The organism is Nocardia colli, assembly GCF_008704205.1.
GTDB classification, from domain to species: Bacteria; Actinomycetota; Actinomycetes; order Mycobacteriales; family Mycobacteriaceae; genus Nocardia; species Nocardia colli.
Genome location: NZ_VXLC01000040.1, coordinates 1 through 97,855 on the forward strand (window position 1 = coordinate 1; position 97,855 = coordinate 97,855).

Annotated in this window: 97 protein-coding genes, 3 tRNA genes and 1 pseudogene; 34 read left to right on the forward strand and 67 right to left on the reverse strand. The window is 67.6% G+C overall.

Annotated features, from left to right (window positions below; all coding sequences use genetic code 11):
- Positions 1-318 precede the first annotated feature (318 nt).
- The 23 genes from murA to argS all read right to left on the reverse strand — a co-directional run bounded on the left by murA (position 319) and on the right by argS (position 24,913).
- On the reverse strand, positions 319-1,578 hold the full coding sequence (murA, locus tag F3087_RS42800) for a UDP-N-acetylglucosamine 1-carboxyvinyltransferase (RefSeq protein WP_150407926.1): 1,260 nt from the start codon (positions 1,576-1,578) through the stop codon (positions 319-321).
- Positions 1,579-1,725: 147 nt separating this feature from the next.
- Positions 1,726-2,307, reverse strand: a complete 582-nt coding sequence (locus F3087_RS42805; protein WP_150407927.1) for a cob(I)yrinic acid a,c-diamide adenosyltransferase — start codon at positions 2,305-2,307, stop codon at positions 1,726-1,728.
- Positions 2,308-2,353: 46 nt separating this feature from the next.
- A complete protein-coding gene (locus tag F3087_RS42810; protein ID WP_191094428.1) occupies positions 2,354-2,770 on the reverse strand; it encodes a DUF2550 domain-containing protein in 417 nt (138 codons plus the stop codon).
- Between the two features lie 315 nt (positions 2,771-3,085).
- Positions 3,086-3,463, reverse strand: coding sequence for a F0F1 ATP synthase subunit epsilon (locus tag F3087_RS42815; RefSeq protein WP_150407929.1), 378 nt, complete (start codon positions 3,461-3,463; stop codon positions 3,086-3,088).
- Between the two features lie 6 nt (positions 3,464-3,469).
- A complete protein-coding gene (atpD, locus tag F3087_RS42820) occupies positions 3,470-4,918 on the reverse strand; it encodes a F0F1 ATP synthase subunit beta (RefSeq protein WP_150407930.1) in 1,449 nt (482 codons plus the stop codon).
- 16 nt (positions 4,919-4,934) lie between these two features.
- Positions 4,935-5,906 (reverse strand): F0F1 ATP synthase subunit gamma, encoded by a 972-nt coding sequence (locus tag F3087_RS42825; RefSeq protein WP_150407931.1) that lies wholly within the window; start codon positions 5,904-5,906, stop codon positions 4,935-4,937.
- A gap of 66 nt (positions 5,907-5,972) precedes the next feature.
- Entirely contained in the window at positions 5,973-7,610 is a 1,638-nt protein-coding gene (gene atpA / locus F3087_RS42830) for a F0F1 ATP synthase subunit alpha (RefSeq protein WP_150407932.1), read from the reverse strand.
- 47 nt (positions 7,611-7,657) lie between these two features.
- Positions 7,658-8,467: a F0F1 ATP synthase subunit delta gene (locus F3087_RS42835; protein ID WP_150407933.1), complete on the reverse strand. Its 810-nt coding sequence runs from the start codon at positions 8,465-8,467 to the stop codon at positions 7,658-7,660.
- Positions 8,468-8,486: 19 nt separating this feature from the next.
- Complete coding sequence (locus tag F3087_RS42840; RefSeq protein ID WP_191094429.1) at positions 8,487-9,050, reverse strand: F0F1 ATP synthase subunit B; 564 nt, start codon at positions 9,048-9,050, stop codon at positions 8,487-8,489.
- Between the two features lie 5 nt (positions 9,051-9,055).
- Positions 9,056-9,304: an ATP synthase F0 subunit C gene (locus F3087_RS42845; RefSeq protein WP_150407935.1), complete on the reverse strand. Its 249-nt coding sequence runs from the start codon at positions 9,302-9,304 to the stop codon at positions 9,056-9,058.
- Between the two features lie 70 nt (positions 9,305-9,374).
- Positions 9,375-10,223 (reverse strand): F0F1 ATP synthase subunit A, encoded by an 849-nt coding sequence (atpB, locus tag F3087_RS42850; protein WP_191094430.1) that lies wholly within the window; start codon positions 10,221-10,223, stop codon positions 9,375-9,377.
- A 249-nt stretch (positions 10,224-10,472) separates the two neighbouring features.
- Positions 10,473-10,931: a hypothetical protein gene (locus tag F3087_RS42860; protein ID WP_150407936.1), complete on the reverse strand. Its 459-nt coding sequence runs from the start codon at positions 10,929-10,931 to the stop codon at positions 10,473-10,475.
- 11 nt (positions 10,932-10,942) lie between these two features.
- Positions 10,943-12,100 carry an MraY family glycosyltransferase gene (locus F3087_RS42865; protein WP_150407937.1) on the reverse strand — a complete coding sequence of 386 codons (1,158 nt, stop codon included), beginning with the start codon at positions 12,098-12,100 and terminating at the stop codon, positions 10,943-10,945.
- 16 nt (positions 12,101-12,116) lie between these two features.
- Entirely contained in the window at positions 12,117-12,782 is a 666-nt protein-coding gene (locus F3087_RS42870) for an L-threonylcarbamoyladenylate synthase (protein ID WP_150407938.1), read from the reverse strand.
- A gap of 87 nt (positions 12,783-12,869) precedes the next feature.
- A complete protein-coding gene (gene prmC / locus F3087_RS42875; protein WP_150408013.1) occupies positions 12,870-13,739 on the reverse strand; it encodes a peptide chain release factor N(5)-glutamine methyltransferase in 870 nt (289 codons plus the stop codon).
- Positions 13,740-13,769: 30 nt separating this feature from the next.
- Positions 13,770-14,840 (reverse strand): peptide chain release factor 1, encoded by a 1,071-nt coding sequence (prfA, locus tag F3087_RS42880; RefSeq protein ID WP_223885785.1) that lies wholly within the window; start codon positions 14,838-14,840, stop codon positions 13,770-13,772.
- A 124-nt stretch (positions 14,841-14,964) separates the two neighbouring features.
- Positions 14,965-15,210 carry a 50S ribosomal protein L31 gene (gene rpmE / locus F3087_RS42885; protein WP_150407940.1) on the reverse strand — a complete coding sequence of 82 codons (246 nt, stop codon included), beginning with the start codon at positions 15,208-15,210 and terminating at the stop codon, positions 14,965-14,967.
- 626 nt (positions 15,211-15,836) lie between these two features.
- Entirely contained in the window at positions 15,837-17,963 is a 2,127-nt protein-coding gene (gene rho / locus F3087_RS42890; RefSeq protein ID WP_191094431.1) for a transcription termination factor Rho, read from the reverse strand.
- Between the two features lie 288 nt (positions 17,964-18,251).
- Positions 18,252-19,217, reverse strand: coding sequence for a homoserine kinase (thrB, locus tag F3087_RS42895; RefSeq protein ID WP_150407942.1), 966 nt, complete (start codon positions 19,215-19,217; stop codon positions 18,252-18,254).
- Between the two features lie 49 nt (positions 19,218-19,266).
- The gene (thrC, locus tag F3087_RS42900; RefSeq protein WP_150407943.1) at positions 19,267-20,361 is read right to left on the reverse strand and encodes a threonine synthase; all 1,095 of its coding nucleotides are present in this window, start codon (positions 20,359-20,361) and stop codon (positions 19,267-19,269) included.
- Entirely contained in the window at positions 20,358-21,710 is a 1,353-nt protein-coding gene (locus F3087_RS42905; protein ID WP_150407944.1) for a homoserine dehydrogenase, read from the reverse strand. The genes thrC and F3087_RS42905 overlap by 4 nt, the downstream gene beginning before the upstream one ends.
- Positions 21,707-23,128: a diaminopimelate decarboxylase gene (gene lysA / locus F3087_RS42910; RefSeq protein ID WP_150407945.1), complete on the reverse strand. Its 1,422-nt coding sequence runs from the start codon at positions 23,126-23,128 to the stop codon at positions 21,707-21,709. The genes F3087_RS42905 and lysA overlap by 4 nt, the downstream gene beginning before the upstream one ends.
- A 126-nt stretch (positions 23,129-23,254) precedes the next feature.
- Positions 23,255-24,913: an arginine--tRNA ligase gene (gene argS / locus F3087_RS42915; protein ID WP_150407946.1), complete on the reverse strand. Its 1,659-nt coding sequence runs from the start codon at positions 24,911-24,913 to the stop codon at positions 23,255-23,257.
- A gap of 114 nt (positions 24,914-25,027) precedes the next feature.
- On the opposite strand from argS, the gene F3087_RS42920 reads away from it, so the two are divergent.
- From F3087_RS42920 to F3087_RS42930, 3 genes are all read left to right on the forward strand, one after another.
- Positions 25,028-25,951, forward strand: coding sequence for a DUF3105 domain-containing protein (locus F3087_RS42920; protein WP_150407947.1), 924 nt, complete (start codon positions 25,028-25,030; stop codon positions 25,949-25,951).
- Positions 25,951-26,661 (forward strand): DUF305 domain-containing protein, encoded by a 711-nt coding sequence (locus F3087_RS42925; protein ID WP_223885786.1) that lies wholly within the window; start codon positions 25,951-25,953, stop codon positions 26,659-26,661. Before F3087_RS42920 ends, F3087_RS42925 begins: the two co-directional genes overlap by 1 nt.
- A 106-nt stretch (positions 26,662-26,767) precedes the next feature.
- Positions 26,768-26,840, forward strand: a tRNA-Arg gene (locus F3087_RS42930).
- Between the two features lie 186 nt (positions 26,841-27,026).
- Here F3087_RS42930 and F3087_RS42935 read toward each other — a convergent pair.
- The 3 genes from F3087_RS42935 to F3087_RS42945 form a co-directional block, all read right to left on the reverse strand.
- Positions 27,027-27,632 carry a hypothetical protein gene (locus F3087_RS42935; protein WP_150407949.1) on the reverse strand — a complete coding sequence of 202 codons (606 nt, stop codon included), beginning with the start codon at positions 27,630-27,632 and terminating at the stop codon, positions 27,027-27,029.
- A gap of 322 nt (positions 27,633-27,954) precedes the next feature.
- The gene (locus tag F3087_RS42940) at positions 27,955-28,599 is read right to left on the reverse strand and encodes a CPBP family intramembrane glutamic endopeptidase (RefSeq protein WP_150407950.1); all 645 of its coding nucleotides are present in this window, start codon (positions 28,597-28,599) and stop codon (positions 27,955-27,957) included.
- A 97-nt stretch (positions 28,600-28,696) separates the two neighbouring features.
- Positions 28,697-29,068 (reverse strand): prealbumin-like fold domain-containing protein, encoded by a 372-nt coding sequence (locus tag F3087_RS42945; protein ID WP_150407951.1) that lies wholly within the window; start codon positions 29,066-29,068, stop codon positions 28,697-28,699.
- A 194-nt stretch (positions 29,069-29,262) separates the two neighbouring features.
- Here F3087_RS42945 and F3087_RS42950 point away from each other — a divergent pair, with 194 nt between their 5' ends.
- Both F3087_RS42950 and F3087_RS42955 read left to right on the forward strand, forming a co-directional pair.
- Positions 29,263-29,859, forward strand: a complete 597-nt coding sequence (locus F3087_RS42950) for an Rv0361 family membrane protein (RefSeq protein ID WP_150407952.1) — start codon at positions 29,263-29,265, stop codon at positions 29,857-29,859.
- Between the two features lie 16 nt (positions 29,860-29,875).
- The gene (locus F3087_RS42955; protein ID WP_150407953.1) at positions 29,876-31,288 is read left to right on the forward strand and encodes a metallophosphoesterase; all 1,413 of its coding nucleotides are present in this window, start codon (positions 29,876-29,878) and stop codon (positions 31,286-31,288) included.
- A gap of 84 nt (positions 31,289-31,372) precedes the next feature.
- Here F3087_RS42955 and F3087_RS42960 read toward each other — a convergent pair.
- Positions 31,373-31,447, reverse strand: a tRNA-Cys gene (locus tag F3087_RS42960).
- Positions 31,448-31,576: 129 nt separating this feature from the next.
- Between F3087_RS42960 and F3087_RS42965 the strand changes: the two genes are divergently transcribed.
- Together F3087_RS42965 and F3087_RS42970 are read left to right on the forward strand one after the other, a co-directional pair.
- The gene (locus F3087_RS42965; protein WP_150407954.1) at positions 31,577-32,128 is read left to right on the forward strand and encodes a MarR family winged helix-turn-helix transcriptional regulator; all 552 of its coding nucleotides are present in this window, start codon (positions 31,577-31,579) and stop codon (positions 32,126-32,128) included.
- A gap of 174 nt (positions 32,129-32,302) precedes the next feature.
- Entirely contained in the window at positions 32,303-33,313 is a 1,011-nt protein-coding gene (locus F3087_RS42970) for an Hsp70 family protein (protein ID WP_223885787.1), read from the forward strand.
- Between the two features lie 28 nt (positions 33,314-33,341).
- On the opposite strand, the gene F3087_RS42975 is transcribed toward F3087_RS42970, so the two are convergent.
- The 11 genes from F3087_RS42975 to F3087_RS43030 form a co-directional block, all read right to left on the reverse strand.
- Positions 33,342-34,118 (reverse strand): enoyl-CoA hydratase, encoded by a 777-nt coding sequence (locus F3087_RS42975; protein WP_150407956.1) that lies wholly within the window; start codon positions 34,116-34,118, stop codon positions 33,342-33,344.
- 114 nt (positions 34,119-34,232) lie between these two features.
- Positions 34,233-34,418 carry a DUF6374 family protein gene (locus F3087_RS42980; protein WP_150407957.1) on the reverse strand — a complete coding sequence of 62 codons (186 nt, stop codon included), beginning with the start codon at positions 34,416-34,418 and terminating at the stop codon, positions 34,233-34,235.
- Positions 34,419-34,482: 64 nt separating this feature from the next.
- A complete protein-coding gene (gene mmsB / locus F3087_RS42985; RefSeq protein WP_150407958.1) occupies positions 34,483-35,382 on the reverse strand; it encodes a 3-hydroxyisobutyrate dehydrogenase in 900 nt (299 codons plus the stop codon).
- On the reverse strand, positions 35,375-36,433 hold the full coding sequence (locus tag F3087_RS42990; protein WP_150407959.1) for an enoyl-CoA hydratase/isomerase family protein: 1,059 nt from the start codon (positions 36,431-36,433) through the stop codon (positions 35,375-35,377). The genes mmsB and F3087_RS42990 overlap by 8 nt, the downstream gene beginning before the upstream one ends.
- Positions 36,434-36,506: 73 nt before the next feature.
- Positions 36,507-37,646 carry an acyl-CoA dehydrogenase family protein gene (locus tag F3087_RS42995; protein ID WP_150407960.1) on the reverse strand — a complete coding sequence of 380 codons (1,140 nt, stop codon included), beginning with the start codon at positions 37,644-37,646 and terminating at the stop codon, positions 36,507-36,509.
- Positions 37,647-37,648: 2 nt separating this feature from the next.
- Positions 37,649-39,148 carry a CoA-acylating methylmalonate-semialdehyde dehydrogenase gene (locus tag F3087_RS43000; protein ID WP_150407961.1) on the reverse strand — a complete coding sequence of 500 codons (1,500 nt, stop codon included), beginning with the start codon at positions 39,146-39,148 and terminating at the stop codon, positions 37,649-37,651.
- 255 nt (positions 39,149-39,403) lie between these two features.
- A complete protein-coding gene (locus F3087_RS43005; protein WP_150407962.1) occupies positions 39,404-40,330 on the reverse strand; it encodes a DUF2157 domain-containing protein in 927 nt (308 codons plus the stop codon).
- 636 nt (positions 40,331-40,966) lie between these two features.
- Positions 40,967-41,953: a hypothetical protein gene (locus F3087_RS43010; RefSeq protein ID WP_150407963.1), complete on the reverse strand. Its 987-nt coding sequence runs from the start codon at positions 41,951-41,953 to the stop codon at positions 40,967-40,969.
- A 22-nt stretch (positions 41,954-41,975) separates the two neighbouring features.
- Entirely contained in the window at positions 41,976-42,791 is an 816-nt protein-coding gene (locus F3087_RS43015; RefSeq protein WP_150407964.1) for a hypothetical protein, read from the reverse strand.
- Positions 42,788-43,810: a hypothetical protein gene (locus tag F3087_RS43020; RefSeq protein ID WP_150407965.1), complete on the reverse strand. Its 1,023-nt coding sequence runs from the start codon at positions 43,808-43,810 to the stop codon at positions 42,788-42,790. Before F3087_RS43020 ends, F3087_RS43015 begins: the two co-directional genes overlap by 4 nt.
- On the reverse strand, positions 43,807-44,817 hold the full coding sequence (locus tag F3087_RS43030; RefSeq protein WP_191094432.1) for a hypothetical protein: 1,011 nt from the start codon (positions 44,815-44,817) through the stop codon (positions 43,807-43,809). Before F3087_RS43030 ends, F3087_RS43020 begins: the two co-directional genes overlap by 4 nt.
- 236 nt (positions 44,818-45,053) lie before the next feature.
- Between F3087_RS43030 and icmF the strand changes: the two genes are divergently transcribed.
- Positions 45,054-48,269: a fused isobutyryl-CoA mutase/GTPase IcmF gene (gene icmF, locus F3087_RS43035; protein ID WP_150407966.1), complete on the forward strand. Its 3,216-nt coding sequence runs from the start codon at positions 45,054-45,056 to the stop codon at positions 48,267-48,269.
- A gap of 5 nt (positions 48,270-48,274) precedes the next feature.
- Here the strand turns inward: icmF and F3087_RS43040 are convergent, their stop codons facing one another.
- Positions 48,275-48,676 carry a Dabb family protein gene (locus tag F3087_RS43040; RefSeq protein ID WP_150407967.1) on the reverse strand — a complete coding sequence of 134 codons (402 nt, stop codon included), beginning with the start codon at positions 48,674-48,676 and terminating at the stop codon, positions 48,275-48,277.
- A 111-nt stretch (positions 48,677-48,787) separates the two neighbouring features.
- On the opposite strand from F3087_RS43040, the gene F3087_RS43045 reads away from it, so the two are divergent.
- On the forward strand, positions 48,788-49,417 hold the full coding sequence (locus F3087_RS43045; RefSeq protein ID WP_150407968.1) for a TetR/AcrR family transcriptional regulator: 630 nt from the start codon (positions 48,788-48,790) through the stop codon (positions 49,415-49,417).
- A gap of 112 nt (positions 49,418-49,529) precedes the next feature.
- Positions 49,530-50,603, forward strand: a complete 1,074-nt coding sequence (locus tag F3087_RS43050; protein WP_150407969.1) for an amidohydrolase family protein — start codon at positions 49,530-49,532, stop codon at positions 50,601-50,603.
- A gap of 12 nt (positions 50,604-50,615) precedes the next feature.
- On the opposite strand, the gene F3087_RS43055 is transcribed toward F3087_RS43050, so the two are convergent.
- Complete coding sequence (locus F3087_RS43055) at positions 50,616-51,272, reverse strand: TetR/AcrR family transcriptional regulator (protein WP_150407970.1); 657 nt, start codon at positions 51,270-51,272, stop codon at positions 50,616-50,618.
- Between the two features lie 242 nt (positions 51,273-51,514).
- Between F3087_RS43055 and F3087_RS43060 the strand changes: the two genes are divergently transcribed.
- Together F3087_RS43060 and F3087_RS43065 are read left to right on the forward strand one after the other, a co-directional pair.
- Entirely contained in the window at positions 51,515-53,008 is a 1,494-nt protein-coding gene (locus F3087_RS43060; protein WP_150407971.1) for a flavin-containing monooxygenase, read from the forward strand.
- Positions 53,009-53,049: 41 nt separating this feature from the next.
- Positions 53,050-53,457 carry a DUF3224 domain-containing protein gene (locus tag F3087_RS43065; protein WP_150407972.1) on the forward strand — a complete coding sequence of 136 codons (408 nt, stop codon included), beginning with the start codon at positions 53,050-53,052 and terminating at the stop codon, positions 53,455-53,457.
- Here the strand turns inward: F3087_RS43065 and F3087_RS43070 are convergent.
- The 3 genes from F3087_RS43070 to F3087_RS43080 form a co-directional block, all read right to left on the reverse strand.
- Positions 53,442-54,257, reverse strand: coding sequence for a helical backbone metal receptor (locus tag F3087_RS43070; protein ID WP_223885788.1), 816 nt, complete (start codon positions 54,255-54,257; stop codon positions 53,442-53,444). The genes F3087_RS43065 and F3087_RS43070 overlap by 16 nt on opposite strands.
- A gap of 219 nt (positions 54,258-54,476) precedes the next feature.
- Positions 54,477-55,247, reverse strand: coding sequence for an SWIM zinc finger family protein (locus F3087_RS43075; RefSeq protein ID WP_150407973.1), 771 nt, complete (start codon positions 55,245-55,247; stop codon positions 54,477-54,479).
- Positions 55,244-58,288 (reverse strand): DEAD/DEAH box helicase, encoded by a 3,045-nt coding sequence (locus tag F3087_RS43080; RefSeq protein WP_150407974.1) that lies wholly within the window; start codon positions 58,286-58,288, stop codon positions 55,244-55,246. The genes F3087_RS43075 and F3087_RS43080 overlap by 4 nt, the downstream gene beginning before the upstream one ends.
- Before the next feature lie 115 nt (positions 58,289-58,403).
- On the opposite strand from F3087_RS43080, the gene F3087_RS43085 reads away from it, so the two are divergent.
- Positions 58,404-58,766, forward strand: a complete 363-nt coding sequence (locus F3087_RS43085; protein ID WP_150407975.1) for a hypothetical protein — start codon at positions 58,404-58,406, stop codon at positions 58,764-58,766.
- Between the two features lie 80 nt (positions 58,767-58,846).
- Positions 58,847-59,545, forward strand: a complete 699-nt coding sequence (locus tag F3087_RS43090; RefSeq protein ID WP_150407976.1) for an HNH endonuclease family protein — start codon at positions 58,847-58,849, stop codon at positions 59,543-59,545.
- Between the two features lie 68 nt (positions 59,546-59,613).
- On the opposite strand, the gene F3087_RS43095 is transcribed toward F3087_RS43090, so the two are convergent.
- Complete coding sequence (locus F3087_RS43095; RefSeq protein WP_150407977.1) at positions 59,614-60,210, reverse strand: TetR/AcrR family transcriptional regulator; 597 nt, start codon at positions 60,208-60,210, stop codon at positions 59,614-59,616.
- Between the two features lie 69 nt (positions 60,211-60,279).
- Between F3087_RS43095 and F3087_RS43100 the strand changes: the two genes are divergently transcribed.
- Complete coding sequence (locus F3087_RS43100) at positions 60,280-61,026, forward strand: MBL fold metallo-hydrolase (RefSeq protein ID WP_223885789.1); 747 nt, start codon at positions 60,280-60,282, stop codon at positions 61,024-61,026.
- 46 nt (positions 61,027-61,072) lie between these two features.
- On the opposite strand, the gene F3087_RS43105 is transcribed toward F3087_RS43100, so the two are convergent.
- Positions 61,073-61,879 (reverse strand): sulfurtransferase, encoded by an 807-nt coding sequence (locus tag F3087_RS43105; RefSeq protein ID WP_223885793.1) that lies wholly within the window; start codon positions 61,877-61,879, stop codon positions 61,073-61,075.
- Between the two features lie 263 nt (positions 61,880-62,142).
- On the opposite strand from F3087_RS43105, the gene F3087_RS43110 reads away from it, so the two are divergent.
- On the forward strand, positions 62,143-63,363 hold the full coding sequence (locus tag F3087_RS43110; RefSeq protein WP_150407980.1) for a benzoate/H(+) symporter BenE family transporter: 1,221 nt from the start codon (positions 62,143-62,145) through the stop codon (positions 63,361-63,363).
- 10 nt (positions 63,364-63,373) lie between these two features.
- On the opposite strand, the gene F3087_RS43115 is transcribed toward F3087_RS43110, so the two are convergent.
- From F3087_RS43115 to F3087_RS43125, 3 genes are all read right to left on the reverse strand, one after another.
- Positions 63,374-64,786 (reverse strand): uracil-xanthine permease family protein, encoded by a 1,413-nt coding sequence (locus tag F3087_RS43115; protein ID WP_150407981.1) that lies wholly within the window; start codon positions 64,784-64,786, stop codon positions 63,374-63,376.
- Positions 64,787-64,866: 80 nt separating this feature from the next.
- Positions 64,867-65,673 (reverse strand): SDR family oxidoreductase, encoded by an 807-nt coding sequence (locus F3087_RS43120; RefSeq protein WP_150407982.1) that lies wholly within the window; start codon positions 65,671-65,673, stop codon positions 64,867-64,869.
- Between the two features lie 15 nt (positions 65,674-65,688).
- On the reverse strand, positions 65,689-66,180 hold the full coding sequence (locus tag F3087_RS43125) for an Lrp/AsnC family transcriptional regulator (RefSeq protein WP_150407983.1): 492 nt from the start codon (positions 66,178-66,180) through the stop codon (positions 65,689-65,691).
- A gap of 135 nt (positions 66,181-66,315) precedes the next feature.
- On the opposite strand from F3087_RS43125, the gene pdhA reads away from it, so the two are divergent.
- The 4 genes from pdhA (at position 66,316) to F3087_RS43145 (ending at position 71,325) form a co-directional block, all read left to right on the forward strand.
- A complete protein-coding gene (pdhA, locus tag F3087_RS43130) occupies positions 66,316-67,428 on the forward strand; it encodes a pyruvate dehydrogenase (acetyl-transferring) E1 component subunit alpha (RefSeq protein ID WP_150407984.1) in 1,113 nt (370 codons plus the stop codon).
- Entirely contained in the window at positions 67,425-68,408 is a 984-nt protein-coding gene (locus F3087_RS43135) for an alpha-ketoacid dehydrogenase subunit beta (RefSeq protein ID WP_150407985.1), read from the forward strand. Before pdhA ends, F3087_RS43135 begins: the two co-directional genes overlap by 4 nt.
- A 31-nt stretch (positions 68,409-68,439) precedes the next feature.
- Positions 68,440-70,158 (forward strand): dihydrolipoamide acetyltransferase family protein, encoded by a 1,719-nt coding sequence (locus F3087_RS43140; RefSeq protein WP_150407986.1) that lies wholly within the window; start codon positions 68,440-68,442, stop codon positions 70,156-70,158.
- A gap of 171 nt (positions 70,159-70,329) precedes the next feature.
- Positions 70,330-71,325: a hypothetical protein gene (locus F3087_RS43145; RefSeq protein ID WP_150407987.1), complete on the forward strand. Its 996-nt coding sequence runs from the start codon at positions 70,330-70,332 to the stop codon at positions 71,323-71,325.
- 59 nt (positions 71,326-71,384) lie between these two features.
- On the opposite strand, the gene F3087_RS43150 is transcribed toward F3087_RS43145, so the two are convergent.
- The 3 genes from F3087_RS43150 to F3087_RS43160 all read right to left on the reverse strand — a co-directional run bounded on the left by F3087_RS43150 (position 71,385) and on the right by F3087_RS43160 (position 74,002).
- Entirely contained in the window at positions 71,385-72,455 is a 1,071-nt protein-coding gene (locus F3087_RS43150) for an alpha/beta hydrolase family protein (RefSeq protein WP_150407988.1), read from the reverse strand.
- A gap of 174 nt (positions 72,456-72,629) precedes the next feature.
- Positions 72,630-73,022 carry an acyl-CoA thioesterase gene (locus F3087_RS43155; RefSeq protein WP_150408015.1) on the reverse strand — a complete coding sequence of 131 codons (393 nt, stop codon included), beginning with the start codon at positions 73,020-73,022 and terminating at the stop codon, positions 72,630-72,632.
- 26 nt (positions 73,023-73,048) lie between these two features.
- Positions 73,049-74,002 carry an AraC family transcriptional regulator gene (locus F3087_RS43160; RefSeq protein WP_150407989.1) on the reverse strand — a complete coding sequence of 318 codons (954 nt, stop codon included), beginning with the start codon at positions 74,000-74,002 and terminating at the stop codon, positions 73,049-73,051.
- 81 nt (positions 74,003-74,083) lie between these two features.
- Here F3087_RS43160 and F3087_RS43165 point away from each other — a divergent pair, with 81 nt between their 5' ends.
- Together F3087_RS43165 and F3087_RS43170 are read left to right on the forward strand one after the other, a co-directional pair.
- A complete protein-coding gene (locus F3087_RS43165) occupies positions 74,084-74,926 on the forward strand; it encodes an NAD(P)H-binding protein (protein WP_150407990.1) in 843 nt (280 codons plus the stop codon).
- A gap of 183 nt (positions 74,927-75,109) precedes the next feature.
- Positions 75,110-76,309: an MFS transporter gene (locus F3087_RS43170; RefSeq protein WP_150407991.1), complete on the forward strand. Its 1,200-nt coding sequence runs from the start codon at positions 75,110-75,112 to the stop codon at positions 76,307-76,309.
- A gap of 7 nt (positions 76,310-76,316) precedes the next feature.
- Here F3087_RS43170 and F3087_RS43175 read toward each other — a convergent pair whose 3' ends face one another.
- The 6 genes from F3087_RS43175 to F3087_RS43200 form a co-directional block, all read right to left on the reverse strand.
- On the reverse strand, positions 76,317-76,982 hold the full coding sequence (locus F3087_RS43175; protein WP_150407992.1) for an LppU/SCO3897 family protein: 666 nt from the start codon (positions 76,980-76,982) through the stop codon (positions 76,317-76,319).
- Positions 76,983-77,092: 110 nt separating this feature from the next.
- Complete coding sequence (locus tag F3087_RS43180; RefSeq protein WP_191094433.1) at positions 77,093-78,259, reverse strand: DUF5925 domain-containing protein; 1,167 nt, start codon at positions 78,257-78,259, stop codon at positions 77,093-77,095.
- A 48-nt stretch (positions 78,260-78,307) separates the two neighbouring features.
- Positions 78,308-78,901, reverse strand: coding sequence for an LppU/SCO3897 family protein (locus F3087_RS43185; RefSeq protein WP_150407993.1), 594 nt, complete (start codon positions 78,899-78,901; stop codon positions 78,308-78,310).
- A gap of 106 nt (positions 78,902-79,007) precedes the next feature.
- Positions 79,008-80,423, reverse strand: a complete 1,416-nt coding sequence (locus F3087_RS43190) for an NAD(P)(+) transhydrogenase (Re/Si-specific) subunit beta (protein ID WP_150408017.1) — start codon at positions 80,421-80,423, stop codon at positions 79,008-79,010.
- Positions 80,424-80,440: 17 nt separating this feature from the next.
- Positions 80,441-80,755: an NAD(P) transhydrogenase subunit alpha gene (locus F3087_RS43195; RefSeq protein ID WP_069165014.1), complete on the reverse strand. Its 315-nt coding sequence runs from the start codon at positions 80,753-80,755 to the stop codon at positions 80,441-80,443.
- Positions 80,755-81,873 (reverse strand): Re/Si-specific NAD(P)(+) transhydrogenase subunit alpha, encoded by a 1,119-nt coding sequence (locus F3087_RS43200; RefSeq protein WP_150407994.1) that lies wholly within the window; start codon positions 81,871-81,873, stop codon positions 80,755-80,757. Before F3087_RS43200 ends, F3087_RS43195 begins: the two co-directional genes overlap by 1 nt.
- Positions 81,874-82,280: 407 nt before the next feature.
- Between F3087_RS43200 and F3087_RS43205 the strand changes: the two genes are divergently transcribed.
- The 3 genes from F3087_RS43205 to F3087_RS43215 are packed head-to-tail and all read left to right on the forward strand — an operon-like array spanning position 82,281 to position 84,268.
- Positions 82,281-82,772 (forward strand): HIT family protein, encoded by a 492-nt coding sequence (locus tag F3087_RS43205; RefSeq protein WP_150407995.1) that lies wholly within the window; start codon positions 82,281-82,283, stop codon positions 82,770-82,772.
- Entirely contained in the window at positions 82,769-83,608 is an 840-nt protein-coding gene (locus F3087_RS43210) for a maleylpyruvate isomerase family mycothiol-dependent enzyme (RefSeq protein WP_150407996.1), read from the forward strand. Before F3087_RS43205 ends, F3087_RS43210 begins: the two co-directional genes overlap by 4 nt.
- A gap of 6 nt (positions 83,609-83,614) precedes the next feature.
- Complete coding sequence (locus F3087_RS43215) at positions 83,615-84,268, forward strand: Type 1 glutamine amidotransferase-like domain-containing protein (RefSeq protein ID WP_150407997.1); 654 nt, start codon at positions 83,615-83,617, stop codon at positions 84,266-84,268.
- A gap of 41 nt (positions 84,269-84,309) precedes the next feature.
- On the opposite strand, the gene F3087_RS43220 is transcribed toward F3087_RS43215, so the two are convergent.
- Together F3087_RS43220 and F3087_RS43225 are read right to left on the reverse strand one after the other, a co-directional pair.
- On the reverse strand, positions 84,310-84,816 hold the full coding sequence (locus tag F3087_RS43220) for a GtrA family protein (protein WP_150407998.1): 507 nt from the start codon (positions 84,814-84,816) through the stop codon (positions 84,310-84,312).
- A gap of 57 nt (positions 84,817-84,873) precedes the next feature.
- Entirely contained in the window at positions 84,874-85,194 is a 321-nt protein-coding gene (locus F3087_RS43225; RefSeq protein ID WP_150407999.1) for a hypothetical protein, read from the reverse strand.
- 146 nt (positions 85,195-85,340) lie between these two features.
- Here F3087_RS43225 and F3087_RS43230 point away from each other — a divergent pair, with 146 nt between their 5' ends.
- The 3 genes from F3087_RS43230 to F3087_RS43240 all read left to right on the forward strand — a co-directional run bounded on the left by F3087_RS43230 (position 85,341) and on the right by F3087_RS43240 (position 87,129).
- Positions 85,341-86,699, forward strand: coding sequence for an FAD-binding oxidoreductase (locus F3087_RS43230; RefSeq protein ID WP_150408000.1), 1,359 nt, complete (start codon positions 85,341-85,343; stop codon positions 86,697-86,699).
- A 41-nt stretch (positions 86,700-86,740) separates the two neighbouring features.
- Entirely contained in the window at positions 86,741-87,025 is a 285-nt protein-coding gene (locus F3087_RS43235) for a GNAT family N-acetyltransferase (RefSeq protein ID WP_150408001.1), read from the forward strand.
- 31 nt (positions 87,026-87,056) lie between these two features.
- Positions 87,057-87,129, forward strand: a tRNA-Leu gene (locus F3087_RS43240).
- Between the two features lie 13 nt (positions 87,130-87,142).
- Here F3087_RS43240 and F3087_RS43245 read toward each other — a convergent pair.
- The gene (locus tag F3087_RS43245) at positions 87,143-87,640 is read right to left on the reverse strand and encodes a MarR family winged helix-turn-helix transcriptional regulator (RefSeq protein ID WP_223885790.1); all 498 of its coding nucleotides are present in this window, start codon (positions 87,638-87,640) and stop codon (positions 87,143-87,145) included.
- Between the two features lie 67 nt (positions 87,641-87,707).
- Here F3087_RS43245 and F3087_RS43250 point away from each other — a divergent pair, with 67 nt between their 5' ends.
- Both F3087_RS43250 and F3087_RS43255 read left to right on the forward strand, forming a co-directional pair.
- Positions 87,708-88,388, forward strand: coding sequence for a hypothetical protein (locus F3087_RS43250; protein WP_223885791.1), 681 nt, complete (start codon positions 87,708-87,710; stop codon positions 88,386-88,388).
- An 18-nt stretch (positions 88,389-88,406) separates the two neighbouring features.
- The gene (locus tag F3087_RS43255; RefSeq protein ID WP_150408002.1) at positions 88,407-89,222 is read left to right on the forward strand and encodes an SGNH/GDSL hydrolase family protein; all 816 of its coding nucleotides are present in this window, start codon (positions 88,407-88,409) and stop codon (positions 89,220-89,222) included.
- A 59-nt stretch (positions 89,223-89,281) separates the two neighbouring features.
- Here the strand turns inward: F3087_RS43255 and F3087_RS43260 are convergent, their stop codons facing one another.
- A complete protein-coding gene (locus tag F3087_RS43260; RefSeq protein ID WP_150408003.1) occupies positions 89,282-90,439 on the reverse strand; it encodes an acyl-CoA dehydrogenase in 1,158 nt (385 codons plus the stop codon).
- Positions 90,440-90,570: 131 nt separating this feature from the next.
- Entirely contained in the window at positions 90,571-91,251 is a 681-nt protein-coding gene (locus F3087_RS43265) for a TetR family transcriptional regulator (protein ID WP_150408004.1), read from the reverse strand.
- Positions 91,252-91,356: 105 nt separating this feature from the next.
- Here F3087_RS43265 and F3087_RS43270 point away from each other — a divergent pair, with 105 nt between their 5' ends.
- Positions 91,357-91,806, forward strand: a complete 450-nt coding sequence (locus tag F3087_RS43270) for a helix-turn-helix domain-containing protein (RefSeq protein ID WP_150408020.1) — start codon at positions 91,357-91,359, stop codon at positions 91,804-91,806.
- 2 nt (positions 91,807-91,808) lie between these two features.
- Positions 91,809-92,240, forward strand: coding sequence for a PIN domain-containing protein (locus F3087_RS43275; RefSeq protein ID WP_150408005.1), 432 nt, complete (start codon positions 91,809-91,811; stop codon positions 92,238-92,240).
- On the opposite strand, the gene purE is transcribed toward F3087_RS43275, so the two are convergent.
- Together purE and F3087_RS43285 are read right to left on the reverse strand one after the other, a co-directional pair.
- Positions 92,241-92,756 (reverse strand): 5-(carboxyamino)imidazole ribonucleotide mutase, encoded by a 516-nt coding sequence (purE, locus tag F3087_RS43280; protein ID WP_150408006.1) that lies wholly within the window; start codon positions 92,754-92,756, stop codon positions 92,241-92,243.
- On the reverse strand, positions 92,749-93,921 hold the full coding sequence (locus F3087_RS43285) for a 5-(carboxyamino)imidazole ribonucleotide synthase (RefSeq protein ID WP_396897618.1): 1,173 nt from the start codon (positions 93,919-93,921) through the stop codon (positions 92,749-92,751). Before F3087_RS43285 ends, purE begins: the two co-directional genes overlap by 8 nt.
- Positions 93,922-94,082: 161 nt before the next feature.
- Between F3087_RS43285 and F3087_RS43290 the strand changes: the two are divergent.
- Positions 94,083-94,607 (forward strand): annotated as a pseudogene (locus tag F3087_RS43290) (GtrA family protein); the annotation flags it as partial.
- Positions 94,608-94,628: 21 nt separating this feature from the next.
- On the opposite strand, the gene F3087_RS43295 reads toward F3087_RS43290, so the two are convergent.
- The 3 genes from F3087_RS43295 to F3087_RS43305 all read right to left on the reverse strand — a co-directional run bounded on the left by F3087_RS43295 (position 94,629) and on the right by F3087_RS43305 (position 97,222).
- Positions 94,629-95,936 (reverse strand): sensor histidine kinase, encoded by a 1,308-nt coding sequence (locus F3087_RS43295; RefSeq protein WP_150408009.1) that lies wholly within the window; start codon positions 95,934-95,936, stop codon positions 94,629-94,631.
- A gap of 1 nt (position 95,937) precedes the next feature.
- Positions 95,938-96,615, reverse strand: coding sequence for a response regulator transcription factor (locus F3087_RS43300; RefSeq protein WP_150408010.1), 678 nt, complete (start codon positions 96,613-96,615; stop codon positions 95,938-95,940).
- 61 nt (positions 96,616-96,676) lie between these two features.
- Complete coding sequence (locus F3087_RS43305) at positions 96,677-97,222, reverse strand: PH domain-containing protein (protein WP_150408011.1); 546 nt, start codon at positions 97,220-97,222, stop codon at positions 96,677-96,679.
- 183 nt (positions 97,223-97,405) lie between these two features.
- Here F3087_RS43305 and F3087_RS43310 point away from each other — a divergent pair.
- A partial coding sequence (locus F3087_RS43310) for an acyl-ACP desaturase (protein ID WP_191094434.1) occupies positions 97,406-97,855 on the forward strand: 450 nt, incomplete at its 3' end.

Genomic DNA, 97,855 nt, shown 5'->3' on the forward strand with positions numbered 1-97,855 from the left:
GCACCATCGCCCGGATCTTGTCCGCTTGATCGGTGAGGCAACTTATCCAGCTTAGCTCAGCCGTTCCCCCAGAACCAAATCCAGGGTCTCGATCGAACCAGTGTGAGCGTCAGGCGCTCCTCGTACTACCTCGTGTCCCTGGCCGTCGCTGAGCGTTTCCACTCAGCTCCTCGGCACCGGGTCGGTGTCCGTGTCGCTCTGACTCGAACTAAGTTACGTGTCTGCGTGCACCATGTCAAATCCCCTGATCAGAGGGGGTGACGCGGAGCATCTCCGGTGCGGGCAGGGCTGGGCCGGAAGCGTTTTCGGCGCCGGCCCTCACTCCGCGGCGCCGACTCGCTTCACTTCGCCACCCAACGCCTGGAGCTGCTCGACGAAGTTCGGGTAGCCGCGGTCGATGTGGAAGACGTCGTGCACCTCCGTGGTTCCGTCGGCAACCAAACCGGCGAGTACCAATCCAGCGCCGGCCCGAATATCGGACGACCACACCGGCGCACTCGACAACCGGGGAATACCGCGCACCACAGCGTGATGACCGTCGGTCCGCGCGTCGGCGCCGAGCCGGATCATCTCTTCCACGAACCGGAACCGCGCCTCGAAGACATTCTCGGTGATCATCGACGTGCCGTCGGCGATCGCGGCGAGCCCGATCGCCATCGGCTGCAGGTCGGTCGGGAAGCCGGGGAACGGCAATGTGGAGAAGTTGACCGCGCGCGGACGCTCGGCCTGCACGACCCGGAAACCGTCCTGCTCGAAGGAGATACGCGCGCCTGCCGAGCGCAGCTTGTCCAGCACCAAGGACAGGTGCTTGGGATTGACCCCGGTCACCCGGACGTCACCCATGGTCATCGCCGCGGCGATGCCCCAGGTCGCGGCGACGATACGGTCGCCGATCACGCGATGGGTCGTCGGCGACAGGCGCTTGACGCCCTGCACGGTCAGTACCGAGGTGCCCGCGCCGGTGACCCGGGCGCCCATCTGCACCAGCATGTTGCACAGATCGACGATGTCGGGTTCGCGCGCGGCGTTGTCGATGACGGTCTCGCCCTCGGCGAGCACGGCGGCCATCAGGATGTTCTCGGTCGCCCCCACCGAAGGGAAGTCGAGCCGAATCTTGGCGCCCTGGAGCTCATCGGCCCGCGCGACCACGCACCCGTGCTCGATCTCGCTGGTCGCGCCGAGCAACCGCAGGCCGGCCTGGTGCATATCCAGTGGCCGGGAACCGATCGCGTCCCCGCCGGGTAGCGCCACGACCGCGCGCTTGCAGCGCGCCATCAGCGGACCGAGCACACAGACCGACGCGCGGAACTGCGTCACCGCGGGGAAGTCCGCGTGATACTTCGGTTCGGCCGGGGTGTCGATGGTGACCACCCCCGCGTCGATCGCGACGTCGCAGCCGAGACCGCGCAGCACGTCACCCATCAGCGGCACGTCGAGAATGTCCGGGCAGTTCGTGATCGTGGTGGTGCCCTCGGCCAGCAAGGCAGCGGCCATCAGCTTGAGGACGCTGTTCTTGGCGCCCCCCACCGCGACTTCACCGACGAGTCGATTCCCGCCGGTAACCAAAAACCGTTCCATGCCGCCTCTCCGCGTATTCGGCGCACTGTTGGGTGCAAGGATAGTTGCGGCACTGTTCCGCCACTCCGGGTATTCAGCGCACCGGTGGGTGCCACGGTAGTTCGGGTTGCGGGCCGGCGGACGTGTGTCCTCGTACCTCGAGCATTATCAGGTGCTCGACCTGGTTCCGCCGGGCTTCCACAGGATATCGCCGCCCGGATTGGCCACGCGGCTCAGGATGAAGAGCAGATCCGAGAGCCGATTGAGGTACTTGGCCGGCAAAACGTTCGTGTCGTCCGGGTGTGTCTCGACCGCCGCCCAGGCCGACCGTTCCGCGCGCCGCGCCACCGTGCGCGCCGTGTGCAGCAGCGCGGCCAGCGGTGTCCCGCCGGGCAGGATGAACGAATTCAGTGCCGGCAGTTCGGCATTGAACTCATCGCACCAGCCTTCGAGCCGATCGATGTAGGGCTGGGTGATGCGCAGCGGCGGATATTTCGGCTCCGCGACAACCGGGGTAGACAGATCGGCGCCGGCGTCGAACAGATCGTTCTGTATTTGCAGCAGTACCTCGCGCAACTGCTCCGCGGGCTGCCCGAGCGCGATCGCCACCCCGATCGCGGCGTTCGTCTCATCGCAATCGGCGTACGCGACCAGGCGCGGATCGGTCTTCGCCACCCGCGAGAAATCGCTGAGACCGGTGGTCCCGTCGTCGCCGGTGCGCGTGTAGATCCGCGTCAGATGAACACTCACAGGCCCAACCCTAACCGCTGCCGATGCAACAACTGATTCCGCGAGCTCAGCGCATCCTGCGCGTGCGGTCCGAGGGGCGCGATTCCACCCAGGACAAGAATGCGGTCCGCGACGCTCGATCCAGGGCCAGCTCGAAGCTGCCGTCTCGATCGGAGACCGCGATCACCGCGATGTCGTCACTCATGATGTCGAATTCGTCGCCGACCGGTCCGCGCCGGTCACCGATCTCGATGCCTTGCCGGCGAATTGTGCAGTCGGGTCCGAGTTTCAGACTGGTCAACTTGAAAAAGACCATTCGGTCCTCGTCGTAGCGGATCAATCCGTGTCGCCAACCCTGACCACCGCGCGCGGGCAGCACCCGCAACAGGGCGGCAGTTCCGCCGCGCCGCAACATGATCAGGCGATAGGTCGACGCGAGGGCCAAGAACACGAGCGTGAGCACCAGAATGATCAGGAGAACCATCCCGGTCTGCAATGCAGTTCGTCCCTTCGCTCTGTCGCCGTGGCGTCGACGCTCTATTCAATTGGCGGTCCCCGCAAGCCCTCCAACTGCGCGTACACACGCAGCAGGTATAGGACTCCGGCCCCCAGATCCGATACCTGGGGCCATCGCCTCCGGACCCGTAGAGCGCACCGCCGTGCGGTCATTCAACCACGACACCGAGTTTACAAACTGGGGGGCCGTGTATTAAGACGACCGTCAGTGCTTTTAAGACGACTGTCGGCGGCGAAGATCCCTTCGCCGCCGACAGTCTCGTGCTCGGTATCCGGTTGTCTCTTACGCGTTCGCGGCCTGCTCGGCAGCGCGGACCTGGGCCTGCGCCGCCAGCTGGTCCTCTTCGCTGGCCGCCGAGTCGGCCAGCACGCGCCGGGCCGCCTCGACATCCACCTCGTCGGCGAATTCCGCCGACTCGGCGAGAATCCGGACCGTGGTCGCGGTCACCGAGAAGAAGCCGCCGTGCACCGCCGCGACGATGCGCTCGCCCTCGGTGGAGACGATGGCCACGGTGCCGCCCTCGACCAGCTGGCCGAGCAGCGGCTCGTGTCCCGGCATGATGCCGATCTGACCCTCGGTGGTCTGCGCGGCCACGAACGTTGCCTGGCCGGACCAGAGCAGCCGTTCGACGGCGACGAGATCAACTGACATTTCCGACATCGGGGACTACTTTCCGGCGATCTTCTTCGCGGCCGCCTCGACATCGTCGAGGCCACCGCAGCTGTTGAACGCCTGCTCCGGGAAGTGGTCGAACTCGCCCTTGCAGACCCGGTCGAAGTCGTCGATGGTCTGCTCCAGCGGAACCACCGAACCGACCTGGCCGGTGAACTTCTCGGCCACGATGAAGTTCTGGCCGAGGAACTTCTCCAGGCGACGGGCGCGGCCGACGAGGACCTTGTCCTCTTCGGAGAGCTCGTCCATGCCGAGGATGGCGATGATGTCCTGCAGTTCCTTGTACTTCTGCAGGATCCGCTTCACCTCGTTGGCCACGGCGAAGTGCCGGTCGCCGACGATCGAGGCCTCCAGGATGCGGGAGGTCGAGGTCAGCGGGTCGACGGCCGGGTAGATGCCCTTCTGCGAGATCGGGCGGGAAAGCTCGGTCGTCGCATCGAGGTGGGCGAAGGTGGTGGCCGGCGCCGGGTCGGTGTAGTCGTCGGCGGGCACGTAGATCGCCTGCAGCGAGGTGATCGACCGGCCACGGGTCGAGGTGATGCGCTCCTGGAGCTCACCCATCTCGTCCGCGAGGGTCGGCTGGTAACCGACGGCCGACGGCATGCGGCCGAGCAGGGTCGACACCTCGGAACCGGCCTGGGTGAACCGGAAGATGTTGTCGATGAAGAGCAGCACGTCCTGGTGCTGCACGTCGCGGAAGTACTCGGCCATGGTCAGGGCCGAGAGGGCGACGCGCATACGGGTGCCCGGCGGCTCGTCCATCTGGCCGAAGACCAGGGCGGTGTCCGGGAGGACGCCCATCTCTTCCATTTCCAGGCGGAGGTCGGTGCCCTCACGGGTGCGCTCGCCGACGCCGGCGAACACGGAGGTACCGGAGAACTCCCGCGCGATACGGGTGATCATCTCCTGGATGAGCACGGTCTTGCCGACACCGGCGCCACCGAACAGGCCGATCTTGCCACCCTTCACGTACGGGGTGAGCAGGTCGATGACCTTGATGCCCGTCTCCAGGATCTCGGTCTTACCCTCGAGCTGGTCGAATGACGGGGGCTTGCGGTGGATGCCCCACTGCTCGCCGTCGCGGCCGAGGCCCGGGCTGTCCAGGCAATCGCCGAGGGCGTTGAACACGTGGCCCTTGACCACGTCGCCGACCGGCACCGAAATCGGCTTGCCGGTGTCGCTGACGGGGGCGCTACGGACCAGGCCGTCGGTGGGCTGCATGGAGATGCAACGCACGATGCCGTCGCCGAGGTGCTGGGCAACCTCGAGGGTCAGCGTCTTGGCCACCGAGGTCAGGGTGATCTCGGCGTGCAAGGCGTTGAACAGATCGGGAATCGAGCCCCGGGGGAACTCGACGTCGACGACGGGGCCGATGACTCGGACGACGCGACCTGAGTCTGCGCCGGTCCGACTCGTGTTGTCTTGCGTGACTGCTGCGGTCATTTTTCTCTTCCTGCGCTTAGTCGCGGTCCGAGCTCGAAGCCAGCGCGTTTACGCCGCCGACAATTTCGCTGATTTCCTGCGTGATCTGGGCCTGCCGCACCGAGTTCGCCTGCCGGGAAAGATCCGTGGCAAGGTCGTTGGCGTTATCGGTGGCTGCCTTCATTGCGGTGCGCCGAGCCGCGGACTCGGATGCCGCTGCCTCGAGCAACGATGAGTAGATACGCGTGTTGATGTACTTCGGCAGCAGGGCCGCCAGCAGCACATCGGCGTCAGGCTCGAACTCGTACTGCGCGTGCACATCCGCCGTCGGCGAATCGGACACGAAGTCCTCACCCATGTCGAAGTTCTCGTCGACGTAACTGACCTGGATCGGCGCCAGCCGGCGCACCTCCGGGGTCTGGGTCAGCATCGACACGAACCGCGTGTACACGATGTGCAGCTCGTCCACGCCCGCGATGTCGCCGGTGCCGTTCGGCGCGGGAACCACGCCCTCGGAACCGGCCATGAACGCCTCGACCAGGTGGTTGCAGGCGGCCGACGCATCGGTGTACTTCGGCTGCTGCGAGAACCCGGTCCACGAGGCGACAGGGGTGCGGTTGCGGAAGGTGTAGTACGTGAGGCCCTTGTTGCCCATCACGTAGATCACCGGCTCTTTGCCCTCGCCACGCAGTGTGTGCATCAACTCTTCGGCGCGCTTGAGCACGTTGGAGTTGTAGCCACCGGCCATGCCGCTGTCACTGGTGATCACCAGCACCGCCGCCCGGCGCGGCTCGGCGCGCTCGGTCAGCAGTGGGTGGGTCAGGTTCTTCGACGCGTTCGCCAGTTCACCGAGGACCTTGGTGATCTCCTCGGCATACGGCTTGGCGGCCGCAACCCTGGCCTGCGCCTTGGAGATTCGCGAGGTCGCGATCAGCTCCTGGGCCTTGGTGATCTTCTTGATCGAATTCACACCACGAATGCGGGAGCGCAATTCACGCAAACTTGCCATCAGCGGTTCACACTCCCTTCATTCGCATCGTCTTTACGAAAAACTCGCATCAGTCCCGGACCTGGGTCACTTCTCGACGTGCTTGCGGGTGACCGAGAGCGTCTCGACCTCTTCGTGCTCGAGATCGCCCGCCTCGGCCTCGTTCACCACACGGCTGCCGTCGGAGGCGAGGAAGCCCTGCTTGAACTTGTCGGTCTCCGACTTGATCTGGTCGGCGGCCTCGTCCTTGAGCACCTTGCCACCCTCGATCGACTTGAAGGCGTCGGCCGCGGCGCGGTGCAGGTGCTCGAGCAGTTCGCTGTTGAACCGACGGATGTCGGCAACCGGAACCGAGTCGAAGCGACCGTCGTCGACCAGGAAGATCGAGACGATCTGATCCTCGACGGCGACCGGGGAGTACTGGTCCTGCTTGAGCAGCTCGACCCAGCGGGCGCCACGCTCGAGCTGCGCCAGCGACGCGGCATCGAGGTCGGAGGCGAACGCGGAGAACGCTTCCAGCTCGCGGAACTGCGCCATTTCCAGACGCAGCGAGCCGGCCACCTTCTTCATGCCCTTGGTCTGGGCCGCGCCACCGACGCGGGAGACCGAGGTACCGACGTTGATCGCCGGGCGGACGCCCTTGTTGAACAGGTCGGACTCGAGGAAGACCTGGCCGTCGGTGATGGAGATGACGTTGGTCGGGATGAACGCCGAGATGTCGTTGGCCTTGGTCTCGATGATCGGCAGGCCGGTCATCGAGCCGGCGCCCAGCTCGTCGGACAGCTTCGCGCAACGCTCCAGCAGACGGGAGTGCAGGTAGAAGACGTCACCCGGGTACGCCTCGCGGCCCGGCGGGCGACGCAGCAGCAGCGAGATGGCGCGGTACGCCTCGGCCTGCTTGGTCAGGTCGTCGAACACGATGAGGACGTGCTTGCCCTGGTACATCCAGTGCTGGCCGATGGCCGAACCGGTGTACGGCGCAAGCCATTTGAAGCCGGCGGAGTCCGACGCGGGGGCGGCGACGATGGTGGTGTACTCCAGCGCGCCCCTGGCCTCCAGCGCGGACTTGACGCCCGCGATGGTGGAACCCTTCTGGCCGACGGCGACGTAGATGCAGCGCACCTGCTTGGCCGGGTCACCGGAATCCCAGTTCGCCTTCTGCGCGAGGATCGCGTCGATGCAGACCGCGGTCTTGCCGGTCTTGCGGTCGCCGATGATCAGCTGACGCTGGCCACGGCCGATCGCGGTCAGGGCGTCGATGGCGGTGATGCCGGTGGCCAGCGGCTCCTCGACCGGCTGACGCTCCAGCACCGAGGCGGCCTGCAGCTCGAGCACGCGCTGCTCTTCGGACTCGATCTCGCCCAGGCCGTCGATCGGCTGGCCGAGCGGGTCGACCACGCGGCCGAGGAACTTGTCGCCGACCGGAACCGAGAGCACGTCGCCGGTCCGGCGGACCTGCTGGCCCTCTTCGAGGTCGGCGTACTCGCCGAGGATGACCGCACCGATCGAGCGGTCTTCGAGGTTCAGCGCCACGCCGAGCACGCCACCCGGGAACTCCAGCAGCTCATTGGCCATTGCCGAAGGCAGGCCGCTGACATGCGCGATGCCGTCGGCCGTGTCGGTGACAACACCGACTTCTTCGATGGAGGTCTCGGGGGTGTAGCTCTGCGTGTAGCTCTCGATCGCGCTACGGATCTCGTCGGAGGAGATCGTCAGCTCCGCCATGTTCTTCCTGCTCTCGCTGTGTCGAATGTCGGGGGGAAGTGGGGACGTCAGGTCAGGGACCGACGCAGCCGTTCGAGCCGGCCGATGGCGCTGCCGTCGATCACGTCGTCGCCGACGTGTACGACCAGCCCGCTCAGCAGACTCGGGTCGACCTGTACGTGCACCTGGATCGGCTTGCCGTAGATGCGATTCAGCGAGGCGGCGAGCCGCTCGCGCTGCTGCGCAGACAGTTCGATCGCCGCACGCACGTGCGCCACGATCTGGTCGCGACGGGCCGCGGCCAGGTCGGACAGTTCGTCGAATGCCACCCCGACTGCCGTCTTCTGCCTGGTCACCACCTGCTCAGCCAGGGTTAGGGTGATGGATTCGGTCTTGCCGGTGAGCAGGCGATCGATCAGTTCCCGCTTGGCCTCGGCCGGCTTGGTCCGGTCGGCGAGGGCCTGCTCGAGGTCGGGGTTGTCGCTGATGATCCGGCCGAGCCGGAACAGCTCGTCCTCGACCGCGTCGAGCCGGCCGCTGTCGGCCGCCGACTCCAGCAACGCCTCTTGCCCGAGCAACACCAGGGTGTCGACCAGGTCGGCGGTCCGGGACCAGTCCTGGGCCACGGCGGTGGTCAGCACGGCCTGAGTGGCCGGGCTGACCTTGCCGCCGAAGACCCGTTCGCTGAGCTCGGCCCGGACCGAACCGGGCACCGACACGTCCGCGAGCGCAACACGCAGCGAACGCTGGTCGTCCAGCACGGCGACAACGGCGAACAATTCGGAACCCGTTGTGGCCGCGACACTGTCGCTTCCGGTCAGAGCGGCCCTGAGCGCCTCCCGAGACCGGGCGCAGGCCTCGCGGCTCGCTGCGTACATGCTTCTCACTTTCGCGTCGCTACCTTCCGACCCCGATGCCGGCTTTCGACTCGTCGTCGAGTTCGGTCAGGAACCGCTCGATCGACGCCGCCTGCTTAGCTTCGTCCGAAACCGACTGCCCGATAATCTTTTCGGCCAAATCTACGGCGGTATGGCCGAGTTCGGAGCGCAGTTCGGTAAGGATTTGCTGGCGCTGTGCTTCCAGCTGGCTCTGGCCAGCGGCAACGATGCGATCACTTTCGGCCTGCGCGTCCGCGCGCATCTGCGCGAGGATCTGCTGACCCTGGGTGCGCGCGTCCTCACGGATGCGCGATGCCTCGAGCCGAGCTTCGGCCAGCTGCTGCTGGTACTGCTGCAGTGTGAGCTGGGCCTCTTCCTGCGCGGCCTCGGCCCGGGCGATGCCGCCCTCGATCTTATCGCTGCGCTCGTCGAGCACCTTGAGCAAGCGAGGGATCACATATTTGTAGAAAACGACGCCGATGATCGCGATGCAGACCACCGACCACACGATGTCGTAAGTCTCGGGGATGAGGGGGTTGATGTCTTCCCCCGCATCCGCGGCGAACACAGAAAGCCCGTTCATGGCAATCAGAAGATGAAGCCGGCCACAAGGCCGATCAGGGCGAGGGCCTCGGTGAACGCGATACCGAGGAACATGTTGGTACGGATCGTGCCCTGGAGCTCGGGCTGACGGGCAATGCCCTCGATCGCCTTACCGACAACGATGCCAACGCCGATGCCGGGGCCGATGGCGGCGAGACCGTAGCCGATGGCGCCGTAGCCCTTGATCTTGTCAGAGTTCGAAGCGGCTTCCTGGGCCAAGTAAGCGAGGCTCATGAGGTTCCATTTCCCTTTCTGTTGCTCACCCGCCGGTCGGCGTGTGTAGCAGGTATCCGGTAGTTGTGGGTCAGTGCGAATCTGCGTGCTGCGCAAGTCCGATGTAGACCGCGGTCAGCAGGGCGAAAACGTAGGCCTGCAAGAAGATGACCAGGAGTTCGAAGAGGGTGAACCCGAGACCCGCGAGCAGCGAGAACGGCGAGAACACCTTCATCCACGCGACCGCGTCGAACAGGAAGAACCAGGTGGCGCTGAAGAAAAGCACCAGCATGATGTGGCCGGCCAGCATGTTGGCCATGAGTCGGACGGTCAGCGTGAACGGACGCAGCACGAACGTCGAGACGAACTCGATCGGAATCAGCAGCACATGCAGCGCGGGCGGCACATTCGGCACCACGACGCTGCTGCGCAGGTAGGTCCAGAACCCGTACTTCTTGATACCCACGTAGTTGAACGCGATGTAGGCGATCAGCGCCAGCACCAGCGGAAAGCCGATTCGGGCGTTCGACGAGATGTTCAAACCCGGAACGATGCCGGAGAAGTTCAGAAAGAGCACCGAGAAGAAGATTGTCGCGATCAGCGGAAAGTACTTGCGACCGGTTTCCTTACCGAGGATCTCGTCGGCAATCTGCTCCTTGACGAACACCAGACCGGTTTCGGCGATGTTCTGCAGTCCGCGCGGGATGAGACGGGGATTCCGGAAAGCCAGCAGCATCACGACAATCAGGACCGCCGACATGATCAGCCTGATAAGCATCAAACGATCGAGTTCGAACGGCGTACCCTCGAACAGCAGCGCTGGAGGGAAGAAGTCGGACAGCGATGGCGCGTGGAACTCGCCCGCCAAAGTGGTGACGCTCAGCGTTCTCTCCCGTGTTCGGGCCGTGGGTTCGGTTGATCCCACGGTTCGATCGGACATTGACGATCAATTTGGGTCGACTCAGGTCGGCTCGAAGTTCGTCAGCAGCTGTGCGGCGGGTTTTGATTCCACCTGGCGTCTGTACGTGTGTCGGCGACATCGTCGACATGCAGAACCGGAACCCTCAGAGCCCGGCACGGCAGTAAGCATAGCGGCACTCGGAGGGATCTTGGCGATCCCCCCTCGCTTGGTTGCTTGCTTACCAACACTTTACCAAGTTATCTACGACAGCGTGTAGGTGGGTGGGGATCAATCTTCCCGAGCCGGTGTTTCCGGGGTCGAATCCGGCACCGTCACGTACGGAACCTTCTGTCTGACAACGCCATACGTCTCCGCACCGAGGACGATGACCAACGCGCCGATCACGGTCAGGAAAAGGACCATTCGGTCATAAAAGTCGAATTGATTCAGTATTGCTATGACCAAAAGGGCAACCAGCATTTTACCTACCCAGCTGGCCAGCATCACCATGCCCGCCGTGGACGGCGGCAATTTGGCGCCGAACAACACCACCGCGGCGGTGGTCAGAATGAAGCCGCCGCCGATAGCCGAGCCGATCAACGCACCCCACAGGCCGGGCATGCCTGCGGCCGCGGCGCCGATTGCGACGGACAACACAATCAGCGCGCCCAAACCGATCAAGCCGTAGCGCAACGCCGCCTTGAGCGGGGCATCGGGACCGGGGACCGGAGTGGGAGTGAAGTTCACATTCGCGAACCTTACCCGGACGGTGGCCGGTCCCCCGCTGCCTCCCCGCGGCGCAGCCCGGGAATGGCGGTCACCACCAGGGCGAAGACCAGCCCGCCCGCGACCAGCAGGACGACCAGTGTGAGGTTCATCAATGCGGTGCCGACCGCACCGAACGCGAGGATGCCGACCCACAAGTAGATGAGCAGCACCACGCGCCGGTGCGAATGCCCGATCTGCAGCAATCGGTGATGCAGATGCATCTTGTCCGGAGTGGAGAAGCTCACACCCGCGCGCACCCGCCGGATGATGGCCAGCACCAGATCGAGCACCGGAATGAACATGACCGCGCCGACCAGCAGCAGCGGCGACAGCAGGCCGACGATGTCGCGGGTGCCGAAGCCCTGCAGCGGGATCCGGCCGGACGCGCTGGTGGAGACCGCGGCCAGCACCAGGCCGATCAGCATCGAGCCGGAGTCGCCCATGAAGATCCGCGCGGGCTGGAAGTTGTGCGGCAGGAAGCCGAGACAGGCGCCGGCCAGCGCGGCGGCCAGCAACGCGGGCGGGTAGGTGTCCACCGAGCCACCCTGCTGATTCATCAGGCCGATCGCGAAGATGAACACCGCGACCGCCGCGATCAGCCCCAGCCCGGCCGCGAGCCCGTCGAGCCCGTCGACGAAGTTCATCGCGTTGACCAGGGTCACCGTGACCGCGACCGTGATCAGGCCGCCTTGCAGCGCGTCGAGGAACACCGTGGTGTTGTTGAACGGGTTGTAGATGCTGTACCAGCTCAGACCCATGACGGCCATCACACCCGCGGCGGTCACCTGGCCGGCGAACTTGGTCAGCGCGTCCAAGCCCCAGCGGTCGTCGACGATGCCGACCGCGACGATGATCGTGCTCGCCACCAGGACCGCGAGCGGAATGTTCGGGGTGTAATCGAAACCACGGCGCAGCGCGGGGAGCCGGTAGGCGAACAGCATCGCCGCGACCACCCCGACGTAGATGCCGACCCCGCCCATCCGCGGAATCGGCTTGATGTGCACGTCACGATCGCGCGGCACCGCCACGGCGCCGAAGCCGATGGCGAGCACCCGGATGCCGCCGGTGGCCAGGAAGGTCACGACCGCGGAGATGAGCAGGACGAGCAATAGCTCCCGCAGGGGGACGACTGCACCCGAACCGGTCATCCGCGGCACCCAGCGATCATCGGATGGAGGCGCCGGTCAGCGCCTCCGGCGACATGCCGAGCACCTCGGCGATGTCGGCGATGGGTACCGCGCCCTCGCGCAGGATGCGCGGCTGATCGGCGGTGAGATCGACGATGGTGGAGGCGACGGCGTGGTCGGCCGGGCCGCCGTCGAGGTAGACGTTGACCAGGTCGCCCAGTTGGTCGCGGGCCTCGTCGGAGGTCTTGGCCGGCGGCTGCCCGGAGACGTTGGCGCTGGACACCGCCAGCGGGCCGACCTCACGGAGCAGTTCCAGCGTGACCGGGTGCAGCGGCATCCGCAGCATCACCGTGCCCCGCGTGTCGCCGAGGTCCCAGGCGAGCGAAGGCGCCTGCTGCACAACGAGACTCAGGCCGCCGGGCCAGAACGCCCGGATCAGCTCGCGGGCCTGCGGGCGGACCGAGAAGACCAGTCCGTCGATGGTGTGCCAGGAGCCGACCAGGACCGGCACCGGCATGTCGCGGCCACGGCGCTTGGCCGCGAGCAGCGAGCTCACCGCGGTGGAGTCGAAGGCGTCCGCGGCCAGGCCGTACAGCGTGTCGGTGGGCAGCACGACGAGTCGCCCGGACTTCAGGGCGCTGGTGGCTGCGGTCAGTCCGGCGGCGCGGGTGTCGGGATCCGCGCAGTCATAGACGGTACTCACGGCCACCATCCTGTCACGGGCATGCGCGCGGACCACCATCCCCCAGTCGACGGCCGCGGCGAATGCGGCAATCCGGGCACCGGGCGGTCAGGAACGGGTCGCGACGACGAAGCGGGGCTTGCCCGCGAGATCGGGATGTTCGGCGATGTCGGTGAAATCACTTTTGCCCAGCAGGGCGGCGAGGTCCGAGCCGTTCGAGTCGTCGTGCTCGATCGCGGTGGCGCCGCCAGGGCGCAGCAGGCGGGTGATGGTGGGCAGCATGCCGCGGATGACGTCCAGGCCGTCCGGGCCGCCGAACAGGGCGCGGTGCGGATCGTGGTCGGCGACTTCGGGATCCAGCTGCGCGCCGTCGGGAATGTAGGGCGGGTTGGACACCACGAGGTCGACTCGGCCGTCGAGTTCGGTCAGCAGCGCCGGGTCGGTGACGTCGTCGGCATAGAGCGTGATGGGCGTGTCGCCGTCGGCGATGCACTGGTCGGCATTGCGCCGGGCCCAGCTCAGCGCGGCCGGATCGAGTTCCACCGCACGGACATCGGCGTCGGGGCGCGCGTGCGCGATGGCCAGCGCCAGCGCGCCGGAGCCGGTGCACAGGTCGACCACGATCGGTGCGTGATCGTGCGGCAGCGCCTCGAGTTGCGCCAGCGCCCAGGCGAACAGCAGCTCGGTTTCCGGTCGCGGCACGAACACGCCGGGCCCGACCGCGAGCTCGATCTCCCCCATCGCGACGGTTCCGGTCAAGTGCTGCAACGGAATTCGCTGCGCCCGCCGATCGACCAGCGCGCGGAACTCGGCCAGCCGGTCCGGCGCGACGAGCGGGGTGAGCACCAGCCTGCTGCGCTCGACCCCGATCACGTGCGCGGCCAGTTGCTCCGCATCGGCCTGCGGACTGTGCACCCCGGCCTGACGCAACGTCTCGATGGCGTCGTTGATGGCCGGGCGCAACGCTTCGCGGGTCATAGACATGTCGGCAACTCTTCCGAAAGGTGTTTATTCTGCGGCCATTCGAGCTTCGCGGTCCGCCTTGCCGAGGGCGTCGAGCAGCGCGTCCATGTCGCCGTCCAGCACGGCGTCCAAGTTGTGCGCCTTGAAGCCGATGCGGTGGTCGGCGATCCGGTTCTCCGGGAAGTTGTACGTGCGGATGCGCTCGGAACGGTCCACCGTGCGGATCTGGCTGGCCCGGCCCGCCGCGGCTTCCTGATCGGCCTGCTCCTCGGCGAGCGCTTGCAGCCGCGCGGCCAGCACCTGCATGGCGCGGGCCTTGTTCTGCAGCTGCGAACGCTCGTTCTGGCAGGTCACCACGATGCCGGAGGGCAGGTGGGTGATCCGGACGGCGGAGTCGGTGGTGTTGACGCCCTGGCCGCCCTTGCCGGACGAACGGTAGACGTCGATGCGCAGGTCGGTTTCGTCGATCTGCACGGCCTCGACCTCGTCGGGTTCCGGGTAGATCAGCACGCCGGCGGCGGAGGTGTGGATGCGGCCCTGCGATTCGGTCACCGGAACGCGCTGCACCCGGTGCACGCCGCCCTCGAACTTGAATCGCGACCAGACACCGTCGCGCGCGGCGTCCCGGCTCTTGATCGACAGCGTCGCGTCCTTGTACCCGCCGAGATCGGACACGGTGACGTCGAGGATCTCGACCTTCCAGCCGTGCCGTTCGGCGTAGCGGACGTACATCCGCGCCAGATCGGAGGCGAACAGCGCCGATTCCTCGCCGCCCTCACCGGATTTCACCTCGAGCACCACGTCGTCGCCGTCGTGCGGGTCGCGCGGGGCGAGCAGGTCCGCGAGGGTCTGCTCCAGCTCGGCGACCTGGCGCTCCAGGTCGGGGACCTCGGCGGCGAAGGTCGCGTCGTCGGCGCCGAGTTCCTGCGCGGCGGCGAGATCGTCGCGCGCGGACTTCAGCTTGGTGTAGGTGGCCATGATCGGCGCGAGCTCGGCGAAGCGCTTGCCGACCCGGCGGGCCGCGCCCGGATCATTGTGCAGCGCCGGATCGGACAGCTGCGTCTCCAGACCGGCGTGCTCGGCCAGAATGTCGTCGATCGCGGACGGTTGCGTCACGTGCTTCCTCTTTCTGTTTGAAAGGACCGACCCCATTTAAAGCGCTTGCGAGAGCGAATGCTCGAGGCCGCACAAAACACCGACGCCCGGCCTGCGTGAGCAGGACCGGGCGTCGGCGAGGAAGCTACTTGGCTGCGGCGTCGTCCGCGTCGGCCTTCTTGCCGGCACGCTTGCCGTAGCGGGCCTCGAAGCGGGCCACGCGGCCACCGGTGTCGAGGATCTTCTGCTTGCCGGTGTAGAACGGGTGGCACTGCGAGCAGACCTCGACGTTGATGTGTCCGGACTCCTTGGTGCTGCGAGTCTGGAAGGTATTGCCGCAACCACAGACGACCGTGGTCTCGACATACGTCGGGTGAATTCCTGCCTTCATGGGTGTCCTCTCGATATTGGCCGCCGGGTCGTTCACGCGAGATTCGCGCCGAACGTGAACCGGAGCCGACTTAGGCGGGAGGCCTGCTCGAACAGAGCAGACGCAACGACCGTTCAGTATGCCAGAACAGTCCCTACGCTCCCAAAACACCCCCGGCAAGTGGTTTGTTCCCGCCCTAGGTACTCCCCCCATCGCTGCCGCCCCAGGAAGTCCGGGCACGCGCTCGGCCGGTGCCTCCGGGACCCTGAAGACGGGTAGTTCGCTACTCACGTACACGAACAGCTTCGTTCATAGAGTTGAAACCCCAGCACAACGGCGTGCCGTGAGCAGCGAAGGGAGAACTTGTGAACATCCGGGTCGCGTCCGCGATTTTCGGTCTGCTGATTCTCGCTGTCGCGGTCGGCTGGTGTGCCCTTCCGGACACCACGACCACGGCCGCGCCGGGGACCGCCGACTATGTCCAGTCCTCGACCACCGCTCCGGAGGGGAGTGCGGTGGCGAGTTCGGCGATCATCCTCGGTTTCCTGATCAGCGGCGCGGCCGGCATCGGAGTCCTGTTCTTCGGCCCGCAAACGCCGAGAGGGCCCCGCTTGCACGGAGCCCTCTCGGCAGTACGACTTGCGGACCTACTCGTCCAGAGCGCCAGGCGCGGTCTTGCTCACCTGCATCAGGAACTCGAGGTTGTTCTTGGACTTCTTCAGACGGTCGATCAGCAGATCGATCGCCTGGTGCGAGTCCAGGCCGGACAGTACGCGACGCAGCTTGTGCAGCACCGCGGCCTCGTCCGGGTTGAGCAGTAGCTCGTCCTTACGGGTACCGGACGGATTGACGTCCACCGCGGGGAACACGCGCCGTTCCGCGATCTTGCGGTCCAGCTTGAGCTCCGCGTTACCGGTGCCCTTGAATTCCTCGAAGATGACCGTGTCACCGGTGGATCCGGTCTCCACCATCGCGGTCGCGATGATGGTGAGCGAGCCGCCGTTCTCGATGTTGCGCGCCGCGCCGAGGAACCGCTTGGGCGGGTACAGCGCGGTGGAATCGACACCACCGGACAGGATTCGACCCGAAGCGGGCGACGAGTTGTTGTACGCGCGGCCCAATCGAGTGATCGAGTCGAGCAGCACCACAACGTCTTTGCCCATTTCCACCAGTCGCTTGGCCCGCTCGATGGCGAGCTCGGCGACCGAGGTGTGGTCTGATGGCGGCCGGTCGAAGGTGGAGGCGATGACCTCACCCTTCACCGAACGCTGCATGTCGGTGACCTCTTCCGGACGCTCGTCGACCAGCACGACCATGAGGTAGACCTCGGGGTTGTTGATGGCGATGGCGTTCGCGATGTCCTGCATGATCGTCGTCTTACCGGCCTTCGGCGGCGAGACGATCAGGGCGCGCTGGCCCTTACCGATCGGCATGATCAGGTCGATGACCCGGGTGGTCAGCTTGTTCGGCTGGGTCTCCAGGCGCAGTCGCTGATTCGGGTACAGCGGGGTGAGCTTGCTGAACTCGGGACGCCGCTTGGCCGCCTCGACCTCACCGCCGTTGACCGTGTCCAGCCGGACCAGCGGGTCGAACTTCTGCCGCTGGTTGCTCTGCTCGCCGTCGCGCGGGGCACGCACCGCACCGGTGATCGCGTCACCGCGGCGCAGGCCGTTCTTGCGGACCAGGTTCATCGAGACGTAGACGTCGTTCGGTCCGGCCAGGTAGCCCGAGGTCCGGACGAACGCGTAGTTGTCCAGCACGTCGAGGATGCCCGCGACCGGCTGCAACACGTCGTCGTCGCGGATCTCCAGCTCGCGCGCCTCGCCGCCACCGGTGCCCGGCTCGCGGTCACGACCACGACGCCGCTCGCGGAATCGACGTCCCCGCCGCCCGCGACCGCCTTCTTCGTCGTCGTCATTGTTGTTGCGCGCGTTGTTCCGGTCGTTGTTGCGGCCGCCGTTGGCGTTTCCGCCGCCGTTGCCGTTCTGGTTGTTGCGCTCGCCGGACTGGCCGCGCTCACCCGACTGATTACGCTCGCCCGCCGGTGCACGGTCACCGGTCTGGTTGCGCTCGCTCTGATTACGCTCACCGGTCTGGTTGCGCTCGCCCGATTGGTTGCGCTCGCGACGCCGCTCGCCCTGCTCGGTGTCCTGCTTCGGCTCGTCACCACGCGCATCGGTCGAAGCGGTCTCACCGCCACCGGATCGCGCCTGGTCACGGCCGCGCCGCTGCCGACCACGACCACGCTGACCGCCATCGCGACCGGAATCCTCGGTGGATTCGGCCGGGTTGGCGGACGCGGTCTCAGCCGGCGCCGAGTTCACGGGAGCGGATTCCTTCGCCGGGGCAGCCGCCTCGGCAACCGGAGTTTCCTTCTTCGCCGGGGCGGGATCCACATCGAGAGTTCCCTGTTCGGCCCGAGCGGGCGTCGACCGAGTGGCCGGCGCTTCCGTATTACCGGGCGTATCGGCCTTGGCGGAAACCGCGGACTTGGCCTGTCCCCCTTCGGGCTTTTCACCCTTGGCCGGTTTACCGGCCTGATTTTCCTTGATTGCGGCGATCAAATCGCCTTTGCGCATTCCGGAGGTGCCTCGGATACCGAGCTCCCCCGCGAGCGCGCGCAACTGCGGCAACAACATTCCAGTCAGCCCCGATCGTGCGACGTCGGTTTGTTCGCTCATCTTCGAAATCTGTCCGGAGTCACTTTCGCGGTCCCCCGGAGATGTTGGGTTGGATTCCACCCCGGGTGTCGCGAGCAGGTCCGTATCTGTCACGGAAATCCTTTCCTTCCCCCGATTGCCGTGTGCTGTTTCGAGGGTTCGTCCCGCAGTCCGGGCATTCTGCCGGACTCGGATGCGTCCGTCCGCTTCGCCACCGGTGGTGTGAGGTGGGGAGTGATCATTCCAGTTGCGCAGCTACGCAGCACCCCCATGGCCTGGAGGCTCGAGCCTGGAGCCTGCTGGAGCGATTGCCCTGATGAAGCACCGGCGTCTGATGCGCACGATGTACGGACTCGCTCAGGATAGCTGCCCATTGCGAATCTCGGCAAGCCAGACGCGCCGTCAGTCGATCAGGACTCCATCGGCAAGTCCTGGTTCGACCACCCGCAACCCGTCCATCGCCGCGAGTTCACGGAGTTCGGCAGGGAATTCGCAGGTCCCCAAGGCCAAAACGGTGGGACCGGCGCCCGACACAGTGGCCGCGATTCCGGCCGCACGCAGCCGGGAAACCCACGCGGTGGTCAGCGGTAACGCGGGCGCACGCTGGGTTTGATGCAGCCGGTCGGCCGTCGCGGGCATCAGCAGGTCCGGACGCTGGGTCAAGGCGACCACGGCCAGGGCCGCTCGGCTGACGTTGAACGCGGCGTCGCCGTGCGGCACCGTCTCGGGCAGCAAACCCCTGGTGTGCGCGGTCGCAGAACGTTCCTCCGGAATGAGCACGACCGGTCGCAGCGTCGGATGCGCGTCCAGCCGCACGGCCCGGTAGACCCGGCCGTGATGCTCGGCCACCGGCACGCCGTCCTGGCCGATGTCGGCGGCCCGGTCGGTCTCGGTCCAGGAGACCACGATGCCGCCGAGCACGCTGGCCGCCGCGTTGTCCGGGTGACCCTCGAATTCCGCTGCCAGCTGCACCAATTGGTCGTCCGAGGTGGCCAGCGCGGCGTCGAACTTCGCCGCGATCGCGCAGCCGGCGGCCAGCCCGCCGACCACGGCCGAGGCCGAGGAGCCGAGCCCGCGCGAATGCGGAATCACGTTGCGGCACACCACATCGAGCCCGTCCGCCCAGACACCCGCGGATTCGAGTCCGCGTTCGATCGCGCGCACCACGAGATGTGAAGGGCCCCAGGGGACATCGTCGGCGCCCTCACCCTCGACCCGGATGTTCAGCCCGGAATCGGTAGTGCGCACCTCGATCTCGTCGTAGATCCCCAAAGCCATACCGAGCGAATCGAACCCGGGACCGAGGTTCGCGCTGGACGCCGGCACCCGCGCGGTTACCGAAAGTCCCGCGGGCAGCGTGCGACTCATGCTCGCGGCCCGTGGACGCACGTACAACTGGCCTTCGCGCGAACTCAACTCAGGCCAGCTCTAGTTCGTGGGCGACCGCGACCGGGTCGACCGCAATCGCCTGCACCTGCGGCATTCCCAGCAACGCGGTGTCGGGATCCTTGAGCCCGTTGCCGGTGACGGTGCACACGACGGTCAGGCCGGAATCCAGCCAGCCCTCCTTGTGCGCCGCGAGCAGGCCGGCCACGCTGGCCGCCGAAGCGGGCTCGACGAACACGCCCTCGTGCGCCGCGACCAGGCGGTATGCCGCCAGGATCTCGTCGTCGGTGGCCGCGCGGAACGCGCCGCCGGACTCCTCCTTGGCCGCCATCGCACCGTTCCAGGACGCGGGCGCGCCGATCCGGATGGCCGTCGCGATGGTCTCCGGGTTGCTCACCGGGGCGCCGTTGACCAGCGGCGCGGCGCCGGCGGCCTGCACACCGAGCATGCGCGGCAGCTGGGTGGTGATGCCGTCGGCGTAGTACTCGCGGTAGCCGCGCCAGTACGCGGTGATGTTGCCCGCGTTGCCCACCGGCAGCGCGTGCACGTCGGGCGCGCGGCCGAGCACGTCGCAGATCTCGAACGACGCGGTCTTCTGGCCCTCGATGCGGGCCGGGTTCACCGAGTTCACCAGACCGATGCTGGGGAAGTCCGAGGTGACCTTGCGGGCCAGCTCCAGGCAGTCGTCGAAGTTGCCGTCCACCTGAATGATCTTGGCGCCCAGCATGACCGCCTGGGCCAGCTTGCCCATCGCGATCTTGCCCTGCGGGATCAGCACGGCGCAGGTCATGCCCGCGCGGGTCGCGTAGGCCGCGGCGGATGCCGAGGTGTTGCCGGTGGACGCGCAGAGCACCGCCTGCTGACCCTGGTACTTGGCATCGGTGATCGCGACGGTCATGCCGCGGTCCTTGAACGAGCCGGTCGGGTTCAGGCCCTCGACCTTGAGATAAACGTCACATCCGGTCAATTCGGACAGATGCGGTGCGGGCACCAGTGGAGTACCGCCCTCGTACAGGGTGACCGGCTCCCATTCCGCCGCACCTGCGATCCGATCGCGGTAGGCCGCGATCAGACCGGGCCAGCGGGAGTGCACTCCTGCCTGCGGCGCCACGCCAGTCGTACTCATTCTTCGGTGCCTTCCAATCTCAGAACACTGGTGATTGATGTGACGGATTCCATCTCGCCCAAGGCGGTGACGGTGTCCGCGAGCGCAGATTCCACGGCGTGGTGGGTAACCACGACCAAGCGAGCTCCCGTGCCGTGCCCCTCTTGGCGGACGGTCGAGATGCTCACCCCGTGCTTGGCGAATTCGCCCGCCACCGCGGCAAGTACCCCGGGACGGTCTGCCACCTGCAGGTTCACGTGGTAGCGGGTGGGTGTATCGCCGATCGGCGCGATCGGTAGCTCAGCATAAACCGATTCGCCCGGTGCGCGGCCACCGTAGAACTTGTTGCGCGCGGCCATCACCAGATCGCCGAGCACCGCGGACGCGGTCGGCGCGCCGCCGGCGCCCTGTCCGTAGAACATCAGCCGTCCGGCGTTCTCCGCCTCGACGACCACCGCGTTGAACGCGCCGCTCACCGCGGCCAGTGGATGCTTGCGCGGGACCAGCGCCGGGTAGACGCGCACCGAGACACGGTCCTTGCCGCCCTCGGCCACGCTCGGCTCGCCCGGTCCGGCGGGCACCCGCTCGCAGATGGCGAGCAGCTTGACCGTGCAGTTCAGCGCGGACGCGGTCTCCAGATCCTCGGAACTGATCTTGGAGATGCCCTCGCGGTACACGTCAGCCGCGGTGACCCGGGTGTGGAACGCGAGCGAGGCGAGGATCGCGGCCTTGGCGGCGGCGTCGTAGCCCTCCACGTCGGCGGTCGGATCGGCCTCCGCGTAACCCAGGCGGGTGGCCTCCTTCAGCGTGACCTCGTAGTCGGCGCCGGTCTCGTCCATCGCGGAGAGGATGAAGTTGGTGGTGCCGTTGACGATGCCGACCACCCGGTTGACCCGGTCCCCGGCCAGCGACTGGATCAGCGGGCGGACCACCGGGATGGCGCCGGCGACGGCGGCCTCGAAGTAAAGGTCGGCGCGGCTGCGCTCGGCGGCTGCCGCGAGTTCGCCGGTGTAGTCGGCCAGCAGCGCCTTGTTCGCGGTCACCACGGATTTGCCGGCGTTCAGCGCGGCCAGGATCAGCCGGCGCGGCGGGTCGATGCCGCCGATCACCTCGACCACCAGGTCGACGTCCTCGCGGGCGACCAGCGCGTCCGCGTCGGTGGTCAGCAGGTGCGGCGGCAGGCCACGGTCGTTGTCCAGATTGCGGACCGCGACGCCGCGCAGCACCAGCGGCGCGCCGACGCGGGAACGCAAGTCTTCGGAGTGGTCGCGCAGGATCCGCACAACCTCCGTGCCGACATTGCCCATGCCGAGGACCGCTACACCGATCGGTTGATCTCTCCCCCAAGTGTTCTGGGCAGGATTTGTCATGATTCAACCTCCAAGCTGAGCAGGTCCGCCACCGTTTCCCGGCGCAGAATGAGACGCGGTTGCCCGTCGCGTACCGCGACCACCGCGGGGCGGGTCAGCTGGTTGTATCGGCTGGACATCGAGTAGCAGTACGCGCCGGTCGCGGCGACGGCGACCAGATCACCCGGGCCGACATCCTCCGGCATCCAGGTATCGCGGATGACGATATCGCCACTCTCGCAATGCTTTCCGACCACGCGCGCGACCACCGCGGCGGCCTCGGACGAGCGGGAGACCAGGCGGCAGTCGTAGTCCGCCTGATACAGCGCCGGGCGGATGTTGTCGCTCATGCCGCCGTCGACGCTGATGTAGCGCCGGCGCAGGCCACCGTCGAGGGAGACGTCCTTGATGGTGCCGACCTCGTACAACGTGACCGTGCCCGGCCCGGCGATGGCGCGGCCGGGTTCCACCGCGATCTTCGGCTCGGGCAGGCCGATGGCGGCCGCCTCGGCGGCGACCAGGTCGCGCACCTTGCCGGCGAAGTCGTCCAGCGGCGGCGGATCGTCGTTGGGCAGGTACGAAATGCCAAGTCCGCCACCGAGATCCAGCGTGGAGATCTGCGCGGTGCGGTCGACGCCGAACTTCTCGATGGCGTCGTGCAGCAACCGCAGCATGCGGCGCGCGGCGATCTCGAAGCCGTCGATCTCGAAGATCTGCGAACCGATGTGGCTGTGCAGGCCGACCAGGCGCAGGTTGTCCGCGTCGAAGACCCGCGCGAGCGCCTCCATGGCGTCGCCGCCGGCGATCGAGAAGCCGAACTTCTGATCCTCGTGCGCGGTCGAAATGTATTCGTGCGTATGGGCTTCCACGCCGACGGTAACCCGGACCAGCACGTCCTGCAGCACGCCGGCGCGGCCCGCGATGGCCTCCAGCCGCTCGATCTCGATCAGCGAGTCGACCACCACGTGCCCGACCCCGGCGGTGACCGCGGCTTCCAGCTCGGTCGCCGATTTGTTGTTGCCGTGCAACGCGATTCGTTCAGCCGGGAAGCCCGCGTGCAGGGCGATCGCGAGCTCGCCGCCGGAGCACACGTCCAGCGACAGGCCCTCGTCCCGGATCCAGCGGGCGATCTCGCCGCACAGGAAAGCCTTGGACGCGTAGTGGACTCGCGCGTTCGGGCCGAACGCACGCACCATGTCGCGGCAGCGCGACCGGAAGTCGTCCTCGTCCACCACGAACAGCGGGGTGCCGAATTCGGCGGCCAGCTCGTGCACCGGCACACCGGCCAGCCGCACCACGCCGTCGTCGTCGCGGGACGCGTTGCGCGGCCAGACATTCGCCGGCAAATCGATCAGCTGCTGCGGATCGCGAGGGCGCTCCGGCAGGTTGGGTGCGTGCGGGATCTCGGCGTGCCGAGGCCCAGCAGGATGCGCGCTCACGACTCCACCTCGCTGACGCTCGGCTCCGTCGTGACCGCGCAGGCGGCTGCGCCTTCGGTTCGCTCGCTACGCTCGTTCACGATAGTAGTTCCTCCCTGGCGCTCGTCGGAAAGTCCTTGTGCCCGTTCACATGCGCTCCGGTGCGCTGACGCCGAGCAGGGCGAGGCCGTTCGCGAGGACCTGACGGGTCGCGTTGACCAGCACCAAGCGCGCGGCGTTGGTAGGGCTCACGGGCTCGTCCCCGAGGGGCAGCACGCGCAGGTTCTTGTTGGTCTGGAAGCGGTGATAGGTACCGGCCAGTTCCTCCAGGTAGCGGGCGACCCGGTGCGGCTCGCGCAGGCTCGCGGCGCTGCTCACGACCCTGGGGTACTCGCCGAGGGTGCGGATGAGCTCGCCCTCCTCGTCGGAGGTGAGCAGCGCGAGATCCGGCGTCACCTTGTCGTATTCGAGCTCGGCCGCGTTGCGCGCGATCGACGCGGTCCGCGCGTGCGCGTATTGCACGTAGTAGACCGGGTTCTCGCTGCTCTGGCTGGTCCACAGGTCCAGGTCGATATCGATGCTCGAATTCACCGAGGAACGCACGAGCACATACCGCCCGGCGTCGACGCCGATCGCCTCGACCAAATCCTCGAGCGTGACCACGGTGCCCGCACGCTTGCTCATTTTCACCGCGACACCGTCTTTGAGCAGATTCACCATCTGCCCGATCAGCACCTCGACGGTGGCCGGATCATCGCCGGAAACCGACGCGATCGCCTTCAGCCGGCCGATATAACCGTGGTGGTCGGCGCCGAGCATGTAAATGCACAGATCGAAACCGCGGTCCCGCTTGTTCTGGAAGTAGGCGATATCGCCGGCCACATATGCGGGGTTGCCGTCGCTTTTGAGGACGACGCGATCCTGATCGTCGCCGTATTCCGAACTCGCGATCCACCAGGCGCCGTCTTTTTCATAAAGATCGCCGGAATCCTTGAGCTTGGCCACGGCCTGCGCCACCGCGCCGGACTCGAACAGCGAGCTCTCGTTGAAGAACACGTCGAAGTCGGTGCCGAACTCGTGCAGCGTCTGCCGGATCTGGGCGAACATCAGCTCGACGCCCTCGGCGCGGAACAGCTCCTGCCGCTCGTCCTCGGGCAGCGACAGCGCGTCCGGGTGCGCGGCCACGATGGTGTTCGCGATCTCGCCGATGTAGGCGCCCGCGTAACCGTCGTCCGGGGTCGGCGCGCCGGTGGCCGCCGCGACCAGCGACCGGGCGAAGCGCTCGATCTGCGCGCCGTGATCGTTGAAGTAGTACTCGCGCACCACGTCGGCGCCCTGCGCGGCCAGGATCCGGCCCAGCGCGTCGCCGACCGCGGCCCAGCGGGTGCCGCCGAGGTGCACCGGACCGGTCGGGTTCGCCGAGACGAACTCCAGGTTGATCCGGGTCCCCTTCAGCGTCTCCCCGCTGCCGTAGGCGGGGCCGGCGGCGAGCACCTGCTCGATGATCGCGCCCTGCGCGGACGCGGCCAGCCGGATGTTCAGGAAGCCGGGCCCGGCGACCTCGGCGGAGGCCACCTCGTCGGCGGCGCTCAGCGCCTCGGCGAGCCAGGTCGCCAGATCGCGCGGATTCGCGCCCGCCTTTTTCGCGACCTTCATCGCCACGTTCGTGGCATAGTCACCGTGTTCGGGGTTGCGGGGGCGCTCGACAGTGACCTCGTCGGGCAGGACCGCGGGGTCCAGTCCGCGTTCGACAAGCACCTTCGCCGCAGTGGCGCGAAGGAGATCTGCAAGGTCAGCTGGAGTCACGAGTCTCTATCCTATGGTCTTGGCGGGTGTACACCTCGAGTGGGCACTGCGCCGGAACCGTCCGCAATCCACAGCACCCTGCGGATCCATCACCTCGAGAGAGCACAACGAGCGATGCCGAGTAGTCCCAGCGCCAAATCGGCCAAGGCCGCCGCCAAGTTGTCCGGGTCCCGCAAAGGGGGCGGGCGTGGACAACTGCCGAAGAAGAATCGTCAGATCCCCTGGTTGGCCATCGGCGCGGCCGTAGTCATCATCGCACTCATCGGTGCTCTCGCCTACAGCCTGGTACCCAAGTACCAGGAGAAGGCCGACCTGGAGAAGTTCACGCCCAGCGCGGAACGCAAGGACCCCTCGGATTCGATCCCCGGCGTGGTCAAGAAGGAATACCCGGCCGGGCTGCACATCGGGCCGACCCAGCGGGTGGCCTACGACCAGAGTCCCGCGTTCGGCGGACCGCACGACGCGTCCTGGGCCACCTGCACCGGCGTCGTGTACGACAAGCCGATCCGGATGGAGAACGCGGTGCACTCGCTCGAGCACGGCGCGGTCTGGATCGCCTACAACCCGGACAAGGTCGACGCCGCGGGCATCGACTCGCTCGAGAGCAAGGTGCAGGGCAAGGCGTACTCGCTGATGTCGCCGTACCCCGGTCTCGACCACGCGGTTTCGCTGCAATCGTGGGGACACCAGCTGAAGCTGGACAGCGCCGACGACAAGCGCGTCGGCCAGTTCATCACCGCACTGCGCCTGAACAACTACACCTACCCCGAGGTCGGCGCGGACTGCTCGACGATCGCGTTCGACACCGACAACCCGCCGCCGTTCGACCCGACCCCGCCCGGACCGGGCGCGGTGCCGATGGACGGCAAGGGCCTGCAGCAGGATCCGGGTGAGGTCGGCGGAATGCCCGGCGGCCTGCCGGGCGTGCCCGGGGTTCCGGGACTGCCCGGCCTGCCCGGCGCGCCGGCGCCGAACCAGCCCCGCCCCGTGCCGAACCCGGCGCAGCCCGGGCCGGCCCAGCCGCAGCCGAGCCAATAGTGAGCATCGAGGTCGAGCCGGATTCCGCGGAGTCCGGCCTCGGCGCCCAGGTGCGCAGGCAGCGCACGGCGCTGCTGGTCCTCGGCGTGATCGGCGCCATCCTGATCGGCGTCGCCATCGGCGCGCTGATCCGGCTGCCGCTGAACAACTCGTCCGAACCCGATCCCGGCGCGGTGGACGTCGGCTTCACCCAGGACATGTCGGCCCACCACGCGCAGGCCGTCGAGATGGCCGGCGTGGTGCTGGTCCGCTCCACCGACACCGACGTGCGCCGCCTCGCCTACGACATCATGACCACCCAGCAGAACCAGGTCGGCCGGATGCAGGGCTGGCTGCAACTGTGGGGCAAGCCCGCGCAGAGCGTCGACGGCTACATGGGCTGGATGAGCGCGCAACCCGGCGGCCACGGCCACTCCGGCGCCACCCAGACCATGTCCGGCCCCATGCCGACCATGCCCGGCATGGCCACCCCCGGCGACCTCGCCGCGCTGCGCCAAGCCACCGGCCCCGCCCTCGACACCCTCTTCCTGCAACTCATGCTGCGCCACCACCAGGGCGGCCTGCCGATGATCGACTACGCGGGCGAGCACGCCGAAACCACCGCCGTGCGCACTCTCGCCGACACCATGGACCAGACCCAGCGCGGCGAAGCCCAGCTCATCACCACCATGCTCACCGCACGGGGCGCGGTCCCGCTCCCGCCGAACTGACCCCGAACCGCCGCCCCCGACAACCCTTTTTGGCTCCAGGCGACCGATGCGATACGCTTTCCCCGCCCGAACGGCGGCGTCACCGTCACCGCTCGACACCTATCCCGCCCTCGTAGCTCAGGGGATAGAGCGTCTGCCTCCGGAGCAGAAGGCCGCAGGTTCGAATCCTGCCGAGGGCACCGCAGAGAGGCCCCTGATCAGCAGCATGCGATCAGGGGCCGTTCTGTTTTCTGGAACAGGTTGGGGTGTCGGGCGATTCGCTTCGGCGAGATGCCAGACGCGCTGCGTCGATGGGTATCGACGCAGCGCGATGAACTAGGTGATCTCGATGAGCCGAGTGCGGCTACAACCGCTGGCCACAAGCTCTACTTCGGGGTGAATGTGATCTTGCCGCCGGTCAACGTGATCGTGGCGTTCTCGAACCCCTGGGCCGCACACTTTTCCCACTTCAGGCCCTTGAATTTGCCGGTGAGTTTCGCCGTGGTTTCCTTTTGCGGGCTTGCCGCAGTCGTTTCCGCCGTGGCCATGATGTCCGACGCGCCGCCCTTCATGTCAGCGGTGACTGTGCCACCGCCTTTCTTGAAGTTCTTGCCGTCGTCGATTATTTTCTCGATCTCCATCATGCACTTACCGCTCGTGCTGCCGTCATACGTCGGCCGATTGTCCTCGATGGTGATCTCGGTCGCGACGAGCCCCTCTTTGCAGCCTGCCCCGTCACCCGACATGGCGACGTCCGGCACCTCGAGCTTGTAGAAACCTTCCTCGTCCTTGGCCACCTTGATCTTGGTGTCGGGGATCGTGCAGGTGTACGGCGCGCTGTCATCCGCTGCCGCCGCGATCGGCTGCGTAGCGCCGATCATGCTGTATCCCAGTGCAGATGCACCTACCAGGCTCGCGGCGATAAACACCCCACGCCGAACTCCCCGGCGGCCACGGATCGAGCTCGACATGTCCTCTTGCTGATGTTCCATCGAAATCCTTCCCATCGTCCAAACGGTGGTCCGACGGCAACACCGAATCGGCCTGCAAGCCAGAACCGGCGCAGCCACAACCCTGGGTAGAGCGGATGAAGAACTCGATCGCGGGCCAGACGCTACCATCCGGAATTACCGAAATGCCGGATTTCACCCCTTGCTCGCACCACCTGGTCCACCGACCGCGCCCGACGTCCCACACTGTTCCGGCCGGTAGCAATCGAGCTCCGACTCTTGTTCGTAGCGGAGGGAGCGGCAGATGGGTTGGGCCGAAAACGTCGGCTTCCCAGCGTCTTCTACCTGCGATCGCCGGGCGCGATCAGTTCCGGCGGCGCTTTCGGGCGACTACCCACAGCACGATCGCTGTGCACAGGAACGGGATGACCACGAAGGACAGACCGGTGATGCTCAGGTCGGGATCGTTCAGGTCGATGTAGTTCCATTGCCGACCGAGGAACTGGGTGGCCACCTGGAAGGTCGCGTGGAATCCGATGCAGGCCCAAAGGTTTCCGGTGGTTGCGCGAAGCGCGCCTTGGACCACGGAGAAGGCGAAGAAGAGGATGACTCGTTCGATCGAGGTGGCCGCGCCGATCAAGACGCCCCACAGCGTGAAAAGTACCGCCTGGGCGATCACGGTAATCGCGGTCGACCAGCGCTCGGCGAGATTGGAGAAGAAATAGCCGCGGAAGATCAGTTCTTCCGGGACGGCCTCGTAGAGCAGCGCCAGCGCGACGAGGGCAATAAGCGCCGGCACAGTCTTCGACATCGACGACTGCACGGTGAGATCGGCCCAGCCGAGCCACAGCATATAAATCAATGTCACCGTGCCGAGCGTCGCACCGACCGCACGCACCACATGCCCACCGCGGGTGTACTCGTCGTCGCCTACGGCATTCACCCCGTGATACAGCACCAGCCACCAGATCGTCACCGCGACGAGCACCGCCCCCAACCGGACGACCAAAGCCGAAATAGTGACATCCAGAATGCGGCGCGCCGAACGGGACCTGGCGGCGCGAAAATGCGAGTAGCGCCTCAGCGACGTCCCGTTCGCAACTCGATCAGGCGCAGCTGACCTTGAAGTCGGCGGTCTGGGTGGCGGCGGGGACGACGTCCACCTTGACCGAGGTCGAACTCTTCGGCTCGCAGCCGGACGCCGAGGTGAACTGGGCCTGGTAGCAGCCGGGCGGCAGGTTGGTGGCGGCGGTGCCGTCGGGTCCGGTGGTCAGGGTGGTGAGCATCGGGCCTGCCGCGCAGGTGGTGATGCCGATCTGCGCGCCGGCCACGGCATATGGCTCGGCGCCGGTCATCTGGGCCTGCACCCGCAACGTGCCCTGTCCGGCGGGTGCCGGGTCGGCTCCCGCAACGCCCGCGCCCTGCGCGATCGCCAGCAACCCGACGCCGAGGACGGACATGCCGATCAGTCTGCGCATTCGAATCTCCTTCTGCACGAACGAACATGGGCGGTCATCCGCACCCGGCAAATATAGTCCGCCGGCCGCACGCCGACGAGGGACATGCCCGAGCCGCCGACCAGCGAGTCAGGCGGGGCCATTTCCCGCTCGCCCGGGTACCCCGTTGACGTAACCTTCGAGGAAGCCGAGGGGGGCTGACGGAGGACGAGACGATGACTTATCCGCCGGGCGGGCAGCCGCCGCAGCAAGGACCGCAGTATCCGCAGCAGCAGCAGCCCACCGAATATCCGCCGCCGGCGGGCTACCCGCAGGCCGGCTATCCCCCGCCGCCGCCCGGGCAGCAGCCGTCGCGTAAGAGCAAGGTCGGCCTGATCGTCGGGCTGATCGCGGTGGTGCTGCTGGCGCTCGGCGGCGTCGTGGTGCTCGGCGCCGTGCTGACCGCGCAGGGCAAGGGCCCGCTCGCCTCGGACGGAAAACGGATCGAGAACGCGATCCACGACTTCTACGACACGCTGGACAACAAGGGTTTCCAGGCCGCAGCGGCGAAGGCGTGCGCGGCGGACCGGGCCGAGTTCGAGGCGCTGCCCGAGGAACAGCGGCAGGAGTTCGAGTCCGCGACGGTCGCGGTGAACATCGATAAGATCGAGAACATCGTGATCACCGGCGACACCGCGACAGCGCACATCATCGGCAAGCTCACCCTCGAGGTGCCGGGTCAGGCGCCCGATACCGACACCAGCACCACCGAGCACCTGAAGAAGGAAGACGGTAAGTGGAAGGTCTGCTCCGCGGTCACCGGCAAGAATTGACCGCACACCCGCGCGCATGAACGAACGAGCCGCGTGTTGCGGGCCGTCCCGGCGAACGGTGCTCGGCGCCATCGGTTTTGCGGCGCTGTTGCCGTTGGCGCGTCCGGGTTCGGCACGGGCCCAACCGAATCCGCTGATCGCCACCGATCTGGAGGTGGTCACGATCACCGATCGGTCGGTGGTCGTGACCTGGACGACGGTCGCGCCGGATCCGGCCGGGCGATTGGTGCCGGTGGACTCCGACGCGGAACTGCGCCTGGCTCCGGCGGATTCGGCGCGCGCACCGGTTCCGGTCTACGCCGACGCGCAGCCGACGCCCTTCCACTACGCCGAGATCGACGGACTCGAACCCGGTCGTACTTACCGTTTCGAGGCCTGGTCCAACGGCGTGTGCGCGGTCCCCGCGCTCTCCTTGACCACGCTCAGCCCCGGAACTCCCGAATCCACCGGCCGATTCACCACTTTGGTGCCCCCGCCCGGCCGGCCGCTGCACACCCTCGCCCTCGCCAACGACGTGCACTACGGCGAGGAGGTCAGCGGTCTGCTCGTCGCCAACCTGCCGCCCGGCGTCCGGCAAGACGTCCCGCCGTACCCCGAGGTTATGCTCGCCGCCATGCTCGACGATCTGCGCCGCCCCGACCGTGGCGCCGAACGACTGCTCATCGCCGGCGACCTCACCAGCGAAGCGGCCCTGGATGATTCGCGCGCCGTCCGCGCACAACTCGACGGGTGGGGCACGCTGGGCGAGGACTACCTCGTCGTCCGCGGCAACCACGACCGCCCGCACACCGGCCCGGACTACGCGGGTTGTCAGCCCGCCCCCGCCGACCATCACGACTGCTGGGCAGAGGCTTTCACCCCGCGCCAGCAACTGATCGAACACGAATCCGGCGGCCTGCGCCTGCTCGGCCTCGACACCAGCGAACTCGACGGCTCCGGCGGCAGCATCGACCGCCCCCAATTCGACCTGTTCGCCGAGCGGCTCCGCGCCGACCCCGACCGCCCGACCCTGGTCTTCGGCCATCACCCGGTCACCATCGAATCGGGCCTGACCAATCTCGCCGGCCCGGGCTTCGTGCTCAACGGCCGCGACAGCGCCGAACTGCAAGCCCGCTACGACCGCTCCCCCGGCGTCTTCCTGCATCACAGCGGCCACACCCACCGCAATCGCCGCACCCGCCCCGATACCGGCTGCGCCGTCGAATTCCTGGAAGTCGCTGCGGTGAAGGAATATCCGGGCGGTTACAGCCTGCTCCGCCTCTACGAAGGCGGCTACATGCTCAACTTCTACAAGACCCGCACCGAAGCGGCCCGCCGCTGGAGCGCGGCCACCAGGTCCGAATACTTCGGCCTGCTCCCGGATTACACGCTCGGCACCACCGCGGACCGCAATCACGTTGTGCTGCGGGATTTCTCGGGAATCGGCTGAGCGCCACCGCCGGCTCGAGGCGCTCGGTCCGGCGGTCACGTACGCCGGACCGAGCGGTGCCGCTGGAGCGACCCTCGAACCCCTTGGAGCGAGCGGCGGGAATTGAACCCGCGTAAACGGCTTTGCAGACCGTTGCCTCAACCACTCAGCCACGCCCGCCTCACGATTGATAGTGCCGTCCGCGGGCGCCCGGACCCACCCTTGCACTCACGCTGATTCGAAGCGAGTGTGACCGCGAGCCCGCCGGATGTCCCCGAACCGCGCCCACCCGCATGGAATGATCGGAGAATGTCTCGGCCACGCCCACTTCCGCTCGACCCGATCGAGGAGGCCCATCGCCAGTGGGTCGGCCACGGCTGGGGTGACGTGGCCGATGGCATGGCCGCGGTGACCTCGCTGGTACGCGCCCAGCAAATCGTGATGGCCCGGGTGGACGAGGCACTGAAACCGACCGGTTTGACCTTCTCCCGCTACGAATTACTCATGCTGCTGAGCTTCAGCAAGACCGGCGCACTGCCGATGGCGAAGGCCAGCGCGCGCCTGCAGGTGCACCCGACCAGCGTGACCAACACCGTCGATCGGCTCGAGGCGGCGAAGCTGGTCGAACGGGTGCCGCACCCGACCGACCGGCGCGCGACGCTGATCGAGATCACCGATGCCGGAAGGGAATTGGTCGCGCAGGCGACCGAGGAACTCAACACCCGCGTCTTCGCGTTACCCGGTCTCGCGCCGGATCGGCTGCACACGCTGTTGCAGCTACTCGCGGAATTCCGACATGCCGCAGGTGACTTCGACACCGGCGACGAACCGGCGCGCTGGTCCGCGACCGGACCGGACTGAGACGGTCGTACCGGTCGGTTTGATACACCCGCTAGTTGGCCACGGCGTAACGGTCCGGCATCCAACTAGCGAATTTCCCGGCCCGTTGTCTTGGCAGCGGCGGCAAAAAGGTTCACCATGTAAACCATGGTGCTGGTCTTGGGGGTATCGGCGGGCGCTGGGGGTGCTCGCGCGATGCTGACTCACTCCGATCAGCCGCATCTCCCGCCGATCGATCGCTGCGAGGTGCCCCGGCGCGCCGGTGGCGGGGTCGAGGAACCGGTCTTCGAGGCCATCCGCCAGATGCGCGGCGCGGCCGACCGGCGCGACGAATTGGTCACCGGAACCGCCGTGACCTGCCGCTGCACCCTGCACGCCGAGGCCATCCGGACCGGCGCCGGCCGCAACCGCTTGACCATCGTCGACGAGCCCCTGGCGCAACTGCGCTATCTCCGTTTCACCGGACAGCTGCCCGACGACGGCTCGGTCCTGCTCTACGACCTCGGCACGTCCGGCCTGACCATCACGCACGCCGACTGCCGCACCGACACCATCCTCGCGGGCAAGCGCAGCACGGTGCTCGGCGGCGACGGCTACGACGCGCTGCTGCGCTGGCAGCTCGCGCGCGGCGGCGTGCTCACCGACAAGCTGACCAGCCGCAGGCATCGCGAGGCGTTGAGCAGCGAGCGGGTGGTCACCGCGATCGACCCGATCTCCGGCGGCCGCGAGGTGGTCACCCGCAGCGACCTGGCCGAATTGTGTGCCGCGAGCCTGCATCATTCGGCGTCGTTCGTGCGGCAGCTGATCGAGGAGAGCGGCGTGCAACCCGAGGCGCTGGTGCTGCTCGGCGGCTGCACCCGCAATCCGAGCATCCGCGACGAACTCGCGGAGCTGATCGACCTGCCGATCATTTACGACCCGGAACCCGACTACGTCTCGGCCCGCGGCGCGGTACTGCTCGCGGCCGAACGCCACAGCGGCGACGTGCGGATGGCCCGCGCCCGCGCGGGCGCGGGGCTGTCCGCCTCGCTGGTGCACGGCCCGGTCGACCGGCGCAAGCTCATCGCCGCCGTCGCGGTCACCGCGGCGCTCGGCGCGACGATCGCCGGCATCCTCGCGATGGACCGGCCGTCGACCGAACCGAGCCACGGCACCCCGTCGACGCCGGTGGAGATCGTCGGACCGTCGCCGTCGAGTTTCGGCTAACTCGCGGCTAAGTGGACAGGCATTCTGCTCAGCGGTTGGTGAACTTCGCCGGCCGCTTCTCCACGAACGCGCTCATGCCTTCCTTCTGATCCTCGATCGCGAAGAGCGAGTGGAACACTCGGCGTTCGAAGCGCAGGCCCTCGGCGAGCGTGGTCTCGAAGGAGCGGTTGACCGCCTCCTTCGCGATCATGGTGACCGGCAGCGACATCGACGCGATGGTGTCGGCCACCTCGAGCGCGGTGTCCAGCAGGTCGGCGGCGGGCACGATGCGCGAGACCAGCCCGGCGCGCTCGGCCTCCTCGGCGTCCATGTTGCGGCCGGTGAGCACCAGGTCCATCGCCTTGGCCTTGCCGACCGCGCGGGTGAGCCGCTGCGAGCCGCCGATGCCGGGGATGACGCCGAGCTTGATCTCCGGCTGGCCGAACTTCGCGGTGTCGGCCGCGATCAGGATGTCGCAGATCATCGCCAGTTCGCAGCCGCCGCCGAGGGCGTAACCGGCCACCGCGGCGATGGTCGGCTTGCGGAACGCGGCGAGCCGGTCCCAGCGCGCGAAGTAGTCGTTCAGGAACATGTCCATGTACGACTTCGGCTGCATCTCCTTGATGTCGGCGCCGGCCGCGAAGGCCCGATCCGAGCCGGTGATGACCACGGCGCCGATCTCGTCGTCGCGCTCGAGCTCGTCGAGCGCGGCGATGACATCATCGAGGACCTGGGCGTTGAGCGCGTTGAGCGCCTTCGGGCGGTTCAGCGTGATCCAGCCGACCCGGCCCTTGCGCTCCAGCAGAATCGTCTCGAAGTCGGTCACTCGGCACCTTCTAGGTCGGGGGTCAGGATTATCGGTGACGATACAGCAGCCAGGTTTACCGACCCGCTCGCAACGTCCCGACGGTATTCTGAAGTTGTTACAGCACAACGGAATTCACACTCCAGCGCCCGGATCGCCGGTCAATTCCGTATACACCCGCAGGCCCTCGGCGATCTTCCCCGCGGCGTTCTCCAGCTGCTCGGGCGGCAAGTACTTGCCGAACGCGGCCGCGTCGAGCAGCTGGTCACGGACCTGTTCGAGGTTCATCCTGGCCCAGTCCTGGCGGGAAAGTGGAGACACGGCTCGAACAATACCTCGAGTCGAACGCATGTTCGAGACATGTCATCCTCTAGAAAATATCGGGTCAGGCGTCCGTGCTCGGGACGTCGCTGCGGTCCCGGATCTCGGTGACGATCGCCGAGAAGTCCCGCGCACCCGAGGACTCGTTGAACCGGTTGTAGATCTCCGCCGCGAGCAGCCCGAGCTGGCCGTCGATGCCGTTCTCGCGCAACGCGTTCGCCGCCAGGCCCAGATCCTTGTTCATCAGCGCGGTGGCGAAACCGGGCTGGTAATCGTTGTTCGCGGGGCTGGTCGGCACCGGGCCGGGGACCGGGCAGTAGGTGGTCAGCGCCCAGCTCTGGCCCGACGCGGTGGAGACGACGTCGAAGAACGACTGGTGGGTCAGGCCGAGCTTCTCGCCGAGCACCAGCGCCTCGGACAGGCCGATCATCGAGATGCCGAGCAGCATGTTGTTGCAGATCTTGGCCGCCTGGCCGACGCCGGAACCGCCGCAGTGCACCACCTTGCCGCCCATCACCTCGAGCAGCGGCAGCGCGTCGGCGAAGTCCTCGGCGCCGCCGCCGACCATGAAGGTCAGCGTGCCCGCGGCCGCGCCGGCGACGCCGCCGGAGACCGGGGCGTCCAGCGCGCGGTGGCCCGCGCCGATGGCGAGCACCGCGGCCGACTTGGCGTCGGCGACGTCGATGGTCGAGCAGTCGATGAACAGGGTGCCGGGCTTGGCCGCGGGGAGCAGTTCGGCGTACACGTCGAGGACGAGTTTTCCGTTGGGCAGCATGGTGATCACGACACCGGCGTCGGCCGCCTCGACGGCCGTGCTCACCACGATCGCGCCGTCCTTGACGGCCTGCTCCTGGGCGGCGGGCACCGGATCGTAGGCCAGCACTTCATATCCGGCCTTCACCAGGTTCGCCGCCATCGGCGCACCCATGTGGCCCAGCCCGAGGAATCCGATCTTTTCAGTCATTGCTCACCAAACCCAGTTCCTGATCGCCCAATTCGGCGAAGTATGCGTCGACCTGTGCGGTGGTGACCTCGGCGAGGGTCGCCGGTGACCACTGCGGATTACGGTCCTTGTCGATTACCTGCGCGCGGATGCCTTCCACCAGATCGAGCGAGGACAGCGCCGCGATGGAGACCCGGTACTCCTCGTTCAGCACGGTCTCCAGGTCCGGCGCGGTACGCGCGGACCGCAACGACCGTAGCGCCACCTTCAGCGCGACAGGCGATTTCGCCAGAATGTCGGCGGCGGCCGCGGCGGCCTCCGGCGCCTCGTCGGCCTGCAGGCGCGCGACGATCTCCTCGACCGTGTCCGCTCGATAGCAGGCGTCGATCCAGGACCGCTGAGCGAGCAGGCCGGATTCCGTTGCGGCCGTGGCGAACTTGGCGATCGCCACCTCGACCGCCTCGGTGCGCAGCGTATCCAGCAGCGCCGGAAGGTGTTCGGTGGCGACGAAGTAGTCGGCGAAGCCGGCCGCGATGGCGTCGCCCGCGCTCATCCGGGCGGTGGTCAGCGCGACGTGCGTGCCGATCTCGCCGGGACTGCGCGAAAGCAGGTAGGTGCCACCGACATCCGGGACGAAGCCGATGCCCACCTCGGGCATGCCGATCTTGGACCGCTCGGTGACGATCCGGTGGCTGCCGTGCCCGGACAGCCCGACGCCGCCGCCCATCACGATGCCGTCCATCACCACCACGTACGGCTTCGGGTAGTTGCCGATCAACGCGTTGAGAACGTACTCGTCGCGCCAGAAGCGGCCGGTCGGCGAATCCGCGCCGGTGGCGCCGCCGGTCGCGTCGGAGTAGATGGCGACGATGTCGCCGCCCGCGCACAGCCCGCGCTCCCCCGCACCGGTGAGGACGACGGTGCGCACCTCGTCGTCGTCCGCCCAGGCACGCAGCGCATCGCTGATGGCAAGGGTCATCGGGTGATTCAGCGCGTTGATGGCCTTCGGCCGGTTCAACGTGATGAGCCCGAGCCCATTCGCCTTCTCGATCAGCACTTCCGGTTCACTCATGACTGCGCCTCGCTAACGCTCGGCTCCGTCATGAGCGAAGCACGCTGGCACATGATTCGCTCACTTCGTTCGCTCATGCCGCTCCTACCACCGCGCGGGCGACAACCACCCGCATGATTTCGTTGGTGCCCTCGAGTATCTGGTGGACCCGCAGATCTCGGACGATCTTCTCCAGGCCGTATTCGGCCAGGTAACCGTAGCCGCCGTGCAGTTGCAGCGCCTTGTTCGCGACCTCGAACCCCGCGTCGGTGGCGAATCGCTTTGCCATGGCGCACAACTCGACCTTGTCCGGCGCGTCGGCGTCCAGCGCCGCCGCGGCCCGCCACAGCAGGGTGCGGGCGGCCTCCAATTCGGTCCGCATGTCGGCGAGCTGGAAGCGCAGCGCCTCGTTCTTCAGCAGCGGCTTGCCGAACGCCTGCCGCTCGGCCAGGTACGGCACCGTCTGCTCCAGCGCCGCCTGCGCGCCGCCGACCGAGCAGGCGGCGATGTTCAGCCGTCCGCCGTTGAGGCCGTTCATCGCGATGCGGAAGCCGTCGCCCTCTGCGCCGAGCAGGTTCGCCGCGGGCACCCTAGCGTCCTCGAAGATCACCTGCCGGGTCGGCTGCGCGTGCCAGCCCATCTTTCTTTCGTTGACGCCGAAGGAAACTCCCGGCGTATCGGCGGGCACGATGAACGCCGAGACGCCGCGCGCGCCCGCCGCCCCGGTGCGCGCCATGACCACGTACACGTCGGTGGCGCCCGCCCCGGAGATGAATTGCTTTGTCCCGTTGAAGATGTAGTCGTCACCGTCGCGAACGGCCTTGGTGCTCAACGCCGCAGCGTCGGAGCCCGCGCCCGGTTCGGTCAGCGCGTAACTGGCCAGCAGCTCCATCGAGGTCAGCCTCGGCAGCCAGCGATCGCGTTGCGCCGCATCGCCGTAGGCGTCGATCATCCAGGTCGCCATGTTGTGGATGGAGATATAGGCCGCGATGGCCGGGCAGCCGGTGGCGAGCTGTTCGAAGATGCGCACGGAGTCGAGCCTGCGCAGGCCCGAACCGCCTACGTCCTCCTGGACGTAGATGCCGCCGAGCCCGAGCGGGCCAGCCTTGCGCAGCACGTCGACCGGAAAGTGCTTCTGCTCATCCCATTCCAGGGCGTTCGGGGCGAGGAACTCGTCGGCGAATCCGCGCGCGGTGTCGCGGATCGCCTTCTCGTCTTCGTCGAGGATGAACATGGTCAGTCCATCGTCGGGATGACGAACGCATTGCTTTCCTTCATCCCGGAAGGCCAGCGCTGCGTGACGGTTTTCGTCTTGGTGTAGAAGCGGAACGAGTCCGGGCCGTGCTGGTTCAGATCGCCGAAGCCGGAACGCTTCCAGCCGCCGAAGGTGTAGTACGCGATCGGCACCGGGATCGGGACGTTGATGCCGACCATGCCGACCTGCACGCGGGCGGCGAAGTCCCGGGCGGTGTCGCCGTCGCGGGTGAAGATCGCGACACCGTTGCCGTATTCGTGCTCGTTGGCCAGGCGCAGGCCCTCTTCGTAGTCCTTGGCCCGGACGACGGTGAGCACCGGACCGAAGATCTCTTCCTGGTAGATCCGCATCTCCGGGGTGACCTTGTCGAAAAGCGTTGCGCCGACGAAGTATCCGTCCTCGCCGCCGGGGACGGTCACGCCGCGACCGTCGATCACCAGCTCGGCCCCCTCATCGATGCCGATCTGGACGTAGTTGTTCACCCGATCCACGCCGTCCTTGCCGACGAGCGGGCCGTAGTCGGCGCCGGGATCGTCGGAGCGGCCGATGTTGAGCTTCTCCACCCGCTCGGTGAGCTTGGCCAGCAGGCGATCCGCGGTCTCCTCGCCGACCGGCACCGCCACCGAGATGGCCATGCAGCGCTCGCCCGCGGAACCGTAACCGGCGCCGATCAATTGGTCGGCGACATCGTCGAGGTCGGCGTCCGGCATCACGATCGCGTGGTTCTTCGCGCCGCCGAAGCACTGGGCGCGCTTGCCGTTCGCGGTCGCGGTCTCGTAGATGTACTGGGCGATCGGGGTGGAGCCGACGAAGCCGACGGCCTTGATCCGCGGGTCGTGCAGCAGCGCGTCGACGGCCACCTTGTCGCCGTTGACCACGTTGAACACACCCGGCGGCAGGCCGGCCTCGAGGAACAGCTCGGCCAGGCGCAGCGGCACCGAGGGGTCGCGCTCGGAAGGCTTGAGCACGAACGCGTTTCCGGTGGCCAGCGCCGGGCCGGCCTTCCACAGCGGGATCATGGCCGGGAAGTTGAACGGGGTGATCCCCGCGACGACGCCGAGCGGCTGGCGCATCGAGTAGACGTCGATGCCGGTGCCCGCGCTCTCGGTGTACTCGCCCTTGAGCAGGTGCGGCGCGCCGACGGCGAACTCGATCACCTCGAGGCCGCGCTGGATGTCGCCCTTCGCGTCGGCGATGGTCTTGCCGTGTTCCGAAGACAGCAGCGCCGCAAGCGAATCCATCTCGTCCTGCACCAGAGTGAGGAAGCGCATCAGCACGCGCGCCCGCTTCTGCGGGTTGAACGCGGCCCAGACCGGCTGTGCCGCTTCGGCATCGGCGATGACCGCCTCGACCTCGGACTTGCTGGCCAGCGGCACCCGCGCCTGCACTTGGCCGAGATTCGGGTCGAAGACGTCACCGAAGTTGCCCGAGGTGCCCGCGACGTGTTGCCCGCCGATGAAGTGAGTGAGTTCGCGAACCATGCCAGTCCTGTTCTGGTAGCCGACCATGACACCGCTTGGCGCGGTATGCGGTCATCCTATAGTTGGACGTCCATGTAAATACCGAGTGTGACCCATCCCACCTCCGACAGCGTGCACGCCCGACCATCGGGAATGGCCGAAATATGCCATCGACCAGGCAGTTCACCGAGCGCAATACAGTTCACACCCGGGACAACGCGCAACAGGCATGGTCCATCCATCGCCCAACCGGCCGCGGGCAACGGCCTCGACCGTCTAAGCCGCGTTCGACGCGGACGGTTTCGGCGCCCTGGTGAGCATGAACGCGCCACCGGCGAGCACCACGCTCCCGACCACCAGCACGGATACCGCCGCGGCGAGAACACTGTCGGTCCACTCGGTGACCGCCTGGCCGGTTGCCAGCGCGACCGCGAGTCCGCCGCCGATCACCAGCACGGTCGAACGCTGCTCGGCGAACAACGCGAAGCAGACGACAGCCACCAGCAGGCTGAGCAGAAACGCCCACCAGTCGTCGACATCGATGATCGCCGCGCCGATCAACGAGATCCCTACCGCAATCGCGTAACCCAGCCAGGTCTCCACGAAACCGCCGATCCTGGTGAGCGCGAACCAGATTCCGCCGACCACCAGCATCCCGAGCGCGTACCAGACGTCGTCGACGCCCGCGAGATCACCGAGCGCCGCGGGCAGGAGCGCGCTGAGCACACCGCACGCGAGCATCCCGATCACCGACGGCACCGCGAGATAGCCGAGCACTGCCGCCACCAGGCCCGCGATCGCCGCCCACGACCCCGCGTCACCGGTGCCGTTGTCCAACGCCGTCCCCACCGTCCCGGCGATCGCCCCGGCCGCGAGCGCGAGCAGCGCCGCCGCGAGCCGAACCCGGGACCCGTGCGGATCCCGCGCGAACAGCTTTCCCGGCCCGCCGACCACCGCGATCGCGCCGAGCACCAGCCCGAACGACACCGCGAGCAGCACCGCGACCCGCCCACCGCGCGCGAGATCGTCCCAGGACGACCCGATCACCAGCGCGATGCCACAAAACACCAGCCCAGCCCCGATATAGGCCGCGATCTCGGCCAGAACCTTCCCGCGCGGCCGCGACTCCCGCGTCTCAAGCGCCGCCATGACCGCGTCGAACTGCGCCTCGGTCAGCACACCCTGCTCGACCAGCTTCCGCACAGCTGAACTCTGGTGTGTCGCCATACGCTCATTATCTCCGGCGGTCGCCGCACCACCCAGAAATCACCAATCCAACGCGCCACCCGCCACACACTTTCCGTCACCCGCGCGATACGAGCGGTGAATTCACGCGCGGCAGCACCATGCGCGCGGGCCACCGACCAGCGCACGCCCGTGTCGACGGAGCGGCATGAGACATGGCAATCGCAGTGGCACGCGCCTTATCGGCGCGCGCACAGAATGTCAGACGAATTCATGCGCAGGGCAACATAATGCGCACAGGACACCAGCCGACGCGCACCGCCGCCCGGGCCCGCGCACATCCCCTCCCACCGCGCACGTCATAAGCAGCAATTCCATCGGCCGCACAACGCCATGCGCGCGGCGCACCAACCAACGCGCCGCCGCGGCCATACGCAACACGACGATCACTGTCGCGCACCCGCTGTCCAGCCGCGCACGAAATACCAAGCAAATTCACTCGCGGGACAACGCAATACACGCAAGACGACAAATCGCGCGCTGCGGCCGGGCAACCGTTTTGTGGCAGCGGGATCGCTGCCGCGCAGGTTCTGTCGAGCCGCGCAGGGAATGTGGGGCGGATTCGTGCGCGGCTCGACAGGGGGTGCGCGGGGGTCAGGACTCGGGGCCGAGCTCCACGACGGTGCCGGGGTGGGCCAGTGAGGCGACGGTGATGCGGCCGCCCTTGGCCTGGTCGATGATCTGGCCCTGCCAGGCGACGAAGCAGGAGGCGGCTTCGCTGTTGTAGGCGTTGGTGAGGATGGGGGCCAGTACCTTGGCGAGCTCGCCCTCGGCCGCGATCAGTTGCCCGCGGTAGGGGCCGTAGTAGGGCAGGATCGCTTGCAGGACAATGGCTTCCACGCCCTGGACCTGGGTGATGAACGGGTCGATCGCCGGCTGGTACTGCGCCAGGATCGGCGCGATCTCGGCCAGCACCGGACCCGCGAGCTGCAGGATCGGCTGGTAAACCGAGCCGAGCGCGAACGCCTCCGAAGAGAACGGACCCGCCAGCGGGGCGAGTCCGATCAGCGAGGCGAGACCGCCCTGCTGCTTCGGCGCGGGCCAGCCGATCGGGCATGCGGGCTGCGCCGCGAGCGGTGCGGCGGCGAACGGATTGGCGCCGCCCGCGCCGCCGAGCGGAACGGAGCTGTTCGGCGCGCCGCCGCCCAGCGGAACCGAACTGTCCGGCGCACCGCCACCGAGCGGGACCGAGCTGTTCGGCGCACCCGCGCCCAAGGGGACCGAACCGCCGGGCGCACCGGTGTTCGGCGCGGTCGTCCCGGGATTGATGGCGACGGCGGCGGACGCACCACCCGAGCCGAGCGGAACCGACGCGGCGGGCACCGGGCCACCGCCGGGTGCGGGGGCCGGGGCCGCAGGCGCGGGAGCCGGCGCGGCAGGCGGCGTTTCGACCGGAGCCGCGGCCGCGGCCGGCCGGGCAGCCGCGGCCGGCTGCTCCTGGGTGATCACCACACTGGTGACGTCGTCGTCCTGACGCACCGTCAACGCGGTGACCGCGACCGCGCTGCCGATGACCGTCAGCGCGGCCACCGCGCGGATGGCACTGGCGAGCGCGGGCCTGGTCGTCGTGCGAGAACTCATCGGGCCGTACTCCTTCTGCTGTCTATTTGACCGGGGCCGCAGGCGAATCGGGCGCAGCGGCGGCTGGTTCGTACAAGCCCTCCAGGTGCCAGACGCCGGTGAAACCGTTGAACGGCCCGCCGACGATGAGGCTGGTCCACTGCAGGGTGAACTTGCGGGTCTTCGCGTCGAAAGTGCCGGTGGCCGGGGGGCCTTGGGCGGCATCGGCGGTGGGCTTGTCGAACCACTGCTTGGCCACCCAGTCCCAGACCTTCTGCACCTGTTCGGCGCCGGCCACCTGTGCGTCCTGCTTCTCCGGCGGCTTCGGCGCGCCCTGGTTGAACTCCTGGTCGTTCCACGAGGCGGCCCAGGACGACACGTCGGCGGTCAACTTGCCGCCGTCGTTGGTCACCGAGGGCGGCGGCACCCGGCGCTGGGTCTGCGGGTCGGTCGGATTGGTGGAGATACCGAACTCGACGGCGAAGAACTTGGTCGGCTTGGTGATCGACGCGGACAGCGAATTACCCTGCGCGAAGCCGGGATTCGGTTCGCTTTGATATCCGCCGATGCGCAGGCCGCCCGCCGTGCCCGGTTCGAGCAGGGTGGTCGACCCGTTCTGCGCCGGGGAGTCGCCGTTGGGCATGTAGGGGCCCTTCTCCGGCGTACCGCCCGGCTGCACCATCCGGAACCAGGTACCGGCGACGCTGTCGCCGGACACCGAACCCGGGGTGAAGCGCAGCAATCCGACCAGCGGCTCCGGCCCGCTCGACGCCGGGGTGTCGTCGCTGCTGGAACATCCCGACACCCCCAGCGCCAGCGCGGCCAGGACTGTCGCCGCGATCAGCTTTCGTGCGCTCATGCCGGATTCCCTCCTACTGTGTTGGCCCGCAACCGGTTCGGCAGGAGCAGGCCCTCGACCGTGGCGGCCAGCACGAAGATGCCGGGCACCAGGTAGAAGAACCCGAGTCCACGGAACGCGCCGAAGCCGATCGGGCGAGTCGAATCGTTCAGCGCGACAACGGCATCGAAGTTGCGCACGTTGTCGTTCATCGCGCCGATCAGCGCGGCGAACCGCGAAGTCATCGGCTGCCAACGAGTTTCGAGCGTGGTGATGCCGGTGAGATCGGCCTCGGGGTGGACAGCGCGAACGGCGGCGGTGTAGCGGCTGTTGAGTTCGCCGTCGGCCGCGACCAGGGTGACGAAGTAGCCCTGCAACTTCCGGACCTCGTCGTGGGTCAGGATCGGGCGCAGGTCGTTGATCAGCGGTTGCGCCGCGGGCGAGGCCGGGAACAGCCCGCCGAGCAGCGGCACCGCGATCAACCCGAGCGCGGCCAGTCCCGCGACCGAGCGCCAGACCAGCGCCTGCCTGCCCTCCTTCGCGCGCCGGTAACCCAGCACGCCGGCGCCGATCAGGATCACGCCGGGTAGCGCGAACAACCACGGCAACGTGCCGAAAGGCGGTACCGCGGCGAGCTTTTCGTAATTGCCCCGGTTGTCGTCGATCGCGCCGATCATCCCGGACATGTGATAGCTGATCTCCGGGTAGTCGCGGACGAATTGGTCCACCCGCTCGAAGCTGCCCGGCTGCTGGCCGTTCTTCTGCAACGTGACGACATTGGTCCGCGCGTCATCGAGCACCTGAAGATCGTGGCGATACCCGTCGATGCTCGACCGCGTCATGTACGGCTCGAACGCGTCGATCATCGCCTCCCCCTTGACCGCTCGCGGGAACATGCCGGTGCCGATGGGCGCGAGCACCAGCAGCGCGCCGATCGCGATGATCAGCACGAACGGCCACCGTTTCCGGGGCCGCGGCGGCGCGGGTTCCGGATTCGAGACGAACTCCGAATAGGCGGGCAGCCCCGACACTGCCGTCACTGCCGTTGCCGACGGACGATCCGGTCCGCGTTGAAGAACACCCCGGCCGCCGCGACCGCGACGACGAGCAGCGTCGGCACCACCCACGCCGGGGTGTGCCTGCCGCGCGGGACCTCGATGGTCTTCGAGGCGAGCACCGGATCGGCGTGGATCGGCTGCGCCTGATTTTGCGCCACCGGCACGGCGGCGGGCGCGGCCGCCGCCGTGCCGGGGACCGCCGGAGCCGCCGGCGCGGGGGCCGGAGCAGCGGGGGCGGGAGCGGCCGGCGCGGCCGCGGGCGCGGCGGGCGGCGCGGCAATCGGCGCGGCCGCCGGTGCAGCCTGCGGGACGCTGCCGCCGCGGTACTGACCGGCCAGATGCCACAGCCCGGTGAAGTTGTTGAACGGACCGCCGACGATCTGACTCGTCCACTCGATCACGAAGTTGCCCGAGCCGTCGATGCTGCCGCGCACGGGACTGGTCTTGCCCGGCAGTCCACCGCCCGGCTTCGGCGCACCCTGGTTGAACACCTGGTTGTTCCAGGTGACCCCGAGGCTGCTCAGATCGCCGGACAGCTGCCCGCCGTCGGAGTAGATCGCGGGCACCGAGGTGCCGCCGCCGGTCTGCGGATCGGTCGGGTTGGTCGCGGTGGCGAAATCGACGCCGTAGAACCGGACCGGGGTGGTGACCCGCCCCGACCGCGCGTTGCCCGCGCCGTCGAAGGCCGCCGCGGGCTGCGGCTGGTAACTGCCGCTGACCAGGCCGCCGTCGCTGCCCGCGGACAGCGTGGTCACCGTCTGATCGCTGCACGCCGAGTCGCTGTTGGCCAGGTAGGGGCCGCCCGCGTCCCCGGTCGGCAGGATCATCCGGAAGAAGCTGCCGGTCACCGCGCCGCCGGAGCAGACGCCGGGCGCCAAGGCGAACAGACCGTTCAGCGGCGCGGGTTCGGCGTGCGCGAACGGCGCGGCGAACGTCGACAGGCCGAGGGCGGCTACCGCGGCGGCGAACCGATAAGAGTTCCGTCCCATGGATCTTCCTTTTGGTGGATTTGTGCAGATGGATTTCGGATTTAGGGCATCGCGTCACATCGGAACTCGAGCCGGTGCCGGTTGTCGCCATTTGCATTCACGATGAGCGGAACCTCGATTGCCGACATTCCCGAATTGACCGGGCGTGTACTACCTGGCGCTGTGATCGGCATCACCGTAGGATTAGTTTGACGTCCTAGTATCGGACGCCGACTGGATATCGCCGGAGGAATGCCGTGGCCGACCACACGCTGCACACGCCGACCAACCCCGTCCGTTTCGTGACCTCCGCAGCACTATTCGACGGACACGACGCGGCGATCAACATCATGCGGCGCATCCTGCAGGCGCAGGGCGCGGAGGTGATCCACCTCGGGCACAACCGCGCGGTCAGCGAGGTGGTCGACGCGGTGCTCACCGAGGACGCGCAGGGCGTCGCGGTCAGTTCGTATCAGGGCGGCCATGTCGAATACTTCGAATATCTCGCCGACGCGTTGAAAAAGGCGGGGGCCGAACACGTTCGGATATTCGGCGGGGGCGGCGGGGTCATCGTCGCCGAGGAAATCGCGCGGCTCGCCGAATCCGGGGTGACTATCTTCTCCCCCGAGGACGGTCAGCGACTCGGGTTGCCCGGCATGATCAATCAACTGATTCGCGCCTGCGATGTCGATCTCGCCACCGAGCCACCGGTATTGGAGGCGGTGCTCGCCGGTGAACGCGCCGCGCTGGCTCGCGCCATCACCTGCCTGCAACAGGACGCGCTGTCCGACGGCGACCGGCAGGCATTGATCCAGGCGGCCGCCGCGCGCACGGTGCCGGTGCTCGGCATCACCGGCACCGGCGGCTCCGGAAAGTCCTCGCTCACCGACGAATTGGTGCGCAGGCTGCGCTCGGACCAGCAGGACAAGCTGCGCGTCGCGATCCTCGCGGTGGACCCGACCCGGCGGCGCGGCGGCGGTGCGTTGCTCGGCGACCGCATCCGGATGAACGCCCTGGACGGCGACCACATCTTCTTCCGCTCGCTGGCCACCCGGGGCGGGCGCGAACTGCCGGACAATATCGAGCTGATCGTGACCGCCTGCAAGGCAGCGGGTTACGACCTGGTGATCCTGGAAACGCCGGGCATCGGCCAGGGCGACGCCGCGGTCACCGACCATGTCGACGTGTCCATGTATGTGATGACCCCGGACTTCGGCGCGGCCTCCCAGCTGGAGAAGATCGACATGCTGGATTTCGCGGATGTGGTGGCGATCAACAAGTTCGAGCGCCGCGGGGCCGCGGACGCGCTGCGCGATGTGTCGCGTCAGCTGATCCGCAACCGCGAGGCGTTCACCGCGTCCCCGGAGGACATGCCCGTATTCGGCACCAGCGCGGCGACTTTCAACGACGACGGGGTCACCGCGCTGTATCAGCACCTGGCCGGGCTGCTGTCCGAGCGCGGCTTGCGGCTGGAGCAGGGTGCGCTGCCCCGGGTGAACACCCGCACGTCAACCCGGTTCGCGCAGATCATTCCGCCGGCGCGGGTGCGCTATCTGGCCGAGATCGCCGAGACGGTGCGCGAGTATCACGCGACGACGGCCGCGCAAATCGTTGCCGCGCAACGGGTGCAGCGCGTCGAACAGGTCGCCGCCGAACTGCCCGACGATGCCGCCGTCGCGGAGCTGGCCGCCAAGGCCCGCGCCGAGCTGACCGCCGAGAACGCGGCGCTGCTCGCCGAATGGCCCGCGCTGGCCGAGTCCTACCGCGGCGACGAGCAGGTGGTGCGGATTCGCGACCGCGAGATCCGCACGCCGCTGCGCCGGGAGACGCTGTCCGGCAACTCGATTCCGCGGGTCGCGCTGCCCAGGTACACCGATCACGGTGAGCTGCTGCGCTTCCTGCGCGCGGAGAACCTGCCGGGGCGTTTCCCGTTCACCGCGGGCGTGTTTCCGTTCAAGCGGGACAACGAGGATCCGGCCAGGATGTTCGCCGGCGAGGGCGACCCGTTCCGCACCAACCGGCGGTTCAAGGTGCTCAGCGAGTACGCCGACGCCAAAAGGCTGTCCACCGCGTTCGATTCGGTGACGCTCTACGGCCACGATCCGGCCGAACGCCCCGACATCTACGGCAAGGTCGGCACCTCGGGCGTTTCCATCGCCTCGCTCGACGACATGCAGGCGCTCTACGACGGTTTCGACCTGACCTCGCCGACCACCTCGGTGTCGATGACCATCAACGGCCCGGCCCCGACCATCCTGGCCTACTTCCTCAATACCGCGATAGATCAAGCGCTGGAACGATTCTCGGCCGCCGAGGGACGGGCGCCGACCGAGGACGAAACCGCCGATATCCGGGCGAAGACCTTGGCGACGGTGCGCGGCACCGTGCAGGCCGACATCCTCAAGGAGGATCAGGGCCAGAACACCTGCATCTTCTCCACCGAATTCAGCCTGCGCATGATGGCCGACATCCAGGAATGGTTCGTGCGCAACGGTGTTCGCAATTTCTACTCCGTCTCGATTTCCGGCTATCACATCGCCGAGGCAGGCGCGAACCCGATCAGCCAGCTCGCGTTCACCCTCAGCAACGGATTCACCTATGTGGAGGCCTATCTCGCGCGCGGCATGCGAATCGACGACTTCGCGCCCAACCTGTCGTTCTTCTTCTCCAACGGCATGGACCCCGAATACTCGGTGATCGGCCGGGTCGCCCGGCGGATCTGGGCGGTGGCGATGCGAGATCGCTACGGCGCCAACGACCGTTCGCAGAAGCTGAAGTACCACGTCCAGACCTCCGGCCGCTCGCTGCACGCACAGGAGATGAGCTTCAACGACATTCGCACGACGTTGCAGGCGCTCATCGCCATCTACGACAACTGCAACAGCCTGCACACCAACGCCTACGACGAGGCGGTGACCACCCCCACCGAGGAATCGGTGCGCCGCGCGCTCGCCATCCAGCTGATCATCAACCGCGAGTGGGGCGTGGCGATGAACGAAAACCCGTTGCAGGGCAGCTTTCTCATCGACGAACTCACCGACCTGGTCGAGGAGGCGGTGCTGGCCGAGTTCGACCGGATCAGCGAACGCGGCGGCGTGCTCGGCGCGATGGAGACCGGCTACCAGCGCGGCAAGATCCAGGACGAGTCGATCCGCTACGAACACCGCAAGCACGACGGCTCGCTGCCCATCGTCGGCGTCAACACCTTCCGCAACCCGCACGGGGAACCGAAACACGACATCGAGCTGGCCCGCGGCACCGAGGCGGAGAAGCAGTCCCAGCTGACCCGGGTCCGCGAATTCCAGCACCGGCACCGCGATTCCGCGCACGCCGCCCTCGCCCGCCTCGAAGCCGTGGCCCGCACCGACGACAACATCTTCGACGTCCTGATGGATGCCGCCCGCGTCTGCACCCTGCAACAGATCACCGACACCTTCTTCACCGTCGGCGGCCAGTACCGGCGCAACGTGTAAGCGGCTCAGAAGATCTGCACCTCGGGAACGGTCTGCATCAGCTGCGCCCACTCCGGGTATTTCGCCAGCTTCGCCTCGTGCAGCGCCATGATCTTTTCCCGCAGTGCGGGATCCGGCGCGTCCGAAACATCCGGGCCGATAGCGATTTTCGCGACGTGCGGGATGATCCGCGGATCACCGTCGAGGTGGACCGGGTCGTGCATGTACCGCTCCAACGCCGCCAGATCCTCGATGCCCACGCAGTAGGCATGGGTCAGGCCGGCTGAGCTGTCCCCCAGGTTCTGCCCGACGGTCGAGAACGACACCGACTCGACCGATGCCGTGCGCCGCATCAGTGCCAGCACCTCGGCCTTCTGCTCGTCGGTGGTCTCGTCTCGGAAGCCGAAGCGCAGCAGGTGAACAATCATGGAACCTCCCTCGAATTGAACTGATGGGTTCAATCTAGATAACTGATCGGTAGATCCACAAGAGTGAACCTATGAGTTCAATTCAGGCCGAGCGGGCGCTACCATGCAGGAGTGACGGGAGCTACGACGGCGCGCGGCCGCATCGACAAGCGGCAGGCGATCCTCGATGTCGCGTTCGCCGTCTTCGCCCGGCGCGGCTACGACAAGACCTGCGTGCAGGAGATCGCCGACGAGGCCGGCGTCGCCAAACCCACGGTGTACAACCACCTCACCGACAAGCAGACGCTCTTCCGGCACGCCGTGCTGGCCGCGGCCGACGCGGTCGCCGCCGAGACCCTCGCGGTGGCCGACCGGCTGCGCGATCCCGGCGACGACCTGCGGCCCGCGCTGACCGAGGTCGCGACCGAGCTGCTCGCGGTGTGCGCGGGCGAGCGCGCCCGTGCCTTGCGGGCGCTCACCTACGCCCAGCTCGCGGCCTTCCCCGAGCTCACCGACGAGGTGCTCGACCGCACCTCGCGGCGCATCGCCGAGGCGATGGCGGATCGGCTCGCGCGACTGGCGCTGTCGGGCAAGTTGCGGATCGGCGACCCGGCGCTGGCCGCCGAACAGCTGCTCGCCCTGCTCACCGCGCCGCTGGAGGCGCGGTCGCGGCTCGGCACCCGGGAGGTCTCGGCGACCGAATACCGGGCCATCGCCGATGCGGCCGTCGATACCTTCTTGGCCGCGTTCGGGGCGCGCTGACCCTGTGGCAGCGCGGATGAATCACGGCCTGCTGCGTCGATTCCGAACGAGCGGTGCGGCTGCCGTGTGACAATCGCCGGGTCAAGGCCCTCGGCGCGTTGGGACGGCGGACATGGATCTATCGGGTATTCGGATCATCGACGCACATATTCATCAGTGGGATCCGTTCACCACACCGCGGACGTTCAGCGGGACGGCGAGGCTGCTGCGGATGCTGCCGATCCCGATGGATCTGGCGAAACGGGTCGCACCGCGGCGGGATCGCGAATTCACCGGGGATCCAACGGCTTTCAGTCGTCCGTATCTGCCCGCGGATTATCGCGCGGACGCGGGCGACGAGCCGATCGACACGATCGTGCACATCGAGGTCGCCTGGGCCGGTAAGGACCCGCTGGCCGAGGCCGACGAGACGGCGTGGGTGGCCCGACTACCCTTCGGCGGCGACAATCCGGAGCTGGGCGCCATTCTCGGCAACGCGGACCCGGCGGCGCCCGAATTCGCCGCGCTGCTCGACGCACACCTGGCCGCCGCGCCCCTGCTGCGCGGCATCCGAGCGCACGCGGCCCATCACCCCGATCCGGATGTGCGGCCGTACGCCGACCATCCGGGCGCGCTCACCACAAAGGAATTCCTGAACGGGTTCGGGCGGCTGGCCGAGCGAGACCTCTCCTTCGAGGCCTGGGTCTACTCGCATGCCCTGCCCGATGTGACGGCGCTGGCCGAGCGGTACCCGGAGGTGCCGATCGTGCTCAACCATCTCGCTACTCCCGCAGGAATTTTCGGCCCGATCGGCAAGCACACCGGAACCAACCCGAGCGTGCGCCGCGCGCTGTATCTGCGCTGGCGCGACGACTTGTCCGCGCTCGCCGAACAACCGAACGTGGTCGCGAAGGTCAGCGGCCTGATGATGCCGGTCCTCGGCCATCCGGTACCCCGGCGCGGCACCACCACCCCAATTCCCGTGCTGGTGGACCGAATTCACCCCCTCATCGAACACGCCCTCGACGCATTCGGCGCCGACCGATTGATCTGGGGCTCGAATTTCCCCGTAGACAAACCGATTACAACCATCAGCAACAGCATCGAAGCAGTCGCCACCGCGGTCACCGGCCACGGCGGCGGGCAAACGGAACTCGCGCACATCTTCCGGGATACCGCCCGACGCGTGTACCGGATCGACGCGTAGCGCCGAAAGGTGTTATCCGACAGGGGCAATGATCTCCGGCGGGAGGTACTGGGTGCCGATCAGGGCACCGAGCCGGCAGGTGTGTTCGATGATGCGGTCGCCGTCGATGTCCATCGTGCCGGTGCGCCAGGCGGTGAGCAGTTCGATGAAGCCGCCGATGCCGACCAGGGTGCTCATCCGGAATTCCAGCTCGTCGGCGTCCGGGCGCAGGTAGGGGCGGGAGGTGGCGACGAGCAGCTCGGTGCCGTCGGCGAGCATGGTTTTGCGACGTTGTTCGAGCACGGCGCTGCCCGCGTGCTCGGCCAGCAGGATGCGGGCGCGTCCGTTGTCGTCGGATTGCAGCCGCACCGCACGGGTCACGGCCGCGCGCAGGATTTCCAGCGGGGGCCGCTCGACGTGTTCGGCGAAAATGGCGGCCAGTTCGGCGAACACCTCGGTGCAGACCGCGTCCCAGGCGACGCCGAGCAGTTCGTCGCGGTCGGCGAAGTGCTCGTAGAAGTAGCGGTCGTTGAGCGCGGTGCGCTGGCAGACGCCGCGCATGGTCACCGCCGCCCACCCGTTCTCGATCCAGATGTCCAGGGCGGCGTCGATCAGCCGCGCGCGACGTTCGGCGCGGCGCTCCTCGGTGGTGCGGCCGCCCCAGGTCCGGGCCGGTACGCGCAGGCTCATGGTTGACAAACTACCGCACCGCGCGCCTAATTGGTGGCATGTGCGGCCAATTACCATCGGCCGCACTAAGCACGGGTCGACTCCGCCGTCTTCGCCGCGGGACACGGCCCATGACGCACGGGCGGTGCCGCGAGCGGAAGCTCCGCGCCGACAACGGGAGGTCGCATGAGCGAACGAAGTGAGCGAATCATGTGCCAGCGCGCGCTGCGCATGCCGGAACCGAGCGCCAGCGAGGTGGAGGCATGAGTAGCAACGGGATCGATCACGAGGTGATCATCGTCGGCGCCGGATTCTCCGGGATCGGCGCCGCGATCAAGTTGCGGGAGGCCGGATTCGACGATTTCCTGATCGTCGACGAGGCCGACGGTGTCGGCGGCACCTGGCACTGGAATACCTATCCCGGTATCGCCGTGGACATTCCGTCGTTCAGCTATCAGTTCTCCTTCGAGCAGCGGGCCAGCTGGTCCCGGACCTACGCGCCCGGAAGGGAATTGAAGGCGTACGCCGAATCGTGCGTGGACAAATACGAGCTGCGCCCGCGAATCCGGTTCAACACCAACATCACCGAGGCCGAGTTCGACGAGGACGGCTGCCGCTGGCGGCTGCACACCGCCGACGGCGGCGAGCTGACCGCGCGCTTCGTCATCAGCGCCACCGGCGTGCTGACCCGGCCCAAGCTGCCCGAGATCCCCGGCGTCGAGGACTTCGCCGGCGTCACCATGCACACCTCGCGCTGGGACCACCGGCAGGACCTGCGCGGCAAGCGGGTCGCGATCATCGGCACGGGAGCCTCTGCGGTGCAGGTGATTCCGGAGACCGCGCCCGAGGTCGAGCAGCTGGTCGTCTTCCAGCGCACGCCGATCTGGTGCCTGCCCCGGCTCGACCTGCCGCTGCCCAAGCCGGTGCAGTGGGCGCTGCGGATTCCGGGCGCGCGATCGCTGACCCGGCTGATCAGCCAGACCTATGTGGAGATCACCTTCCCGATCGCCGCGCACTATCACAAGAACCTGCCGACCGCCGCGCTCGGCGAGCGGGCCGGCCACGCCCACCTGCGCAGCCAGGTGCACGATCCGGTGATCCGGGAAAAGCTCACGCCCCGTTACGCTTTGGGCTGCAAACGGCCGAGCTTCTCGAACGACTATCTGGCCACGTTCAACCGGGACAACGTCGTGCTGGAGACCGACCCGATCGAACAGATCACCAGCACCGGCGTGCGCACCGCCGGTGGCACCGAATATCCGGTCGACATCCTGGTGCTGGCGACCGGCTTCAAGGTGATGGAATCCGGCAACATGCCGACCTACGACCTGCGCGGCATCGGCGGCATCGACCTGGAGAAGTGGTGGGACGAGAACCGGCTGCAAGCCTATGAGGGAGTGAGCGTTCCGGGCTTCCCGAACTTCTTCTCCATCATCGGCCCGTACGGCTACAACGGCTCGTCCTACTTCGCCCTGATCGAGAACCAGACCAGGCACATCCTGCGCTGCCTGCGGCATGCCCGTGCGGGCAAGGCGACGGTGGTCGAGGTGACCCGCGAGGCGAACGACCGCTTCTTCCAGGAGATGCTCGACCGCCGCGGCGGGCAGGTGTTCTGGCAGGACAGTTGCTCCGTGTCGAACAGCTACTACTTCGACAAGCACGGCGACGTGCCGCTGCGGCCGTCGACCACGGTCGAGGCGGCCTGGCGCAGTGGGCACTTCGACCTGTCCGACTACCGGTTCGCGACGTCGGCCTAGGACCCGCGGAATTGTCGGTGGCCGTCGTTACGATCCGGGGCATGAAAGCAATCGGTACCTTCTCCGTCGTCTCGTTCGTCCCGACCGAGGTGGTCCCCCAGCCGGCCATCGACACCGCGCTCCCGGTCGGCGTCGCGCAGATCGAGAAGAAGTTCGACGGCGAGATCACCGGTCGCTCGGCGACCCTGTTCACCGCGGCGTTCGACCAGGCCACCGGGACCGGGACCTACGTCGCGATGGAGTCGTTCGAGGGCGCGCTGAACGGTGCCGCGGGCAGCTTCAACTTCGCCCACTCGGCGACCACCTCGGGCGCCGACCGCACCGCCGAATCGTTCGTCATCGTCCCGGCCAGCGGCACCGGCGACCTGGCCGGCATCACCGGTACCGGCGGGCTCAGCGTGGACGAGGACGGCACGCACCACATGTGGTTCGACTACGAACTCGGCTGAGCACCGCCGGGGAAGGCCGCCGCCAGCTGCCGGGTGAGGGTTTGCCGTGCGGTGGCCATGGACGGGCCGTACCAGGTGAGGCTGCGGCCCTCCACCAGGGCGACCGGGGTTCCCGGGAAGACCTCGGGGCCATCGGTTCTGGTGAAAACGTAGGGCTCGTCGGGTAGCACGGCGAGGTCGATGCCGGTGATCAGTTCCGCCTCGGTGAGGCGGGGATAGCGGTCCGGCCGGTCGGCGTGCACGAGATGCAGGCCGAGTCGGCCGGCCAGATCACCGGTGAAGGTGTTGCGGCCCACCACCATCCACGGATTGCGCCAGATGGGTATGACCGCGTTGCGCGGCGGCGTGGACGGTTTTGGCGCCCAGACGGATTCGGCGTCGGTGAGCCACTGCGGGATACCCATGCCGAGGGCGACCGTGAAAAGCCCTGCCAGCGAAGCGAGTGCCTCGTCCACCGTCTCGATTCTGGTGACCCACACCGGAATTCCCGCCGCCCGTAGGCGATCGACATCGATGCGCCGGTTCTCCTCCATGTTGCACAGCACGAGATCGGGCGCGAGTTCGACGATTCGGCGCACATTCGGGTTCTTGGTGCCGCGCACCCGTTCGACCGCGAGCTCGGCCGGATGCGTGCACCAGTCGGTCGCGCCGATCAGGATCTCCGGACAGGTCACGGCGACCGCCTCGGTCAACGAGGGCACCAGCGACACCACCCGCCGCGGCGGCCGCGCGAGCGGGACAGCGACGCCTAGATCGTCGCTGCCCGGGCCGGATTCCGGCAACGAACCCTCGCCTGCCACGGGCACCAGCCTAGGCGGGGCCGGGGCACTGCCCGAAGTTCGGTGCAAGGGCAGCGGCTGGGCAACCCTCGGGCAGTTCCGGGGCGGGTTCCCTGCGCGCAGACTGGGTGAGGCATCCGGTGTCGGGAAGTCCCGGTCCCTGTGTCACCGGACCTGATCCCGCCCCGAAAAGTCCGGAGACAACCGCAAGCCCCGACGCCGGATGCTCACCAAGCTCGATCAGCTCTCGAACATGCGATACAGCGCGTTGAGTTCGCGCAGCCCCGCCGCGGCGACCGGCTCCTCGGCGGAGGTCATCCGCAGCGCCTTGCGCAGCAGCATCGAGTCCAGGTCGTCGGGGGCGGGGCGGAATTCGAGCTTCGGCAGGTCCGGCAACCGGGCCGAATTGCCGTAGGGATCATCGGCATCGGTGCTCGCCTGGAGGTCGCGTTCGATGCCGCCGATCAGGGTGTCCAGGTCGAGGCCGCGCAGCGCGAGGATCTCGCGCGGGCGTTCGTCGAGGCGTTCGGCGAGCAGGTAGCAGACCGCGGCCACGTGCTTGCACGGCCACCCCGGATCCGGGCAGGTGCAGGTGAAATCCAGGTCGGCCGCGGTGGTCGGCAGCAGCAGCGGGCCGAGCGCGGTGGGCAGCGCGCCGGACGCGATCTCCGCGAGCATGCCCGGTGCGTCGCGGATGGTCTCGATGAGCAGCTCGAGTTCCTCCTCGCGCAGCGGGCGCACGGTGAACACCGCGGTGAACGGACGCGGTTGGCTGCCTTGCACTTCCGCGGTCACCGAGCCCGGCTCGATCCGGTAGCTCACCACCTGACCGGCCCGCGCGTAGGTGCGGCCGCGCGACATCCGGCCTGCGTCGGCCATCTGCTCGACCGCATCGATCAGCGCCTTGCCCCACCAGGTGCGGCCGAAACCGCCACGACGACTGCGGGCCTCGACCCCGCCGCGCACCGGGCGGCGCTTGCCGTACTCGTTGTAGTCGATGTAAGGGCTCATTCGCCGACCGCCTCGGCGCCGAGGGTGAACAGCTCACGCAGGTCGTCGGTGCTCAGCTCGGTGATCCAGTTCTCCCCCGCGCCGACGGCCAGATCGGCGAGTTGCCTTTTGCCGTTGATCATTTCGTCGATCCGCTCTTCGATGGTGTCGACGCAGACCAGCTTGCGCACCTGCACGTTGCGCTGCTGACCGATCCGGTAGGCGCGGTCGGTGGCCTGGTTCTCCACCGCCGGGTTCCACCAACGGTCCAGGTGCACAACATGATTGGCAGCGGTGAGGTTCAGTCCGGTGCCACCGGCCTTGAGCGACAACAACATCAGCGGCGGGCCGTCCGGCTCCTGGAACCGGGTGACCATGGTGTCGCGGCGCGCCTTGGGCACCCCGCCGTGCAGGAACGGGATCTCCGTGCCGAAACGCTCCACCAGGTAGGGCGCGATCAACTCGCCGAACTCGCGGAACTGGGTGAACAGCAACGCTTTCTCGCCGTCCGCGAGCACCGCGTCGAGCACGTCCTCCACCAGGGCGAGCTTGCCGGAGCGATGACTGCCGCGATGCAGCACCCCGGAGCCGTCGCCGAGGAAGTGCGCCGGATGGTTGCACACCTGCTTGAGCCGGGTCAGCGCGCTGAGCACGGCGCCCTTGCGGGCCATGCCCTTCGCGTCCTTGATCTTGGCCAGCATGTCGTCGACCACCGCCTGATACAGGGCGGCCTGCTCGACGGTCAGGTTGGCCCGCACCGTCATCTCCAGCTTCTCCGGCAGATCGGTGATCACCGCGGGATCGGTCTTCACCCGGCGCAGCACGAACGGCTGGGTGATCATCCGCAGCCTGCTGATCGCGTTCTCGTCCCGCTCGCGTTCGATGGGCACCGCGAAGCGGGCGCGGAAGGTCTGCGGGCTGCCGAGCACCTTCGGCACCGCGAAATCCATGATCGAGCGCAGCTCTTCCAGGCGGTTTTCCACCGGAGTTCCGGTGAGCGCCAACCGATGTCGCGCGGGCAGGCTGCGGGCCGCGCGGGACTGCCTGGTGCCGGCGTTCTTGATGTGCTGCGCCTCGTCCAGCACGATCCGGTCCCAGGACTGCCGTTTCAGCTCGTCCAGGTCGCGCGCGAGCAGGGAGTACGTGGTGATCACCAGGTCTGCTTCGGCCACTGCGGCATCGAGTTCGTCGCCTAAGCGCCGGCCGACCCCGTGGTGGACCCACACCCGCAGGTCCGGGGCGAAACGCTCGGTCTCGCGTTGCCAGTTGCCGACGACCGACATCGGGCACACCAGCAGGGTGGGGCCCGGCATGCCGTCCGGCCGAACGCTTTCCGGGGTGTCCTGCCGGACGACGCTCTCGTCCGCTCCCCCGGCGGCTTTGCGCCGCCGCGCCTCATCGAGCGAAATCACCACCGCACCTTCGACACTCGCGTCGACCGACTTGCGGGGACGACTCGTCGACTTGCCCGTTTCCGCCTCGGTGCTCGCGGCCGCCCGCCCACTCGCCTCTGCCGGCTGACGGGCACGACTCGTCGACTTGCCTTTTGCTGCCTGCGTACTCGCGGCCGCCTCCCGCTCGTGCACCAGCAGCGCGAGCACCTGAACGGTCTTGCCGAGCCCCATGTCGTCGGCCAGGATCGCGCCGAATCCCATGCGGCTCATGGTCGCCAGCCAGGCGAGGCCCCGTTCCTGATACGGGCGCAGCTGGGCCTTCAACCCGATCGGCGGGGTGATCGGCTCGAGTTCGCGGGTGCGATCCAGGATGTCGGCGGCCCAACCGGTGGCGGTGACCTCGGTGACCGGGACCTGTTCGATGCGACCGCCGGCGAGTTCACCGATCAGGTCGGCGAAGGTGATCTCCGAGGTGTCGGTGTGCGCGGCGACATAACGAGCGGCCGCGGCCAGCACCTTGTGGTCGGCCTGCACCCAGTCGCCGCGCAGCTGGACCAGATCGGATTTGCTGCTGACCAGCCGTTCCATCTCGGCCTTGGTGAGGACGGTGTCGCCCAGCGCGAGTTCCCAGCGGTAGGAGACGAGTCCCGGCATGCCGACGGTGCTTTCGGCGGCGGGCACCGCGCTTTCCACCCGCAGCCGCATGGTCGGCGCGCTGACGTTCCAGGCGCGCGGCAGCAGCAGCCGCACGCCGGCGGCTTGTAGCGCGTGCGCGCCGTGTTCGACCAGGTCGACCACGACCTCGGTCGGCAGTAGCAGGTCCATCGAGCGCGGGTCGCTCGGCAGGTCGCGCAGTCGCGGGTAGGCCCGCTGCGCCTCGCCGAGCTTTTCCACCGCGATCCGTAGCAGATTCGGATCGGCGTGCAGCAGAACAGGATTCGGTGCTTCGCCGTCGACGCGCAGGCACACCTCCAGCCGCCACAGCGCCACCGTTTCGTCCGCGGTGCCGAGCTCGCCGTCCGGTTCCAGCAGGCGCAGCACCAGTTCCGGCTCGTCGCCGGTCAGGGTGGCGCGCCAGTGCTCCAGCGTTTCGGCCACCCGGTAGCTGCCCGCGTCCAGGGGGATATCCCGGACGAGCGCGTCCACCAGCGGGTGATCCGCGTCGAGCGGGTCGATCAGCGTCCGCGCGATCGGGTCGGTGAGTTCGGTGACCAGATCGTCGAGCACCGTGTTCGGCCGACCGGCCACCCGCAGCGCGGCGGGCATGGCCACGGCCAGCTCGGCCAGCCAGGCGCGCTGCCGCTCGCCGCCGACCAGCCGCCAGCGCACCCACCATTGACCGTCCTCGCGGCGCAGCTCCGGCACGATCCGGCCGGCCCGCACCCAGCGCTCCACCCCGTGCGCGACGTGCGCGAGAAAGCGCAGGTCACCCGCGACCGCCTCGGCCGGAAGCCGCTGCCGCAAGGCCGTCGCCGCGGCCGCCGGAGCCATCGCGTGCGCGCGCACCTGCTCGGTGTCGGTGCCGTCCGGACCGGTGACCAGCACGTCGGCGCGGTGCCGGAATTTGGACGCGCTCAAGACGCTGCCCAACGGGTCGGGCAGCATGGTGAGGGGTGAGTCGTGCCAGAGCAGCAACCCGGATCCCGGCGACCACAGACCGTGCAGCATCAACCCATCCAAGCAGGTGGGTCCGACACCGATCCAAGCGCCGCGATCGCACTTCTCTGGATTTCTGGGCGCGGGCGGAACATACTTGAATATCCGCTGGTCAACGGAGGCAATCATGACGATTCTGCTCCAGGTTCTCGAGCAGAGCTTCACGCCGACGACGCCATGGGAACGGCGCAAATTCACCTTCATCAACGCCGAGAAGATCGTCGGCATGCGGCTCGACGGTCAGTCCGGTGTGTGGCTGGACCTGTCCCGCCCCGGTGAATCGCAGCGCCTGGCCCGAACCCTCGACTCGCACGACGCCATCGCCTTCCTGCTCGCCACCTTCGCCAAGCTCGCCGAGTGCGAGGAGCGCGGCGGCTCGTGGCTGATCGGGCACGACGGCGCCAATTCCGAGTCGATTTCGGCCACCCGGTTCCCGCCGCGGGCAAGCGAGGTCGCCGACGACGACCTGCTCGCCCGTGCCTGGCTGTGAGGGTTGTGTCGCTCCAGTTCTGACAACCGCTTGTGCTTCAGGTCTTACGAATGTCGGTCCCCGCGTGTACATCTGGCGTCATGGACATTCGGCGCTGGGTCGTCGGCGCGCTCGTGGCGATGTGCGCTGCCGGGTGCGCTCAACTCGGCGTCGGCCCGGTCGCACCCGCGCCGGGTAGTCCGACCAGGGCCGAGTTGGAGCAGTTGCTGGCCGGGGTGCGAGTGGTGCCGGATCGGCCGCATCCCGGCGGTTACGAGCGTGGATGCAAGGCGGGACAGGGGTGCGTGTTCGGTCCGGCTTGGACCGATGACAACGACGGGCCCGGCGGGCACGATGGCTGCGATACCCGGAACAATGTGCTGGCCAGGCAGCTCGCAGAGGTGAGTTTCCGGCCGGGGACGCGTGATTGCGTGGTTGTCGGGGGCACGTTGAACGATCCGTATACCGGCAAACAGATCCCGTTCAAGAAGGCCGATGCCAACGACGTGCAGATCGACCATGTCTTTCCGCTGGCTGCCGCCTGGGATCTGGGCGCGGCGGGCTGGCCGCCCGAGCGTCGCATCCGGTTCGCCAACGACCTCGACTTCAACCTGCTCGCCACCGACGGGCGCACCAACGAGGCCAAGGGTGACAAGACCCCTGCCCAATGGCTGCCACCTGCGCGCGCGAACCACTGCTTCTACGCGGGCAAGTACTTGACCGTGGCCGTGCAATACGAGCTGGCACTGACCGAAGCGGACAGTCTTGCGCTGCAAGGTGTGGCGCGTACGTGCCCTTGAGCATCGGCGAACTGGGCAAGCCGTCGAATTGTCTTGCCGCTGCGGAACTCAACCCTGAGATCGCATCGTCACCGAGCTCGGGTGGCGCACAGGTGTGCGGTGATCAGTGTTTCGAGCAGTACGTCGAGGTCCGGCCAGGGAAAGCTGGGGCGATCCTGGCGCAACGTGATCAGGCCGTGCATCGCGGCCCAGAGGCAGGTGGCGGTAGCGGTCGGATCCGCGCTGCCGCACGCCTCGACGGCATCCACTAGCCGACGGAAGACCGGCAGGCCTGGCAGCTGAGCATCGGTCGGCTCCCAACCGGGCGTGCCCGCTGTGCCGAACAGAACTCGGTAGTGGCCCGGATTCCGGAGGCCGTATTCGCAGTAGGCACGGCATATTCGGGCGAGGCGAGCAGGTCCGTCGGCCGCGTCCGCGACCGAAAGCGCGGTCCGCAGCTCGGCGAATCGAACCTCGTACACCGCCGTGAGCAGGTCGCGTCGATCGGCGAAGTGCAGATAGACACTCTGCGGCGCAATGCCCACCGCACGCGCCACGGCACGCAACGACAGCGCGTCCTGTCCATCCAGGGTTTCCAGCAATCCGCTCGCCGCGGCCACGATTTCGTCGCGCAGACGGGCACCGTCGCCGCGTCGATTGCGATTCCTGGAAGCTTTTGCCTGCACCTTGACAGGGTAACAAGACGAGTGTCCACTTAATAGTATCAGTAGACAGCCGTCTGGTTAGGAATCTCTATGTCCGTCAGCGTGACTCGCATCGTCCACGCCAGCGTCCTGCTCGATTTCGGTGGCGCCAGAATCCTCACCGATCCCTGGTTTTCCGAGCGCCCCTTCTACCACCAGGGCGAGCCGCGCAGCATCGCCACCGCGGCCGACCTGCCCGAGCTGGCAGGCATTGCGATCAGCCACGCCCATTACGACCATTGCGACCTGAACGCGCTGCGTGCTTACCCGGACAAAAACGTCCCGTTCGCGGTCGTACGCGGACTCGCAAAAGCGGTACACGCGGCCGGATTCAGCAATGTGATCGAGCTGGATCCATGGCAGCGAACCCAGCTCGGCCCAGTCGAGGTGACCGCCACACCCGCCAGCCACGGCGTCCCCGAAATCACTTTCGTCCTGCGCGCCGACAACCACAGCGTCTTCTTCGGCGCCGACACCCTGCGCATCGCCGAACTAGACGACATCGCTCAGCGCTTCCCCACGGTGGACTTGGCCCTGCTCCCCATCAACGGCCTGCGCATCCGTCCCGCCTTCAACCGCAAGGTAGTGATGGACGCCGCCGACGCCGCCGACCTCACCCGCGCCCTGCGCCCCCGCCTGGCGGTCCCCATCCACTACGCCTTCACCAGCGGTCCCCTCGGTGACCGCGTGATGACCAAAGCGACCCGAGACCCCGCGCGGTACCGCGACGCCGCCGCCGACCTGGCCCCCGACACCACCGTGCACATTCTCCCGCCCGGCCGGTCATTGCGCCTCTGAGTCATCGAGCGAGCCGGCCGGAATCCGCCGCGGCCGATACCGAGGGTCAGCTTCCGGTCGCGACCGGTCGCTTCGGATCGTTCGACCACTGCGACCAGGAACCCGGGTACAGCGCCGCCTCGATACCGACGACGGCGAGCGCCGCGACCTGATGGGCCGCGGTCACGCCGGAGCCGCAGTAGACCGCGACCGGTTCCGCGGTGAATCCGGCGAACCGGTCACGCAGTTCGGCCGGGGCCCGGAAACGCCCGTTGGCGTCGAGGTTTTCGGCGGTCGGGGCGCTGATCGCGCCGGGGATGTGCCCGGCCCGCGGGTCGATCGGCTCGATCTCGCCGCGGTAGCGCTCGCCCGCGCGGGCATCGAGCAGCACGCCGCGCCAGCGGGCGGCCGCGTCGGCATCGATGACCTTCAGGTGGCCCGGGCTCAGTTCGACATCGCCGGGTTCCGGATCGGGCTCGGTGCCGGTGGCGAGCTCGTCGCCGGAGTTCGTCCAGCCGGGCAGTCCGCCGTCGAGGATGCGCACGTCGGCGATGCCCGCCCAGCGCAGCAGCCACCAGGCGCGGGCCGCGGCCATGCCGCCGGTCGCGTCGTAGACCACCACCGGGTCACCGTTGCGGATGCCCCAGCTGCGCGCACATCGCTGCAACTGCGCGATGTCCGGCAGCGGATGCCTGCCGCGGGCCGGCGAGGGCGGCGCGGCCAGCTCGGTCTCCATGTCGACGAAGACCGCGCCAGGGATGTGGCCGTCCAGATAGTGTTGCGGGCCGTCCGGGTCACCCAGCGCCCAGCGGACGTCCAGCAGGCGAACCCGCTTGTCCGGCAACGCCTCCCGAAGCTCCACCGGCGAGATCAGTACCGCGCTCAACCCAGGCTCCTAGTCCAGTAATCGCACCTTCGCGCACCGAATACCCACCACCCTACGCATCTGAGCTGCGCAATGTGGCTGCACCCCAGCGCTACTCGCCGGTAAGAACGGCCGGGACGGGCGATCGGACCGCCAGGTCGCCGGGCAATGCGCCGCGGTGAACGCCCTGGTCGCGATCATTCGGCAATTCGGTCCAGTTTCGGCCGACTGGCCCGTGACGGACCAGTCCAGTTGCGGGCAGGATCGCCACAATGTCGAACGTTTCCCCGGCCACCGCGGCGCCCGCCGAGCCGGAATCCCCCGTTGCCCCCGAGGCCGGGCGCGCCCAGGCGATCGGCGCGGGCGTCGTCACCGCGCTGGTGGGTTTCACCAGCTCGTTCGCCGTGGTGTTGAGCGGACTGAACGCGGTCGGCGCGAACGCGGCCCAGGCCGCCTCCGGGTTGCTCGCGCTGTGCGTGACGCAGGCGATCGGCATGGTGCTGCTCAGTTACCGATACCGGATGCCGATCACGCTGGCCTGGTCCACGCCCGGCGCGGCGCTGCTGGCGAGCACCGGCGCGGTGGCAGGGGGCTGGCCCGCCGCGGTCGGCGCGTTCGCGATCGCCGGGGTGTTGATCGTGATCACCGGCGTGTGGCAGCGGCTGGGCCGGCTGGTGGCCGCGATTCCGGTGGAGATCGCGCAGGCCATGCTGGCCGGCGTGCTGCTGCCGCTGTGCCTGGCGCCGGTGAAGGCGGTGCCGGCCAGCCCGGCGGTGGTGATTCCGGTGATCCTGGTATGGCTGGTGCTGCAACGAGTGGCCAAGCGCTGGGCGGTGATCGCGGCGTTCGGCACGGCGGCCGTCGGCTCCGGCATCAGTATTGCCGTGCAGCACAAGCATCTCGACTTCGCCGCGATGGTGCCCTCGGTGGAACTGACGCTGCCGCAATGGAATTGGCAGGCGATGATCGGCGTCGCGATACCGCTCTACATCGTCACCATGGCGTCGCAGAACATCCCCGGCACCGCGGTCATGAAATCCTTTGGCTACCAAGTCCCTTGGCGGGCCGCGATGACCGTCACCGGCATCGGCACGATCATCGGCGCGGCCGCGGGCGGGCACGCGATCAATCTGGCCGCGATCAGCGCCGCCCTCTCGGCCGCCCCGTCGGCGCACCCCGACCCGAAGAAGCGCTGGATCGCTACCTTCACCTCGGGCGTCATCTACTTCGTCGTCGCCCTCGGCTCGGCCGCTCTGGTCACCTTCATCGCCGTCGCACCCAGGGGTGTCCTGGAAACCGTTGCGGGCCTTGCCCTTCTGGCCACGCTCGCCGCAGCGTTGACCGGCGCCCTCAGCTCCGAAAAACACCGCGAGGCGGGCATCATCACCTTCCTGATCGCCGCCTCCGGGGTAGGTTTCCTCGGCATCGGCGCCGCCTTCTGGGCGCTCATCGCGGGACTGGTGGTCCGCAGGGTGCTCGCTCTGCGCGACTGACCCGGGCCGGTCAGGCGGGCGCCGGAGCGGACGGGGTCGGAGTGGCCCTGTCGCGGTGGGCTTTTGGCTCGGTGCCGGTCGGATGCTCGACTGTTGTCGGGATGGAACCGCTTCGCGCGAGCACGCCCAGTTTGGTGTGGTTGAAGAGCAGGTTGAGTGTGAAAGCTGTTACCGCGCCGAGGGTTATGCCGCTGGTCAGCAGGATCTGCGCGGAGGAAGAGAAGTGGACGAACATGTCCTTCGCCATCACCGGCAGCAGGCCCACACCGAGCGCGGTGGCGACGATGGTCGCGTTGACCCGGTCGGCGAGATCGGCTTTACGCAGGGTGTCGATGCCGACGATGGCGATCGTGGCGAACAGCACCAGCCCGACGCCGCCCACCACCGGCTGCGGCACCGCCGCGACGATCGCGCCGAAACGGGGCAACAGCCCGAGCAGGACCAGGATCGCGCCGCTGGTGGCGGTGACGTAGCGGCTGAAGACCCGGGTGGCGGCGACAGCGCCGACGTTCTGGTTGAAGATCGTGTCGACGAACGCGGTGAACACGCCGCCGAGCACGCCGGAGAGTCCGTCGCCGACCAGGCCACGCGCCAAATCGCCCTTGCTGATCGGCTTTCCGGTGATCTCGCTGATCGCCAGCATGCTCGCCGTCGACTCGGCGAACACCACCGCCATCACCACGCTCATCGCGACCACCCCGGTGATCGGGAACTCCGGCGCGCCGAAATGGAACGGTTTCGGCAGGCCGACCCAGGCGGCCCCGCCGATCCCTCCGGTATTGATCAAACCCATCGGGGCGGCGATCACGATCCCGACCACCAGCCCGATCAGCACCCCGAGCTGGGCGACCATGCCGCGGCCGAGGCACATGAACCCGACCGCGATCACGAAGACGACCGCCGCGAGGCCGATATGCGACGGCGCGGCGAAGTCCGGCGCCGCCGGGTTGTTGCCGATGATCAGCCCGCCCGCCACCCCGATCAGCGAAACCCCGACCACGGTGAGCACCGTCCCGGTGACCAGCGGCGGAAAGAACCGGACCAGGCGCGCGAACGGATACGCCAGCGCGACGCCCACAACACCGCCGATCATCATCGACCCATACACCGCAGGGAGCCCGTACTCCTTGGCGATCAGGATCATCGGATCGAGCCCGATGAACGTGGCCCCGCAGATGATCGGCAACCGCGCACCCGCGAGCTTCGCCACACCCAGGCTCTGCACCAGCGTGATCACCCCCGCGATCAGCAGATCCGCGCTGATCAGCACCCCGATGGTGGCCCGATCCAGCCCCGCCGCCGCCCCGAACACCAGCGGCACCGTGATGCACCCGGTGTACATGATCAGCACGTGCTGAATCCCGAAGGTGAGCTGCCGCCCGAACGGCAACCGGGTATCGACGAGATGCGCTGTCTCTGCCATACCTAAAGAACTAGTCGGTCTTCTTTACATCGAGCGCCCCCAATGTTTCCCCCGCGTGACATCACACCTATATCTCAGGCTCAGCTTTGCAGGGCGGCCTGGAAGCGGCGCATGCCATCGAGCCAGCGGTCGTAGTCGGTGCCCTTGTAGCGGTACATCTTCAGCACCTCGGGGTGCGGGAGGATCAGGAAGTGTTCGGCTTCGACGCCGGCGGTGATGACCTCGGCTACCTCGTCCGGGGAGAGGACCGCACCGGCGGTTTTGACCGCCTTCACGGCGAGTTCGGCTTCGGCGGCGTGCTCTGCGGGGACCAGGCCGCCGTTGAGCAGTTGGGTGTCGACACCCATCGGGCAGATGCAGCTCACGCGAATGCCCTTGTCTCCGTAGGTGACCGACAGCCACTCCGCGAAGCCGACGGCGGCGTGCTTGGAGACCGCATACGGCGCGGAACCGAGCTGGGTGAGCAGCCCAGCCGCCGACGCGGTGGTCACGAAGTAACCGGTCCCGCGTTCCAGCCAACCGGGAACCAGCAGCCGCGCAGCCCGAACATGGGCAAGAACGTTGACCTCCAGCGCAGCCGCCCACTGTGCGTCAGTGCTGTCGAGCCCGGCGCCACCGCCGATGCCCGCATTCGCGAAATACAGGTCCACCGGGCCGAATTCGGCCTCAGCGCGCTCGATCAGTCCGCGAATCACCTGCTCGTCCGCGACATCGCCGCCGACCGCAACCGCTGCGGCACCGAGGGATTCGGCAACCTGGGCCGCTCCGTCGGCATCGAGGTCGGCAAGCACCACCCGCGCGCCATCGGCCACCAGCTTGCGGGCGAGCGCCGCCCCGATCCCCGCGCCGGCCCCCGTGACGATCGCAACCTTGCCCGAAATCTCCATCCCCGCACCCTAGCTTCAGCTACCGCGCGATAGTCGATTCAGCAGCGGAGCGGTTCGCGGGCCGACCAATTCGCGCATCACCAGCGCCATGTTGGTCCGCTCCACGCCGGGAATCTTCAAGATCTGCCCGGCAATTCGATACAGATCGTCGGCGTCCCTGGCGACCACGCGCACGGTCAGATCGGTGAGCCCGGTCATGCCGCACACCTCGGTCACCTCGGGCACTTCCGCGAGTTCGTCTACGACAGAATCCAATTGGTGCTGATCGACGACCACCGCGACGAACGCCGCCAGCGGATAGCCGAGCGCGCGCGGCTGCACCCGGCGCTCGAAACTGCCGAGCACACCGCCGGCCTCCCAGCGCGAGAGCCGCGCCTGCACGGTGTTGCGGGACAGCCCGAGCCGGGCGGCCAGCTCCACGCCGGTGGCTCGCGGATTGGCGACCAGTTCCAGCAAGAGCCTGGCGTCGGTGGCGTCCAAGGTCACGTCGACGTTTTCTCTGGTCATGCAACGCAGTATGACATTGCCAAAGGGGTAAGAATTGAGCATTCTGCGCATTCGCGTGTCGATCACTTGCGCACATCGCATTATCGTGGATGCTGTGAGGTAGAGCACACCTGAATGGTGAGGAGGCGGCCACCGATGCCAGACAAGGTCGAGTATCCGGTGCAATTGGTCCAGCCCGACGGTCGTCGTGTCCTCGATCGAGAACACGCCGCCCTGGTCGCCGACGTGGGCCAGGAAGAGCTACGCGCGCTCTACGAAGACATGGTCGTCACCCGGCGGATCGACACCGAGGCAACCGCGCTGCAACGGCAGGGCCAGCTCGGCCTGTGGGCCCCGCTGCTCGGCCAGGAGGCCACCCAGGTCGGTTCCGCGCACGCCCTGCACCCCGACGACTACGTGTTCTGTAGCTATCGCGAGGCCGCCGTCGCCTACTGCCGCGGCGTGCATCCCACCGAGATCACCCGGCTCTGGCGCGGCGTCGCACACTCCTGCTGGGACCCGAACGCGGTCAACATGACCAACCCGAACATCATCGTCGGCTCGCAGGGCCTGCACGCGACCGGCTACGCCTTCGCCGCGCACCTGGACGGCGCCGAGATCGCGACCATCGCCTACTTCGGTGACGGCGCGAGCAGTCAGGGCGACATCGCCGAGGCGCTCGGCTTCGCGGCGAGCTGGAGCGCGCCGGTGGTGTTCCTGTGCCAGAACAATCACTGGGCGATCAGCGAACCGGTCCGGGTGCAGAGCCAGACCCCGATCGTGCGCCGGGCCTACGGCTACGGCATCCCCGGCGTGCAGGTGGACGGCAACGACGCGCTCGCGGTGCTCGCGGTGACCCGGCAGGCCGTGGCGCGCGCCCGCTCCGGCGGCGGGCCGTCGTTTATCGAGGCGCTCACCTACCGGATGGGCCCGCACACCACCGCCGACGACCCCACCCGCTACCGCGCGTCCGCGGAGACCGAGGAGTGGGCCCGCCGCGACCCGATCGACCGGCTGCGCAGGCTGCTGGAACGCGAATCGCTGTTCGACTACCACTTCGAGCGTCAGGTCGCCGAACACGCCGACGAGGTGGCCCGGCAGGTGCGCACCTCGACCATCGAGATGCCCAACCCCGAACCGATGGAACTGTTCGAGCACGTCTACACCACCCCGCACGCGCTCATCACCGAAGAGCGACGGGAGTACGCGGAATACCTGGCTGGCGATCCCAGCGAGGCGGCCGCGCGACCGGAAGGAGTCCCTTCATGATCACCACTTTCGCCGGCGCACTGAACACCGGACTACGCCGCGCACTGGAGGACGACCCCAAAGTCATTCTCATGGGCGAGGACATCGGCCGCCTCGGCGGCGTCTTCCGGGTGACCGACGCGTTGCAGAAGGACTTCGGCAACAACCGGGTGGTCGACACCCCGCTGGCCGAATCCGGCATCATCGGAACGGCTTTCGGCATGGCACTGCGCGGCTACCGGCCGGTGTGTGAGATCCAGTTCGACGGATTCGTCTATCCCGCCTTCGATCAGATCGTCTCGCACGTTGCCAAGATCCACTATCGGACGCAGGGAAAGGTCAACGCGCCCATCACGATTCGTATCCCGTTCGGCGGCGGGATCGGCTCGGTGGAGCATCATTCGGAATCGCCGGAAGCTTATTTCGCGCACACCGCCGGGTTGCGGGTGATGACGCCGAGCAATCCCGCCGACGCGTATCTGATGATCCGCCAAGCGATTGCGCTGGATGATCCGGTGATCTTCTTCGAACCCAAGCGGCGTTACTGGGACAAGGCGGACGTCGATTTCCTCGCGCTCGATCGCGACGGCGGGCTGCCGCTCGATCGCGCCAGGGTGTGCACCGTCGGTACCGATGCCACCGTCGTCGCCTATGGCGGCACCGTGGCCACCGCGCTGTCCGCCGCGAAAATCGCGACGGAGGAAGGGCATTCGCTCGAGGTGATCGATCTGCGCAGTCTGTCGCCGATCGATTTCGACACGATCGAGGAGTCGGTCGCCAAGACCGGCCGGCTGATCGTCACGCATGAGGCGCCCGTATTCGCCGGTCTCGGTGCGGAAATCGCGGCGCGGATCACCGAACGCTGCTTCTACCACCTGGAGGCGCCGGTGCTGCGCGTCGGCGGGTTCGACATCCCGTATCCGCCGGCCAAGCTGGAGAAGTTCCACCTGCCCGACCCCGACCGCATCCTGGCCGCGGTCGACCGAACGCTCGCCGCCTGACCGCCGGTCCGTCGTAGTGAGAGGTGCCCACGTGGAAGATCGTGACCGCCAGCCGGAGAATGTCCTGGAGTTCCGGCTGCCCGACCTGGGGGAAGGGCTGGCCGACGCCGAGTTGGTGTCGTGGTCGGTCGGTGTCGGTGACGAGGTGCAACTGAATCAGACGATCGCCGAGGTCGAGACGGCGAAGGCGGTGGTGGCGCTGCCTTCGCCGTTCGCCGGGCGGGTGGTCGAGTTGCTTGCGCAGCCGGGAGAGACGGTGCTGGTGGGGGCGCCGTTGATCCGGGTGCAGAGTGATGAGGCGCCGGCCGGACCGAGCAGTGCGAAGAACGGCTCGGATGTGGCGAGTGATGCGCCGGGTGCCGGGCGGACCGCGGTTCTGGTGGGTTACGGGCCGGAAGGCGAGACGGTGTCTCGGCGTCGTCGGCCTGCGGCATCCGTTGTCCGAGAACCTGGTCAGGGGTCGGAGCCGGTCAATGGCGAGGGGCTCGCCGCCCACCGATCCGATGTTGCAGTGCAGGGCGAGTCACCCACCGTGCAATCTGAATCTCCCGCCGTGCCATCCGAACTTCCCGCCGCACGATCTGAATCACCCGCCGCGCCATCCGAACTTCCCGCCGCACGATCTGAATCTCCTGCCGCACGATCTGAATCACCCGCCGCGCCATCCGAACCTCCTGCCGCACGATCTGAATCTCCTGCCGCACGATCCGAATCTCCCGCCGCGCAGTCGGATTCGACCGCACCCGCGTCCACCACTCCGTCGAACCCCGAATATGAAGCCGTAGAACACTTCTCGCGCAACCTCCGACCACCGCTGACCACGACCAGGGCGGCCGCCACTCCCGCCGCCCGCCGACTGGCCCGCGAGCTGGGTATCGATCTGTGGTTCGTCGCGGGTTCCGGCCCGGACGGCGCGGTCACCGTCGAAGACGTGCGCGGCGCGGTCCCGGTCTCGCAACCCCGCACACTGGCGAGTCAGTCGCAGGCAGCCCCCGCAGCCCCAGCACCGGCCGTCACCGACCCCGACGCCGGCGTGATCCGGCCAGCGTCTCGCGAGGACCGCACCCCGATCAGCGGCGTCCGCAAGCGCACCGCGGCCGCCATGCTGGCCAGTGCCCGCACCATCCCCCAGGCGAGCACCTTCGTCACCATCGACTGCACCGCGTCGATGGAACTGCTCGACCACCTGCGCAGCACCAAATCCTTTGCCGGACTGACCCTTACCCCACTCGCACTGGTGGCGAAGTCGGCACTGGCCGCGCTGGCCGAATTCCCGGAGATCAACACCTACTGGGACGAGGCGAATCAGGAGATCGTCACCAAGCACTACGTCAACCTCGGCTTCGCCGTGGCCACCGACCGCGGCCTCCTGGTGCCGAACCTCAAGGACGCGCAGTCGCTGAGCCTGCGCGACCTCACCCGCGAGCTCGGCTGGCTGGCCGAAACCGCCCGATCCGGCGCCGCCAGCCCCACCGACCTGCGCGGTGGCACCTTCACCATCACCAACGTCGGCGTCTTCGGCGTCGACACCGGCGTCCCCCTGGTGAACCCCGGCGAGGCCGCCATCCTGTGCCTAGGCGCAATCCGCAAGCGCCCCTGGGTCTTCCGCGACGAACTCGCCATCCGCTGGGTCACCACCCTCGGCATCAGCTTCGACCACCGCATGATCGACGGCGAACTGGCCTCCCGCTTCCTAGCCACCACCGCCACCCTCCTCGAGGACCCCCTAACCCTACTGAGCCGCATCTAGCGCAGCCGCACCACTCTTGATTTCCCGCACCGAAATTTGCATGCGATTTTCGGTGCGGGAAATCAGAAGTGGTGCGGCTGATCGACTACCAAGTTCTCCACAGGTGCGTGTTATGCACAATCGTGGGTGGGGAGGTAGGCAGCGGGGGTTCTCGTGGTGAGGATCGTCGCCATGGATGAGATACAGCGCCGCCGAGACGTTTTGACGCAGGGTTATACCGACCACGATATTCGCCAGCTTTATCGCGGGCCGGGCTGGCGTCGCCTGGGCCACGGCTGCTACGTCGAGCAGGTCGGCTTCGACAACCGCGACAGTGCCGGGAAGCACCGGATTCTCATCGAATCGGTTCTGCCCACGCTGACCGAGGACGCGATTGTCAGTCATCAATCCGCCGCCGTGCTCTATGAATTGCCTTTGTGGGCAACAGCATTAGATCTGGTCCACGTAACGCGAGACCGGCCCAATGGTGGACGAATCCGTCGTGCGTCGAAAATTCATTGCGCTCCGATTTCAGACGGGGTGGTGGAGATCGACGGATGGCGGACCACGTCACCCGCACGGACGGTTGTCGACTTGGCTCGCACCCTCCCTTTCGAGCAGGCCGTGGTGGTGGGAGATGCAGCAGTGCGGATGCTGGGGATCACTGCATCGGAACTAGCGCTCGAGCTCGAGTTCGCCAACCGCCGCAACGGAATATCACAGGCACGCAGGACTATCAGCTTCCTCGATGGGCGCAGTGAAAGCGTCGGCGAATCACGAAGCCGGGTGATGTTCAAACGCCATGGGATACCCGTCCCCGCTCAACAGGGTGAAGTACGTTCCGCGACAGGAGAATTCCTGGGTCGCGTGGACTTCTACGACGAATCGGCGGGAGTCGTCGGCGAATTCGATGGACAGGTCAAGTACGGCCGACTGCTGAAGCGAGGGCAAGCACCCGGCGATGCCGTCTTCAAGGAGAAGCTTCGCGAGGACGCCATCCGCGACACCGGCCTCCGAATGGTCCGCTGGACCTGGCACGACCTCACCGGCGATTCCGCGATCCACCGCTGGCAACACGCCATCCACGAGCCCCGCCCCACCCCCCGCGCAACCATCACCCCGGCGCCCCTCCCCGACGCCCCACGTCCGCAGATCCGTCCGTGGCCGATACAGCCGCACCACTCTTGATTTCCCGCACCGAAAATTGCATGCGATTTTCGGTGCGGGAAATCAGAAGTGGTGCGGGGTTAGCGGTCTTGGGTGAGGTCGGGGGTGGTGGGTGGGTGGTCTAGGGGGGTGTCGGGGTGGGCTCGGAGGAATTTGTCGAGCATGGCGGCGACGTAGGTGCGGACTAGGGTGGTGGCGCGGGCGGCGGGGATGGGGCCGATGTATTGCTTGGTGACGGGGCGGGTTGCGTCGGGGACCAGGGCGGGCAGGTCGGTGAAGTCGTAGTGGGCGGAGCCTTGGAGGGTCAGTTCGCGCTTCCAGGCGGTGCCGTGCTGCCAGAAGGCGTCCAGGGATGGTTCGGCGTCGCCGACCTCGGCGATCTGCTGGCTGCGCAGCACCAGTACGGGGCGGTCGACGCCTTCGGTGGCGGCGCGGCCGAAGTCCTCGTCGATGCCGATCTGGCCGTCGAGGTCGATCGCGGCGTCGATGCGGCGGTCTTCGTGCATCGATTCGACGGCGATGAACCCGCCCAGGGAGTGACCGATCATGCCGATCCGGTCCAGGTCGAGGGCGCGGTCGAGACCCGCGGGCAGGTCGCGATGTTCCGCGTCCGGGTTTTCCCCACGCGACAGCGCGGTGAGCGAATTCAGGACGAGCTGGGTGTCCAGCATTCTGGCGTCGGTGAATTTGTGCCGAATTTCCTTGTCGAAGGCAGCCATCGGCGCCGCTCGGACCAGTCGGCCGCCCGGAAACTCCACCACCGGCGCTTCATAAGTGTGGTCGATGGTCACCACCACATAACCGCGACTGGCGAGATCCTCGGCCAGGCCGGTGCTGATTATCCGCGAGACCCCAGCCCCCGGCGTGAAGAGAGCCACCGGATACGCCGGCCCCGCGAGTGCGGGTGCACCACTGTAAGAGTTGGTCAGCAGGCCGGGCAGCTCGACGCCGAATCTCTTCTCCAGCGCGGGAATCAGCTCGGTGGACGCGTAATGCGAACGCGAGTACCTGTCGACCTCGGCGGCCGGATAGAACACCGACACCATCAATTCCCGCGACCGCTCGGGCACGAACGGATCCGGCCGCGCGGCATCGACCAGGTGCAGAACCGTTGTGCCGACCGGAAATTGGCCGCCAGGCTGCGGCAACACCGGCACACCCAGCGGCGAAGCACCAGCGATACCAACGCTTCCCAGTACCGCGACAACAGACAAAAACACAGCGAACAACCGACTGATCAACATTCCCCCACGAAGCATGTTCTACCGGCGACCACTCCCAGGCCGCCGTACCGAAGTTAGCAGCAAACCCGTTGCCGCACCGGATCAGTCGGTGACGAGGGCGGTAGCGGCGGTGCGGATGACGGCCGGAATCTCCACGGGCTTACGGGTTTCCGCGTCGACGTAAACGTGCACGAAAACGCCCGTCGCGGCCAGCTCCAGCTCACCATCGGCGTCCCGGAAAATGGCCAGGTCATAGGTGATGCTGGAACGCCCGAGCCGCGAGATACGCAACCCGACCTGAAGCTGATCCGGAAAGCTCAACGACCCCACGAACTGGCACGACGTCTGCGCGACCACGCCGAGCGCGGGCAACTCACGGATGTCCGTCCCGGTGGCGTGCATCAACCACGCGTTCACCGCGGTGTCGAAGTACGAGTAGTACGTCACGTTGTTCACGTGCCCGTAGTGGTCGTTGTCCGCCCAGCGGGTCGGCATCGGCCAGAGGACCGGATACTGCTGCGTCACCCGGCCGACGATAGCTCAGCGGGTGTGGCGCCCTGCCGGTGGTCGCGCGGGCTGACGCCGAAGTGGCGTTTGAAGGCGGTGCTCAGGGCGAAGGCGCTGCCGTAACCGACTTGGCGGGCAATGGATTCGATGGTGGCGTCGGATTCGGCGAGCAGGTCGGCGGCGAGCGCGAGCCGCCATTCGGTGAGGAAGGACATCGGCGGCTCGCCGACCAGGTCGGTGAACCGGCGGGCGAGCGCGGCCCGGGACACCCCGACCGCCTCGGCCAGGCTGGCCACGGTCCAGCCGTGCGCCGGATTGTGTTGCAGCAGCCGCAGCGCCTTGCCGACCAGCGGGTCGCTGTAGGCGTGGTACCAGGCGGGCGCGTCGTTGCGGGCGAACCAGGCGCGCAGCGCGGCGATCAGCACCATGTCCAGCAGCCGGTCGAGCACCGCGCCCTGGGCAGGCTCGTCCTTGATCGCCTCGTCGACCAGGATGTCGAGCAGCCGGGTGTCGAAATCGCCGCGTTGCAGCACGATGACCGGCGGCAGGGCGCGCAGCAGGCGCTGGCTGGCCGCACCGGCCGACTCGTAGGTGCCGGTGACCATCATGGTCGCGCCGTCGGCGTCGGTCCCCCACTGCCGCACGCCGAGACTCAGTGTCTCGCACAGGACTTCGCCGTCGGGAGTCTTCGTCACGTTGCCGGGATGGATGATGATCTGCGGCTCGGTGGCCGGGTCGTCGGCGACGGTGTAGTGGTCGGGCCCGCGGAAGATCGCGACATCGCCCTCGCACAGCTGACGCGGCGAGTTCTGGCCCAGCATGACCCAGGCGCCACCACGCACCATGGACACCACGGTGAGCGGCGCCTCGTCCTGAATGTGCAACGACCACGGCGGCTTCAGCAACGAGCACATCAGGAACGCGCCTCGGGCACGTGGACCTTCGAGCAGACTGGCGAGCGCATCCACGCAACCCACAGTAGACGATTACACATGGTCATGAGCTGCTGAACTATGTCTCGTCTCGCCCCGCGCCGATGTACTTGAACCATGACAAACAGCAACACAACCGACCTCATCCTCGTCACCGGCGCGACCGGCAAGACCGGCAGCCGCGTCGCCGCCCGGCTCACGCAGGCGGGACAGTCGATCCGGATCGGGTCGCGCTCGGCGGAGATCCCGTTCAGCTGGGAAGACCGCGGCACCTGGCCCGCCGCGCTGGCCGGCGTGCAGGCCGCCTACGTCGCGTACCAGCCCGACCTCGCGGTGCCCGGCGCACCCGAGACCCTCCGCGCGTTCGCCGCCGCGGCGAAGCAGAGCGGGGTCCGCAAGCTCGTGCTGCTGTCCGGCCGCGGCGAGCCGGAGGCGGTGGAGTGCGAGGAGATCGTGCAGGAATCCGGCCTCGACTGGACCATCGTGCGGTGCAGCTTCTTCGCCCAGAACTTCAGCGAGGGCGCGTTCACCGACTACATCCTGGCCGGGGAGGTCGCGCTGCCCAATGGTGAGGTGCCGGAACCGTTCGTGCACGCCGACGACATCGCCGACGTCGCCGTGCTCGCCCTCACCGCGGACGGGCATCAGGGCGAGATCTACGAACTGACCGGACCGCGCGCGCTGACCTTCGCCGAGGCGGTCGCGGAGATCGCCGCGGCGACCGGGCGCGACATCGCCTTCATCCCGGTCTCGCGCACGGAATTCGTTGCGGCACTGACCGACTACCAGGTGCCCGCCGACGTGGTCAGCCTGCTCGACTACCTGTTCGGCACGATCCTCGACGGCCGCAACTCGAAGACCGCCGACGGCGTGCGCCGCGCGTTGGGCCGGGAGCCAAGGGATTTCACCGACTACGTCCGGGACACGGCATCGACCGGAATCTGGAACATCCAGGCCTAGTGCGGCGTTGGACAAAGTACAGGCTGTGCAGACGACCCGTGGAGCCGGATCGCAACGGCGCGATCCGGCTTCCGGACGGCGGGCCGAGGATGTCCCGCCCCGGATGCCGTGTGGTCGCGCCGGTCTGGGCCGACATCGAGGGGGTGGGGCAGAGATCGAACGATCATCGGTACCGTCGAGATAATGCTGACTCCGACTGCCGATCGACCGACGCGCGTCGCCAGGGCCGCCGTGTTCACGGTGTTCGGCCTGAACGGGTTCCTGCTGGCCATGTGGGTCGTGCACATTCCGCCGATCACCGATCGGACCGGCGTCGCGAAATCGACGCTCGGCATGTTCATCCTGCTGATGGCGGGCGCGGGCATCGTCGGCATGCGCATCGCCGGCCCGCTCGCCGATCGGTTCGGCAGCCGGACCCTGGTCGCCGCCGCCGCGATCATCGCGTCGGTGGCGGTGGTCGGCCCCGGCCTGGCGACCGGACCGGTCACCCTGGCGATCGCGCTGGCCTGCTTCGGTTTCGGCAACGGCGCGCTGGACGTGTCGATGAATACCCAAGCGGTGCACGTGGAACGGGCGTATGGCCGCCCGATCATGGCGGCCTTCCACGCGCTGTTCTCCGGTGGCGGACTGCTCGGGTCGCTGCTCGGCGCCGCCACCCTGCGGGCCGGGTTGGACATCCGAATAACGTTGACCTCCGCGGCAATCGGCTGCGTGGCACTGACCTTCGCCGCCTTGCCGCGGTTGCTGCGCGACGCCGGCCCGAAACCATCGATCGCCGAGCCCCAACCGGACGGCACCGAGGATCGCCCGTCCGACGCGCGCGAACACCGCCGAAAAGTATTGGCGCTAGCCATGATCGCCTTCGCCGTCCTGCTCACCGAGGGCGTCGCCGGCGACTGGAGCACCTTGCAGATGCGCGAGCATCTCGACGCCGACGCTGCTACCGCCGCACTGGCTTTCGGCGCGTTCTCGGTCGCGATGACCGCGGGGCGCCTCGCCACCGACCGGGTGAGCGGCGCCTTCGGCCGGGTCGCCGTCGTCCGCTACGGCATGCTCATCTCAGCACTCGGCCTGGCCCTGATCCTGGCATCCCCGTGGATCCCGCTGACCTTGCTCGGCTGGGCGTTGACCGGCCTCGGCCTGTCCGGCAGCGTCCCGCAGATCTTCACCGCCGCAGGCAATCTCGGCTCCGGCAAGGCCGCGACCGACATGTCCCGGGTGTTCAGCGTCGGTTATCTCGGCCTGCTCGCCGGCCCGGCCGTGATCGGCTGGCTGACCGCGGTGGTCCCCCTGACCACCGCGATCGCCGTGCCGCTGGTCGCGGTGCTGGTGTGCTGCCGCTACGCCGGGGTGGTCGCCCCGGCCCGCGCCGAATCCGCTTGACCCACTACTACTTCGGCGGCAGCAGGCACAGCGTGATCGGGTCCGGTTTCGGGTAGATGATGGTGCTGTCCGCGCCGTACTTCGCGCCGCACGCCGACTTGTCCGCCGCGCCGGTGACCACCCGGCCGATCTTGTAATCCGCGGTCGAGGTGCACGGAACCTTGGTGCTGGCGCCGAGGGGACTGCTGTGCACGCAGTCGCCTTCCTTCACGTTGAGGCGCAGGCAGAGCGTGTATTCGTTGCTGCCGGTCTGGTAGTAGCTGGCGTAGTCCTTGGTCGCGCAGTCCTTGTTCGCGCCGTCGATCCGTTGCGCGACCACGTAATTGGCCTCGGGATCGGAGCATTCCTTGGTGGCGAACTCGGCCTTGAACGTGGTGCCGGACAGCTTCGCGCACTCGCCGACCGCGACCTTGTCGCCGTCCGGGCGCATCAGCACGGCGACGCCGACGAGCAGGCCGATCGCGACCAGGACGGCGATCCCGATGACGATGAATTTGCCTTTGCCGCCGGAGCGCGCCGGCGGGGCGGGCGGAAAACCGTTGTTGGGATAGCCGTATCCCGGCTGCGGCGGATACCCCTGCGGACCCGGCGGCTGCGGATAACCCGGCGGCGGCCCGTAACCCTGTCCCCCGGGTTGCCCCGGATACGGATAGTTCGGTGGTGGTGTGGTCATGGATTCCCCTCCCCAGGGTTCACGCAGTTCCACCGCGTGCGGCGGCGGACGAACCCACAGAATCTAGCCGATCGATCGGCACTGCGTGCGATCGCCGATTGCCGACTGCGTCACAGGTAGAGGCCGGAATTGATGGGATCGTCGCGCACCGAACGGATCTTGCCGTCGCCGTCGCGCAGCGCCACCAACTCGGCCAGCGTCGCGCCGTCCGGGCAGGCGGCATCGGCCGGGGTGTCCGGACGACGTTCCCGCGCGAGCCAGGCCGCCGACTCGGCGGGCGAGAGCCGGCCGACCTCGAGCTGGGCCAGGCAGCGACCCGGCCGGGTGACCGCGGGGTGCAGCCGGGACAGGTCCTCGTTGGTGGTGATCGCGACCAGCACGTCGCGGCCCTGGCCGAGCATGCCGTCGGTCAGGTTGAGCAGCCGCGAAAGGCCCTGACCCGCGGTTTCTTTCGCCTCGCCGCGGATCAGCTCGTCGCAGTCCTCCAGCACCAGCATGCGCCAGCGCTTGGCGGACTCGTCGTCACCGTCGACACCGGCCGCCACGTCCATCAGGTAGCCGGGCTTGCCGAACATCACCTCGGGGTCGAGCACACAGTCGAATTGGCACCACGGCGCCCAGGTCCGGGCGAGCGCACGCAACGCGGTGGTCTTTCCGGTGCCCGGCGGTCCGTGCAGCAGCACCAGGCGACCGCGCACGTCGGCCGCGGTCAACGCCATCAGCCGATCCAATGCGTTCGCGACGTCGCCGGGATAGTTGCCGCGGATCGCCGGCCACTCGGGCGCCGAAATCGCGTGCCCCCGGCGCTGCGGACCGTGCCCGCCCATGTGCCAGAAGCCCATCTCGATGGTCTCGCCGACCTCCGGTTGCGCGGCCGCGCCCTTGGTCGACTCGGCGAGTATCGCGGCGGCCAGTTCGTCGGTCTCGGCGGTGACCTCGACCATCGCCGACCCACCCGACCACTTCATCGCGCGCAGCGACCAGCCGGGGCCGACCACCAGGGTCGCGAGGCTGTCGTCCTCCCGTACCGAACGCACCACCCGGCCGTGTTCCGGGCGCAGCAGCGCCTCCGGGTTGATCCGCTCGAAGCGCGCGATGTGCGCGCACGGCTGATCACCGCGCAGGAACGGGGCCACCGCGAGCGCGTCGATCGTGTCCCGGGTGGTGTAGGCGGAATCGACGGTGACAGCCCACGGGAGCCGCTCGGCGAGATCGGCCGAGGGCTCGCTCGGGTCGATCAACCGAAGAGGCTCATTACGTGCGGACACCTGGAGCATGATCAGGGTTGCCGACCGGCCCTGTCCAGCAATTTAAATCGCGGACGATCATCTTCCGACCTCACGCAGGCAGATCGTGGCCGGCTCCGGCGTCGAATAGACCAGGCCCCACTGGGCTCTGGTGTCGCGCCCGCACAGCAGCCGATCCGTGGCGCCGGGCACGATCTTGCTCACCCGGTAGCTGCGGGGCGCGCAGGGCGTCTTGCGGCTGACGAACCCGGGCAGGTCCTCGAAGCAGTCGCCCTCGGCGGCGTTGAGCGTCAGGCACAACCGGTAGCCGTCCGGCCCGGCCATCTTGTAGTAGGCGTAATCGGCGCTCGGGCAGGCATCGACGTCGTTGTCCACCCGCAGCGCCACCCGGTAGTTGGCCTCCGGGTCGGTGCACGCGGCCTGCGCGAGTTCGGCGGCGCTGGTCGTGCCCCACACCTTCGCGCAGCTCCCGGCGGTGATCTTCGCTTCGCCGGGAGCCGATTTCATATTGACGACGACGCCGACGACCAGGCACACCACGACACCGACGACGAGCACGGCGAGCTTGACCATCCACCGTGCCTGCCACGGTTTTCGGCGCACCGGCACCGCGAGTTCGAGACCCGTTGCGCCGTCACCGGTTTCGGTGGGCGGCGGAAAGCCCTGCGACATAGCTGTTTCCCCCTGAGGCGAATAGGTCCGGATGAAACTATCTCACGATCGAAAAACGACCCCCCGCCCTGATCGGCGGAGGGTCGTTCACGTGAATCCGGCTGCCTTACAGCGCCTTCAGTTCCTCGGTGACCGCGCCGACGGACTTCTTCGCGTCGCCGAACAGCATGGAGGTGTGGTCGGCGTAGAACAGCGGGTTGTCGATGCCGGCGAAGCCGGAGTTCATCGAGCGCTTGAGCACGATGACGCTCTTGGCCTGGTCGACATTGAGCACCGGCATGCCGTAGATCGGGCTGCTGGCGTCCTCGCGGGCGGCCGGGTTGGTGACGTCGTTCGCGCCGATGACCAGGGCGACATCGGTGCGGGAGAACTCGCCGTTGATGTCGTCCATCTCCTTGAGCGCGTCATAGGAGACCTCGGCCTCGGCCAGCAGCACGTTCATGTGCCCGGGCATGCGACCGGCGACCGGGTGGATGGCGTATTTGACCTCGACGCCCTTGGCCTCGAGCAGGGCCGCCATCTCCTTGACCGCGTGCTGGGCCTGGGCCACGGCCATGCCGTAACCCGGGACCACGATGACCTGGTTGGCGTAGGCCATCTGGATCGCGGCGTCCGCGGCGGAGGTGGCCTTGGCCTGCTTGGCCTCGCCGTCGCCGCCGGCGCCGGGAGCCGTTCCGCCGCCGCCGAATCCGCCCGCGACGATGGCCGGGATGGACCGGTTCATCGCCTTGGCCATCAGGTTGGTCAGGATGGTGCCGGACGCTCCGACGATCATGCCGGCCACGATCATCGCGGTGTTGTTCAGCGCCAGACCCGCTGCGGCGGCCGACAATCCGGTCAGCGCGTTGAGCAGCGAGATGACCACGGGCATGTCCGCGCCGCCGATCGGCAGCACCACCGCGAGGCCGAGCACGCCGGCCAGCACGAGCACCGCGATCATCCACAGTTGAGAGACACCATCATCGGTGGCGCCGATGCCGATCACCACGGCCGCGGCGATCGCGCCGATCAGCAGCAGCAGGTTCAGCGGCTGCTGCAACTTGCCCAGCCCGAGCGGGCGGCCGGGCAGGATCTCCTGCAACTTGCCGAACGCGATCAGCGAGCCCCAGAACGAGATCGAGCCGATGATCGCGGCGAACAGCGAGCCGACCACGATGTGCACGGTGGGCTCTTCGTCGAAGTGCGAAAAGCCTTGGCTGTTGATGAATTCCGACCATGCGATGAGCGCGACCGTGCCGCCGCCGACGCCGTTGAACGCGGCGACCAGCTGGGGCATGGCGGTCATCTTGGTGAACTTGGCCGGCGGCACGCCCAGGGCGATACCGACCACCAGACCGGCGATGATCAGGATCCAATTGCTGGTGTGGCGCACCGAGATCAGCGTCGCGACGACGGCGATGAACATGCCGACCGCCGCGATCAGGTTTCCGCGCACCGCGGTCTTCGGGCCGGTCAGGCCCATCAGACCGTAGATGAACATGCCGAAGGCGATGATGTAGAGCCCGTTGACCAGGTAGCTCACATTGTCAAAGGTATGCATCACTTATCCGCCTTCACGGGGGCCGCTTTTTTGCCCTTGAACATGCCGAGCATGCGGTCGGTCACCACGAAACCACCGATGACGTTGAGGGTTCCGAACACGACGGCGACGAACAGGATGATCTGGGTCAGGATCGACGGGTCCTGCACGTTGCCCAGGGTGACCAGCGCGCCGAGCACGACGATGCCGTGAATGGCGTTGGTGCCGGACATGAGTGGGGTGTGCAGGGTGTTGGGCACCTTGGAGATGACCGCGAAACCGACGAACCCGGACAGGACCAGGATCGCGATGTTCGCGAGGAGTTCGGTGTACATCAGGCTTCCACCTCACGGGTCACGCAGGAATCGGCGAGCACCTGATCACTGAAGTCAGGCGCGAGCTTTCCGTCGACCAGCATCAGTTCCAGCAGCGCCGAGATGTTCTTCGAGTACAGCTCGGACGCGTGCTCGGGCATGGTGGCGGGCAGGTTCAGCGGCGAGGCGATGGTGACCTCGTGCTTGACCACGACCTCGCCGGGCTCGGTGAGTTCACAGTTGCCGCCGGTCTCCCCGGCCAGGTCGACGATCACGCTGCCGGGCTTCATGCCCTCGACCGCGGCGGCGGTCACCAGGCGCGGCGCGGGGCGACCCGGCACTAGCGCGGTGGTGATCACCACGTCGAAACCCTTGATCGCGTCTTCCAAAGCCTGTTGCTGCTTGGCCTTTTCCTCGTCGGTGAGCTCGCGGGCGTAGCCGCCCTCACCGGCGGCGTCGATGCCGAGATCGAGCCACTGCGCACCGACCGAACGCACCTGATCGGCGACCTCGGGGCGCACGTCGTAGCCGGTGGTGCGGCCGCCGAGGCGCTTGGCCGTGGCCAGCGCCTGGAGTCCGGCGACGCCGACGCCGAGCACCAGCACGGTCGCGGGCTTCACCGTGCCCGCCGCGGTGGTGAGCATCGGGAAGAAGCGGGTCGATTCGGACGCGGCCAGCAGCACGGCCTTATATCCGGCGACGTTGGCCTGCGAGGACAGCGCGTCCATCACCTGCGCGCGCGAGATGCGCGGGATCGCCTCGACCGCGAAGGCTTGCACCCCGGCGGCTTTCAGCTTGCCGATCTGGTTGTCCGCGTTGCGCGGGGCCAGGAAGCCGATCAGGGTCTGCCCGTCGGACAGCTTCGCCACCTCGGCGTCGCTGGGCGGGGCGACCTTGACGACCACCTCGGCCGACCACGGATCGCCGATCGTCGCGCCAGCCGCTTCGTAGGCGCTGTCGGGAATGAGCGCGCCGAGCCCGGCACCGGACTCGATCACCACCTGCACGCCCTGCTTCAACAGGGTCGGAATGATCTTCGGCACCAATGCGACACGTCGTTCGCCCGCGTTGGACTCGCGAACGACTCCGACACGCGCGCCGCGTGGCGACTCGTCGCCTACGCTCTGCGTTGTCTCCACTATGTCAGTTCCTTCTCGTGCTGAGCTTCAGGCATCAGATGGGACGACCGGACGATGTTACTTCTGAGTAAGGTCGCCCAAATCCTCGCAACTGTACCTGGCGCTTTGTGCGGAACGCTGAGACGCCCGTCACAAGATCATGCCTGATTCCGCCGGTTTGCCGGATTCTCCAGTTGGCTGCGGACAATATGGTCACCTCCCGCGCTTTCAGCTGTTCGGATGAGCGCCGATACTGATGGTTGTCGCTACGAGTGGCCTGAACAAGAGCGCACTCAGGGGTCCATTACTTACCCGTAGGTTCGACACCAGGTCAGGGCGTGGACGCGGCTTCGAAGAGTGACGTGCGTCATGGGCGATTCGCGGTCGGGGGTGTTCGGCACCGCTCGTACGCCGTAAGGTCCTGCGGTGTGAACGACTGCGTCTTCTGCCGCATCGTGGCCGGCGAGGCCCCGGCGACGAAGGTGTACGAGGACGACATCCTCTGCGCCTTCCTCGATATCCGGCCCATCGCCCGCGGCCACATGCTCGTGGTGCCGAAACAGCACGCCACCGAACTCGAGGATCTCGACGCCGAATTGGGCGCGTACGTGTTCCGCGCCGGACATCGGCTCGCGCTCGCCGTGCGGCGCAGCACGCTCGCCGCCGACGGCGCGAACCTGCTGCTCAACGACGGCACCGCCGCCTTCCAGACCGTCCCGCACGTGCACCTGCACGTGATCCCGCGCAAGCACGGCGACAAGTTCCGCTTCGCCGCCGGGGTGATGCTGCGCCGGCCGCACGACGCGCAATCCACCGCGACCGCCATCCAGGGCGGAATCGCGGCGCTGGAGCGCGACGAAAAGCCGGGCCTCGATGGGAAACTGGGCATGGAAGCCCCGGACGAAGGAGTGCAGGGATGACCGACCCGACGCTGGACCGGACCGAGCTGTCCGCACGCCTGTCCGAACAGTGGGACGCGATCGCCGCGCTGGTCGCCGACCTCGACGAAAACCAGTGGCGCGCATCGACTTCGCTGCCGGGCTGGACCGTGTTCGATGTGGTCGCGCATGTCGTCGGCACCGAATCGTGGCTGCTCGGCGAGCGGCCGCCGCCGCACGACCCGATCACGGTGAAGACCGATGTGAGCACGCTGCCGCATGTGCGCAACGAGACCGCGGTGTTCAACGAGATCTGGGTGGACCGGCTGCGGCCGATGCCCGGCGCACAGCTGCTGGAGGTGTTCCGCGAGATCGTCGACCGCAGGCGGAAAGCCTTGGCCGCCATGGGCGATGAGGAATGGCAGGCGCTGACCCAGTCGCCGATCGGACAGGTCGCTTACGGGCGGTTCATGCGGGTGCGGTTGTTCGACTGCTGGATGCACGAGCTCGACCTCGCGGACGCGCTGGGTGTTCAGGTCGAGGAGGGCGGGCCGCGCGGGGAGCTGGGGTTCGCCGAATTCCTGGGCAGTGTGCCGCGCGTCGTGGTGAAAAAGGGTGGAGCGCCGGACGGTTCGCGGATCACGTTCGTCCTGACCGGAGCGCTGGCCAGGACGCTGCATATTCAGGTGGCGGGGCGGGCGGGCTTCGTGGACTCGTTCGACGAACCCGCCACCGTCGAAATCCGGCTGCCCTCAGAGCTTTTCGTTCGGCTCGGCGGCGGACGCACTACCGCGGACGAGCACCTGGACGAGATCGCCATCAGTGGCGACGAAGAGCTCGGCCGGCGGTTGGTCGCCAATCTCGCCTTCACCTTCTGAGTTCGGGTGCGACTGTTCCTGTCCAGCTACCGATTCGGGGCGCACTACGACCGGCTCGCGGCGATGGTCGGCGAGCCGGGGCGGGTTGCGTTGATTCCCAACGCCTGTGATGCCTGGCCGGAGATGTGGGCGGGCGCGGTCACCAGCGATATGGTGCCGCTGCGCAAGCTGGGCTACGCACCCGAGACCGTCGACCTGCGCGACTTCGTCGGCAACCCAGCCGAATTGGAGCGCACGCTGGCCCAGTTCCCGCTGCTGTGGGTGCGCGGCGGCAACACCTTCGTGCTGCGCGCCCAATTCGCCCGCAGCGGCGCCGATCTCGTGCTACCCAAGCTGCTCGCCGCCGACGCGCTGGTGTACGCCGGCTACAGCGCGGGCGCCTGCGTGCTGACGCCGGATCTGCACGGGATCGAAACGGTGGACGACCCCGCCGAGGTCTTACCGACCTGCGGGATCGAACCGCAGTGGGACGGATTGGGTTTGGTCGATCGCGCGATCGTGCCGCATCTGGACTCCCCCACCGATCCGACCGGCGAATGCGGCGCGCTCGCCGAGTCCTACCGCGCGGCCGGCGTCGCGCACTGGGCGCTCACCGACGACGACGCGATCATCGTCGAAGGCGACCGGACCGAGACGCTGATCAGTCGAGCGGCGTCGTGAACGACCACGACCGCTGCTCCAGGTCGCGCGCGCTGTAGTCGCTAAGACCTCACGTGCGGTGCGAGTTCGGATTCCGGTGCGCGGCGGAACACGATCCAGCGCATCGTGCTGTACATGTAGACCGCCTCGCATCCGCCCGCGAGCAGCCGGGCCAGGTGATATTCGAGGCCGAGGGCGGTCAGGCCGCTGCCGACGCCGAGGATGAACGCGACGTAGTTGATCGCGACGACCACGCCGTACACGGCGGCCTGTTTGCCGACCGGGGCGTGCGAATGGAAATTGAAGGTGCGGTTGAGCACGAAGCTGAGGCCGAACGCGCAGATGTAGGCGATGGTGATCGACAGCCACACCGGCAGGCCCCACCAGCCGTGGAACACGGTCAGCAGCACCAGATCGACGGCGAAGGTGAAGCTGTTGATCAGCGCGAAACCGAGGAAGGTCGGGGCGACCAGCCGATTCAGCCCCCACGGCAGCCAGGCCACCACGGCCTCGCACCATCGGGTGAACCGGTCCGCGACCGTGTCGGTGGTTCTCGCCAGCTCGTGCACGCAGCCAGCCTGCCAGCGGCAGGTGTCCGCTAGGTGATCACTCAGCGAACTGGGTGTTCAGCTGATCTGGGCTGCGGAGGCTTCAGAGGTGCCACGGTCGAGTCCGGCCCAGGCGGTCAGGCAGCGGCGCTTGGTGACGTCGTCGGCCTCGGTGAGCAGTGTGTCGAGGAGGTCGCGCGGGTTGTCGTGCCATCGGGCGGTGAGGTCGGCGAGGGTTTCCTTGCCGAAGATGCCGGAGCGGTCCAGGGCGGTCAGCCACTCGGCGTGGTCGCCGGCGTGGACGCGGCGTAGCACCGCGGGGTCGATGCCGCCCTCGACGAACTCGCTGGAGAACATCGCGGCGACCAGCTCGCGGCGACCGTGCGATTCGTCCTGCATCCGAACATCCCTCCGAGTTGCGTTGCGGCGCTGCGTGGATCTGCTCGGCATTCTTATCCCGAACCGGCACGAACGCCACTGTGGCGGGTGACATCACATTCGGTGGCTTGCGTGGCGTCGCCGCCCGGGCGGGCTAGCGTGGGGATGTGGAGCTGCATGACCTGATCGATGGATTGCCCGATGGTGCTGTGGTCACCGACCCCGACCTGCTCGCGAGCTACCGGCAGGACTGGGCACGTGACCCCGACGCCGGCACGCCGCTTGCCGTGGTCCGCGCGACCGGCACCGACGATGTCGCGGCGACGTTGCGCTGGGCGCACGAGCGACGGATCCCGGTGGTGCCGCGCGGCGCCGGCTCCGGGCTGTCCGGCGGCGCGACCGCGGTGGACGGTGGTCTGGTGCTGAGCACCGAGCGGATGCGGGCGATCGCGATCGACCCGGTCACCCGGACCGCGGTGGTGCAGCCCGGACTGCTGAACGCCGAGGTCAAGCGCGCGGTCGCCGAGCACGGGCTCTGGTATCCGCCGGACCCGTCGTCGTTCGAGATCTGCTCGATCGGCGGCAACGCGGCCACCAACGCGGGCGGGCTGTGCTGCGTGAAGTACGGCGTGACAACCGATTACGTGCTCGGCATGGAGGTGGTGCTGGCCGACGGGACGGTGCTGCGGCTCGGCGGGCCACGGCTCAAGGACTCGGCCGGGCTGTCGCTGACCAAACTGTTCGTCGGTAGCGAGGGCACGCTCGGCATCATCACCGAGCTGACGCTGCGCCTGCTGCCCGCGCAACCGCCGCAGAGCACGGTCGTCGCGACCTTCGCGTCGCTGAGCGCCGCGGTCGACGCGATTCTCGCCATCACCGGTGAATTGCGGCCCTCCATGCTGGAATTCATGGACTCGGTGTCGATCAACGCGGTCGAGGACGAGTTGCGCATGGGGTTGGATCGCGAAGCAGCGGCATTGCTGGTCGCCCGTTCGGACGCGCCGGGCGAATTCGCCAGGCGGGAGGCCGAAATCATGGTCGCCGCATGCGAAAAGGCGGGCGCGGCAGAGGTTTTCCATACCGAAGATCCCGAAGAGGGTGAAGCCTTCACGGCGGCACGGCGTTTCGCCATTCCGGCGGTGCAGAAGCTGGGCACGCTCTTGCTCGAGGATGTCGGTGTTCCGCTGCCGCGACTGGGCGACCTGGTGACCGGCGTCGCCGCGATCGCCGAGCGCAACGACGTGATGGTTTCGGTGATCGCGCACGCCGGCGACGGCAACACGCACCCGCTGATCGTGCACGACCCGGACGACGCCGCCATGACCGAGCGCGCGCACCGAGCGTTCGGCGAGATCATGGACCTGGCGATCGCGCTCGGCGGCACCATCACCGGGGAGCACGGCGTCGGGCGGCTGAAAAAGGCGTGGCTGCCCGATCAGCTCGGCGCCGACGTCATGGCCCTGACCCACCGGATCAAAGACGCGCTCGACCCGAACGGCATCCTGAATCCAGGCGCAATTCTCTAGTCCACGGAACATTCCCGGTCGCGAAGGAGTTTCACCAGATCATGACCACCAGGCTCGAGCACAACGTCGACGACACTCGTTTCGAGATCTATCTCGACGACACCCTCGCCGGCTACGCCGACTACGCCCAGCGCGACGATCCGAAGGTCCGCGACTTTCATCACACAATGACCTTTCCAGAATTCCGCGGCCGCGGCGTCGCCGCCGAGGTCGTCGAATACGCGCTCAAAGACTCCCGCGACAACGGCTACTCTGTCATCCCGACCTGCTGGTACGTCGAGAAGTACATCGGCGAACACCGCGAATACGCCGACCTGGTCGGCTGATTTCACGGGTCACCCATGCGGTGACCCGTTTGCCCTCGTAGCCCAATGGCAGAGGCAACGGATTCAAAACCCGTCCAGTGTCAGTTCGACTCTGACCGAGGGCACAACTATCGGCGGCTATTCCGCGTCGCGGTAACCAGGATGAACGCCCGGCGCCAACTCCCGGGCGGCGACCAGACGATCGAGTAGGTCGGCGAATTGCCGATACTCGGCGTCCGACAGCGCCGCGGTCAATTCCGTTTCGTGCGCTACCGCCACGGTGGCCAGGCCGGCCAGCAGCTTGCCCGCTGCCGCGGTGAGGTGCAGTTCGTGGTTGCGGCGGTCGGTGGCGCTGCGCCGGCGTTCGATGAGGCCCTTGCTGTCCAGGGGATCGATCAGGGCGACCACCCGGCTGGGGACGACGCCGAGTGCGGCGGCGAGTGAGCGCTGACTGCGGCCGGGTTCGGCGGCGATCATCCGCAGAATGCCGACTTCCGGTGGGGTGAGCCCGATTTCGGCGATGCGTTCGGAAAAGCGTTGCGTCGCATGCGCGCCCAGCTGGGCCAGGCCGAAGGCCACCGCGCGCATCGGGCGCGCCTGCCCCTGCTCGACAACCTCTTGCTCCGATTCGGCCACGCGGCTATCGTACCCATCGGATAATCGTTCACCAATAAGAACGATTCACAGTCAAGAACGGATTGACATGGCGCTTTCAGCACCAACTCCCCTCGATCGACCAGCGATAAGCCTCGAACCACCGCTCGGCCCGCTCGCGGCCGTTGCCGCCGGGCTGTTCGTCGCCGGGCTCGTCCTCAGCACGGTTCTGGCCGGTGGCAGCCCGTTTCCGTCGCCGTTCGGATCGGCCGACGACGCGTTCGCCTACTTCCGCGACCATTCCGGCGCCGTCCGCACCGGCGCGGTGCTGCAATTCGCCAGCGCCATCCCGCTGGTCCTTTACGTGGCGGGCGTCGCGGCTCGGGTGCGGCGGATCGCCGACGGATTCGCACCGGCGCTCACGACGATCGGCGGCACGCTCGCCGCGGCCTTCCTGATCTGCTCCGCCGTGGTCAGCTGGGTGCTCACCGTGCCGGAGGTGGCCACCGACCCGGCGCTGATCCGCGCGCTGCACACCCTCGCGTTTCTGTGCGGCGGACCCGGAAATGTGATGCCGACCGGCCTGCTCATCGCGGGAATCGCGCTCAGCGCACGGCCCCGACGACGGCTCGCGCCGTGGCTGCTGACGGCGGGGCTGGTGATCGCGTTCATCGCGCTGTGCACCACCGCGTCGCTGACCGTCACCGCCGCCGCTTTCCTGCTACCCATCGCCCGCTTCACCGGAATGGCCTGGCTGATCGCCGTGGGCTTCCTCCTACCTCGTTCATAACTCCCCGGAAGGAACACCATGACCACCCAGATGGCCGCCAAGCTGGCCCGATTCCAGCGGCCCGAACTGTCGCTCCCGTTCCTGAACGGCATCGACGACGCGCATATCGCGGCGCTGTTCGGACTCACCGCAGACGAATATCACTCGCTGCGTGCGGAATTCGCCGAACAGGCCCGCACGGCGGCGGCCGGACTGCTCACCGAGGCGTGGGTCGCCGCCCAGGTCGATCAATTGCCGTTCGCGCCCGGCGCTCACGTGGTCGCGCTCGGCGAGAGCAGCACCGCCGATCGGTTGTCCTGGTTCGAAATCCTGCGGCACCTGCTCGAGCTGCGGCGACCGGACGACGGGATCACCCTCACCAATCTGGCCGTGTCCGGGGCGACGACCACGCAGACTTTGAAAAGTATTGCCGCGCTGAGCTTCCGGCGTCCGGACTGGGTGCTGTGCCAACTCGGCGCCAATGACGCGCAACGACTCGGCAGCGACGGGCCGCGCGTGGTCAGCGCCGAAGAGACGGCCCGCAACCTCAGCCTGCTGCACGACGAAGGTGTGCGTTTGAGTGGCGCACAGTGGATCTGGCTCACCCCGCACGACATGGACGAGGCACTGATCGCGGCCTATCCCCCATTTCAGCAGGCGCAGATCAGCTGGCGCACAAAGGATCACGAGGAGACGGCACGACTACTACTCGACCGACCGGAACCGGCGATCGACACCCTCGGCGTCACGCGTCCCGGCTCAGGCCTGTTCGAGCCGGACGGCGTGCACCTCACCCCGGCGGGACAGATCGCCGTCGCCCGCATCGTCGTCTCCACGCTCGCCGAAATCTCCTGACCGGCAACGAAAAGGCGGCGCCGAGAACGAATCTCGGCGCCGCCTCAGTTATCGAACGCTCAGCGCAGCAGCGCGCGGGACATGACCAGACGCTGGATCTGGTTGGTGCCCTCGTAGATCTGGGTGATCTTCGCGTCGCGCATCATGCGCTCCACCGGGAAGTCGGTGGTGTAGCCGGCGCCGCCGAACAGCTGGACGGCGTTGGTGGTCACCTCCATTGCGACGTCGGAGGCGAAACACTTGGCGGCGGCGGAGATGAAGCCGAGGTTCTTCTCGCCGCGCTCGGCGCGGGCGGCCGAGGTGTAGACCATGAGGCGGGCGGCCTCGATCTTCATCGCCATGTCGGCGAGCATGAACTGGGTGTTCTGGAAATCGGCGATCGCCTTGCCGAACTGCTTGCGGTCCTTGGTGTAGGCGATGGCCGCGTCGAGCGCGCCCTGCGCGAGGCCGACGGCCTGCGCGCCGATGGTCGGGCGGGTGTGGTCGAGGGTCTGCAGCGCGGTCTTGAAGCCGGTGCCCGGCTCGCCGACGATGCGGTCACCCGGCACCCGGCAGTTCTCGAAATACAGTTCCGCCGTGGGCGATCCCTTGATGCCGAGCTTGTGCTCGAGCGGGCCGACCACGAAACCCTCGTCGTCCTTGTGCACCAGGAACGCCGAAATGCCGTTGGCGCCCTTGTCCGCATCGGTCACCGCCATGACGGTGTACCAGGAAGACTTGCCGCCGTTGGTGATCCAGCACTTGGAGCCGTTGAGGATCCAGTCGTCGCCCTCCTGCTTCGCGCGGGTGCGCATGCTGGCGGCGTCGGAACCGGCCTCGCGCTCGGACAGCGCGTAGGAGGCCATCTCGCCGTTGACGATGTCGGCGAGCACCTTCTGCTTGAGTTCCTCGGAGCCGTTGAGGATCAGGCCCATGGTGCCGAGCTTGTTGACCGCGGGGATGAGCGAGGAGGAACCGCAGACGCGAGCGACCTCTTCGATCACGATGCAGGTGGCCACCGAGTCGGCGCCCTGGCCGCCGTAGGCCTCCGGCACGTGCACCGCGTTGAAGCCGGCGGCGTTGAGCGCGGTGAGCGCCTCCTCCGGGAAGCGGGAGTTGCCGTCGACGTCCTTCGCGTGCGGCGCGATCTCCTTCTCCGCCAGACCGCGGATGGCCGCACGCAGTTCGTCGTGGAAGTCCTCGAGCTTGAACAGGTCGAAATCGGGGTTTCCCGCCATGGGGCTCACTCCTGGTCGTCGGTACATGTCGGCACTCAGTGCCACACCGTTCTCAAGTATACGCCCAGGAATGGCCGCAACGTGCGGATACTTCCTGGCACTCAGTGTCAGATTGGTCGCACTGACCTAGATCAAAGACTACCGAGTTTGCGGGCCACGAGATCGGCGACCTGCCGGGGTGGGGTGTCGCGCGGGAACACCGCGATCACCAGCTCGTCGACCGGGCGGCGGGGCGTGCCGCGCGGGATCGCGGACAGTTCGACGCGCAGGTCCGCGGCGCCCGCGTCGGACTCGCCGCGCACCATGCGACGCAGCAGATAGTTGTGCGTCGCGGTCACCGCGGCGGTGTACTGCACCCGCGCCAGGTCCGGCACCTCGGGCAGCCGGTCCCGCAGGTAATCGGTGAACAGCCGCTCGTACCGGAACACCGTCACGATCTCCCGCTCGCGCAATGCCGGCACCCGCCGCACCACCTGATACCGCCGCGCCGCGATCTCCCGCCACTGGGTGAACCGCTCGAACACCTGAACCACGGCCTCGCACACCGTCTCCCACGGATCCCCCGGCTCCCCCGCGAGAAACTCCGCCGCCTGCGCCAGCTGCGACTCATGATCGGCGAAGATCACATCCTCTTTCGATCGAAACTGCCGAAAGAACGTCCGCCGCGATATCCCCGCCGCCTCCGCGATCTCATCGACAGTCGTCGCCTCATACCCCTTCTCAGCAAACAACCGCAACGCCTGATCGACAACCGTCAGCCGAAACCGCGTGTTGTCGTCCCCGCTACGCGGGCGGATGTCACCAGTAGTCACGCCCTCACCGTAGCGAGACCACCCACCACGCCAGGGCGGCGCGGCTCTCTTTCGAATATTTCGTTTGTTTCGTATACTGCGAATGAGGAGGTGGTTGCGGTGAACATGAAGGCGGCGAAGCGCACCGAGCCCGGGAAGATCGACCCCGAGGTGGCCGCGCGCGCAATGCGGAGGATCAAGGACTACCTCATGCGGCACCCCGCCGAGCAGAACATCCGGGTCATGCAGGAGCACCCCGGCGAGGAAGCCCTGGTCCTGCCCCGAGAAGCCGTCAGCCTGCTGGCGTTCATCCTGGCGCAAGCCGCCGAAGGTCGAGGCGTATCGGTGGTCCCATCGCATGCCGAGCTCACCACCCAGCAGGCAGCAGACATGCTGAACGTCTCCCGGCCTTACGTGGTGGCGTTGCTGGAGGGTGGTGAGATCCCGTTTCGACTGGTCGGTAGGCACCGACGAGTCAGGTACGAAGACCTCAAGGCATACCAGAAGCAGCACGAGGCGAAGAGCAAGGCGGCAGCAGACGAGTTGGCCGCTCTCGGCCAAGACCTCGGCATCTGAACATGGCCTTCGTCGTGGTGTACGACGCCAACGAGAAGCTGGCCAGGCTGCGCAAACTCATGAATGACGCCGTCCCGGACTGCCGAGTCGACGGCTACGAACCACTGATCGAGGGCCTGAAGCTGCCCGATCCCGATGATCGACATGTCCTCGCGGCGGCGATCAAATCGGGCGCACAGGTCATCGTCACCTCGAACCTCACGGACTTCCCGGCAGAAGCGTTGGCCCCCTGGAACATTGAGGCGAAGAGTCCGGACGACTTCGTGCTCGACCAGATCGACCTCGATGATCGCGTGGTCTGGGCGTGCATCCAGCAGATCGCGGACTCGCACACCAATCCACCAGAGACTATCGAGGACGTAATCGACGCCCTCGATAGTGCGGGTTTGGTGGAATCCGTTGCGGCGCTGCGGGTGGGCAGTCGCAACCGCTGATCAGCCGAGGAGTTTGGTGCGGAGGGCTTGGTCTTTTTCGAGGACCATTTTTTCCAGGCCGGCTTGGAATTGCTCCATGCGGGTGCGGAGGGGGGCGTTGTGGGCGGCGAGGATGCGGACGGCGAGGAGGCCGGCGTTGCGGGCGCCGCCGATGGAGACGGTGGCTACGGGGACGCCGGCGGGCATTTGGACGATGGAGAGGAGGGAGTCCATGCCGTCGAGGTATTTGAGCGGGACGGGGACGCCGATCACCGGGAGGGGGGTGGCGGAGGCGACCATGCCGGGGAGGTGCGCGGCGCCGCCGGCGCCGGCGATGATGACCTGGAGACCGCGGGCTGCGGCGTCGCGGGCGTAGTCGAGCATGCGCTGCGGGGTGCGGTGGGCCGAGACGACGCCGACCTCGAAGCGAATGCCGAACTCCGCCAACGCTTCCGCGGCGGCCTCCATGGTGGGCCAGTCGGAGTCGCTGCCCATGATCAGGCCGACCTGCGGGCCGTTCACGTCGTGCTCACTCATGCGGATCCCATCCGTCGGTCCATACCGCGCGCGACATCCACTGCGCGGCTCGCTCGGCCTTCTCCCGCACCACGGCGACATCGTCACCGAGGATGTTGATGTGCCCGATCTTGCGGTCGGGGCGTTCGCCCTTGCCGTACATGTGCACCTTCGCGTCGGGCATCCGCGCGAACAGGTGGTGCAGGCGTTCGTCCATCGACATGGCGGGCGCCTCGGCCGCACCGAGAATGTTGGCCATCACGGTGACCGGGGCCAGCGGGCTGGTGTCGCCGAGCGGATAGTCCAGCACCGCGCGCAGGTGCTGCTCGAACTGTCCGGTGCGGGCGCCGTCCATGCCCCAGTGCCCGGAGTTGTGCGGGCGCATCGCGAGCTCGTTGATCAGCAACGTGCCGTCGTGGGTTTCGAACAGCTCCACCGCCATCGCGCCGACCACGCCGAGCTCCTTGGCCAGGTTGAGCGCGAGCCCCTCGGCCTCGGCGGCCAGGTCGTCGTCGAGGTCCGGCGCGGGCGCGATCACCACGGCGCACTGGCCGTTGCGCTGCACGGTCTGCACCACGGGCCAGGTCGCGGCCTGCCCAAACGGCGAACGCGCCACCATCGCGGACAGTTCGCGCTTCAGATCGACCTTCGCCTCGGCGAGCAGCTGCACGCCGTGCGCGAGCTGATCGGTCACGATCGCGGTGGCCTCGTCGGCCGACTCCGGCATCCACACGCCGCGACCGTCGTACCCACCACGTACCGCTTTGAGCACGATTCGCCAGTCGTGCTCCTCGCCGAACCGCACCGCGTCGGCCACCTCGGTAACCGGAGTGAACGCGGGGATCGGCAGCCCGAGCTCGCCCAGCTTGACCCGCATGGCCAGCTTGTCCTGCGCGAAGATCAACGCCCGCGGCGGCGGCTGCACGTTCACGCCCTCGGCGACCAGCGCCTCGAGGTGTTCGGTCGGCACGCCCTCGTGATCGAAGGTCAGCGCGTGCGAGCCGACCGCCGCCTTGCGCAGCGCGGTCAGATCGTTGTGGCTGCCGAGCACGACCTCGGGGCTGACCTGGGCGGCTGGATCGTCGGGGTTCTCGGCGAGGACGCGTAGCCGCTGGCCGAGCGCGATCGCGGCCTGGTGCGTCATACGCGCCAACTGGCCACCGCCGATCATGGTGACGGTGGGCATAACTGAGGGATCGAAGGACCGGCCAGGGCTCACGTTCGACAATATTGTCATAACCGGCGGAAATATCCGTCAGCGGGAGCCGCTGACCGAATTGTCCCCACTACCGGCCCGCACGCGCACGACCCGAGGCACCACCACCGGGTAGCGGTACACTCGGCCCCGTGTCATTCGTCGACGACGTGGTGAGCGTCCTTCCCAAGCCGCTCGCGGAGATCGCGTACCGGCATCGGGAACTGATCAAGTTCGCCATCGTCGGTGCGACGACCTTCGTGATCGATAGCGGCATCTTCTACGCGCTGAAATGGACCGTGCTTTCGGAGAAGCCGGTCACCGCGAAGATTATTTCCGGTGTCATCGCGGTGATCGCGTCCTACATCCTGAATCGCGAATGGTCCTTCCGGAATCGCGGCGGCCGCGAACGCCATCACGAAGCGCTGCTGTTCTTCGGGGTCAGCGGCGTCGGCGTGGTGCTCGCGTTCATTCCGCTGTGGATCTCGAGTTACGTCTTCGACCTGCGCCAACCCGACGTGAGTTTCACCGTCGAGAATGTCGCGGACTTCATCAGCGCGTTCATCATCGGCAATCTGCTGCAGATGGCCTTCCGCTTCTGGGCGATGCGCCGCTGGGTGTTCCCGGACGAGATGAACGAGATCGCCGCCGAATTCGAAGATCTGGTCGAAGAGGAATTCCGCCGCAACTGACCCGGCTCAGCGCGGCTCGGTGACCACCGCGTTCTGCGTGCGATACGCCGACGATCCGAGGAACACCGCGAACAACGCCGGCCTGCGCCGCTGCAATTCGAGCCGCCCGCCGTCGGCCTCCACCAACGCCCGGGCCAGCGCCAGCCCCACACCGGTCGAGCCGCCCGCGGAGAAACCCCGATCGAAGATGTGCGGCGCGAGTTCGTCGCGCACCCCGTCACCCTCGTCGGCAACCTCCACACACACCAGCGGATCCCGATCGACGCCGGGCCGCACGGTGCGCACCGAAACCGTGCAGGTCCCGCCGCCGTGCATCAACGCGTTGTCCACCAGCACCGAAACCGCCTCGCGCAGCCGCGATCCGGTGATCGGCGCGAGCAACGACTCGTCCCCGATGAGCTTCAACGCGCGGCCCTTCTCGGTGAACGGATGCGTCCACTCGGCGACCACTCCGCGCAATTCCTCCATCACCGGCACCGGATCGAGGTCGGCCGCGTCCTCGTCGCGGGACGCGCGGACCAGGTCATCGATGGCATCGGTGAGCCGATCGACCTGCGCCATCGCCTCCTCGGCCTCGTGCACCACCTCTTGATCGGCGTGCGTGGACAGCTCGTCCAAGCGCAACCGCACCGCGGTCAACCGGCTGCGCAGCTGATGCGAGACGTCCGCGACCAGGGCGTGCTCACGCTGCAACCGCCCGGCGATCTCGACCGTGGCCGAGTCGAGCACGTCGGACACCCGATCGAGTTCGGAAATGCCGTGCCTGCGCGGATCCGGCCGGAAGTCCCCCATCGCCAGCCGCGCGGCCCGCGCCGCCACATCACGCAACGGGTCGGCCACCCGGCGCGCGGTGATCACCGCGACCGACACCGCCGCCCCGAGCGAGGCCAGCACCGCCAAGGCCACCACCGCGACCGCCTGCCGCTGCCTGGCGTGCATCGGCGCCGAGGGCACCTCCAGACGCAGCGACCCCTTGGTTCCCATCGACAGCGACTCGACCAGGGGGTCGGAAACCTGGTCCACACCCACGTCCATGCGCGAGGCGTTGTCGTGCGGGGCCGGATAGATGATGGTGAGCTTGCCGTCCTGCGGTAGCAGCGGCTGCACCGAGCGGGTGTCCAGCTCGCCGAGCACCATGCCGTCGCTCTGTTCCTGCACGATGATCGCCGTGGCGATCCGCTCGAGTTTGCTTTGCAGATCGTCGCGGGTGATGTCCTCGACCCACAGCCAGGCCGTGTAGATCAGCGGCAGGCCGAGCACCACCGTGGTGAGGGTCAGCACGGTGAGCATGGACCGCAGGATTCTGCGCCGCACGTCAGTCGGTATTCAGCCGGAAACCGACACCGCGCACGGTGACGATCCGCCGCTCGGCCATCGGGCCCTCGTCGCCGATCTTGCGGCGCAGCCAGGACATGTGCATGTCGAGGGTCTTGGAACCGCGCAGTTCGGCGTCGCCCCAGACCTCGCGCAGGATGGTCTCGCGCGGCACCACCTGGCCCGCCCGATCGATCAGCACCTTCAGCAACTCGTATTCCTTGTTCGCCAAGCCGATCTCGACGCCGTTCACCAGCACCCGGCGCGCGGCCGGTTCCAGCCGGATGCCGCCGACCTCGACCGTGTCGTCGCCGATCCCGCTGCGCCGCAACAACGCTCGCACCCGGGCGAGCAGCTCGGCGAGGCGGAACGGCTTGCCGACGTAATCGTCGGCGCCCGCGTCCAGCCCGACCACGAAGTCGACCTCGTCGGTGCGCGCGGTGAGCATCAGCACGGCCAGGTCGGCGCCGCGGGCGCGGACCTGGCGGCACACCTCGAGCCCGTCCATGCCGGGTAGGCCGAGGTCGAGAATGAGCAGATCGTGGTGGCCCTCCAGGGCCCGCTCGAGCACGGCGGGACCGAAGCGCTCGACGGTGACCGAGTACCCCTCGCGCCCCAGCGCACGCGATAACGGCGCGGCAATCGCCTCGTCGTCTTCAGCTAGCAGTACGGCCGTCATACGCCCAGGTTAACGGGCTTACCCGTTACCCGCCCCCTACCCCTCATGCGTGCTGCCTCATTCATCGGTAGTCGCCGTGCTCGCCTCTGTACTCGCCGCGTCCGTTATCGCCGTTTTCGACATCGAAGACTTGGTGGTACATCAGCGCGTGCACCTTCTGCACGGCCGGGATGTCATCGAACTCGAGCGGCTCCGACGAGGACGATTCGATGATCAACGTGCCGGTGCCGAGCATCCGGTCGAACAGCCCGTGCCGGAACTGCACGCTCGAGATGCGGCTCATCGGAATGTCGATGCCGGTGTGTGTGAGCACGCCCTGCCGGACCAGCACCCGCCGGTCGGTGATGATGAAATGCGTCGACTTCCAGCTGAGAACCGGTGCGACACAACGCCACACGACGACGATCAGCCAGACGGCCAGCACCGCGATCAGCAGTGCCGTCCGCGTCGTCCCCTCGGCCTTGCGCGAAGCGAGTCCCCCTGCGAAACCGGCGAGCGCGGTGATGACGATCAACGTCACGATCGGCCAGAACAACATCTTCCAGTGCGGATGACGGTGCAGGATCAGCTGCTCTTCCGGCGCAAGCACATCCTCCGGATAACCCATGGCCGGAACACTACCGCGTGAAGATGCCGAAATGCCGGACACCGGACCGCGTCGTGCTGCACAATCGTCTGCCTGCGTGTGCCGAAACCGCGCATGGAGTTCTCCGCTCGATCTGGCTCGAACGCTCTGTCGCCAAGCAGTTCTGCTCGAACAAAGTCGCCGAATACGACCGTGGAGGAATGTGTGACCAAAGACCTGACTCAGCTGGAAATCCTGACCGAATTGCAGCCCGTGGCCGAGCAGAATCTCAACCGGCATCTGGCGCTGGCCAAGGACTGGCACCCGCACGACTACATCCCGTGGGACGAGGGCCGCAATTTCGCCGCGATGGGCGGACAGGACTGGGCGCCGGAGCAATCCAAGCTGAGCGAGGTGGCCAAGGTCGCCATGATCACCAACCTGCTCACCGAGGACAACCTGCCCTCCTACCACCGCGAGATCGCCGAGAACTTCTCCCAGGACGGCGCCTGGGGCACCTGGGTCGGCCGCTGGACCGCCGAGGAGAACCGGCACGGCATCGCGATCCGCGACTACCTGGTGGTCACCCGCGGCGTCGATCCGGTCGCGCTCGAAGCGGCGCGGATGATCCACATGACGAACGGGGTTGCCGCGCCGGATAACTGGGGCGGATTC

What these genes read in the sequence shown, in the direction of transcription:
- murA (WP_150407926.1), bottom strand. Translation starts at nt 1,578, where the DNA reads ATGGAACGGTTTTTGGTTACCGGCGGGAATCGACTCGTCGGTGAAGTC.
- F3087_RS42810 (WP_191094428.1), bottom strand. Translation starts at nt 2,770, where the DNA reads ATGGTTCTCCTGATCATTCTGGTGCTCACGCTCGTGTTCTTGGCCCTC.
- F3087_RS42815 (WP_150407929.1), bottom strand. Translation starts at nt 3,463, where the DNA reads ATGTCGGAAATGTCAGTTGATCTCGTCGCCGTCGAACGGCTGCTCTGG.
- atpD (WP_150407930.1), bottom strand. Translation starts at nt 4,918, where the DNA reads ATGACCGCAGCAGTCACGCAAGACAACACGAGTCGGACCGGCGCAGAC.
- F3087_RS42825 (WP_150407931.1), bottom strand. Translation starts at nt 5,906, where the DNA reads ATGGCAAGTTTGCGTGAATTGCGCTCCCGCATTCGTGGTGTGAATTCG.
- atpA (WP_150407932.1), bottom strand. Translation starts at nt 7,610, where the DNA reads ATGGCGGAGCTGACGATCTCCTCCGACGAGATCCGTAGCGCGATCGAG.
- F3087_RS42835 (WP_150407933.1), bottom strand. Translation starts at nt 8,467, where the DNA reads ATGTACGCAGCGAGCCGCGAGGCCTGCGCCCGGTCTCGGGAGGCGCTC.
- F3087_RS42840 (WP_191094429.1), bottom strand. Translation starts at nt 9,050, where the DNA reads ATGAACGGGCTTTCTGTGTTCGCCGCGGATGCGGGGGAAGACATCAAC.
- F3087_RS42845 (WP_150407935.1), bottom strand. Translation starts at nt 9,304, where the DNA reads ATGAGCCTCGCTTACTTGGCCCAGGAAGCCGCTTCGAACTCTGACAAG.
- atpB (WP_191094430.1), bottom strand. Translation starts at nt 10,223, where the DNA reads ATGTCCGATCGAACCGTGGGATCAACCGAACCCACGGCCCGAACACGG.
- F3087_RS42865 (WP_150407937.1), bottom strand. Translation starts at nt 12,100, where the DNA reads ATGACCGGTTCGGGTGCAGTCGTCCCCCTGCGGGAGCTATTGCTCGTC.
- prmC (WP_150408013.1), bottom strand. Translation starts at nt 13,739, where the DNA reads ATGACCCGCGAAGCGTTGCGCCCGGCCATCAACGACGCCATCGAGACG.
- rpmE (WP_150407940.1), bottom strand. Translation starts at nt 15,210, where the DNA reads ATGAAGGCAGGAATTCACCCGACGTATGTCGAGACCACGGTCGTCTGT.
- thrB (WP_150407942.1), bottom strand. Translation starts at nt 19,217, where the DNA reads ATGAGTCGCACGCTGCCCGCGGGACTTTCGGTAACCGCGCGGGTGCCG.
- thrC (WP_150407943.1), bottom strand. Translation starts at nt 20,361, where the DNA reads ATGAGTACGACTGGCGTGGCGCCGCAGGCAGGAGTGCACTCCCGCTGG.
- F3087_RS42905 (WP_150407944.1), bottom strand. Translation starts at nt 21,710, where the DNA reads ATGACAAATCCTGCCCAGAACACTTGGGGGAGAGATCAACCGATCGGT.
- F3087_RS42920 (WP_150407947.1), top strand. Translation starts at nt 25,028, where the DNA reads ATGCCGAGTAGTCCCAGCGCCAAATCGGCCAAGGCCGCCGCCAAGTTG.
- F3087_RS42935 (WP_150407949.1), bottom strand. Translation starts at nt 27,632, where the DNA reads ATGGAACATCAGCAAGAGGACATGTCGAGCTCGATCCGTGGCCGCCGG.
- F3087_RS42945 (WP_150407951.1), bottom strand. Translation starts at nt 29,068, where the DNA reads ATGCGCAGACTGATCGGCATGTCCGTCCTCGGCGTCGGGTTGCTGGCG.
- F3087_RS42950 (WP_150407952.1), top strand. Translation starts at nt 29,263, where the DNA reads ATGACTTATCCGCCGGGCGGGCAGCCGCCGCAGCAAGGACCGCAGTAT.
- F3087_RS42955 (WP_150407953.1), top strand. Translation starts at nt 29,876, where the DNA reads ATGAACGAACGAGCCGCGTGTTGCGGGCCGTCCCGGCGAACGGTGCTC.
- F3087_RS42965 (WP_150407954.1), top strand. Translation starts at nt 31,577, where the DNA reads ATGTCTCGGCCACGCCCACTTCCGCTCGACCCGATCGAGGAGGCCCAT.
- F3087_RS42970 (WP_223885787.1), top strand. Translation starts at nt 32,303, where the DNA reads ATGCTGACTCACTCCGATCAGCCGCATCTCCCGCCGATCGATCGCTGC.
- mmsB (WP_150407958.1), bottom strand. Translation starts at nt 35,382, where the DNA reads ATGACTGAAAAGATCGGATTCCTCGGGCTGGGCCACATGGGTGCGCCG.
- F3087_RS42990 (WP_150407959.1), bottom strand. Translation starts at nt 36,433, where the DNA reads ATGAGTGAACCGGAAGTGCTGATCGAGAAGGCGAATGGGCTCGGGCTC.
- F3087_RS42995 (WP_150407960.1), bottom strand. Translation starts at nt 37,646, where the DNA reads ATGTTCATCCTCGACGAAGACGAGAAGGCGATCCGCGACACCGCGCGC.
- F3087_RS43000 (WP_150407961.1), bottom strand. Translation starts at nt 39,148, where the DNA reads ATGGTTCGCGAACTCACTCACTTCATCGGCGGGCAACACGTCGCGGGC.
- F3087_RS43010 (WP_150407963.1), bottom strand. Translation starts at nt 41,953, where the DNA reads ATGAGTTCTCGCACGACGACCAGGCCCGCGCTCGCCAGTGCCATCCGC.
- F3087_RS43015 (WP_150407964.1), bottom strand. Translation starts at nt 42,791, where the DNA reads ATGAGCGCACGAAAGCTGATCGCGGCGACAGTCCTGGCCGCGCTGGCG.
- F3087_RS43030 (WP_191094432.1), bottom strand. Translation starts at nt 44,817, where the DNA reads ATGGGACGGAACTCTTATCGGTTCGCCGCCGCGGTAGCCGCCCTCGGC.
- F3087_RS43040 (WP_150407967.1), bottom strand. Translation starts at nt 48,676, where the DNA reads ATGATTGTTCACCTGCTGCGCTTCGGCTTCCGAGACGAGACCACCGAC.
- F3087_RS43050 (WP_150407969.1), top strand. Translation starts at nt 49,530, where the DNA reads ATGGATCTATCGGGTATTCGGATCATCGACGCACATATTCATCAGTGG.
- F3087_RS43055 (WP_150407970.1), bottom strand. Translation starts at nt 51,272, where the DNA reads ATGAGCCTGCGCGTACCGGCCCGGACCTGGGGCGGCCGCACCACCGAG.
- F3087_RS43060 (WP_150407971.1), top strand. Translation starts at nt 51,515, where the DNA reads ATGAGTAGCAACGGGATCGATCACGAGGTGATCATCGTCGGCGCCGGA.
- F3087_RS43065 (WP_150407972.1), top strand. Translation starts at nt 53,050, where the DNA reads ATGAAAGCAATCGGTACCTTCTCCGTCGTCTCGTTCGTCCCGACCGAG.
- F3087_RS43075 (WP_150407973.1), bottom strand. Translation starts at nt 55,247, where the DNA reads ATGAGCCCTTACATCGACTACAACGAGTACGGCAAGCGCCGCCCGGTG.
- F3087_RS43080 (WP_150407974.1), bottom strand. Translation starts at nt 58,288, where the DNA reads ATGCTGCACGGTCTGTGGTCGCCGGGATCCGGGTTGCTGCTCTGGCAC.
- F3087_RS43085 (WP_150407975.1), top strand. Translation starts at nt 58,404, where the DNA reads ATGACGATTCTGCTCCAGGTTCTCGAGCAGAGCTTCACGCCGACGACG.
- F3087_RS43090 (WP_150407976.1), top strand. Translation starts at nt 58,847, where the DNA reads ATGGACATTCGGCGCTGGGTCGTCGGCGCGCTCGTGGCGATGTGCGCT.
- F3087_RS43100 (WP_223885789.1), top strand. Translation starts at nt 60,280, where the DNA reads ATGTCCGTCAGCGTGACTCGCATCGTCCACGCCAGCGTCCTGCTCGAT.
- F3087_RS43110 (WP_150407980.1), top strand. Translation starts at nt 62,143, where the DNA reads ATGTCGAACGTTTCCCCGGCCACCGCGGCGCCCGCCGAGCCGGAATCC.
- F3087_RS43115 (WP_150407981.1), bottom strand. Translation starts at nt 64,786, where the DNA reads ATGGCAGAGACAGCGCATCTCGTCGATACCCGGTTGCCGTTCGGGCGG.
- F3087_RS43120 (WP_150407982.1), bottom strand. Translation starts at nt 65,673, where the DNA reads ATGGAGATTTCGGGCAAGGTTGCGATCGTCACGGGGGCCGGCGCGGGG.
- F3087_RS43125 (WP_150407983.1), bottom strand. Translation starts at nt 66,180, where the DNA reads ATGACCAGAGAAAACGTCGACGTGACCTTGGACGCCACCGACGCCAGG.
- pdhA (WP_150407984.1), top strand. Translation starts at nt 66,316, where the DNA reads ATGCCAGACAAGGTCGAGTATCCGGTGCAATTGGTCCAGCCCGACGGT.
- F3087_RS43135 (WP_150407985.1), top strand. Translation starts at nt 67,425, where the DNA reads ATGATCACCACTTTCGCCGGCGCACTGAACACCGGACTACGCCGCGCA.
- F3087_RS43145 (WP_150407987.1), top strand. Translation starts at nt 70,330, where the DNA reads ATGGATGAGATACAGCGCCGCCGAGACGTTTTGACGCAGGGTTATACC.
- F3087_RS43155 (WP_150408015.1), bottom strand. Translation starts at nt 73,022, where the DNA reads ATGCCGACCCGCTGGGCGGACAACGACCACTACGGGCACGTGAACAAC.
- F3087_RS43165 (WP_150407990.1), top strand. Translation starts at nt 74,084, where the DNA reads ATGACAAACAGCAACACAACCGACCTCATCCTCGTCACCGGCGCGACC.
- F3087_RS43170 (WP_150407991.1), top strand. Translation starts at nt 75,110, where the DNA reads ATGCTGACTCCGACTGCCGATCGACCGACGCGCGTCGCCAGGGCCGCC.
- F3087_RS43175 (WP_150407992.1), bottom strand. Translation starts at nt 76,982, where the DNA reads ATGACCACACCACCACCGAACTATCCGTATCCGGGGCAACCCGGGGGA.
- F3087_RS43180 (WP_191094433.1), bottom strand. Translation starts at nt 78,259, where the DNA reads ATGCTCCAGGTGTCCGCACGTAATGAGCCTCTTCGGTTGATCGACCCG.
- F3087_RS43185 (WP_150407993.1), bottom strand. Translation starts at nt 78,901, where the DNA reads ATGTCGCAGGGCTTTCCGCCGCCCACCGAAACCGGTGACGGCGCAACG.
- F3087_RS43195 (WP_069165014.1), bottom strand. Translation starts at nt 80,755, where the DNA reads ATGTACACCGAACTCCTCGCGAACATCGCGATCCTGGTCCTGTCCGGG.
- F3087_RS43210 (WP_150407996.1), top strand. Translation starts at nt 82,769, where the DNA reads ATGACCGACCCGACGCTGGACCGGACCGAGCTGTCCGCACGCCTGTCC.
- F3087_RS43225 (WP_150407999.1), bottom strand. Translation starts at nt 85,194, where the DNA reads ATGCAGGACGAATCGCACGGTCGCCGCGAGCTGGTCGCCGCGATGTTC.
- F3087_RS43235 (WP_150408001.1), top strand. Translation starts at nt 86,741, where the DNA reads ATGACCACCAGGCTCGAGCACAACGTCGACGACACTCGTTTCGAGATC.
- F3087_RS43250 (WP_223885791.1), top strand. Translation starts at nt 87,708, where the DNA reads ATGGCGCTTTCAGCACCAACTCCCCTCGATCGACCAGCGATAAGCCTC.
- F3087_RS43255 (WP_150408002.1), top strand. Translation starts at nt 88,407, where the DNA reads ATGACCACCCAGATGGCCGCCAAGCTGGCCCGATTCCAGCGGCCCGAA.
- F3087_RS43260 (WP_150408003.1), bottom strand. Translation starts at nt 90,439, where the DNA reads ATGGCGGGAAACCCCGATTTCGACCTGTTCAAGCTCGAGGACTTCCAC.
- F3087_RS43270 (WP_150408020.1), top strand. Translation starts at nt 91,357, where the DNA reads ATGAAGGCGGCGAAGCGCACCGAGCCCGGGAAGATCGACCCCGAGGTG.
- F3087_RS43275 (WP_150408005.1), top strand. Translation starts at nt 91,809, where the DNA reads ATGGCCTTCGTCGTGGTGTACGACGCCAACGAGAAGCTGGCCAGGCTG.
- purE (WP_150408006.1), bottom strand. Translation starts at nt 92,756, where the DNA reads ATGAGTGAGCACGACGTGAACGGCCCGCAGGTCGGCCTGATCATGGGC.
- F3087_RS43285 (WP_396897618.1), bottom strand. Translation starts at nt 93,921, where the DNA reads ATGCCCACCGTCACCATGATCGGCGGTGGCCAGTTGGCGCGTATGACG.
- F3087_RS43300 (WP_150408010.1), bottom strand. Translation starts at nt 96,615, where the DNA reads ATGACGGCCGTACTGCTAGCTGAAGACGACGAGGCGATTGCCGCGCCG.
- F3087_RS43305 (WP_150408011.1), bottom strand. Translation starts at nt 97,222, where the DNA reads ATGGGTTATCCGGAGGATGTGCTTGCGCCGGAAGAGCAGCTGATCCTG.